The organism is Streptomyces sp. NPDC051243, assembly GCF_044455405.1.
GTDB lineage: Bacteria > Actinomycetota > Actinomycetes > Streptomycetales > Streptomycetaceae > Streptomyces.
Map to the genome: position 1 here is coordinate 109,462 of NZ_JBITES010000017.1, position 115,343 is coordinate 224,804.

Sequence of the window (115,343 nt, forward strand, 5' to 3'; positions counted from 1 at the left end):
TGCACGTCTCCCGCCTCATCAGCCGGTGCTGCGCGCGGGTGCGGCACGAGGTACTGGACCAACAGCCAGGGCCGGAGGACCGCGGCGACAACGGCAGGGCCGGATGACGCAGCAGCCGCCGCGTTCCCAAGGCCCCTGCGCAGGCCCGGCCGCCTCGCTCGGAGGGCGGGCGCGACGACCACTTTCCAGGAGCCGATCGACATGCTGATGCCCCATCCGGCGATGCTGCGCAGGCTCGTCGAGGAGTACCAGACGCTCATGACCCCAGAAGGCGACGGGGAGGCCGGTGCGGGCCGAGACAACCTGTGGGCGCAGGACCTGGCCTGCGCGCTGTGCGTGTCGACCGGAACCCGGGAGGTGGGCCGGGCTGTGGAAACGGCCCGCCGCCTGCTCGCCGCCTCGCACGACCCAGAGTCGTCGGCGATCGCCGGCTGAGCTGGGCGAACGCACAGGCAAGAGGCGGCGAAAGGAAGAAGGCGACGAGGTGAGCACCGGCGGAATCTGGTCGTACCCTCCTGGGAGCGGCCACCAGGAGGGACAGGCCCTCACGGGCTTCGCGGTCGAGGCGACCGACGGGGTCATCGGTCATGTCGACCGCCAGGCCGACGACACTCCCCTGCGGCACTTGATCGTCGACACCGGCGCATGGGTGTTCGGCAGGAGTCTGGTCATCCCCGCGGGCACGGTCACGGGTATCGACCTCGAGACCCGGACGATCACGGTGGCGTGCACCCGAGCGGAAGCCAAGGCGGCTCCCCGCTTCAGGACGGACCGCGAGACGCTCGATCCCGAGTACCTGTCCGCCGTCGGTGCCTATTACGCCGCTCTGCCCCATGGTTCGGGCGCGAGCGGGTAGCAGAGGACACATGCGCGCCCCGGACGGACGACGAGGAGCGGAGACGACAGCGTGCGAGGACATGGTGAAGTGACGGAACGCGAAGTCCCTTTGGGGTGTGCCTGCGATGCTCGGGAAGTGATGAGCGTGCCGCCGCCGGCGCACGAGCTGCTGTGAAGCCGGTGGAGCGCCGTTCGCCCCGGGACGGCGCAACGGCGCGTACCCGGTCGGTCCCGATCACCAGCGCGGCGACGGCACGCAGTCATGTGCGGGCGGTCGTGGGAGACCACTGGTGTGCACCGTCCGGCCCGGCGAGTGAGCGAGCCGTCATGGATCTCCTGCTGGTCGTCTCGGAACTGGTCACCAACGCCATACGGCACGGCGGCGGCCTCGCCGGGTTCGAGGTGGACCTTCTTCCCGAGGGTGTGCGGCTGAGCGTGCACGACTACAGCGACAGCGTTCCCTCCGCCGCCTACGGGTCCGGCACACTGCCCCCCGCGCACGAGGGCAGCGGCTACGGATGGCCGCTGATCATCCGTCTGTCCCGCGAGATCCACATCGAGTGCCGCCGGAAGGGCGGCAAGACGGTGAGCGTGCTGGTGCCGCTGATGTGAGTGTGCGCTCGTGGGGCGGGCAACTCACCACGGCAGGACCACGTGCACGTCCTTGCCGTCCTCACGCACCACCACGTTGACCTGGTCGCACAACGTGTGGATCAGATACCAGCCGATACCGCCGCCACCGCCCTTGCCCGGGTGGAAGGGGCGCGGCGCCGGTGCGGTAGTGCTCGTGTCACTGACTGTCACGTGCACACCGTCGTACCCCTTACGCATCGTCACTCCGAACGGCCCCGGGGCGTACTGGATGGCATTGGCGGCAAGCTCGCTGACGACCAGCAGGATGTCGTCCCGGTACTCGGGCGTCGCCGGCGGCGAGGACCGCGCAAGCGCGGTCAGAAACTCCTCCGCGCCGAGGCGGGCTCCCGTCACATCACCAAATCCCCCGTCAAACCTGACCTCCCAGTCCTGGTTGTCTTCCGAAGACGCTTTGCCGCCCCCATGCGATTCGGTCGCCATCACACCTTCTCCGGCCCGCCCGCCGCCGGCCACGGTGACTTGTCGTACTGCTTCCACCGCTGCTGGTTCCCAGCCACCGCGCGGATACGCGTGCGAAACCGGTGGGAACCGTGGACCCTCGGGATTGTCGTGGTGGAGGGATGGCGAAGCCCATGCGTTCGTACACGTCTGCGGTCAAGGTCCGGGGGAAGTCGACGCGATGGCGGCCCGCCGGGGATGGAGATCGCGACATAGCCATGTGGCCGACAGCAGCGGCAACGGCGAAGGGGAACTTCAGGTCCTCCATGAAGAACTCGCGAGCAGGTGCATGCCCGTGGCGACCCTCCACCAGGGGGAAGCAGCCTCTGCAGCACCAGAAAGCCGCTCGGCGCCCTGGGCCAGGAGTCTGCAGTACCCCAGTCCTCCACAGGATGCCCTGCGGCGCTGACACAGGATCAGACGAAGGCCGCTGCCATGTCCGCTGGACTGCGAAATCGCTGACCAAGTTCGAAGCGCATTCGCCGCCGGACCTTGAACGGCTTCCCCACGGCGGTCGTCAAGCCGCAGCAATGAGGCGGCGCGTCACTGCTCATCGAGGGATGCCTGCCGGGTAAGGAACTCCTCGAACGCCGCCTTCTGCTTCGGATCCATGAAGCCCTGGCGGACACGGCAGGCCTTCTGCTGGAGCCGGCGAGCCTCATCGGGATCCAGTAGCTCGGCGACCACGACGCCTTTGCGAGCAGCAACCGTGCGCCCACCTACGCGACGCACTGAAGACGACGTACGCCTACGACAGCGCAGGCAGGATCACCAACTTGACCCCGCCCGGCGAACTGCCATGGACAGCGCATGCCTGCCGGTCTCAGATAGCGCCCCGACCGGGGCACCAGGGCACCCCGTTCGGCGAAGACAGCCGCAATGCTTGATCCTGCTCGGAACTGGTGGCCATCGAGCACGTATTGACATGGGTCGTCGTAGCCCGCAGAGTCATGCCCCGACAGTCCCCGCAGTGCACCGGCAGTGATGCGAGCCACCCCATGAGGAGTGTTGCCGTCATGTCCGAAACACCCGCTGTCTCACGCCGACTGCTCCTCGGCGGAGCCGTCGCCACCGGCGCTCTCGCAGCCGGGATGACCGCCGCGGCCCCGGCCGCCTCCGCCGAGCAGGCGCCCCGCCGCCGTCCCGGCCAGAAGCCGATGATCGCAGTGCCGTTCGAGGCGCACAGAAGCGTCCGCGTCGGTGTCATCGGCCTGGGCAACCGCGGTGGAGGCATGATCACGGGCTGGGCGGCCGTACCCGGCTGCACCGTAACCGCCGTCTGCGACATCCGCGCCGACCGGGCGCGACGCGCCGCCGACCGGTTGGTGAGCAAAGGCGAGCCCCGCCCCGCCGAGCACGGCGGATCGGCCGACTCCTACGCCCGGATGCTCCAGCGCGACGACATCGACCTGGTGTACGTCGCCACGCCGTGGGAGTTCCACTACGAGCACGGCAGAGCCGCACTGCTCAGCGGCAGGCACGCCGTGGTGGAACTCCCCATCGCGACCGAACTGCGTCAGCTGTGGGACCTGGTCGACACCTCCGAGCGCACCCGCAGGCACTTGCTCCTCGCCGAGAACTGCTCTTACGGCCGCAACGAGCTGGCGATGCTGAGAATGGCGCACGCCGGCTTGTTCGGAGACATCACCAACGGCCATGGCGGCTACCTCCACGACCTGCGTGAACTCCTCTTCTCCGACACGTACTACACCGACTCCTGGCGGCGGCTCTGGCACACCCGCAGCACCGCGTCCCTCTACCCCATGCACGGGCTGGCCCCGATCGCGGCAGCCATGGACATCAACCGCGGCGACCGGATGACCACCCTGCGCGCCACCGCGACCGCTCCGAAGGGACTGGCCGACTACCGCGAGCGCTTCGTCCCCCGCGACCACCCGTCCTGGAAGGAGACGTACATCAACGGTGACCTGGTCACCTGTCTCATCGAGACCGACAAGGGCAGAGTCATCCGGGCCGAGCACGAGGTGAGTTCGCCCCGGCCCTACAGCCGGATCAACTCCCTCGCCGGCAGCCGCGGGATCGTCGAGGACTACACCGGGCCCGCCCCGACCGGCGCACGCGTCTACCTCGAACCGGACCACGGCGGCCACACCTGGCGCGACTTCGCCGACTACCGCAAGGAGTACGACCACTGGCTGTGGCGGAAGGTCGGCGATGACGCCGCGAACAACGGTGGCCACGGCGGCATGGACTACGTCCTGCAGTGGCGCACCGTCCAGCTGATGCGCGCCGGGCTGGTACCCGACATCGACGTGTACGACTCGGCCGCCTGGTGCGCGGCGGTGCCGCTGAGCGCCGCATCCCTGGCAAGAAACGGCCGCCCCGTGCCCATCCCGGACTTCACCCGCGGCGCCTGGGCCGGCAAACGGCCCGGACTCGACTCCACCCCCACGGACATGCCACCCGTCACCTGACCCGACGCGCCGCCCGCACGACAGTGCACGGTTCACAGCGAAGCGGCCTGCGCTGCAGTCGTCCAGGCGAACCCGTCCGGGTCGGTGAACGGCCCGGCGTCGCTGCCGATCGTGAGCCGATGCGATCCGGTGCCTCCAGGACGCGCCGGATCTCGTAGACGTCCAACAGGCCCGAGAGCGGAAGGAGTTCGCGGGTCATGGAGAGGATCGACTCGATGTGGCAGTCCATCTCGACGGGGCGAGCGCAGTAGCCGTTGCCGAGCATTCGGCGGTGCATCTCCCTCTGGAGCTTGGCCATCTCCACCTCTTCGACGTCGGCCGGTAGTTGGCGCGGGACGTCGTAGAGTGCCTCGGCATTCTCAGAAACGGCGAAGTACTCGTCGGCGACGGTCCGGTCGGCAGCCGCGCGTAAACGCGGGTCATGGACAACGATTTGTGTCCGAGAAGTGAGGCGATGACCTCCAGGGGGATGCCCCGGTTGATCGCCTGGTCGGCCAGGGGTATGGCGGAGTTGGTGTGGGGTGACCCGGCCGAGACCCCCTGTGGGGCGGCCTTGCGTACCGCGGCCTGCATACGGGAGGCGTTGACCGGGCTGCCGTGGTCGGTGAACAGCAGGTTCGAGCGCAGGCAGTCGGGACGGTGCAGCAGCCATTCGTCCAGCAGCGTGGTGGCCGCGGCGTCGTAGAGGAAGCGCGGCGGGAGTTCGTCCGCGATCGGGAAGTCGCTGTCGAACACCAGCTGGCGGGGCGGCCGGTCGGCGGCGTCCCGCTCGTCCAGGCGACGGAACAGGCCGCGGAGTTTGCTCAGCCGGTCGCGGACAGTGTGCCGGTGCTGCGGGCCGCGGCGGGCGGCCGGCCGCTCCAGCAGCCGCTGCCGGTAGCGTTCGGTGTGCCGCCGCTTGACCTCGGCGACGGTCACAGCCGTGTCCTCTGCGGCCACCAGCAAAGCGAACTCGCGCAGCGTCCCGGCGATCTGCTGCAGATCGGTGCATGGTGTCCGCCATCCTGACCGGGGGGGCGGGCCCACTCCTGGGCCCGCATATCGGCGCGGTCCGGGGTGTGCCGGCGCGGCGGCTGGTCGGTCGACTCGCAGTGGAACAGCGTCGCTTCGAGGCTGAACAGGCAGTCGACTCGGTCATCAGTACTCGTTGCGGCGCCGCAGCCTGAACGGCCGGCCATCGGGGTCGACGAGAAGGCGATGCAGAGGCGTGCACAGCGTCTTGGCCGTACCCGAAAGGCTCAGCGGGCGATAGGTGCGCAAACGCCCGGGTGGCCTGGGGCCGCGGCGGCCGTTGTCGTGCCACGCGTCCAGTGCGGCAGCGCTCGCCGCGAAAGCGTCGAAGGCGTTCAGGGGATGACAGAGCCGGTCGGGCGCGTGCGGGGTCCCGGGCGCTTCCAGGTCCAGGTGCTCGCGCGAGAGTTCCAGGCGCAGATCCCTGGCGAAACTACGCGCCCCGTCCCCGAGGCCGCCAGGGTCACGCGGCTCGCGTGGATCCCTGGTCTCGTCCAGGACGGCACAGGTGAGTTCGGAGTCGTGGGTCCAGGAGCGGAGATTGATGTTGTCCGATCCGACCGAGGCCCACACATCGTCGATCACGCACACCTTGGCGTGGACGTACACCGGTGTCCCGGCGTGGTTCTCCAGCCCGTACACCGCGACGCGCCCCCCACCGGCTCGACGCAGGCGGTCCAGGGCCGTGATCCGGCCGATCAGATTCATCGGCAGTGTGAGCCGGCCGTCCTGTTCGGGAACGGAGGGGATGACCGCGGTCAGGCGTAGACCGGGGTTGGCGGTCAGTGCCTCGGCGAAGCACTCCACCACGTGCGGAGACCACAGGTACTGGTCCTCGAGATAGATCAGGGCCCGGGCCCGCCGCAACGCCTTGCGGTAGCCGCGGGCGATACTGCGCTCGCCGTCAGGGGCGAAGTCGTAGCCATGCAGCAGCCGGTTGGGGTAGGTGCGCAGGATCTGGAGGGTGTGTATGCCGCAGGGCGCTGGATCCGGTGCCTGGGGTGGTAGCGGGTCGGCACGTACGTCCTCGCCGTGAACGAGTTCCCGCAGGCGGACGAGCGGGCTGCGGGTGAGCGGCGCGGGATCGTCCCAGCGTTCGCGGAAGCCGGCCTCGATGTCGCCGACGGCCGGCCCGCGTATCGCGAGCTGGATGTCATGCCACGGCGGGTGCGGCCCGTACGCGGCGGCGATGGGGAGTGACTGCACATCCCCCTGATGCGTCGCGTCGTCGTGACGGTTGTGGCACAGGTCGATACCGCCCACGAACGCGATGTCAAGTTCCGGGCGGTCGGCATGCCGGAGCACGACGAGCTTTTGGTGGTGGGAGCCGCCGGGGCGTACCCGCATGTCCAGCAGGCACTCGCCGCCCGCCGCTTCGACCTCCTCGCCCAGGTGGCGGTTCTCCGCCTCACTGAACTGGAAGCGGTCCAAGTGGGAGCGCCAGAGCAGCCCTTTGACGATCACTCCACGCTTCGCTGCCTCGGCCAGGACGGTGCCGATTTCGCTCCCGGGGCCATCAAGGCGCTCGTCGGGATCGCCCCGCCAGTCTGTGAACAGGAGCAGGTCTCCGGCGCGCTGCGCCCGGATCGCCCGCAGGAGTGCCGGGAAGTACCTCGCGCCGTGGATGAGAGGCCGCACCAGATTGCCGTGCGACCAAGCCGCCCCATCCGATCGGCGGCTGTCCAGCCGTGTGGCGCTGTTGCCGCATTCGCCCGAGGTCAGCAGCCAGTCGGTGAGTTCCACAGCTCAGATCCTCCTGCCAACCCCCACGTGTACCCAGATCCTGCACCGCTTCACCACAAACAGACCCACGTCCACGGCACGGGCGTACCGCAGCGCGGAGGGTGATCCCGGTCAGGTCCGGTTCGAGGCCTCGCGCCGCTACACCGCCTACTCGCCGTACCCGATCGATCTCGCTGTGGTGTTGTCGCCGGGTCAGAGGCCGACCCGGGCCAAAGGCGCCACGCGCTTGACCTGTGGGCGCCGATCGCGCCGCTGCTGCCGCCCTTGCCGAAGCGGGCACCGGGGCCGAGGCCAGTGGGTGACCGGCTCTGTCCGCAGGGCATCCTGGACGTCCTGCTCAAACGACATCGCCCGGCAACTGCTGCCCCTGGAACTGGGGTCGGCTCGCGCCAGACCTGCAGGCGGTGGCCGCCGCAACCGTGCGAGCCATCATGGGCCCAAGGATCAGCTACCGCGGAAGGTGCCGACCGCCGCCAGTTCCGTACCGGAACACGATCCGGCCGCGCGTCAGGTCGTACAGCGGGAGCTCACCAGCACCCGGTCTCGCCGCCGCCGACTCCAGCATGATCTTGATGTAATTCTTGCGGATCTTCCCGCTGATGTGCGCAAGCACCTGGCGGCCGTCCCTCACATCGGTGCAGCGGACCGCGACGACGCCGGCGGGCGTGCCGAGGCGCAACCACTCGTCGGTCGGGCCGCCCGGATCCTGGAGACCACGGACCCCTCCAGCAGCCCGGCCGCCGCGACGGCAGCGGCAGAGGTCAGGCCGATCGCGGGGTGCGGGGCGTTCATGCTGAGCATGCGCACCGACACGTCGTAGTCCTCGGCACCGATCGCCTCACCGAGGGTGGTGGTGTACGGCACCGGCGGGCCGACCAGGCCCACCTTGGGCACCGCGTCGCCCGGTTCCTCGCCCGGCCGGAGCAGCCCCATCAGGGGTGCGGCGGTATGACGGACGGTGCGCAGCCACGGGACATCCGCGCTCATCCGCTCCAGCGACTCGGCACCGGTACGCCCGGCACCGGCGGCGTCGACAAGGACGGCCGGAGCTCCCGCGGTCACCATGCTCACGCGCCCCGGCTCGGCGGCGCCGACCCGCAGGTCCTGGGCGACCCGGCCGGTGGGAAGCGGTGAGGCGGTGATACCGGCGTGGTCGCGGAAGGTGAGGCCGACCGCAGTGCTGGGTGTTCCCCGAGCGTCTTGCTCCCGCGTCGGCATCACGCGGCAGCCGTCTCCCACAGCACCAGCGCGGCGCCTCCGATGCTGCCGCTCCTGACTCCTGCCAACCGCCAGCTGACGCTGTGTCCCAAGGAAGGCCTCCTGGCCATGTGTCGCACGCTGCCGCACGACCTGGTACCCACATCACGCTCACCGACTTCAGGCCATTTCACACCCCGGGCACATCGGCCACGCTCCCCCCGGCGCACGGGATGAAAGACCGCTCACCTCCCCAACCATGAAGACCGCTCAACCAATCAAGCCACTGATTGAATCGGCAATCTGGTCTGAATTGCAGCGATGGAAGCAATTCAGCTCTTCCGTTCTGAGGCATGAGCAACACAGCGGGTACTTCGAGGCATTGAACACCGCAAGAAGAAGGGAAAAACACCATGCGACCAATGACACGCTGGGCCATGGCAGGAGCCCTGCTCACCACGGCCCTCGCCGGCCCTTTGAGCACGCCCGCCCACAGCGCCCCAGACTCGCTGCATGCCCCCTCTGCCCTGGTCATGACCACTGGCAAGGGCGAGACAGCCGCCACCACAGCACCGGAGCGCGCCGTAACGCTGAACTGTGCGTACACCACCTCGGGGACTCACCCGGATCCGCGACAAGCCTGTGCGGATCTGGACCGCGTGAACGGGGACCTAGACCGCTTGTCCACACTTCACGGAAATGGGACGGGCCAGCACTGCACGAAGGAATACCGTCCCATTGTGGTCACCATACAAGGTGTATGGCGGGGCACGCGCGTGAACTACGAGCACACCTTCGCCAATTCCTGCATCAAGGAGAACCAGGGGGCTTCGGTATTCGCCTTCTGAGGCATCACAGCTCAGTAGGGTCTCTCATCGGCGAGCCGTGATGGTCGTGCTCCGTCATGGCCCCAGCAGCGCGCGGTGTGGACGGACGTCCCGCCCCTCCGCGCGCTGCCGCTCGGGCGCTGGAGCCATCCCGCTTCCTGCCCGACGCCCCGGTCCTCGCGGCGGCACTGGCGACCCCGCTGTGATCTTCTGGCCGTCCCTCGGTCACCGGGAGGAGCGCAGGCACCGCTCTGCCGATCCCTGGAACTTGCCCTTGCCCCCGCGCAGTTGATGGGGCCTGCCTCGTGGCTCAAGCCAGCCAGCGGGGGGACTGGCGCTCGCAGTTCCGCTCCGGTGAAGAGACCAGCACCTGAGGGCCGGGCACCGTCATGCGGCCTGCCCGAGGTGCAACGCGGCCATCGGCCGCCGCGCCTACCGAAACGCCGCCGGCCACCCACCAACCCCTCTGGCGGACCGGCTCGGACTCGGCCTCTGCCCCACCATCGACGGCTCGAGCAGGTCGAGCCGCTGCTGCGTCGCCGTCAGGGATTACGAACTCAACGAACCCGCAGCCGTCGGGCAGACGCCTCAGGAGGTGATCCATCCCTTGATGGTTACCGCCAGCGCCGAGGTGAGCTGGACGGTGCCGCCCTGTACCCGGTGAGGGCCAACGAATCCGGTCATTCCCGCCACACCACTGACAGCGGCAGACAGAACGAGGTGGATCGTCGCTGAGTGCCGTGTCCGGGACGGCAGTTGGGCGGTCGGTGATATGTGGGGACCTCGCCGTCGATCGTGTCGGATGAGCTTTGGGACCGCCTGGAGCCGCTGCTGCCGCGGTGTGAGCGGCGCTTTCCGTACCCGGGCCGGAAACCGCTGCGGGACCGGTAGGTGCTGTGCGGGAGCCTGTACGTGCTGCACACCGGAATCCAGTGGGAGTACCTTCACAACCGACTTCACCTCACGAAGGCGGTTTCCCTCCGGCGCGGCCTCACGGCCGCGGACTTCGGTGCTTACGGCCCCCTGCTGCTGCGGTCGCTCAACAACCTGGTGCTCGTGCTGTTGGCCGGGGAGGCGGCACGGCCCGGCGAGCTGCTCGATGCGACGGGGACGCGCGTGCACTGGCTGAGCGGCTGTCGGCGAGCGACCTGGGCACCAGGGACGACGTCGCACTGACGCTGCTGCACTTCGCCGAGGCGCGCGTGCTGGTCCGGCAGGACCTCGGCGCCACAGAGGCTGCCCTCGACACCCTGGCTGTCGGCGTATGGTGCGAAGGCGTCAGCGATGGGCCTGCGCACGCGGGCGACCGCCCTGCGGGAACTGCCGGCTGCCCGCTGAGCTGGGCCGACGCCGAGCCCGTCGGCACACTCGTACGCGAACTCGGACGGCCACTCGACCCGGTCATGGGCCTCACCGGCGCCCCGTTCTGCCTGACCGCGTGAGCGAAGTCGGAGTGCGTCGGCGGCTTTCAACTCCCACACCTCGACTTCGACTGCTGCCGCAGCTCCGCGAAGTCCTCCGGCTCCTCGGAGGACGGATTCCGACGTGCCGGCGCCATGTGGCGGGCGGCCATGAGGGACAGAGGGGGCCTTGGAGAGCGTGGAGGGAAGTGGTTCCTCCTGAACGCGGGTTCGGTCTCAGATCGGCTGGAGACAGGTGAAGGCTGGGACGGGCAGTGAAAGGCAAGTGGAGGACAACCCGGCCGGTGTGTCGTCCGTCCGGCCCCTGCAGTGGGCGTATCGAAGTCGCGCCCACGTAATCTCTCCCTGTGCCAGCCTCCCGCCTGCATCGCGTCGCCGTCCTTGTGCTCGAAGGTGCGAAGCCGCTCGATGTCGGGATTCCCGCGCAGGTTTTCACGACCCGCGCGAGCATGCCGTACGAGGTGCGGGTGTGCGGGGCGACTCCCGGCCTTGTGACCGGCGGGGACGGCCTCGCTTACTACGTCGCCCATGGCCTCGACGCTCTTGCGTGGGCCGACATCGTCTTCGTCCCCGGCTACCGGTTCCCGGACCGCGACGACCCGCCGCAGGCCGTCGTCGACGCGCTCATCGCCGCCCATGACCGGGGTGCGCGGCTCGCCGCCATCTCGACGGGCGCCTTCGCGCTCGCCGCCACGGGACTGCTCGACGGCAGGCGCGCCACGACGCACTGGCACTACACGCGGGCACTCGTGGCCCGGCATCCCCTCGTCCAGGTCGACGAGAACGTGCTGTTCGTCGATGAGGGCAGCGTGCTCACCTCGGCCGGCGCCGCCTCCGGGATCGACCTCTGCCTGCACATCCTGCGGGGCGACCTCGGAGTGGCCGCGTCCAACCACGCGGCGCGGCGCCTGGTCGCGGCCCCCTACCGTAGTGGCGGTCAGGCCCAGTACGTGCCGCGCAGTGTCCCCGAGCCGCTCGGTGAGCGGTTCGCCGCCACGCGGGAGTGGGCTCTGCACCGGCTGGGCGAGCCCCTCACCCTCGACATACTGGCGCGGCAGGCGGGGGTTTCGCCGCGCACGTTCTCCCGGCGCTTCGTCGCGGAGACCGGGTACACGCCGATGCAGTGGGTGATGCGCGCTCGCATCGACCTGGCCCGCGAACTGCTCGAGCGCTCGCAGCGCAGCGTCGAGCAGATCGCCGCCGACGTCGGGCTCGGTACCGGTGCGAACCTGCGCCTGCACTTCCAGCGCATCCTCGGCACCTCCCCGAGCGAGTACCGGCGCACCTTCACCCGGGGCGAGTGACCGGAGCGGGTAGTCCGCCCGGCGCCGCATGGCGAGATCCTTTTGAACCGTGGCGATCGCGCCACTGTCCGCGGCGCCGGCCGCGGGCGAGCCTGGTGTGGAAGGGAAGGGACATCACTCATGACTCGCATCGCCATCAACGGATTCGGCCGTATCGGACGCAATGTGCTGCGCGCGCTGCTGGAGCGCGACAGCGCCCTCGAGATCGTCGCCGTCAACGATCTGACGGAGCCCGCCACCCTCGCCCGGCTGCTCGCCTACGAACAGCGCGGCCGGCCGGCTCGGGCGCCCGGTGACCGTCGACGGGGACGCCCTCGTCGTCGACGGCCGTCGGATCACGGTGCTGGCCGAGCGTGAACCGGCGCAGTTGCCGTGGGCCGATCTCGGCGTCGACATAGTCCTGGAAGCCACCGGCCGCTTCACCTCGGCGAAGGCCGCTCGTGCCCACCTGGACGCGGGGGCGAAGAAGGTGCTCGTCAGCGCGCCGTCGGACGGTGCCGACGTCACGCTCGCGTTCGGGGTCAACACCGACGCCTACGACCCGGCCGTGCACACGATCGTCTCGAACGCCTCCTGCACCACCAACGCGCTCGCGCCGCTGGCCGCGGTCCTCGACGAACTCGCCGGTATCGAGCACGGGTTCATGACGACGGTGCACGCCTACACGCAGGAGCAGAACCTGCAGGACGGTCCGCACCGCGACGCCCGCCGCGCCCGGGCCGCCGGCGTCAACATCGTGCCGACCACGACCGGTGCCGCCAAGGCGATCGGCCTGGTGCTGCCGAACCTCGACGGCAAGTTGTCGGGTGACTCGATCCGCGTACCGGTGCCGGTGGGCTCGATCGTCGAGCTCAACACGACCGTCGCCCGTGACGTGACGCGCGACGACGTGCTGGCGGCGTACCGCACCGCAGCGGAGGGGCCGCTCGCCGGCATCCTCGAGTACTCGGAGGACCCGCTGGTGTCGTCCGACATCGTGGGCAATCCCGCCTCGTCGATCTTCGACTCGGCCCTCACCCGCGTCGACGGCCGCCACGTCAAGGTGGTCGCGTGGTACGACAACGAGTGGGGTTTCTCGAACCGCGTGATCGACACGCTCGAGTTCCTCGCCTCCCACTGACCGGACGCCGGAGGGTGGTAGGCCTCGTCCGGCGACCGTGACGACAGCACCTTCTTTGGCGCTCTGGTCGACCAGTCGGGCGACCAGAGCGCTCAGTCAGAGAAGTGAGTCCGCCTGGCCTCCGGGAGGGTGCGGGAGCGTCACTGGCGGTCGAGGGTTCTTCGAGCGTCACGCCGCGATGGTTTCAGCCACCCCTGACAGTCCGCGACGCCCCTCGTCATCTACCGATCGCCCCGTTACCCGACCGTAACGTACTGGGCCACCCAGTTGGGCGCCGACGGGCAACCCACCGGCGGGCGCCAGGAGGGTGCCCACGCCGGCCCCGAGTTCCAGCAGAAGGTGGTCCTCGCCCTGCGGCGCGCCCTCGGCGACGCGAGGACGCGGGCCACGGTGTCCGCTATGGACGAGACCAATCCCAAGATCTTCACGGACAACTGGAACGCGTACGACGCGACGGCGCGGGCCGCCGTCGACCAGCTGAACGTTCACACGTACGGCACGTCCATGCGCACCAGCGCCCGTGACGGCGCCAAGGGCGCGGGCAAGAAGCTGTGGATGAGCGAGGTCGAGGGCACCTGGGGCACGGGACCGACTTCACCGGCATGGAGCCCGGTCTGGGGATCGCCACCCGCATGGTCGGCGACATCCGTGAACTCGAGCCGTCCGCCTGGGTGTTCTGGCAGCCCATCGAGGACTCCCTCCCCCAGGCGGCCGCCGGCAAGAACTGGGGCAGCATCCACGTCCCGTTCAACTGCACGGCCGCCGACACGCTCGAGACCTGCCCGATCCGGGCCAACAGCAAGGTCCACACCATCCGGAACTTCACCCACTACATCCGCCCCGGGGACCGCTTCGTCAAGACCGACGACGCGTCCAGCGTGGCCGCCGTGAAGAAGTCCGGTACGGGCGCCACGGTGGTGCACGTCAACGACAGCACGGCGGCACGCACGGTGACCCTGGACCTCTCCCGCTTCGGGCACGTCGCCCCCTGGGCCTCCGTCACGCCGGTGGTGACCAGCGCCTCCGGCGCGCTCGTCGAGGGCGAGCCGGTGGGGGTGGCCGACCGTTCCGCCACGCTGACCGTCCCGGCCGAGTCGGTCACGACCTTCCGGGTCATGGGTGTCGGTGGGACCGCCCGGGACGCCGCGCTCGTGCAGCCCGGGCACGTCTACCGGCTGCAGGGCGTGCAGAGCGGCAAGTCACTGGCGCCGAACGACGACGCCACCGGGCTCGTCATCCGCACCTCCGACACCGCCGCGGACGCCCAGCTGTGGTCCGTACGGAAGCTGACCCACGGCAACGGCAACCGCGAGCGTTACGCCCTCGTCCACTCCATGACGGGCAAGCGGCTCGCCGTGCGGGACGGCGCAGCGGTACTGGACGACACGGGCTCCGGGCCGGCCGACCGAGCGGCTCAGTGGATCATGTCGACGACTGGTGACGGCACCTGGACGTTCGTCAACGCCGCCACCGGCCGGCTCCTCGACGTCGCCGGGCACGCGACGGCGGACGGCTCCAGGGTCACGACCTGGACTCCCACCTCGGGCGCGAACCAACGCTGGTCCGTGACCGACGAGACGCCGCCGCGCACCTGAACTGCGGGGCGGCGAGGTGCGGGTGCCGCCTGCGCGTCCTCAGCGAAGGGCGCCGAGCGCCCCGCCCTGCCCAGTGTTGCATCGTGACTTCGCCGCGACGGTCACGGGTGTACGGTTTGCGGCTGGTCAGGCGCTCGAAGAAGGTGGCCGTGGCCGCTTGCACATCGACGGCGGGCGAGACGGGGGCGCCGGTCCGCCTGTCGGCGCCGCCAACCCGCCGGCGCGGGGCCACCTGCTACTGCGGCGCTGCGTCTTTCATCAGGAGCGGCGTGAACGGCTTCGTTCCCTCCATTGCGTATGCGCGCCCGGCAACAGCCGCTAATTGGCCGGTCCTTGGCGCTTCCTGGCACGATGCGATCATGACGCAGGACATACAGGCGCAGGGAGAGGCACTCGTCGCCGCCGCCCGCGCCGGCGACGCCAAGACCGCCCGTCGGCATACCGACTTCTTCGTACTGCGCAAGTACGTCGACGAAGGCATCCCCTACTGGGAGCAGGCCGTGGCGGCCGGCGACGCCTTCTCGCACTACACCCTTGCCCGGTACCGGAAGATCCGCGGTGATCGGCGGGCCGCGGAAGCGCTCTACCGCGCCGTCGCCGACCGACACGCCGGATGCGCCTACGGACTCGGCGTACTGCTCCGCGAGGACGGTGATCCGGAGGCCGCCGAATGGTTCCGCCGTGGCTGGGAGGGCGGACGCCACCTCGACTGCAAGATCGCGCTCGGCAAGCTGCTCGCGGCCGAGGGGCGGCTCGACGAGGCGGCGAAGTTCCTGATGAGCGACATCGAGCTGGGCGACATCGCGGTCTTTCGCTGGGCGCAGCTCTTCGAGTCGATCCGCGCGGACTTCGACCGCGTGGCTGCGGAACTCGACGCCGCCGAGGCCGCCGGGGACGGGGACGCCGCCGCCGAGGCGCTGCGCCCGCTCTTCGACCTGGAAAAGCACTTCCGCGACTACCCGGGCCTGACCACCGAGGCCGCAGGTTACTACCGCCGGGCTTCCGCGCTCAGCGCCTCCGCCCGCGTGGACCACGCCGTGTTCCTGACGGAGACCGGCGGCGAGGCGTCCTGGCCCGAGGCCCGCGGCCTGCTGCTCGAGGCGCACGACGAGGGCTACGAAGGCGCGGCGTACGTCCTCGGGGTCCTGCACGAGCGGCGCGGCGACCTCGGTGACGCCGAGCACTGGTACGGCCTCGCGGCCGCGCACGGGCATCAGCCGGCTCAGTGGAACCTCGGTCTCCTCTGCAAGCGGCAGCGGCGGTACGAGGAGGCCGAACGCTGGTTCCGGGAGGTCGGCGAGGACGACGAGGACGTCGTCGAGCAACTCGCCCGGATCGCCGCCATCCGCGCGGGCGGCGGCGTCGGCCCCGGCAAGGACCTGCGCCGACTGCCCGAACTGCGCGAGCGAGCCGAGGCGGGCGACGTGCAGGCCTCGTACGCGTACGGGCGGATCCTCGGCGACTGGGGCGGCGCGGACGCCCGCCACCTGGTCCGCTGGATCGAACCCGCCGCGCTGGCCGGGGACCCCCAGGCGGCGTACGACCTCGGAGAGTTGTACGGCGAGCTGCGCAGGCCCACGCTGCGCGACCATTGGTACCGGACGGCCGCCGAGGCGGGGCACCACGACGCGTGCAACGAGATGGGGTGGCTCTCCGAGTACCACCGGGACTACCAGGAGGCCGAGCGCTGGTACGTGCGCGCGGCCGGTGACGGGTCTGCGCTGAACGCCATGTTGGCGGGCAAGCTGAAGGCCCAGCGCGGCGCGTACGCCGAGGCGGAGCCCTTTCTCCGGACGGCCTGGGAACAAGGCGGCGACTCCGCGTACGGGACGGAGGCCGCCGGGTACTACGGACTCGTCCTGCACCGGCTGGGCCGCCCCGCGGAAGCCGTCGAGCCGCTGCGAACCGCGGTCGCACGCTGGGACGAGGACGTGCGCGCCCGCTACAGCCGGGACGACCTCGACGTACTTTCCCGGATGGCCGACCCGGAGAAGGAGCTGGCGCAGGTGGAGGCGGCGCTGACGGCGTGACACCGCCTGCTGGAGGGCGAGGGCATGGCGCGGGTCATCTCGTCCGGCGTGTTCGACAGGCAGCTCCACGCGCCGGGGGTCGTTGAGCGGCCGGCGCCGGACGAGCCACGGCCGTCGTTCCAGCATGCGGCGTCCAAGGCCCCACCCGTTCCCGAAGCGGCGGTCGCCTCCCCTGCCTTCTCCTCGGCTCCGATGACCAGCCGTTCCTCATCCGCTCCGATGTCTGGTCACTTCTGGCCGGGCCACGCCAAGTTGTCCACCAGCACTTCGAGCGCCGACTTGGGGACGGTTCCGTTCGTCCCGCTGTCGGTCTGCTTCCAGGGCGAGGTCGAGTCCGTGGTGACGGAGCCTTTGGTCTCGTTGACGCCCTGGAAGATGCCGAAGTCGATGGGCCCTTCGTCTGCTGAGGCGGGGGTGGCGGCTGCAAGGAGAGCCGCTCCGGTGAGCGCGGCGACGGTGATGATCTTCATGCCTGGCTCAACGATGCGAGCCGCATCAGGATGTTCCGTTCTGCCCCGTTTGGCGCAGCACCGAACAGTGCGGCCGACTCTTCGACGGCTCGTCTCGGCGACTCGGGCCGTTCAGCACTCTGCGTTCTTGATGAAATTTGGTGTGCAGATATGTTGACCTCTGTTCGAGGTCTCTTCTAGTTTGCGGGAGCCCACCAAGTCGCCGACCTGCAGACGAGGTTGCGCGGACGCAGCCAGCCGGAAAGGGATGCCGTGACACGAGAGAACCACCGCAGGACAGCCTTCCTGGGGGTGTTGCTGGCCGGCGTCACGGCATTCGGCGCAGCCCCCGCGTCCGCCGCACCCGAGGCAGCCTCCCGTCCTGCCTCGCCGCCGCCCGTCAGCGACTTCCGCGGGGTCAACTGGGCCGACCCGCGCGACAACTACGCCGACGACGCGGTCGTGCCCTCGGGCCTGTCCACCTCCGACAGCTACGCCACCGCCTACGCCAAGTCCAGGGCGATCATCGGCGGCTTCTCGGAGCTCGGCGCCAACACGGTCCGCCTCCCGGTCAACCCCACCTCCGTGAACGGCCCCTTCTGGAAGGCGTACCGGGGCGCGATCGACGCCGCCACAGCCCGGGGGTTCAAGGTCATCCTGGGCTACTGGGAGGCCGACAACGCCAAGGACGGCAAGATCGACCACCAGGCCGCCTGGGACCAGATGTGGGCGCGGATCACCTCCGCCTACGCCCGCAACTCCAAGGTGTACTTCGAGCCGATGAACGAGCCGTTCGGCTACACCTCCCAGGAGTGGCGCGACGTGGCCGCAGACTGGCTGGCCACCCACCGCTTCGTCCCGCGCGACCGGATCCTCATCGGAGGCATCAAGTACAGCGAGGACGTCAAGCCCGTGTGCGCCGACAGCCGGCTCGACGGCACCCGGATCGCCCTGCACAACTACGGCTTCTGGCACACCGACTGGACCAGCGTCGACCAGTGGAAGCAGGACTTCAAGGAACGCATCGGCACCTGCGCCTCCCGCACCATCCTCGACGAGTTCGGGGCCACCATGACGTCCGGCCTGGACTACAACGGGCCGGTCAACGGCTCCAACGAGATCGCCTACATCCAGGCCGCGACCGACACCATCCGGGAAATGGGCCTGGGCTCGGTCTACTGGCCCGGCCTGCGCACCGGTGACACCTACTCCCTCACCACTCTCCAGGGCTCGGGCACCCGTCTCAGCCTCACCGTCAACAACCCCAGCGGGCTCGACCGGCTGCACTGGGCCTGGAAGCAGTAACCGCCGGTCGGCACACCAGCCGACCCGTCCGTACGGCCGGCAGTGAACCGGCCGTACGGACGCCGCCCGGTCCCCGCCGGTCAGCCGGCGAAAACCCTGCCGTCCTTCACGACGTAGTGCGCCGGCTCGGAGCAACCGATGGACGGCGTGACGAGCAGACTCACCGTCAGCGGCGCGGGCTCCGTGCCGGCGGTCGCGAACTCACAGACGGCACCGCTGCCCGTCAGCGGATACCAGAACCACCCGTCGACGTCGCCCACCGTGACCCGGTCGGACTCCTTCCACGCTCCCCCGGTCTGCGTGAAGACCTGCAGCCGGACGGATGCGGCGTACTCGTCACTGTCCGACCTCACCGCCGTCAGCGTGAACTTGTAGTCACTGCCCAGGACGGACGAGGCGATCTGCCGCGTCTGCGGTGCCGCGGTGCCGGCGCCCGCGGTGCCGGCACCTGCCGCCCCGAGGACGCACGCCATCAGGACGGTGACGGCCGCGATCGCGGCGCGACGGGTGCGGGTGCGGGTGCGGTTCTGGTTGCGTTGGTGGTCGCAGATCTGGCTCATGTTTCCCCCGTTGAACCGAGTTGTACTGGAACGCCGGATTGGTCCGTACGGTGGTAAAGACCAGTCAGCCGACTCCGAGGTTGTACTCATACCGCTGTCGGGTCCGGAATCGATTCGGGGCGGCGAGCGGGCTCACCGCCACCGGCAGGCCCCGCGTCGGCCACCGCCCCCGTTCCATCCCGTCCGTGAGGAATCCTCCCCGTCCACGAGAAATCCTCGAAAGGGCACAGTAAGGGGGGTGCTCACGTGGGCCGCCCGCGCTCACGCTCATGAGGCGGCGGCTCTCCCGTCGCCACACCCGTCCCGCCGCACGCCGCTGGCGCCGCTCCCATGGCTGTGGGGTGCCACGAGCCGCGGCAACCCACGTGAGCCGAACCGCCGTTGACCACCGTCAGCCGCTGCGGCGCCGCGCGTCGCTGTTCTGGCGCAGTTGCTCGGCGTGGCCGGTGATGGCGTCGATGCGGGCGGCGAGGTCCGGGTGGGCGGTTGTCAGGTGGGGGCGGGCTTCGGTCAGAGGGGTGATGAGACGGGCGGCGTCATCGGCGGCGAGGGCCTCGTCGATGCGGTGGATCAAGGAGCGGGAGGCGACGGGGAGGTCTGTGAGCGCTGTGATCTGACCGGCGAGGCGGCGCAGGTCGGCGGCGTTGTCGCGGGCCCAGGTGGTGACGGAGCGGTCCGCGGCGCGGCGGTCGCGGGTGGCCTTCACGCGCTGCTCGCCCGTGGAGCCGGTGGCCCCGGGGCGCAGCCGGAGATAGCGGCGCTCCGCCGCCTGACGGCTGGCGACGCCGAGCGGGCCGGCGAGATCGGCCCAGCTGGCTCCCGCTTCGCGGGCCGACTCGATCAGGCCCGTCTCCCAGCCCGCGAGCCGGTCTCGCACCTCGCGCAGCAGCATCAGCGCCGCCAGGACCTGCTCGGGACCGGGGTCCGCTCCGGGCGGCTCGTCGTCGTGCAGGGCGTCGGCGGCCTGCAGCGCCTCGTCGATGGCGCTCAGGGCGGCGGCTGCCGCGAGGAACGAGGCGGGGCCGGCCTGGGTTCCTTCGGGCGGCCGGCCACGGGTCTTCCGGCCGGCCGGCTCGGCTGCTGACATCGAGTTTTCCTCCGAGATGGCGCGTCATCCTTTCGACGACATCTGGGTTTGTCATCGTTTCGATGACATGGTACAACGGAGTCAGGTGAAGCGCATTGGCAGGTACTGCCAAAAGCACTGGAGGTGTTCACCGATGTTGATGCGCACCGACCCCTTCCGTGAGCTCGACCGTCTCACCCAGCAGCTCTTCGGCACGTCCGGCACCTGGTCGCAGCCGGCCCCGATGCCGATGGACGCGTACCGCGAGGGCGACGAGTATGTGATCGCCCTGGATCTGCCGGGTGTCTCGCCGGACGCGATCGACATCGACGTCGAGCGGAACATGCTGACCGTGAAGGCGGAACGCCGCCCGGTCGCCAAGGCCGACAGCGTGCAGATGGAGCTGTCCGAGCGTCCGCTCGGCGTCTTCTCCCGCCAGGTCATGCTGGCCGACACGCTGGACGTCGACCACATCAAGGCCGACTACGACGCGGGCGTCCTGACCCTGCGGATTCCGATCGCCGAGCGCGCCAAGCCGCGCAAGATCTCGATCAGCGCCGGGGGCACCGGGCGCAAGGAGATCAGCGGCTGAGCGGCGCCTGCAGAATTCCTGACCGCGCGCGGAGGGCTGGAATGTCCCCCTCCCCTTCGGCCGTCCCCGTCGGCCGCCCTCCGCGCGCCTGACCGTCGAAAGGGGGCAGCACGGTGGTGCACATGCGATGGGACGCGTTCCTGGACGCGGTCGAGGAACGCGGCGAATACCCCTCACAGCAGGAGGCGGACAGGGCGGCCCGCGTCGTCCTCGCCCTGCTGGGCGCCCACCTCGTGGGCGAGGAGCGTGCCGAAGTGGCCGCCCGGCTGCCGGAGACCTACGCCGTCATCCTGCTCAACCCGCTGCGGGCTGCCGAGCCGCTGGACCCCGAGCGGTTCGTCAGAGCCACCGCCGCCTGGATCGAAGGAGCCACCGAGGAGACCGCCAAATGGGACGTCGGCGCCGTCCTCAGCGTGGTCGCCGACGCGGCAGGCCCGGACCTCATGCGCCGCATCCTGCTTCAGCTCCCCCCGGAATACGACCTGCTGTTCGGCGCGCCTCAGCAGGTGTGAGACGCAGGCACCAGGCGCCCATGAACCACCTGACCCACCACACCGACACTGGAAAGGCAACCCTGACCTCGATGTTCCCGCAGTCCGAACCGGCCCGCCCCACAGCGGCCATGTCGTACCACCAGCTGCTGGAAAGGGTGCGATACGAAGGCGCGTACCCCACCCGTGAACGGGCTGAGGAAGTCGTCCGCCAGGTGCTCGCCGCACTGGGCCGGCAGCTCACCGGCGACGAACGCGTCGAACTCGCCGCCCGGCTTCCTCTCGAAGCGGCCCGGATCTTCACGGCTCAGGTCCCCGCCACCGAACAACTCACCGGCTGGGGCTTCGTGAAGGACCTCGCCGCCCACACCGGCGGCACCCCGGCCACCGCCCGCTGGGACGCAGGCACCGTCCTCGCCGTCGTCGCCCGGCTCGCCGGCCCCGACCTCCTGAGCCGCGTCATCGCCCAGCTCCCCACGGGCTTCGCCCTCCTGTTCGGCAAGGCCGAACTGACCCCGGCAGCCTGATTCCGCCCGGGGTTCCGCGCCGCCGGGCCTCGCACCCCACCAGCCGAGGCCCGGCAGGCACGACCGCGGTACCCCTCGCCGCGCTCAGCCCTCCCATACGTCCGGACCGCCACCGCGCCACTCGATCAGCCCGGACCGGCGTACGTACTCCGGATCAGCGTCCTCGATTCCCGTCCGGCGCAGGAAGTCGGCCACGTCCAGCAGCCCGTACGCCATTCCCAGGAAGTGTTCGTCCGCGCGCACCCGCCGCCCCCCGTCCTCGGCGGGCGGGTAGACGACGACGGGCTGCGTGCTTGCCATGGCACCAGAGTGCGGCGTGGGGCGCCCACGCGCATGCGGGGCCTGCCGTCCGCGAGGCGACGCGTTGGGCCGAGCGGCCGAGGACGTGCCCGCGGGTGCCTCCCGCGCAGCCACAGCCCTAAGGGACTGTTAGGACTTGGTTCGCGATGTTGAACGGCTCTGTCGTGCCGTCGACTCTGTGAGCTCCCAGGCCGCAGACAAGGGAGTTCTCGATGGCCACACAGACCACGGCAGCGGGCGCGCGGCAGACGCGTCGCGGCGAGCGCAGGGTCGTCAGCAACATCGTGCGTGGATCGATCGGCAACCTGATCGAGTGGTACGACTGGTACGCGTACACCGCGTTCAGCGTGTACTTCGCCGCGGCGTTCTTTCCGTCCGGCGACCAGACCGCCCAACTGCTCAACACCGCCGCGGTGTTCGCCGTCGGCTTCCTGATGCGGCCCATCGGCGGCTGGGTGCTGGGGCGGTACGCCGACCGGCGCGGGCGGCGCTCGGCGCTGACGCTGTCGGTGACGCTCATGGCGGCGGGTTCGCTGATCGTGGCGCTGACGCCGTCGTACGAGGCGATCGGGGTCGCCGCGCCGCTGCTCCTGGTGACCGCGCGGCTGCTGCAGGGCCTGTCCGTCGGAGGTGAGTACTCGACCTCGGCCACGTACATGTCGGAGGTGGCCTCGCCCGGTCGGCGCGGCTACTACTCGAGCTTCCAGTACGTCACGCTCATCGCCGGTCAGCTGACGGCGCTCGGTCTGCAGATCGTCCTGCAGCAGGTGCTCAGCGGCTCCCAGATGGAGGCGTGGGGGTGGCGGGTCGCGTTCGTCGTCGGCGCGGCGGGGGCGATCGTCGTGCTGTGGCTGCGGCGCGGCATGGACGAGTCGGAGAGCTTCGAGCGTGCGGCGGCCGAGGAGGGCGCACAGGGGGACGGTCACGGGCCGGCGCGCGGCAGTCTGCGGATGCTGCTGTCCTACCCGCGGCAGTGCCTGGTCGTCGTCGGGCTGACCATGGGCGGCACGCTGTTCTTCTACACGTACACCACCTACCTGCAGAAGTTCATGGTCAACACCAGCGGCATCGCCAAGCCGACGGCTGCCTGGATCAACTTCTTCGCCCTGGTCGTGTTCGTGGCGCTGCAGCCGGTCATGGGGATGCTGTCGGACCGGGTGGGCCGGCGTCCGATGCTGATCGCGTTCGGCGCGCTGGGCGCCCTGGTCGTGGTGCCCTCGCTCACCCTGCTGTCCCGCACCAGCGACCCCGTGTACGCGTTCCTGCTCATGGTCGGGCCGCTGGCGGTCAGCTCGCTGTACACGTCGATCAGCGCGGTGGTGAAGGCCGAGCTGTTCCCGACGTCGATCCGGGCGCTGGGCGTCGGCCTGCCGTACGCGCTGACGGTGGCCCTGTTCGGCGGGACCGCCGAGTACGTCGCCCTGTGGTTCAAGAACGCGGGTCACGAGAGCTGGTACTTCTACTACGTCACCGCCTGCGTCCTGATCTCGCTGCTCGTCTACATTCGGATGCGCGAGACGTCGGACGGATCGCCGCTGGAGAGCGAGGCAAGGGACTGATCGGGAGGGTGGCGACCGTGCGGGTGCTGCTGGCCGAGGACGACGACGGGGTGGCGGGTGCGCTGACCGAGGTCCTGTACGAGCACGGTCATCTGCCCACCCGGGTGCGGCGCGGCGAGGAGGTCCTCGCCCGCCACCGCCAGGCCGACCTGCTGCTGCTCGACCTCGGGCTGCCCGACCTCGACGGGCTGGAGGTGCTGCGCAAGCTGCGTGCGGTGAGCGGTCTGCCGGTGGTGGTCCTCACCGCGCGGGGCGACGAGCGGTCGGTGGTGCGCGGTCTGCGGCTGGGGGCAGACGACTATCTGGTCAAGCCGGTGCGGCTGGCCGAGCTGCTGGCCCGCATGGAGGCGGTGACGCGTCGCGCCACGACACCCGCCGCTCCGGCGCCGCGCACGGTCCTCGCCGCTGACGTCGAGGTCGACCTCGACGCGCGCCGGGTGACGGTGGGCGGTGCCGAGGTGCGACTCACCACCAAGGAGTTCGCTGTCCTTGCCGCACTGGCCGCCAGGGCCGGTACCGCGGTCAGCCGTCAGCAGCTGATGGACGAGGTGTGGGGCGACGCCTATCTGGCGGTGTCCCGCTCGCTCGACGTCCATCTCACCCAGCTTCGGGCCAAACTGGGCCGGCCCGGGGTGCTGACCACCATCCGTGGCTACGGCTACCGGTTCGGCGGCTGAACCGGGCCATGCGCACCCGGGTACTGACCGTCGTCCTGGCCTTCGCCGTGCTCGCGGTGGCCGGGTTCGCCGTCCCGCTCCTCGGAGTCACCGCCACCCAGCGCACCGAGCAGCTCGTCGCGGCCCGCACCGCCGACCTCGACCGCTTCGCCGGACTGGCCGACCAGGCCGCCGAGAGCGGCGACATCGGCGCGTTGACCGCCGAGACCACCCGGTACACGGAGCTGTACGGCGAGGCGGTCGTGGTCGTCGACACCCGCCGCGCCCCGGTGGTGCAGACGGGCGGCCTGCGCGCCGCCGACCCGGCAGTGGCCCGGCTCGTCGACGCGGCGCTGCGCAACCAGCCCGTCTCGCCCGGCGGCACGCTGCGCCCGTGGTCCCGCGCCGACAAGCTGCTCGCCCGCCCGGTGGGCACCGGCACCCGCGTGACCGGCGCCGTGGTGCTGCGCGCCTCGGTGCGGGACGCCGCCGACGACATCGCCCTGCGCTGGGCCCTCGTCCTGGCCGGCGCCGGTCTGTTCGCCGTGGCGTGCGTGTTGCTCGCGCGGGCCGCGACACGCTGGGTCGTACGGCCACTCCACCACCTGGACCGCGCGGTCGGCGCGCTCGCGGCGGGACTGCCCGCCGAGCACGCCCGGGCCGGCGGCCCGCCCGAGCTGCGTCAGCTGGCCACCGGCTTCAACCGTATGGCCGACGCGGTGACCACCGCTCAGGAACAGCAGCGCCGCCTGGTCGCCGACACCTCCCACCAGTTGCGCAACCCGCTCGCCGCGCTGCGCCTGCGCATCGACTCGCTCCAGCCCCGCCTGCCGGCGTCCGCCACCCGCACGTACACGGGTGTCACCGCCGAACTCGAACGCATGGAGCACCTCCTCGACGACCTGCTCGCCCTCGCCAACGCCGAGCACCGCGCCGGGGAGCTGGCGGTGACGGGCACGCGGGAAGCGTGGTGCGACGCCACGGCGGTCGCCGCCGCACAGGCTCAGCTGTGGCGGCCGGTGGCCGAACGGGCCGGAGTCCGCCTGGAGTTCGAGCCCGGCCGCGCCGTCCTCATGACCTGCGCGGAGGGCGAACTGGCCCAGGTGGCCGACATCCTGCTCGACAACGCGATCAAGTACGCCGGGGACGGTGCCCACGTCGAGGCACGCTGCTTCACCGAGGGCCCTGACTCGGTGTTCGAGGTACGGGACGACGGCCCGGGCCTCGCCGCCGGCGAGCTCCCCCGGGCCGGCACCCGCTTCTGGCGCTCCGAGCGCCACCGGGACGTACGCGGCAGCGGCCTGGGGCTGGCGATCGCCCAGCAGTTGGTGGCCGGGCGTGGCGGGCGCGTCGAGTTCGCCACGGCCGACCCGCACGGGCTGCGCGTCCGGGTCGTACTCCCCCGGGCCCGGCACGGCACTTCGGGACCGAAGGACCGTACGCCATGACCGGACCCGCCCGCCGCACCGTTCTGCACGCCGCTCTCGGCACGGCGTGCACCGGGCTGCTCGCGGCCGCCGCGGCAGCCGACGCCCGGCACACGGACCGCGGCCCGCAGGGCAGGCTGCGGATCGCGACCGGCGAGTCCGGCAACTTCTACGCGGCCTTCGGCGAGCTGCTTGCCGACCAGGTGCGGCTGGCCTACCCGCGGCTGTCCTGCGAGGTGGTCCACAGCGAGGCCAGCGTGGCCAACATACGACTGCTGCAGGCGGGACGGGCCGAGGTGGCGCTGGCACTGGCCGACGTCGCGTGGGCCGGGTACGCCGGTTCGGCGCCGTTCGCCCGCCCAGTCCCGCTGCGTGCGATCGGTCGTGTCTACGAGAACTACCTCCAGCTGGCCGTACGCGCCGACGCGCCGATCCGCACCGTCGCCGACCTGGCGGGGCGCACCGTCTCGCTGGGTGCGCCCGCGTCCGGCGGTGCCGTCCTCGGCGACCGCCTGCTCCGTGCGGCGGGCCTGACTCCGGGCACCGATGTCCACGTACGTCACCTGCTGCTCCCGCAGGCGGCCGACGCGATGCGGGACGGCGCCGTCGACGCCCTGCTGGTGTCGGGCGGCGTACCGCTGCCGGTCCTGTCCCGGCTCGGCATCCGCCTCCTCCCACTGGCCGGCCTGTTGCCCCGACTGCGCGCCGGCACGGAAATCTCCGGGTCGGGCCTCGAGGCGGTGACGGTGCCGGCCGGCGCGTACCGGGGAACGCGCGAGGTGGCCACCATCGGCGTGGCCAACCTCCTGCTGTGCCGCCCCGACCTGCCCCCGCCCGTCGCGGCCGCCCTCACCGACGTCCTGGTGCGCCGGGCCACCCACCTCGTCCCGGCCACGGCCCTCGGCACCCAGTTCCTCGACGTCCGTAGCCTGATCTCCACGGGCGTCGTGCCGCTGCACCAGGGGGCGGTCGCCGCCTACCGCGAACTGCACGGCTAGGCACGCGCCCGTCAGCCCACGTCGCGGCCCCGTGCGGACCCTCCCGGCCCCGGCGCCGCCTTGTGCTGCCGCACAGGAACGCTGTCGATGATCCAGACCTCGCGGCCCCGATCGGCCATGACCACTGAGGGAGCAAGCAGGAAGGCACCGCCCGCGACCGCCACCGCGAGTGCGCCCTCGGTGCCGTGGGTCTCCGCGAGGGAGCCCGACAGGGCCTGCCCGGCGGCTGTGCCGAGCGGGCCGCCGGCGCACAGGATCGTCATCGCGGCAGCGGCCCGCCGTTCGGGGGCAAGGCGTGCGGTCAGGGCGTACAGGCTGATCATGTACGGCGCGACGGTGCAGCCTGCCACGGCGACAGCGGCGGGCATGGACACCGTCCGCGCCCCGGCGAACAGCACGAGCGTGCCCGCGAAGAGCAGCCCGGCGAACGTGAGGTACCGGGCGCGCGGGGAGAACCGCTGCGGCAGCCAGGCACAGGCGGCCCCGGCGAGGGCGCTTCCGATGCCGAACTCCGCGTAGACGACCCCCGCCGCGCCGGGCTCGCCGATGGTGTCGGCGTACACCGTGACGGCCGTCTGGACGGCACCGAAGACCCCTCCCATCGCGACCATCGCCAGCACCATGACGGCCAACGGGCAACCGGGCAGCGGCGGTTCGCGGTGTCCTGCCGAGGGTTGCCGGGGGATGGCGCGGTGGGCGTGCAGCAGGGCGAACGGCAGGGTGGCGGCCGCGATCAGGACCATGGTCAGTGCCGCGGGGGCGAGAGGGCCGACCGACGCCAGCAGCCCGACGACCGCCGGTCCGGCGACGAAGCTCACCTCGTCGGCGGACGCCTCGTACGACAGGGCCGCCGACAGCAGCTGTCGCTCGCCGCGCGCATTGAGCAGCCGTGACCAGTGCGCCCGCACGAGGGGACCGACCTGGGGCTGGGTGAGCCCTACGAGGGTGGCCGCGATCAGCATGCCCGTCCGGGTGCCGTGACTCGCCGCCAGCAGCCCGGCCCAGGCGGCGAAGTTGGCCAGTGCGGCGACGGCTCCGACGGTCCGGTGACCGTGGCGGTCGGCCAGGGCCCCGACCACGGGGCCGCTCACCGCCATGGCGGTGCTCTGTGCCGCACCGGCGAGGCCGGCGAAGGCGTAGCTGTGGGTCGACGACTGAAGCAGGATGAGCGTGGCCAGGGCTGAGGACGCGTAGGGCAGGCGGGCCAGGAACCCCAGCGGGAAGAAGCCCGCGCCTGCCACACGCAGCAGGGAGCGGTAGGACACCGATGTCTCCGTCGGGCACGTCGAGGAGACGCGCTACCCAGCCACCAGCGCGCCGACGGACCCGATTCCGGCCGCAACACAGTGCACCCGCGTGACGGCTGTACACGTACGCTCCGCGCGGCCTATGTGCCGGCTGCCCCCTCGCGTGTCGTCATGAGCGGGGCTTGTGTGTCGCGGCGAAGGCGTCGGCCGCCGCGAGGTCGAAGTCTCCGTGATCGCTGCCGAGGCCCTGGGCGACCAGTGCGGCGGCCGCGCAGCCGAGGACGGCGGAGTCGTACGGTGTGCGGCCCAGGCTCATGCCGCGCACGAAGCCGGCCGAGAAGGCGTCGCCGCAGCCGGTGGTGTCCACCACGTCGACCGCGAAGGCGGGGACCTGCTCGGTGCCCTCCGGTGTGACGAGGAGTGCGCCGTCGCCGCCGCGGGTGACCGCCACCAGGCCGGCTCCGGCGTCGAGGAGTTTGTGCGCGCCCGCGGTCAGGTCGCTCTCACCGGTGAAGCCGAGGACCTGGTCCTCGTTGGGCAGCATGTGGTCGACGTACGGCAGGGCGGGCTCGAGCTGTTCGAAACTGCCCAGCGCGCCGGGGGCGAGCAGGTCCACCGAGGTGACCACGCCATGGTCCTTGGCGTGCGACAGGATGCGCGTGGCGGTGTCGACGCCGATGAGTTCGGGGCCGCCGAGGTGGAGGTGGGTCGCCTCGGTGATGGCGTCCCAGGGGACGTCGTCGGGGCCGTAGGTGATGTTGGCGCCGAGGAGGTGCAACGACGGCCGGTCGCCGTTGGGCCGGATGGGCAGGACGCTCGCCGAGGTGGGGGTGTCCGTGCGGCGGACGAGGTACCGGGTGTCGATGCCGGCCGCGCCGAGGAGCTGGATCAGCATGTCGCCGGTGGGGTCGGAGCCGATGGCCCCGGCGCTGTGTACGGCGGCGCCGAGTTTGGCGAGGGTGAGTGCCGTTCCGCCGGCGGTCCCGGCGGCGGTCATTCTGATGTCCTCCACCAGCGTCGCGCCCTGGCCCTCGGGTATCGCCTCCACCGGCCGCACCAGCACGTCCAGCACGTGCACACCCATCGTGATGACCTTCATCGGTTTCCCTCCTGCACAGGCGGTACGGGGTGGGTGGTGCCGTAGTTCCGGGCGATCGCGGCCTCGATCACCGCGAGTTGCTGGTGTTCGTCCAGGACACGGGGCGTGCCGAGGGCGGCGGCGTGCTGGTAGACGCCGCACGCCCACTCCAGCAGCAGCGCGTGCTCGACGGCCTTGGCCAGGGCGGGTGCGTGGGTGAGGGCGCCGTGGCTGGCCATGAGCGCGGCGCTGCGGCCCTCCAGTGCCGTGAGGACCGACTCGGCGAGTTCCGGGGTGCCGAACGTGGCGTACGGTGCCACGCGCACCGAGCCACCGAGGGTGAGCAACTGGTAGTGGATGCAGGGCAGTTCGTCGAGGACGCAGGACAGCGCGGTCGCCATGGGGGCGTGGGTGTGGACGACCGCGCCGGTGCCGTAGCGGTGGTAGACACCCAGGTGCAGGTCGAGTTCCGAGGTGGGCTCGAGCGTTCCCGACACTATGTTTCCGTCGAGGTCCACCACGGTCACCTGGTCGTCGGTCAGTTCGGCGAGTACCGCACCGGTCGCCGTGATCGCGACGCGGTCCTCCACTCGCACGCTGACGTTGCCGGCCGTCCCGATGAGCAGGCCCTCGGCGCCCAGCCGACGGCACGCCTCGGCCACGGCGGCGCGTTCTGGACCAAGCACCGGCCTTGAGCCTGTCATGTGCGCGACGCTAGCCTAAACATGAAACAATGTCATGTTCACATTCACGTTCATCTTCATGTTCGGAGGCCGTGCATGGGAGATCCGGTCCCGGAGCCCGGCGGCACCTGGCAGGTCCCCCTGCGCCGCACTCCGCAGCAGGCGCGCAGCAAGGCCCGGCTGGCCCGGGTCCTCCAGGCCGCCGAGCGGGTCCTGGTCCGTGAGGGCGTGCGGGCGCTGACGACCACCCGGATCGCGGCCGAGGCCAAGGTCTCCGTCGGCTCGCTGTATCAGTACCTGCCCGACCGGGACGCCGTCATCGACGCCCTCGCGGCCGGCTACTTCGTCCGGCTGGAGTCGGCGATGGACGATCTGGTCCGCGCCGCGGCGGCCGAGCAGTGGGAGGATCCCGTCGGCGTGCTGATCGACGCCTATGCCGCGATCTACCGCACCGAGCACGGCTTCCGGGCCCTGTGGTTCGGCAGCAGCCTCACCGAGCAGACCCGCGCGGCGGACCGCGCGCACAAGCGGCGGATGGCCGACGGCGTCCGGCGCGTCCTGCTCGCTTTGGACCTCGCCCGCGACGACGAGGCACTCGCCCGCGCCGCGCACGCCGCGGTCCTCGCCGCCGACGCCCTCGCCCAGGAGGCGTTCCGCCGGGACCCCGAGGGCGATCCCGGCCTCCTGGACGAGGCCAAGTCGATGCTGCGCGCCCACCTCGGAGGTGTCGCCGCGCGCTATCGCTGACGCGGGCCGTCGCCGTCGGGCGGACAGCGGCTCTGTCATTCTGTCGTCGTGCCGAAACCCACTCCCGTCACCCCGGACGCGCCCGCCCGCATACGCACGCCGCTGCTCACCCAGGAGTGGCTCGACCTCACCTTCGTCCACTGGGCCGTCGCACCGGACGTGGTGGCCGGACTGCTGCCCGAGGGGACGGTTCCGGACACGCACGACGGCCTCACCTACGTCGGCCTGGTCGCGTTCCGGATGCACCGGGTCGGCTGGCTGCGGCTGCCCGGGGTGCCGTATCTGGGGACGTTTCCCGAGACCAATGTGCGCCTGTACTCGGTGGACGCGCACGGGCGGCGTGGTGTCGTGTTCCGGTCGATGGACGCCGCGCGGCTCATCCCGGTCGTGATGGGACGCGTCGGCTTCCGGCTGCCGTACCTGTGGTCCCGGATGGCTGTCCGCACGGCCGGCGACACGGTCACCTACACCAGTTCCCGGCGCTGGCCCGGCCCACGGGGCGCGTACAGCCGTATCACCGTGCGGAGGGGTGAACGCATCTCGGAACCCACCGAGCTGGAGCACTTCCTCACCGCGCGCTGGGGCATGCACAACGCCTTCTTCGGCGGTCCCGAGCCGCTGGCGTACCTGCCGAACCACCACCCCCGGTGGCCGCTGTACCGGGCCGAGCTGCTGACCTGTGAGGAGAACCTGGTCACCGCGGCCGGTCTGCCCGCCCCGAGCGGCGCGCCCGCCAGCGTCCTGTACTCCCCCGGCGTGCCGGTCCTACTGGGCCGTCCGGCGCGACCCGCGGGCATCCCCACGCCGTGATCCGCGCGGGCGTGTCGAATCCCGGGTCCCGGCACCGACGTATCGGATGAGGGCTGGGCCGCGTCGCGCGGCCGGACGTTCGGCAGCCCCCGATCGGGACGGAGATCGAGATCATGTTGCTCGAGGACAAGGTCGCGGTGGTGTACGGGGCGAGCGGTCCCATCGGCGGGGCGGCGGCGCGCGCCTTCGCCCGCGAGGGCGCGCGGGTCTTTCTCGCGGGCCGTGACGCAGCGCCGCTGGACAAGCCGGCCGAGGACATCCGAGCCGCGGGCGGGACGGCCGAGTCCGCCGTGGTCGACGCGCGGGAGGGGGCGGCGGTGGACGCGTTCGTCGACGGCGTCGCAGCGCAGGCCGGACGGATCGACATCTCGTTCAACGCCATCGGATACGGGGATGTCCAGAAGCCGCTGATGGAGATCTCGGAGGCGGACTTCCTCCAGCCCATCGTGACCGCGACGCGCTCGCAGTTCCTGACGACGCGGGCGGCGGCCCGGCACATGATTCCCCGCCGTACGGGGGTGATCCTGGCCTTCGGCGGCGGTGGCCCGCAGACGCTGCCGGGCCTCGGCGGTTTCAAGATCGCGCTGGACGCGCTGGAGGGACTGCGCCGCCAGTGGGCCATCGAGCTGGGCCCGCACGGCATCCGTGTGGTGACGCTGAAGTCGGGCGGGGTGCCGGAGACCCTGCCCGAGGGGTTTCCCGGCCGGGACGCGATCGTGGACAGCCTGGTCGGAGCGACGCAGCTCGGCCGTGCCGCGACGCTCGCGGACGTCGGCGACGTGGCCGCCTTCGTCGCCTCCGACCGGGCCCGCACGCTCACCGCGACGGACGTGAACATCTCCTGCGGCGCCATCGTGGACTAGGCCGTGTCCGCAAAGTCCCGCCTGCCCCGCGACGCGGACACGACCTAGGACGCGGCGGCCCCGGGAGACGGTGCGGTGCGGGACCCGGTGGCCCGGGGAGGCGGCGCAGGAGGGCGTACGCCAGGGGCCCGGACCGGGAAGGCCGGTCCGGGCCCCTGTGCGACGTCAGCACGTCATGCGCCGCTCCATTGCGTGGTCGGCCTCATCGGGCGCTGCGCCTGGCTCGGATCAGCACCAGGAAGCCGCCGATGAGGAGCACGGCCCCCGCCGCGGCCGGCCACAGCGTCGTGCCCGTCTCGGCCAGATTGCCCCCGACGGCCTGCGGCTTCGTCCCCAGGCTGTCCTCGGTGTCGTCACCGACGCCGGCCGGCTGCGTCTGCGCCGCGCCGCCCGACGCGTTCGCGTCGTCGTCTCCGTCGCCGGATCCGCCCTGTGCCTGATCGTTGTCCGCGTCGGCCGACGGCGTGCCGTACGACTTGGGCGCGACCGTGCTGGACACGGTGGGCTCGTCGTCCGGAGCCGGTTCCGTGGCGGGCGCCTCGTTGCCGGGTTCGTCCTGCCCGGGCTCCTCCGTCGCGGGCGCCTCGCCGGCCGGTTCCTCGGTGGCCGGTTCATCGGTCGCCGGTTCCTCGGTCGCCGGTTCCTCGGTCGCCGGGGGATCCGTCTGCTCGCCGCCGCCGTCGCCATTGCCGCCGTCACCGGGCTTCGGGTCGTCGTTCCCGGCCGGCGGGGTGGTGGGGGCCTCGGTCGGCTCCTCCTGGCCCGGGTCGTCGGCACCGACGCCGCACGATCGGCCCTCGTTGATGCAGTCGACCATCTGTCCCATCAGGTCCTCGTCGAAGACGTTGATGAAGTCGCCGTGGTCGGTGACGGGCTTGTGCAGCTGCTCGGGGAAGGAGTCCACCGCGAACAGCGGGGTCGTGCGCCCGCCGTCCTGGAGGCTCGGCGCGTCGACGTCGTAGACGATCCGCTGCACCAGCTGCGGGATGGCCGTGAAGCCGTTCGGGCAGCTGCCGTCGGCCGCGGCGAACGCCACGTGGGTGCGGTGGTTGGCGCTGTCGATGTTCTGTCCGTCCCAGCAGCTCTGGAACTTGAAGGTGCGCACCACGTCGCTGCCCTGCGGGCACAGCGGGTACTTGTCCTTGAGCTGCCGGTCCTCGAAGCCGGTGCAGCTCCAGGAGGCGTTGGCGTTGGCGGTGCCGTTGACGAACGCCTTGGCGTCGCCGGTGATGATGCGCAGCAGCCGCGGCATCTCGGTGACCTTGCCGCGCGGGTTGCCCACGAACGTCAGCGTCACGTCCTTGGGCGTGACGATCTCGCCGGCGTTGCCCTCGATGCCGCCGCCGGGCTTGTTGGCGTCCTGTTCCTGGGTGCCGTTCTGCAGGCGCAGCACGGGCCAGTAGTACGTGGACTTGTCGCCCTGGTCGACACAGGTCGTCGCGGCGTTCGCCAGGTCCTCGTCGCTGGCGAAGGCGTCGTTGGACTGGTTGCCGATGTAGTCGTGGAAGTGGTGGGCGCCGTTGGAGACGCCGGGGGCCACGATCACGTTGTCGGAGTTGAACAGGCCGTTCTCGTTCACGCCGCAGCTGGTGGCGAACGTGCCTCGGGAGGCTCCCTGCTGCACGGCCGGGGCGGTGACGTTGGGCTGTACGGCGGTGATGTCCGTGAAGTCGGCGGCGACGGGGCCGTTTCCGGCCTGGCCGCCGTTGCCCGGCTGGCCCGCGTCACCGGTCTGGCCGCCGTTCTCCGGCTGTTGGCCGCCCTGGTCGGCGCCCGCCTGGTTGTCGCCGCCCTCGTTCTGGCCGGCGTCGCCGTCACCGCTGTCGGCGGCGCGCAGGGTGCAGGGGGCGAGGGACTCCAGGCCCTGTGGCCGGTCCCCCAGGCGCTCGATGGCGATGGCGATGCGCTCGATCGTCGCCGTGCGCTTGTCCTTCAGCGGAGTCATGATCGCGCTGTCGGCGAAGCCCGCGTCCTGCTGGACGGCCTGGGCCGACTCCTGCAGGCGCTGGTAGGCGTCGGCGATCTGCTGGTCCAGGAGGGCGAGTTCCTTGGCGACGTCCTCCGTCGCGCCGTCCGGTACGGCCGTCAGTTTGCTGCCGACATCCGGGCAGTCGATCGTGCCCGCCGGGGAGGACAGCGTCCGGGCCTGCTCCGTTGCGCCGTCCTCGGTGGCCGAGGCGTAGACGTTGGCCCCAACCAGGCCGCCGCCGCCCAACATCAGCGCGACCGCTGCAAAGGTCGCGCGCCGTGCGCCCGTGGGGCGTCTTCGCGTGCTGCGTCCCAAGGAAGTACTCCTACGCCTCGTGGTCGGTTCAGGGCATGAAAATCCCCCGGTCCCATACGCAGACGCGCCGCGTCGTGTTCAACCGCCTCGGAAATTCACAGAAATCTCTTGGAACGAGGGGCCGGCCGGGGTCAGTTCATGAGTCCGGCGGCGAGCGTCGCCCCCAGTTCCCAGCAGGCCTCGGTGTCGTTCTTGCCCGGCTCGCCCGTCACCGTCACGGGTTGCGCGGCGCGTCGCCAGGCGAGCCCGGTCGTGATGGAGTCGATCGCCCGGACCGCTCCGGTGACGTCGCTGCCGCCGTGCACGTAGTAGCCGAAGGGCCGGCCTCGGGTGGCGTCCAGGCACGGGTAGTAGACCTGGTCGAAGAAATGCTTGAGGGCCCCGGAGATGTAGCCGAGGTTCGCCGGGGTGCCCAGCAGGTAGGCGTCGGCGTCGAGTACGTCGGCCGCCGTGGCCGACAGCGCCGGTCGTCGTACGACGTCGACGTTCTCGATCTCCGGCGCCGTGGCTCCGGAGATCACGGCTTCGAGCATGGCCTGGCAGTTGGGCGAGGGGGTGTGATGCACGATCAGCAAGGTAGGCACACCCGAACCCTGCCGCCGCGCCGCGGATCCGCGCAACCGCGACGGTTCAGTTGGCGGCTTGGGCGGCGTCGGGGTCCTCGTCCTCCGCCCCGCCACCCGTGACTCCCGAGGAGGAGTTGACCCTGGCGACCGCGGACGACAGCTGTTCCTGGATCGCCTCGGGCAGTGCGTCGCCCTTGATCGCGTGGACCAGGTCCCCGGCCAGCGAGTGCAGTTTGGTGTTGGTGTTCTGGGAGGCCGCGACGAGCACCGTCCAGGCCTCCTCGGAGGTGAGGTTGAACGAGGCCATCAGGATGCCCCGGGCCAGATCGATGGTCGGCCGGGTCTGCATGGCCCGGCGCAGCTGGGCGACTTCGATCCGCAGGTCCTGGTCGGGCTCGTCGGTCATGTCGGTGTCCTGTGCGGGGTCGGCCGCGGTGGTCAGTCCAGGCGGGCGAGTGAACAGCGACCGGGTGGCGGTCAGGGTCAGGAGGCGATCGACTGCCGTACTCGTGGACTGGACAGCGACCGTCTTGGCCTGCTCCAGGGCCCGGTGGCGCAGGGTGAGGAGGATGTTGAGGGCTGAGCAGTCGCAGAAAGTGACGCCCTCCAGGTCCAGGTCTATGCCGCGGACCGATCGGTTGAGTGCGTGGCGCAGGTCGGTGCGGAACTGTTCGCTGGTGTCGAGGTCGATCTCCCCGCGGACCTTCACGGTGATCCGATCACCGTCAGGGCGCAGGTGCGTGACCAGCGCGCGTGGTCGGCCGGCCGCCGGTGCGCCCGTGGTGTCCACCCGGTCAGCGGCGCCCCCGGTAGGGGATTGCGCACAGAACGCGAGCTCCGGCATGACCTGCCTCTCCCTCAGGTGCTCCCCGTCTCCGTACCAGACTGAACCGGAACTGTCGTACACGTCAATAGATACATGAAACGCAGTACGTGTTTTTGTATACGTGAACGCGCTGTCGTAGTCTTGGGGCATGGACGGAGGCCCTGAGTCGCACACCGGATGGACATTCCTGACCAATCACGCCCGTGTCCTGGCGGCCATCGCGGACAATCCGAGCGTCCGCATTCGACATATCGCGGCGCGCTGCCGGCTCACCGAACGCGCCGTCCAGAAGATCATTTCGGATCTGGAGCGGGACGGCTATCTGTCCCATGTCCGTGAGGGACGCACCAACACCTACCAGATCGAGCCCGACAAGGTGCTGCGTCACCCCGCCGAAGCCGGACTGCCGGTCGCCGCACTGCTCTCGCTGCTCGTCCAGGACGAGGCCGATCGCAGCGCGAACTCCGATCAGCTGAGAGCCGCGCGTCAGCGCATGCCGGTGGACGGCGGATGAGCGGCCACCGGACCGGTCCGAACACGTGCCGCCCCTGACGAGGGCTCAGCACAGCACGCGCAGCGCTCCGGGCAGGACCCTGACCGTGACCGGAAGGTTCGCCTCCACCTCACCGTCCGCGCCGTAGGGGACCGCGCGATCGGCCTCGATACGGATCTCCCTGCCCCGCAGGATGCGCACCTGGGGGCGGTGGATGTGGGCGCCGGTCTTGAGGTCGTTCATCAAGGCGAAGAACAGCTGGCGCGGTGCCTCGCGGATCATCACCACGTCCAGCAGGCCGTCGTCCAGGCGGGCGTCGGGGGCGATGAGGCGGCCGGAGCCGTAGTAGCCGGAGTTGGCGGCGACGACCGTGTAGCCGGTGTGGAGGTGTTCCTCGCCGTCGACGGTGACCCGGTAGCGGGCCGGGCGCCAGGTGGTGACGGCGCGCAGTCCGCCGGCGTAGTAGGAGGCCGCGCCGCGCAGCAGTGTGGCGTTGTTGGCGTGCCGGTTGGCGAGTGCGTCGACGCCCGCGTACACGCTGCCGAGGACCACCGTGCGGTGATGGACGGCCGACTCGACCTCGATAGTGTCGACCTTCCGGGGCTCGTGGTGGAGCAGTACCCGCGCGAGTTCTGTCGGGTCGGCGGGCAGGTTCAGTGCCCGGGCGAAGTCGTTGCCGCGGCCTGCCGGGACCAGGCCGAGCAGGGCGTCGGTGCCGCTGAGGGCTCCGCCGATGCCGCCGGCGATGCCGTCGCCGCCGACCGCGAGCACCACCCGGCCCCGCTTCCCGGCGTCCAGGGCCAGCTCCCGGGCGTGGGCCAGGCTGCGGCTGTACTCGGTCTCCAGGCCGGCCCCGGCCTCCCGCAGCTGCCGGGCCACCTGCAGCAGCGCGGCCGCTGAGGCGGATCCGCCGGCCGTGGGGTTGACGATGGCGGTGAACTGTCGCATCGGGGGTGCCTTTCGGGCCGACGGGCGGGTGCTGCCGGAGGCGGGAGGGTCGGGAGGCGGGAGGTGGGTGAGCGGATACGGCGGACTGACGGCAGGTCAGTCGAGGGGCAGCAGGACACCGGGGTTGAGCAGGCCGGCCGGGTCCAGTCGGCGCTTCACGGCGCTCAACGCCTCGATGCCCAGCGGGCCCGCCTCGCGGACGTACCAGTCCCGGTGGTCGGTGCCCACGCCGTGGTGGTGGCTGATGGTGCCGCCCGCGTCGAGGATCGCCTCGTTGGCGGCGCGCTTGGCCTTCTCCCAGTGCGGCACCGGGTCGTCGCCCTGTGCGCAGACCACGGTGAAGTACAGCGAGGCGCCGTTCTCGTAGACGTGGGAGATGTGACACATGATCAGGGGCGGGGTGCCGGACTCGGTGAGCGTGCTGGTGAGGGCCTCGCGGACGGACGCGTACAGCTGCGGGACACGTGACCAGAAGGCCGCCGTCTCCAGCGTCTCGGCGAACGCCCCGGCGTCCAGCAGGGAGTCCCGCAGGTAGGGCGCCGAGTAGCGGCCGTGCGCCCAGCGCCGCCCCGGTTCCTCACCGAGGGGGGTTCCGCCGCACTCACGCAGGACGGCGGCGGCCTGCTCGCGGCGGTATGCGGTGTCCTCGTCCGTGCCCTCGTAGCCGGTGATCGCCATGCAACCGGTGGGCTGCTGCCCGGCGAGGGCGGCGCCGATCGCGTCGGGCTGGGCGAGGCCGATCAGTGTCTCGGTCTCGTCGGACAGCCGCAGCACCGTCGGCCGGGGCCCGTCCTGGGCGAGGCGGCGCAGGGCGGCGGCGCCCTCCTCGAAGGAGGTGAAGCGCCAGCCCTCGTACACCCGCGTCCGGGGGACGGGGCGGATCCGCACGGTGACCGACGTGATGACGCCGAACGCGCCTTCCGAGCCGAGGAAGAGCTGGCGGAGGTCGGGGCCGGCCGCCGAGCGCGGTGCCCTGCCCGTGTCGATGGTGCCCTCGGGGGTGGCGAGGGTCAGGCCCAGGACCATCTCGTCGAAGCGGCCGTAACCGGCGGACGCCTGGCCGCTGGAACGGGCGGCGGCGAATCCGCCGATGGTGGCCCATTCGAAGGACTGCGGGAAGTGGCCGAGAGTGAAGCCCTGTTCGGCGAGCAGTGCCTCGGCCTGCGGCGCGCGCAGGCCCGGTTGAAGGGTGGCGGTGCGCGAGACCGGGTCGAGGGCGAGGAGCCGGTCCATGCGGCGCAGGTCCAGGGCGACGAAGGGGCCGCGCCGGGTCGGGGCGAGGCCGCCGACGACGGAGGTGCCGCCGCCGAACGGGACCACGGACAGGCCGTGTTCGGCGCAGGCGCGCAGCACGGCGGCCACCTCGTCGTGGTCGGCGGGGAGTACGACGGCGGCGGGGATGTCGTCGACGTCGCCCTCACGGATTCGCAGCAGGTCGGGGGTGGACTTGCCGCGGGTGTGGCGGATGCGGGCCTCCGCGTCGAGGAGGACGTACTCCTCGCTCCCCACGGCAGCGGACAGGGCCTGGCGCGCGGCGGTTTCGAGCCGCGACTCGGGTACGGCGATGTCCTCCAGGGCGACCGGCCCGGCGGTGCGCGGCTTCACGCCGAGCAGATCGCGCAGCAGCCCCGTCACGGTCTCGGGCAGCGGCGCCGCCTTGGCCGGGTCGCCCCAGCCGCTCCACAACATGTCCATGGCGGTCGTCCTCACCGGTCGGTTCGAGCGATGCCGTGTCCCGGACGGCCTCGCAGGCGTTACACTGTGACACATGACGCCTATTCGTCACAACCACTCGGACGGCGACGCGGTGCTCGACGCGGTGCGCGACTGTGTCCTGGCCGTCGGTGTCCGCCGTACGACGCTGACCGACGTGGCCCGCCGCGCGGGGGTCTCCCGGATGACGCTGTACCGGCGCTGGCCCGATGTGCGCTCGCTGGTGGGGGACTTGATGACCCGCGAGTGGGTCGCGGTGGCCACCGGGGCCCTGCCCGAGCCGCGACCCGGGGCCGACGCGCGCACCTTGATCGTCGACGGCCTGGTGGCGGGGGTGGCGGCGTTCCGGGCCCATCCGCTGTTCCGGAAGATCGTCGACGTCGATCCCGAACTGCTGCTGCCCTATGTCCTCGACCGCCGGGGCGCGAGCCAGGAGGCCCTCCTCGCGCTGCTGGGCGATGCCGTACGGGAGGGCCACGCCGACGGGTCGGTGCGCGCCGGGCATGCCGAACGCCAGGCGCGGGCCCTGCTGCTGGTCGTCCAGTCCTTCACGCTTTCCCTGCGCACCATGACCGACGAGGACGACACCGACCTGAACAGCGAGGCCTTCCTCGCGGAGCTGCGCGGCCTTCTGGAGAGGACCCTCACCCCATGAGCACTGCCACTCCCCCACTGCCCGGTTCCTCACTGTCGGCCGCGCGGCGCTCGCGCGAACTGACCGAGACCGTCGGGGGTCCGGCCGTGGACGTCCTGGTCGTCGGGCTGGGCGCGACCGGCGCCGGGGCGGCCCTCGACGCCGCGGCCCGTGGACTGACGGTGGCCGCCGTCGACGCCCACGACCTGGCCTTCGGCACGTCCCGCTTCAGCAGCAAGCTCATCCACGGCGGGCTGCGCTATCTCGCCTCGGCGCAGCTCGACGTGGCCCACGAGAGCGCCGTCGAGCGCGGGGTGCTGATGGAGCGCACGGCACCGCACCTGGTGCGGGCCCAGCCGTTCGTACTGCCGTTGACGCCGCTGGTATCCCGTGGCCAGTCCGCCCTCGCCCGGGCCGGATTCCGGGCCGGCGACACCCTGCGCCTCGCGGCCCGCACGGCCCGAGCCACCCTGCCCGCCCCGCGCCGCCTCTCCACCGTGGAGACGCGGCACCTGGCGCCCGCTCTGCGCACCCAGGGCCTGCGCGGCGGCCTGCTGTCCTGGGACGGCCGGCTCACCGACGACGCCCGCCTGGTGACCGCGATCGCCCGCACCGCCGCCGCCCACGGCGCCCGGATCCTTACCCGGGTCAGGGCCCTGCGGCTCACCGCGTCCGGCGCCGTGATCCGTGACGAACTCACCGGCGAGGAGGGCGAGATCAGGGCCCGCGCCGTGATCAACGCCTCCGGCGTCTGGGCGGGCGGTCTGGTCGAGGGCATCCGGATCCGCCCCTCACGCGGCACCCACCTCGTCCTGCGCTCCGACCACCTCGGCCCGCTGCCCGCGGGGCTGCACGTGCCGGTCCCCGGGGAGACGAACCGCTTCGTCCTCGTCCTGCCCCAGGGCGACGGCCGCGTCTACGTCGGGCTCACCGACGAGCCCGTCGAAGGTGACATCCCCGACGTCCCGGAAGCTCCCGAGACGGACATCGGGTTCCTTCTCGACGTCCTCGGCTCGGTCCTGGACGTACCGGTCCAACGCGACGACGTGGTCGGCGCGTTCGCGGGACTGCGCCCGCTGCTCGACACCACACCGTCGGCCGGTTCGGGCGCGGCTCCGCGCACTTCCGACATCTCCCGTCGCCACGCGGTCCTCACCTCGCCGGAGGGCGTGATCACCGTGGTCGGGGGCAAGCTCACCACCTACCGGCGCATGGCCGAGGACGCCGTCGACGCCGCCGTCGCCACCCGCCGACTCACCGCCGGCCCCTCCCCCACCGCCTCCCTGCCCCTCGTCGGCGCCGCGTCGCCGGACGCCCTCGGCTCCGTCCGGGCACCGCGCCGCCTCGTCCAGCGCTACGGCACCGAGGCAGCGGCCGTCCGGGCGCTCGGCGCGCACGATCCCCGGCTCGACGAACCGGTACTGCCCGGTCATCCCGTCACCGGCGCCGAACTGCTGTGGGCGGTACGCCACGAAGGGGCCCTGGACGAGGCCGACCTGCTGGACCGGCGCACCCGCATCGGACTGGTGCCCGCCGACCGCGCGGCCGCGTTGGACGCCGCACGCCGCGTGCTTGACGAGGTGTCGGCAGGGGTGGGTGAGATGTAGCGGGCCGCAGAGTGAGGGGGGCTGCGGGTGTCGGGATCTGTGGGGTGTGGGGGACTGCGTGGTGCGGAGGGCCGCCGGGTGTGGAGGACCGCGAGGTGCGGATGACGGCCGGGTGCAGAGGACCGCGGGGTGCGGATGACGGCCGGGTGCAGAGGACCGCGTGGTGCGGAGGCTCGCAGCGCTTGGCGGACCGCGGGGTTCGGTCAGGTGTCCGTGCGCCGGATCCGCCACACGTGGTCGTCCCGGTAGCCCTCCTCGCCCTCGGGTGACACGCTCGCCCTGCGCACCGTGTCCAGCGTCTCCACGGTCCAGTCGGCCGCCTTCAGTGCGAGTTCGTCGAGGACGCCCATCGGCGTAGGGAACTCCGCCTCGAAGGGTGGCTCGGTCTGCCAGGACGGCCAGCCGGCGTGCATGACGATGAGCAGGGTGCCGCCCGGGGCGACCGCGTCCGCCGCCCGGCGCAGAATCCGGCGCTGGTCCAACGGGATCGGCGACTGCAGATACTGAGCGTTCACCAGGTCGAAGGACCCCTCGGGGAACGACTCCCCCAGCACGTGCCGTTCCCACGCCGTACGGTCGCCGACTCCGGCCTCCGCCGCGTGCACGCCGGCACGTTCCAGAGCGGTGTGCGAGATGTCGACGCCCGTGACCCGCCAGCCGCGCGAGGCGAGCCACACCGCGTCGGCCCCTTCGCCGCAGCCGAGGTCGAGCGCGCTGCCCGGCGGGAGGTCGCCGGCCTCGCGGACGAGCAGCGCGTTGGGGCGGCCGCTCCACAGAGGCCCGCCGTCCCGGTAGCGGGCCTCCCAGAACTCGGCTGCCCTCGTGGCGGGGGTCTCGGTCATGGTGCCTCCTGGGATGCGAGGGTGTGATGGTGCGCAGGGACTCGGCCGAACGCGTGCTGCCGGTCCACCTCAAGAAGCCTGCGGTACGCACCGGAGGTGGCCAAAGGTTCTTGCCGGTTCGGCAAAGGCGCCCCCTGGCCGACCTCGCGCGCCGTGCCGACGGGCGGGCGGGCGGGCGACCAGAGGACTACGACCTTGGAGCGGGTTCACCTGGGCCCGCGGTCCGATCCGGCGGGCGGCGGTGGGCGGTTAGCGTCACGGCATGCGAATTGGACTTCTCGGCACCGGCAATGTCGCACGAGCACTGGCCCGTGGGTGGAGCGCCGCGGGGCACGACGTGCTCCTCGGTTCACGCAGCCCGCAGGACCGCACGGATCTCGGTCTGCCCGTGGCAGACCTGAGCGCCACGGCGGCTCACGCGGAGGTACTGGTCAACGCCACCCCGGGGGACGTCTCCGTGGAAGTGCTGCGCTCCATCGGGGCACCGGCCCTGACCGGCACCCTCCTGATCGACGTCGCGGTCGGCCTCTCCCCCGACTACACCCAGCTCTCACACCCCAACAGCAGCCTGGGCGAACAGATCCAGCAGGCCTTTCCCCAGACCCCCGTCGTCAAGACGCTGTGCACCATGGACTCCACGGTGATGATCGCGCCGGGCAGTCTGGAGGGTCCGAGCACCGTGTTCCTCTCCGGCGACGACACCGAGGCCAAGCGGACCACCGGCCGGCTGCTCGCCGACCTCGGCTGGCCGCCGTCGTCCCAGCTGGACATCGGGGGCATCACCACGGCGCGCGGGCAGGAGCACTTCGCGTTCCTCTTCATGGGGATCGCCGACGGGCTGGGCGCTCACGCGTTCAACATCAACGTGGTCGCGCGCGCCGCCGGCTAGTTCACTCGCCGGGCGCCTCCAGCCAGAAGCCGGCGCGGGTCCGCCAGAGATCGAGCAGCGCCGTGTCGCCCTGCGTCACGATCGTGGGCGCGGGCCGCTTGTAGAAGTACAGGAGCAGATCGGTCACCGGCCCGCACGCAGTCGCCGTGGCCTTGTCGGCCCCGGTGCGCCAGACGGGGCGCTCGCCGGTCAGGTCGACGACCCATTCCCCGGCGTCGGTCGCGTCGAAGTGGAGCGTGCGGTCGGGGCCGAGCAGGTCGGGCAGGTCCGGCGCGGGCTCGAACGCCTCGGGGAAGGTCGAGTACTCCAGCCATTCCTCGACCGCGTCGACGGCCAGGTCGGCGTCCAGGGCGAACTCGGCCCCGGCCGTCCGGGCCGCGTCGGCGCGGTGCACGACGGTCTCGTGGGTCATGCGCCGGGCCCAGAACTCCACCGGCGCGGACCGCTCCGCGGAGGGGTTCCAGGCCTGGGCGTCGGGACCGGCGGCGCGCAGTGCGGCGCTGAGCCGCGCGGCGCCCTCGATGAGCCACGGAATCAGGAACGCCTCGTCCTCGCGGGCGTACCCGGACAGGTCGTTCACCAGGCCGTCGGGGATGGGGCCGGTGGCGCGGGTTCGTACGATTTCCTCGGCCCAGCGGTGGTCGCCGCCCACGTGCCGCACCAGTTGGCCGAGGTTCCAGCCGGGGCAGGAGAGCACCGGCGCGCTCAGGTCCGCGCCCCGTACATGACCGGTGAGCCGTTCGGTCTGGTCGACGATCTCGTCGCAGTAGCGGTCGAAGGTCAGCGAGGTCATCGCCTCATGATGCCGCAGGGCAGCGATCCTCCCTGTCAGTGGGCTCGGATACTGTGGGCCGCCTGAGCAAGATCGGAAGCAGGATCGGGTGGGGAGAGATCACGATGCCGGTGGGGGCGGGGAACGTACGGCGAGGACTGGCCCAGGCGGCTTTGCTGGCCGGGGTGCTGACGGGTTGTGCGGGGGCGGCGGAGGACGACACGAGGACGTCGGCCAGTGCCTCGGCGGCGGCCGACACGCAGAGCGAGAGCGGTACGGCGGTGAAGAGCGGCGGCACCGTCGGCCCCGCCGGATCGGCCTGTGAGCTGCCCGTCGCCTTCGACATCGCCGAGGACTGGGAGGCGGAGGCCATCGACGCCGGGGCGGCCGGGGAGAAGGCGGCCGACGGTGCCTCCGCCGACCCCGAGGAGGCCGAGCTGGCCCAGGAGATCGCCGACGCGATCCTGCGCCAGGGGCCGGTGGCGGCCGCGTGTGAGGTCGACGCCAAGCCGGCGGGGAACATCGGCTTCCTCCGCGTCTGGACGGGCAAGCCGGGCGACGACGACCCACGCGCCGTGCTGGAGGCCTTCGTCGCGGCGGAGAACGACACGAGCAAGGCCAGGTACAGCGCGTTCAAGGCGGGCGGCCTCTCCGGTGCCGAGGTGAAGTACCTCTTCACGAGCAAGCTGCTGGAGGAGACGAAGGAGGAGTCCGCGCTGGCCGTCGTCACCGAGCGGGGCCCGGTCGTCATACACCTCGGCGGAATGGACACCGAGGAGCACCGGGAGATGCTGCCGGCCTACGAACTCGCCAAGCGGACCCTGCGCCTCAGTTGAGCGGCCGGTGCAGGCATGTCCGGCGCGAGCGCAGCAGGTGCCGCGCCGGACACGTCCCGCCTACGACTCGGCCCCGGTGTAGAACGCGACCGTCGCCGCCGTCGTCGCCGCCACGGCCTCCTCCTCGGCCCCCGACACCGCGTAGGCCTGCCCCCACAGCTCGCCGGACCGCGTGTAGAACGCCTTGCCCTCGTCCGATACCTGCCAGGCCTCGGCCTCCTCCCTGCTCATCCCACCGCCGGCGAGATGCATGCCGAGCCCCAGCAGCGCCCCGTCCCAGCCGACACCGACGGCTCCGGGCCCGAACCGGTCCCAGAAGACGGGCGGCACCACGGCCACGTGCTCCAGCTCCAGCACCGTCCGCTCCTCACCGTCCGGCGTGAGGCGCACCTCGACCTCGCTGAAGCCCGGGTCGGGCCCGTACAACCAGCTGACCCGCAGCCGCGTCGGCTCCTCGCACTGCAGGATCTCGCCGCCGGCCTGGCCCTGCAGCTGGTACCGGCCGCCGACCCTGAACTCCCCGCTGACCGGCAGGAACCAGCGGCCGATTCGCTCCGGCGACGTCACGGCGTCCCACACATCGGCGAGCTCCGCGTCGAACGTACGCCGCATCAGCACCGTGCGGGCCTCGCCCGCCTCGACCTGCCGTACCCCGACCTGCCGGTGCAGGCGGTTCAGCTCGTCGACGATCTCACTCATCCCCGCTCGCTTCCTTTCTCAGTCTGCGTTCGCGCTTTCCTCGCGCGAGTTCCGTTTCGAGGGCGTCGAGCCGCTGCTCCCAGAAACCCCGGAACCTCTCCAGCCATGCGTCCACCTCGCGCAGCGGAGCGGCGTCGACGGCGTACAGCCGCCGGGTGCCCTCCGCCCGCACGGAGGCGAAGCCGCTCTCGCGCAGCACCCGGAGATGCTGCGACACGGCGGGTTGGGAGATTCCGAATTCGTCCTGGATCACGGCACTGATGTCGCCCGATGCCTGCTCACCGACCGCGAGCAGCTCCAATATCCGGCGGCGAACCGGATCACCCAGCACATCGAAGGCGTGCACGGCCCTCACTATGCCAGCCCACGCTTATATAAGGAAAGGCTTAAATAAAGCCCATGGGTGGCCGGTCCGTCGGGCGCGGGCGCGGCACGGGCCCGCCGGCCTCGGAACGCGCCCGCTCGTCTCGGCCTTTGCCGCTCGTCTCGGCTTGGGCCGCTGGTCGCGGCCCGTACTCCTAGCCTCGGTCGCCGAGGAACGAGTCGAGTGCCTTCGTCAGTTCGGCCGGCTTCTCGACCGGGAGTTCATGACCGGCGTCCACGATGCGGATCACCGCGTCCGGGTAGGCCTTGGCCATCCGCAGCATCTGGGAGACGGGCAGTTGGATGTCGTGGTATCCGTGCACCATCAGGGTGGGCGTCCGGATCTCGCCGACCCGGTCGAGCACGTCGAAGGCGCGCATGGCGCCGTACAGCGTCATGACGACCTCCCGGGGTGTCTCGGCGGAGGCGCGGATGTACTCGCGGATCTCCTCGCGCGGGTGGCCGGGGGCGAAGGCGCGCTGGATGTTGGCGGCGAGGAACACCTTGAAGGGGGCGAGCGTCGAGGCGGCCATCAGCAGGGCGCGGCCCCTGCTGTAGGTCATCCTGCCGATGGAGTTCACCAGCACCATGCGCTCGACCCGCTCGGGGTGGGACAGCGCGATGGTCTGGGCGATCATCCCGCCCATGGAGTGACCGATGATCGCGAACCGCTCGATCTTCAGATGGTCGAGGAGGGCGAGGACGTCCTTCGCCAGGACGTCGATCGAGGGCACCCCCGCCCCGCTGCTCTCGCCGTGCCCGCGCAGGTCGAGCCGGACCACCCGCCGCCGCTCGCAGAAGTGGGCGAGCTGGTGGTCCCAGCGGTGCCGGTTCGCCGTCCAGCCGTGGACGAACACCAGGGGCACACCGTCGCCGTCGCGCGGGCCCTCGTCGTCGTACGTCAGCGCTGCGCCGTCGACTTCGAGCTGCGGCATGGGTGGCCTCCTGGGAGCGATTCCGGTTACTGACCAGTACGGTAACCGGCCGTGCCCGCCGCCGTCACCGGCGTTCGCCCAGGAAATCGAGGATGTGCCCGAAGACGTCGAGGGCCGCTCCCCTGCCGAGGAACGTGTCCAGGTGGCCGTAGCCGGGGATCTCACGTCCAGTTGCGGTTGGCGGTGGGCGAGGACGTCGCGGCAGAGCTTCTGGGAGTCCAGCCACAGGCCGTTCTCACTGCCCGCCAGGAGCAGGACGGGGGTGTCGATGCGGGCGGCGGCATCGAGCGCGTTCTGCGGGAGGGCCCGGTAGCGGTGGTCGGTGTCGTGCCAGCGGACCACGGTGCGGGCCAGTTCGATGCGGCGCAGGTGCGGCAGGATCCACAGTGGGGCGGGGCCGAGGAGTTCGGCGAGGCGCTGGTGGGTGGTGTCGGTCAGGTGCTCGTGGACGAAGAGGGAGGCGCCGGTGCCCCAGGCCGAGTTGTGCAGGATCTGGCAGGTGGGGTCCGGGCAGGTCGCCTTGCGTGAGGCCAGGGCGAACAGCGGGGTGTACCTGGACCACAGGCCGACCTTGCGGAAGTCGACGGGGATGTGGTCGATATGGGACTTCAGCAGTTCCCCGGCCAGGCTCATGCGCAGGGAGGTGCGGCCCGCGAGCTTCGGGGTCAGGAACACGCCCTGGGACACCACGCCCGCCAGACCGGGTACCAGGCCCGCCGTCATGCTCAGGGACAGGGCGAGGGAGCCGATGCAGTGGGCCACGACGGACAGGGGGCGCTCGCCGATGCGGGTGCGGATGTGGCGTACGGCCTCGGGGATGTCGTGGAGGGCGACGTCGTCGTAGGTGTAGCGGCGGCCCGTCTCGTTGTACGGGAGCCGGCAGCTGCCCCGCCAGTCGAGCAGCCAGGGTTCGTAGCCCTCGTCGAGGAGGACGTCGACCAGGTTGCGGGTCTCGGGCAGCAGGAACATGTCGGCGGACGCGGTGTGGCCGTGCAGGACCAGCACGGCGGGGCGGTCGGCGTCGCCGGGGTCGATGCGGGTCAGGCCGAGGCGGACGCCGTCCGGGGCGTGGAGCGGGATCTCCTCGACCCGTGCCGGGTCGAGTCGGTGGTGGAGGGGGCGCAGGGTCGTGGTGGTCCTGACCTTGCGCAGGGCCGGCCTGGTGGTCCTGGGGGTCGTCGTGCGGAAGATCATCGGTGCTGCTCCGTGGAGGTCGGGGTGCGGCGCAGGTCGAGCAGGTCCGCTGCGGCCCGGGCGAAGGGGCCGAGCAGGCCGCGCCCCATCTCCAGGCCGAACCAGGCGAGCCAGGTCAGCTTGGCGGCACGCTTCTCCTGGCTGGTCAGGCGCGGGTCGACCCTGATGCCGTCGATCTGGTCGCGTACGTAGGAGTCGGCGGGGACGACGACCTCGCCGGCCAGGCTCGCGGGTTCGCCCTCTCGGCCGAGTTCGACGGTCAGGGCGCGGGTCTGGCGCCACAGGTCGCGGCGGGCGCGGGCGTACTTGTGGCCCTCCAGCCACCAGCGGCCTCCGTCGGCGTCGGTCAGCTCGAGTCGGTAGCGCAGGAGTTGGTGGCGCAGACCGTGGGCGTGCGGGATGCCGTCCTCGGGGCGGATCCAGATGTCGCCGCGTGCCACGGTCAGCGGTACGGGGTGCAGGGCGGGGCAGGTGAGTTCGCCTCGGACGTCGACGCGGCGGTCGGTGACCAGCTGGTGCATGCTCGCGATGGACAGGGTGAGGGACATCGCGCAGGGGGTGTCGGGGGTGGCTCCGACCGGGCCGACGCGGCCTTCGGTGGTCTCGGTGAACCACAGATAGGGCTGGTCGTCCTTCTGCGGGAGGCGGGCCAGGCCGTCGGCGGCGAGTCGCTCGAACGTCTTCAGCTGGGCGCGCGCGTCGTAGCGGGCGGCGGTCGGCAGGCCGAGGGCCTCGACGAGTGCGGTGGTGCGGTCGGCTGTGGCGGCCGGGCCCTCGAGGGTCGCCTCGCACAGCTTCAGGGCGGTGGGGCTCTGCAACACGCGGGTCAGGAAGGCCAGTTCGGGGACGGGCTCCGCCTCCAGCCGGGCCAGGGTGTCGGCGCGCCACTCGTCCCAGTCCTGTACGCGGACGTGCATCCCGCCGAGCGCCATGTCCCGTACGACGTCGTCGAGGGTGTTGGGGACGCCGGTGAGGTTGTAGTCGAAACCCCAGGCATCGGGTTCGCAGATGGCGGCGACCGCGACGCGGCTGACCCAGTCGACGGGGGCGGCGTTGAGGTGGCGGAAGGCCGGGACGGTGCGGAAGCGGCCGAAGGCCGAGATCAGGCCGCTGCTGAGGTCCTGGGGGTTGTAGGCGCCGGTCCTGGTGTGGCCGCCGATGCCGCCGGGGCGCAGGGCGGTGACGACCAAGCCGTGGTCACGGGCCCGGCGCAGGGCGACTTCCGCGGCCCACTTGGTCTGGTCGTAGCCGGCGACGAGGCGATCGATGTGGGCGAGGGGGTCGTCCTCGCCCATGGACGGGATGCCGACCTCGTTGAACACGGCGATCGAGGAGATGTGGTGCAGGGGCTTGGGGCGCCCGGTCGCGGCGAGTTCGGCGAGGGTGAGGGCGCCGAGGACGTTGCTGGTGCGCAGTGACCGGTAGCCGCGCAGGAAGTCCACGGCGGCCGCGACCCCGACGATGCCGTCCAGTTCGCGGGCGAGCGTGTTCCAGTGGTCGTCGGGCAGGCCCAGGTGGGGTTGCCGGATGTCGCCGGGTAGCACGGTGATACGGCGTCGGACCTCCGACGACCAGGGCAGGGCGTAGCTCTTGAGTGCCTCGCCGAGCCGGGTGACGGCCGCGTTCTCGTCGGCGGCGCGGACCAGGCAGTGGACATGGGCGTCGCTGTGCCGCAGCAGGTCCAGGAGGATGTGGCTGCCGAGGAAGCCGGTGGCTCCGGTCAGGAGAATGCGGCGAGGTGGCACGGGTTCGGGCGAGGCCGTGAAGGGGAGGCGGTCGGCGAGGGACAGGTCGGCGAGAATCCGGGTGAGGTCGTCGGGGCGGGCCGTGGAGTGCGACGGGGCGGTGACACGGGGCCGTGGCGTGGCGACCACCGGGGACCGGACCGCCTCGATCGCCGCCGGTTCGGCCGCTTGCGGTACGGCAGTTGCGGCGACGGTGCTCTCCATCAGGCGCTTCGCCAGGCTGACCGGCCTGGCGTCGGCGAACACCTCGTCCAGGTCGAGCTGCATGCCCAGCTCGTCCTCCAGCGCCGCTACAAGTTCCACGGCGCTCACGGAGGTGCCCCCCGCGTCGAAGAAGTCGGCGTCGGGGGAAAGGCGGCCGGCCGGAAGGTAACGGCCCGCCATGCCTGCGATGGTGGCGGCGAGTGCGGCCAGGTCCCGCGGTGGTTCCGCATCGGCCCGCGTGGCCGCCGCCGGTGCAGTGACCTTGGCCAGCAGGTCGGGCACGGTCAGGCCGGCACCACCCCGCTCTATCGCCTCCGCGGTCGCCCGCTGGTCTGCGGCCGACGGCACGTTCTCGTTCACCTCACGCATGAGAGTCCTTCACGGTGTTGCCCTGCCCCTTCGTCGGTGCCGTCCGGGTGGCTCTCAGCCGCCCCCTGAACGGTGTCGTCACTGCTCCCGCCAGGAACGGAACGTCCGCAGGTGTTCCGGCGTGACCACGGTCTCCAGGCGCTCGTCGTCCTGGTCGCCGCCGCCCAGCGCCGCGAGCAGGCGGCGGGCGGGAGCGTTGCGCGGGGTGCGTTCCGCGGTCAGGCGGATCTTGGCGCAGTCCAGGTCTTCGGCGCGGTCGGCCAGCCAGCGCAGCAGGCGTTCCTCGACGCCCCGGCCGAGGGCGCGGCAGCTCATCAGCCAGGCGAGGACGTCGAGTTGGTCGCCCTCGCGGCGCACGGCGAGGAGGCCGATCTGGCCGTAGTCGCCGAAGCGGTCGCGGGCCGCGGCGGTCCAGACCTCGCCGTGCTCTCGCCAGCGCGCGACGTCGCCGCCGTCGGCGGTGCGGGCGCGGAGGGTGAACTGGTTGGTGCGGGCCACGAGTTGCTCGGCGCGCCGCACGTCGGCGTCGGTCAGCGCCCGGATGTCGACCTCCAGCTCCAGCCGGTCCAGGAACTCCTCGAACCCGGCCTGTTCGCGCGCGGCGTCACGCTCCCGCTCGTGCTCGTAGAACCGCGCCCGCAGTCCGTCCTCGGCGGTCGCCGCGGCCGGCACCAGGGGCCACAACCGGTCCAGGAACTCGGGCAGTTCGGCCTCGGGCGGGCAGGTCACGGACAGGACCTGTGGCAGCGCGGCGCGCATCCTGGCGATCTCGGCCGGGTTGTCGTCGAGGAACAGGAAGCTGTCCGGACCGAGGTTCAGGGTGCGCGCCGCCTCGGCCAGGCGGGCCGGTTTCGGGCCCCAGGCCGCGCAGAGCACGCTGAAGTGCTCCGCCTTCAGGGGGCTGTCCGGCCGGTCGAGTACGGCGCGGACGGTGTCCTCGTCGTTGTTGCTGACCAGCACCAGCAGCGCGCCGGCCGCCCGCCACGCCAGCAGCCTGCGGGCGAGCAGGGCTCGCGGACCCGTCAGGTCGACGGCCTCGGGACCGATCTCCCCGGCCACGCCGCCCCACAGGGTCTCGTCGCCGTCGACCGCGATCACCTTCGGTGCCGGGCGCCGTACCGCCCGGACCACCTCGGCCAGGCGCAGCGCCACGGCCGCCTGGAAGTGCGGGGTGAACGGGAGGTGGGCCAGCCGTTCGGTCCGCTCGTCGAAGCGCTCCTCCACCGGGTGGTGGCGGGTCCAGTCGTCGGGGCCGAGCACGGCGATGCCGGGCAGCTCGGCCAGCTCGTCGGCGATCTCCCGTTCCCATCGGTCGAGACGGTCCTCGGGCCGTGCGGTGGGCAGGAAGCCGACGATCAGCGGCTTGCGGGTGCGCTCGGCCACCGCGCGCAACGCGGCGGGGTAGGCGGTGCGCAGCTCGGCGAGCAGCGCGTCGTCGACCGGGCCGAACCGGCGCAGGTCCGCCGCCCGCAGCAGTACGACGCCCGCGGTGGCGGCCGGGTCGGCGAACACGCCGGACGGGTCGCGCAGGCTCGCCAGGACGTGGTGGTACGGCGCCTCGGCGACGGTCGTCACGCTGCCGTCCCCTACCGATCCGCCGCCCCTGTCGCCGTCGCCGCACGCTTCGTCGATCGCCGTCTCGCACATCAGGGGCAGGTTGCCGAGGGCGAAAGTGGCGGCGAGGGCGAGCACCTCGGCCGGTGCGGTGGAGGGCCTCGCCGGCGGGGCCTCGGTCGTCGTCGGCACCGTACGAACCCGGCGTGTCGGGTCCCCGGCCGTCTCCGCGAGCAGCCGCAGCAGTTCCTCCCCGAGTTCGGTGACCGTCGACGCGTCCAGGATGTCGAGGCTGTGGTCCAGGCGGATGCGGCCGGCGTCCGGCGTCATGGTGATCATCAGGTCGAGGTCGGAGTAGCCGGTACCCGCCGGCAGCACCTCGAGGCCGCCCGGCCGGCCCGCGGCCCGCACGTAGTTGAAGTACACCTCGACCAGCGGCGCGTTGGCCCGGTACAGGCCCTGCCGGGCCAGCACCGGCAGCACGTCGGAGAACATCGCGCCCTTGGCCAGCACCCGTTGCAGCCGCCTGTCGGTGCGGTGCAGCACCTCCTCGATCCGCTCCCCCGCGTTCGCCTCGGCGGGGAACGGCACCGGTACGCCGAAGAAGCCCACGGCGTCGTAGGCGTCGGCGTGGACGCGGGTGTCGACGGGCACGGCGAGGACGAAGCGCTCACGCTCGCGCTTTCTGGCCAGCAGAACGGTGAGGGTGCCGAGGCAGAACGCGGCGGGGGTCACCGCCAGGCGGCTCGCGGCCGCCGAGATCCGGTCCATGAGCCCGTCGGGGATCGGCACGGTGACGCTGCCGGCCCGGTACGAGCGGGTCTGCGGACGCGGACGGCTCAGGGTCAGCTCGAGGCGTGCGCTGCCTTGGAAGGCCTCGCGCCATTCACTCGCGTCGGTGCCACCGCCCGGGTGATCGTCGGTCCGCTGGGCCTCGATCAGCAGGTGGACGTCGCGGTTGGTGACGGTGTCGCCGAGCACGTCGCCGGAGAGCTCGGCGTCGATCTCGCCCGCCACCAGCAGCAGGGACTGCAGATCGCTCACGGCGTGGTGGGCGCCGTGGAGGAGGATCTGACCGTGCTCGCCGGCGTCCAGCAACTCGAAACGCCACAAGGGCGCCACAGCCAGGTCGAAGGGTGGCTCCAGGAGCTCGCGCAGCCGGTCGGCGGCGTCAACGGCCGTGCCCTCCGGCAGGGGTGTCCATCGCAGCAAGGATTCCGGCAGTTCGCGGTCGACCCGCAGTTGCCGGCCGCCGGCCTCGGCGGTGACGACGGCGGTGCGCAGGGCAGCGTGCCGGGCGGTGAGGCGGGTGAGGATGCCGGTGAGGGTGTCGCGGGTGGTCGGTGTGGCGAGGCGGACGGCCAGACCGACGGCGTGGGCGGCCTCCGGCATGCCGGGCCGGGCGCTGCGCAACAGGCGTACGACGTCTCGGGTCGCGGGGAGGAGTTCGGTGGCCGGCACCTCCGTCGGGCGCTGCGGCTCCTCCTGTGCTGTGGCCTCCCGTTCGGACAGGGGCGTTTCGGGCAGTGCCGTGCTCAGGGCCTGGGCGAGGCCGCGGATGTCGGCGGCCGAGAAGACGGTGGCCGCGGGGAGTTCCACGCCCAGGTCGCGGGCGAAGGCGTTGCGCAGCCGCACGAGCATGAGGGAGTCGAGGCCGAGTTCCTTCAGGGCCGTGGTCGCGGAGACCCGGACGGCACTGCCGCAGACCGCGCCGACTCGGGCGCGTACGTATGCCTCCAGCCGCAGGGTCCGTTCGGTGCCGTTCGTCGCTGCGTACACCTTCGTGACGAGGTCGTGCGTGTCGGGCGTGCCCGTGGGGGCGGTGACCAGGTCGGCAAGGATCGGGCGGGTGCGGGCGGCGTCGGGATCGAGGGCCAGCAGATCCCAGTCGAGGGCCAGGGGGGCGAGCTGGCGGCGGGCGGTGGTCAGGACCCGGTCGAAGAGTTCGCCGCCGTCCCGCGCGGAGAAGGCGACGAGGCCCGAGCGGGCCGTCTCGGCCTCTCGTGCGCCGGATCCGGACACCATGCCCACGCCCGACCAGGCGCCCCAGTCCAGGCTGAGCGCCCGACGGTCGGTGCGGGAGAGGTGGTGGGCCCAGGCGTCGAGGAAGGCGTTGGCCGCCGAGTACGGGCTCTGTCCGGCCGAGCCGAGCAGACCGGCCGCCGAGGAGAAGAGGACGAAGTCCTCGGCGTCCGGGGTGAGTTCGGTCAGCAGGGCGGTGCCGAGGACCTTGGGCGCGAGGACGCGCCGGACGCGTTCGTCGGTCAGGTTGGCGATCGTGGCGTCGTCGAGGACGCCGGCCGCGTGGACGACGCCGGCGATCGGGCCGAGTGCGTGGCGTACGGCGTGCAGGGCGGCGGTGAGGCCGTCGCGGTCGGCGACGTCCGCGCGGGCCACGTGCACGGTCACCCCCCGCTCTTCGAGACCCCGGATCCAGCGCAGGGCGTCCGATGACGGTGCGCTCCGGCTCATCAGGGCCAGGCGACGGGCGCCGCGGCGGACCAGCCGCTCGGCGACGACACGTCCGAGACCGCCCAGGCCACCGGTGATCAGCTGCACACCGTCCGCGGTGCCGGCCCCGTGACCGCCGTCGTCCGGTCGGGTGCGGGTCAGACGGGGTACCAGCCGTCCGGATGCGTGCAGCGCGACGAGCCGTTCGTCGTCGGCGTGGCGCAGCTGTGTCCACAGGGAGTCGACGCCGTCCGTCGGCGGGAGGTCGACGAGCGTGGTCCGCAGCTCCGGGTGCTCCTGCGCCACCGCAAGCGCGAAGCCCCAGGCGAGGGCCTGCTGAGGGTGCGTCACCCGCGTGCTGTCGCCGGCCGCCTGGCTGCCCCGTACGAGGACGAAGAGGCGGGGCGCCGGGCCCTGCGTGCGGTCGGCGAGCGCGCGCACCAGGTGAAGGGTGCTGAGGCAGCACAGCCGGGCGGCCTCCTCGGCCGTGTCCGCGTCCACGATCGCGGGAGCGTCAAGGGCGGACAACTGCACGACTCGCTCGGGCGGTTCGCTCGCGAAGGCCTCGCCCAGGAGGCGGGTCAGGTGCCCCTGGTCGGCCGGATCGAGGACGTAGCGACCGAAACCCTCGGCGGCGAACTCGGCGCCCCTGCGGGCGATCACATACGGCACGGAGTCGCCCAGCCGTTCGACGAGTTCGCCGGTCACGCCCGACTCGTCGGCCAGGATCAGCCAACTGCCCTGCTCGGCCGGCTCGTTGGCGGGCGAACGGGGCTGCCAGCGGGTCTCGAACAGCGCCCCGTCCAGCGGCGAGAGCGCGGACAGCTCGAAGTCCTCGGCCGCCAGGAGGAGTTGGTCGTTCTCGTCGTAGAGCCGAAGGTCCAGCGTGGCGGTGTCGCCGGACACCGACCGCAGTTCGCAGGCCACCCAAACCGGCGTGCCGCGCAGTCCGGTGTGGCGGAGGCGTCCGACGCCGGCCGGTACGAACGCCCGCCCCTCGGGCGCGTCACCGGGCAGCGCGGCCGCGTGGAAGGCGGCGTCCAGGACGGCCGGGTGCAGCAGATGACCGGCGGTGGGTTTGCCGGCCAGTCGGGCGAGGCTCGCGGAGTGGGTGCGCCGGCCGGACTCCAGGCCTCGGAAGGCCGGGCCGTACTCGATACCGAGGGTGGCGAGGGCGCCGTACACGGCGGGCAGGTCGACCTGCTCCGTGCACTGTGTGCGCAGAACTGCAAGCGATTCGGCGCAGACGGTGTCGGGCTCTGCCGGGGTGACGGCGACGCGTCCGCCGACCTGGCGTTCCCAGCGTGGGCGCTGTCCGTGCCCGGCGGGTGACGCGGCGATGGTGAAGTCCCGGAAACCGTCGGCGGCGGGGCTCAGGACAAGTTGCAGCCGGGTCGGCCGGGACTCGTCGAGGCGCAGCGGCCGGACGAACCTGACGTCGGCGAGCCGTACACCGGCGCCGTCCTGTACGGCGGACGCGGCCTCCAGCGCCATGGCGAGGAAGGCGGCGGCGGGCAGCCACACCTCGCCGGTGACCTTGTGGTCGGTCAGATAGGCGAAGCGGCTGTCGCGCAGGTCCACCTCGCTCTGGAAGAGGTGCCGGTCGGCCTCGTCGCTTGCCTCGACGTGGGTGCCGAGGAGCGGAGAGGCACCGGTCGCGGTGGCCGGAGCGGGGGCGAGCCAGTGGCGTTCGCGGGCGAAGGCGTAGGTCGGCAGGTCGACGCGGCGGCCGGCCGGGAAGAGCGTGGACCAGTCGGGCGTGTGGCCGGCGGCGTACAGGTCCCCCAGCCCGCGCAGCAGCGCGTCCCGTCCGCCCCGCTGCCGGCGCAGCGAGCCGACGCTCACCGCGTCGATGCCGGCCTCGGCCGCCACCGCCTCGATGGACGAGCCCAGCGAGGGGTGCGGGCTCAGCTCGACGAAGTACCGGTGGCCGTCGTCCAGCATGCGGCGGACCGTGTCCGCGAAGCGGACCTGCTCGCTGAGGTTGGCGTACCAGTAACCGGGGTCGAGCCGGTCTGCGGCCACGGGTTCCGCCAGCACCGTCGAGTACAGCGGGGTCCGGGCGCGTCTGCTCCGGATGCCCGCGAGGCGGTCGAGCAGGTCCGCGCGCAGCGGGGACATCAGCGGGGTGTGCGAGGCGAACGGCGTCGAGAGCGACCGGACCCTGACACCCCGCTCGTCGAGGACGCCGCGCAGCTCGGCCAGGGCGTCGCCGTCGCCGGAGACGGCCGTGGAGTGCGGGCTGTTGACCGCGGCGACGAACAGCCGGCCGGTGTAAGGGGCGAGCAGTTCCTCCACACGCGGGCGCGGCAGGTCCAGGGACAGCATGCCGCCCTTGCCCACGACCGGTACGACCGTCCGGGCCCGCCCGGTCACCACGGTCACGGCGTCGTCCAGGCTGAGGGCGCCCGCGCCGTACGCGGCGGCGATCTCGCCCAGGCTGTGGCCGGTCACGGCGTCCGGGGTGATGCCGAGCGAGCGCCAGGCGACCGTCAGCGCCGCGTTCACCGCGAACAGCGTCGGCTGGAGATACTCCGTCCGCTCGAGCGGGGAGAACTCCTCGGGCGCCCGCAGCGCGTTGAGCACCGACCATCCGGCGGCCCGCTCCACCGCCGCGTCGATCCGGGTCAGCTCCTCGCGGAACGCCTCCGACTCGGCCATGAGGTCCAGGCCCATCCCGGGCCACTGACCACCATGTCCGGCGTAGACGAAGGCGACCTTCCCCGTCCGCTCCTCCCGGTGCGGCGGCAACGGCATCCGTCCGGCCGCCAACTCGTCGAGAACGGAGCGCAGTTCACCACGCTCCTCGGCCACGATCGCCGTACGCCGCTCGAAGTGGCTGCGGTGCCGGGCCAGGGTGTGGGCCACATGCGGCAGCCCGACCGGGTCGGCCGCCAGGTGGCGGGCCAGCGCGGCGGCCTGTCCTCGCAGGCCCGCCTCGCTGCGGCCCGACAGGACGAACAGGTGCTTTCCGTGCGGGAGTTCGGCAGCCTCGGGCTCGGCCTGGGATTCGGCCCGGGATTCGGCCTCCTCCACGATCACATGGGCGTTGGTGCCGCTGATCCCGAAGGCGCTCACCCCCGCACGCCGCACCCGCTCCGCCGACGCGGGCCAGGGCACCTCCTCCCGCAGCAGACGCAGTCCGCCGTCCGCCCAGTCGACATGGCGGCTGGGCGTGTCGGCGTGCAGACTGCGCGGCAGGATCGCGTTGTGCAGTGACTGCACGACCTTGATGAGGCCGAGGACGCCCGAAGCCGCCTGTGTGTGCCCGACGTTGGACTTCAGCGAGCCCAGGTGGAGCGGACGCCCTTCGGGGCGCGAGGCGCCGAAGACCGCCGCGAGGGCGTTGGCCTCGATCGGGTCGCCCAGGGTCGTGCCGGTGCCGTGGGCCTCGACGTGGTCGAGGTCGGCGGGCCGCAGCCCGGACTGCTCCAGGGCGCGCCGGATCACCTGTTCCTGCGCGGGGCCGTTCGGCGCGGACAGGCCCTGGCTGCGGCCGTCCTGGTTGACGGCGGTGCCGCGCAGCACGGCGAGGATCGGGTCACCGTCGCGCCGGGCGTCGCCCAGTCGTTTGAGTACGACCATGCCGGCGCCCTCGGCCCAGACGGCGCCGTCGGCGGCGTCGGAGAAGGAGCGGCAGCGGCCGGTGGGCGACAGGCCGCGCAGCCGGCTGAACTCGACGAAGGTCTGCGGCGTGACCATCAGGGTGACGCCCCCGGCGAGCGCCAGATCGCACTCGCCCGCGCGCAGCGCCTGCGCCGCGAGATGCACGGCCACCAGCGAGGACGAGCAGGCGGTGTCGACCGTGAGGGCGGGGCCGTTCAGCCCCAGTGTGTAGGCGAGCCGTCCCGAGGCGACGCTCAGGGCGGAACCGGTGCCGACGTAGCCGTCGAGTTGGTCGAGCCGGGTGCCGGACAGGTAGTCGCTGCCGAACATGCCGACGTACACGCCGGTGGTGCTGCCGGCCAGGTCGGCGGGCACGATTCCGGCGCGCTCCAGCGATTCCCAGGCGGTCTCCAGGAGCAGTCGCTGCTGCGGATCCATGGCCGCCGCCTCCTTCGGGGTGATGCCGAAGAATCCGGCGTCGAAGGAGTCGATGTCGTCGAGGAAGCCGCCCTCGCGGGCGTAGGTCTTGCCGGGGGCGTCCGGGTCGGGGTCGTACAGCGACTCGACGTCCCACCGCCCCGCCGGGAACGGTCCGACCGCGTCCCGTCCCTCCGCGACCAGGCGCCACAGACCCTCCGGGTCGGTCACGCCGCCGGGCAGTCGGCAGGCCATGGCGACGATGGCCACCGGCTCGTCGGAGGCGCGGGTGGCAGCGGCCGCTGCCTCGCGCGAAGAGCGGGCGGCGGCCTCGCGGCTCGTGGGCCCCGTTGCCGCCACGGCGCCGCTCAGCAGGTACTCGGCGAGACGGCCCGGCGTCGGATGGTCGAAGAGCAGGGTGGCCGGGAGCTTGGTGCCGAGGCGGGCGCTGACGCGATTGCGCAGGTCGACCGCGGTCACCGAGTCCATGCCGAGGTCGCGCAGCGGCTGGTCCGGAGGTACGGACTGCGCCGAGCGCAGACCGAGGGCGTGCGCGGCCTCCTCGCGGACCAAGGCGAGGACGCGGGCGGCGCGCTCGGGCTCCGGCAGCCGGGCCAGTCGGTCGGCGAGGGTGCGGCCGGCCGTGTGGGCGGGCCGGGGTGCCGGGAGCAGGGCGCGCCACAGGGCGCCCGTCGGTGCGGCGGCTCGCAGCCGGGGCAGGTCCAAGGCCCAGGCGACCAGGTGCGGGGCGCCGCGCCGCAGGGCCAGTCCGGTCAGCTCCCGGCCCTGGTCGGCGGTGAGGGCACGGTGACCGAGGCGGGCCATCCGCTCCAGGTCGGCGTGGACGGCGGCGAGCCCCTCTTCCGCCCAGGCGCCGAAGGAGACCGAGACGCCGGGCAGGCCCAAGGCGCGTCGGCGGTGGGCGAGTTGGTCGAGGAAGGCGTTGGCGGCCGCGTAGTTGGCCTGGCCCGCGCTGCCGGCGACTCCGGCGGCCGAGGAGACCAGGAGGAACAGGTCGAGCGGGTGGTCGGCGGTGAGCCGGTGCAGCTGGACGGCGCCGTCGACCTTGGGGCGCAGCACCTGCCCGAGACGTTCGGGGGTCAGCTCGGCCACCACGCCGTCGGCGAGGACTCCGGCGCAGTGGACGACGCCGCGCAGGGGCGACTCGTCGCCGATGCGGGCCAGTACGTCCGCCAGGGCCGCCGCGTCGGCGACGTCGCACGCGGCGATCTCGACTTCGGCGCCGAGGGCGGTCAGTTCGGCGGTGACGTCGGCCGCGCGGGCGTCGGCGGGTCCCTGGCGGGATGTGAGCAGCAGGCGGGGGACGCCGTTCTGGGCGAGCAGACGGGCGATGTGGCGGCCTACCGCGCCGAGGCCTCCGGTGATCAATACGGTCCCGGCGCCGGGGAGCGGAGCCGGCCGGTCGGATGCCGCCGGACCGGCACGTACCAGACGCGGCGCCAGCAACTCACCGCCCCGCAGGGCGAGTTCCGGCTCGCCGGTGTGCGCGGCGGCGGAGAGCAGTGAGGGTTCGTCGTCGCCGTCGAGGTCCAGGAGGGCGATTCCGAGATCCGGGTGTTCGCTGCGGGCGCCGCGGACGAGTCCCCACAGTACCGACTGGGCGAACCCGGCAACCGCGTCGCCGTCGGCGGCTGCGACCGCTCCGCGGGTCACCCAGACGGTGCGCGTGGGTGCCTCGTCCGGCGGGAGGGCGATCAGCGCACGCAGTTCGGCCAGGGCCGTGGCCGCCAGCTCGTGGGCGGCGGCGACCGGTTCGGTGTCGGCGGTCGGGCGGGGCCAGAACCGTACGACCGTCTCGGCGCCGCCCCCGTCGATGACCCGGACGCCCGCCGCGCGCAGCGCACGCACGGCCGACACGACCGCCGGGTCCGAGGGGTCGCCGTGGACGGTCCACGCGTCGCCGGGTGCGTCGGCCGGCATGTCCGGTACGGCCGTCCACGCCACCTCGTACAGGTGCCGCGCGTTCTCCGAGCCGCCGTTCAGGTCGGCCGGCTTCACGGCGCGCAGGCGTACGCCCTCCAGACGGCCCGCCGGGAAGCCGTCGGCATCCCACAGGCCGACGTCCAGGGTGACGTCCGTGCCGCAGTCGCCGCCGGCCCGGCGCACGGAGGCGGTGAGGTCCGTTGCGCCCCCGGGCGGCAGCACACAGCGGGACACCGCCACCGGCAGCAGAACCCGCTGGTCGGCAGGGTCGAGGGCGGCGGCCACCTGGAGGGCGGCGTCCAGGAGCGCGGGATGCACCGGGTAGGGGTCGGCCGTGTCACGGGCCACGGGCGGCAGCGAGAGGCGGGCGAGCACGGTCCCGTCGCCGGTCGCGGCGGCCTGTCGTACGCCCTGGAAGGCGGGGCCGTGGCCGAGGCCGAGAGAGGTCAGTCGTTCGTAGGTCTGCGCGCCCCAGGCCGGTTCGGCGGTCTCGGGCCACGTCGGTGGTTCGCCGGCCGGCTCCGCGGCGGACTCGGCGGCGGAGGCGGTGGCGTGCAGGGTCCAGTCCGTGCCTTCCTGGCCGCGCGGACGGCTGTGGACCGTGATCTCCGGTACGGCCGCGGCGGTGACCACCTCGACGGACACCTCGACCGTGCCCGTCTCGGGCAGGGTGAGCGGTGCCAGGAGGAGCAGGTCGGTGACGTCGGACGGGGTGTCCGGGCGGGCCACGGCGAGAGCGGCTCGGCAGAGTTCGAGCAGGGTGGTGCCCGAGACCACGGTCCGGCCGAACACGGTGTGGTCGGGCAGCCAGTCGGCGGTGGCCGGGGACCACTCGCCCTGGAAGGTCCAGCGGGTCTCGTCCGCCGACTGGAGCTGGACGCCCAGCAACGGGTGGGCGGCGCGGTCGAAGAGGCCCGGTGCCGAAGCGGAGGCGGCCGGCTCGATCCAGTGGCGCTGCGTGTCCCAGGCGTAGGTCGGCAGGTCGGCGGGGGCGGTGGGAGCGGTGGGCGGGACCAGTCGGCGCCAGTCGATCGGCCGTCCGTGGACGTGGAGTTCGGCCGCCGCACGGTCCAGGCAGGCGGGGCCGTCCTCGTCGCGGTGCAGGGAGGCGACGGCGACGAGGCTCTCGTCGACGGTGTGCAGGGCGGTGAGCAGTGACGGGTGCGGGCCGAGTTCGACGAAGCAGCGGTAGCCGTCGGCGGTCATGCGCTCGACGGTGGGCGCGAAACGGACGGGTTCGCGCAGGTTGGTGTACCAGTAGTCGGCTTCGAGCTCCACCGTGACCGGTTCGCCCGTGACCGTGGAGTACCAGGCGACGGAGGTGGGGCAGGTGGTCACTCCGTCGAGTTCGTCGAGGATCGTCGTGCGCACCGGCTCGATCCGGTCACTGTGCGAGGCGTAGTCGACATCGAGGCGGCGGACGAAGACCTGCCGCCGCTCGAGGTCGGCGAGCAGCGCCTCCACCGCATCCACGGCACCGGCGACGACGGTGGAGCGACCGCTGTTGACGGCGGCGACGCCGATCTCGCCGCCATGGTCGGCGAGCCGTGCCTCGACCTCGGTGTGCGGCAGGGCGACGACGGCCATGGCACCGGTGCCGGACAGTTCGGTCAGGGCCCGGCTGCGCAGGGCGACCACCGCCGCGGCGTCGTTGAGGCTGAGCGCCCCGGCGACACAGGCGGCGGCCACCTCGCCCTGGCTGTGTCCGACGACCGCGTCCGGCCGTACGCCGCGAGCCCGCCACACCGCGGCGAGCGACACCATCACGGCGAAGAGGACGGGCTGGACGACGTCGACGCGCTCCAGGGTCGGCGCGCCCGCGTCGCCGCGCACCACGGACGTCACCGACCAGTCGGTGAACGGCCGCAGGGCCGCGTCGCAGCGGTCGAGTTCGTCGGCGAACACCGGGTCGCGAGCGAGCAGATCGCGCGCCATGCCCGTCCACTGGGCTCCCTGCCCCGGGAAGACGAAAGCCAATTTGCCTGCGGGAAGGACATGTTGGGGCCCGGTGGTCAGGCCGGTGTCGGGCCGGTCCTCGGTGAGTGCGCGCAGGGCGGTGAGCAGTGCGTCGCGGTCGGCGGCCTGGACGACGGCTCGGTGCTCGAAGTGGGTGCGGTGGTGGGCGAGCGTCGCGGCCACGGCCGGGAGCGGCAACCGGGGCTTGTGTTCAAGGGTTTCGAGGAGGCGGGCGGCCTGACCCCGGAGTGCGGGGAGCGTGCGGGCGGAGAGCGGGAAGAGGATGCTGCCGGGGCCGCCCGGGCCGGGGCTGCCCGGGAGGACGCCGGCACCTTGCGTCGGCTCCTCGATGCCCTGCGTCGGCCCCTCGGGAGCTTCCTCGATCACCACATGGGCGTTGGTGCCGCTGATCCCGAACGCGCTCACCCCGGCACGCCGAATCCGCTCGGGATCCCGTGGCCAGGTCCGGGCCTCGCCGAGTACGCGCAGTCCGCTGTGCGCCCAGTCGATGTGCCCCGTCGGGGTCTCGGCGTGCAGGGACGCCGGCATGCGTTCGTGGTGGAGGGCCAGCACGGTCTTGATGACTCCGGCGATGCCGGCGGCGGCCTGGGTGTGACCGATGTTGGACTTCAGGGAGCCGACCCCGAGGGGGCGTTCGGCGGGACGCTCGGGCCCGAAGACCGCGGCCAGGGCCCTGCCCTCGATGGGATCGCCGAGTCGGGTGCCGGTGCCGTGTGCCTCGATGTGGTCCAGCTCGTGCGGCCGGAGCCCCGCGGCATCGAGGGCGGCACGCAGCACCCGTTCCTGGGCGGGGCCGTTGGGAGCGCTGAGGCCCTGGCTTCGGCCGTCCTGGTTGATCGCCGAGCCCCTGACGACGGCGAGGATCCGGTCGCCGTCGCGACGCGCGTCCGCGAGCCGCTTGAGCAGCACGACGCCGCAGCCCTCGGCCCACACCACACCGTCGGCGTCCGCCGAGAACGGCCTGCACCGCCCGGACGGCGACAGCCCCCGCAGCCTGCTGAACTCGACGTGCCCACGCGGCGTCACCAGCAGCGACGCGCCGCCCGCCAGCGCGAGGTCGCACTCTCCGCCCGCCAGCGCCCGGGCCGCCAGATGCAGGGCGACCAGGGAGGAGGAGCAGGCGGTGTCGACGGTGACCGCCGGGCCCTGGAGGCCGAGGGTGTAGGCGATGCGGCCGGACGCCACGCTGGATGCCGAGCCGGTGCCGACGTGCCCGTCGAGCTGGTCCAGGGCGGCCGAGGCCAGGTAACCGCTGTCGTACAGGCCGATGTAGACGCCCGTGGCACTGCCGTTCAGAGTCTGCGGGACGATCCCGGCGCGTTCGATCGTCTCCCAGGCGGTCTGCAGCAGCAGCCGCTGCTGGGGGTCCATGGCGGCGGCCTCGCGCGGCGAGATCCCGAAGAATCCCGCGTCGAAGCGGTCGATCCCCAAGAGGTAGCCGCCGCGCAGGGAGTACGCCTTGCCGGCGGCCTCCGGGTCGGGGTCGTACAGCCCCTGTGTGTCCCAACGCCCCGCCGGAACCTCGGTGATGGCGTCCTCGCCCGCGGCCAGCAGTCGCCACAGCTCCTCGGGGCTGTCGGCGCCGCCGGGGAAGTGGCAGGCCATCGAGATGATCGCGATGCCGTCGTCCTGGCGCACATGCGCGTCGCCCGGCGCGGGGGCGGCGGGCGTCGTGCGTGTCGCTGCCGGCCCGTCGTCGAACACCGCCTCGGCGAGAGCCGCGATCGTGGGGTGGTCGAAGACGAGGGACGGGTCCAGGGTCCGGCCGGTCAGTGCGGACAGCTCGGCGGCCAGCGCCACCAACTGCCGGGATCCCAGGCCGTATTCCGCGATCGGGCGCCCCACGTCGACGCGCAGCGAGTCGAGCCCGGCCGCCTCGGTGACGGCCGACTCCAACCAGGCCCGCACGCCCTCGGCTGTGGTGAGAGACGGGTCGGGGAACTGCTTCGGGGACTCGTGCGCAGGCATCTAGACAGGTGTCCTCGTGGATTCGGGAGGGGTCCGTGGCGGTACGGCGCGCACGGCTCGTCTGTGCAGGTACGGCTGCGGCGGCCGCCGTACGGCGCAAGCGTCGACGTACGGCGGCGGGCCGGGTGATGTACGGCGGCGGGCGGGGCGCTTCCTCAGCTCGGGGCGGGCGCGGTGACCACCGAGAGGGTGCCGTTCAGGTAGGCCGCACGGGAGGCGTGGCGCTGGATCTTGCCGCTGGATGTCTTGGAAATGGTGCCGGGCTGGACCAGCACGACGTCCCGGACCGAAAGGCCGTGGGCATCGCCGATCCCCCTGCGGATGACGTCGATGATCTTCTCCGCCTCGGACACCGCTTCCGGGGCGATCTCGGCGACGACGACGGGCTGTTCCCCCTGTCCGCCCTGCCCGCCGTCGACCGAGAAGGCCGCGGTGCAGCCGGGACGCAGGGCCGGGTGGGCCGTCTCGGCGGTCAGTTCCAGGTCCTGCGGGTAGTGGTTGCGTCCGTCGATGACGATGAGGTCCTTCAGACGGCCGGTGACGAACAGTTCGCCGTCACACAGGAACCCGAGGTCGCCGGTGCGCAGGAAGCGGCCGTCGTGGCCGGCCAGGGTGGCGCGGAAGGTCTCGCGGGTGGCGAGGGCGTTGCGCCAGTAGCCCTTGGCCACGCTCGCGCCGCGCACCCAGATCTCGCCGACCTCGCCGTCGGGCAGTTCCTCGCGCCGTTCGGGGTCCGCGATGACGACGGTGACATCGGGGCCGGGTCGGCCGCAGCCGACGGCCGCCGCGTCCCAGTGGCCGGCGTGCGGGCCGGACTCGGCGGCCTGGAGCACGATGGGCGGGGTGTGGACCGTGCTGCCGGTGACCATCAGGGTGGCCTCGGCCAGGCCGTAGCAGGGGTAGAAGGCCTCACGGCGGAAGCCGGCGGCGGCGAAGGTGTCGGCGAAGCGGCGCAGGGTGGCGGCGCGGACGGGCTCGGCGCCGTTGAAGGCGACCTTCCAGCCGCTGAGGTCGAGGTCGTCGAGGAGCCCGGGCGTGGCGTGCTTGAGGCACAGCTCGTAGGCGAAGTTGGGGCCGCCGCTGGTGTGCGGGCGGTAGCGGCTGATCGCGGTCAGCCAGCGCTCGGGCTGCTGCAGGAAGTGCAGGGGGGAGAAGAGGGTGGCGGTCACGCCCAGGTAGACGGTGTTGAGGACGGGGCCTATGAGCCCCATGTCGTGGTGGACGGGCAGCCAGCTGACGAACATCTCGTGGCCGTGCTCCGCGACGACGTCCGGTGTGTGGCCCATGCGCTCGGTGATGACCCGCTCGTTGTCGAGCAGGTTTCCGTGGGTGACCATCACGCCGCGCGGGGCGGAGGTGGAGCCGGAGGTGTACTGGAGGAAGGCGACCGAGTCGGCGGTCAGGTCGGGTTCACGCCAGGCGGCGGCCGCCTCGTCGGGGATGTCCTCGGTGACGATGCAAGGGATGTCGGCGAGTTCGGGCAGGAGTTCCGCCATTCCGGACAGGGCCGAGATCACCTCGCGGCCGCCGAGGATCACCTTGGCGTCGGCGTCCGCGATCAGGCGCTTCATCCTGGTCAGGGCGCGGTGGTTGCGCCCGCGGCCCTGCGGGGGGACGCCCGGTACGGCCACCACGCCGGCCGCCAGGCAGCCGAGGTAGCCGCAGATGAACTCCGGGCCGGGCGGGTACAGCAGCATGGCGCGGGCACCGGTCAGGCCGCGCTCCTGCAGCCAGGCGGCGACGGCCCGGGACCGGTCGGCGAGACGGCCGTAGGAGATCTCCTGGGTCTCACCGTCGACGTCGCCGGTGACGAGGTAGCGGTAGGCGGTTCGGCCGGGATGGTGCGCAGCGTGCGTGGTCAGCAGATCGACCAGGGATCGGACCATGTCGCGAGTCTCACCTGTCTGGATCGGTGGGCGAGGAACGAGGAGCTGGAGTTCGAGGGGCGCGTCGGAGAGACGCGCGGACACCTCGGTCGGTCCGGCCCCCTTGCCGGACCTGTCGTCTCGACGACCCGCCGAGAAGCCGTGGCGCCGGGCGGCCGATCCCAGGGCTGCCGTACGGCTTGCTACCGGCGAGTAGCACCATAGCAAGTCCGTTCGGTCCGACGGGCCGAACGGAGGTAAACCCTACGTGTCCTCAAGGTGATCGACGAAACACGGGCCGTGCACGGGAACGCCATAGCTCCCGATACCGGTGGACGCACTCCCGCAGTCACCCAATCGCCCCAACTTCCGCTTTCTGTAAGGCAATTCCGACAGTCGACCCAGAAGCGAGCAGAGTCCGGCACTTTCGAAGCGAAGTGTCGATCGACCGTGCGAGATCGGTCGATGACGGTGTGTACTGTGCTGCGAGCGCCTCGCCCCATGGCCTCCGCACAGCCCTGCCCGACCGCTCCCGAACCGACCCCTGGGAACCGACTCGATGATCGAATTACCGGACCTGGCGACCGGCGGTCTCGCCGTCGGCATGCTGTCCGCGCTCGCCCTGGGCGGTGGGCTGCTGCGCGCACAGCGGCAACAGGCGCGGCAGCGGGCCGAGATCGCCGCGTTGCGCCACCGACTCCAGGACGCGCTCCAGGCGTTGACGGCCGAGGTCGAGCATCTGGCGGCGCAGCGGCTTCCGGCCGCCGCCCGGCAGTCGACGCATCCGCACCTGGCCGTGCCGGGTCCGCTGCGTCCTGAGACCTCGGGGACACCGCTGGGCCTCGCACTGGAGCACGTCCTGTCCGGGCTGCGCACCGAGCTCGCCGCGCAGCGCACCCGGGTCGACGCGGCCGCACAGGCCGCAATGCGCGGGGCGACCCGCGAGATCCAGGCAGCCCTGTACCGCCTGCAGGACGCACTGCGCGGGCTTCAACAGCAGTACGACGACCCCGAGTTGACCCACACGCTGTTCCAGCTCGACCACGAGAACGAGCAGTCGCTGCGGCGCGCCCAGGTCGCCGCCGTGGTGTGCGGAGCCTGGGTCGGGCTCGCCCGCGAGGAGTCGCACCTCGTGGACGCGGTGACCGGCGGCCAGGCCAGGCTCGCGGGCTACCACCGGGTCCGGGTCCACAACCACCTGGTGGCGGGGACCGGGCTGGTGTCCCACGCCGTCGAGCCGGTCGCGATCATCGTCGCCGAACTCCTCGACAACGCCCTGCGGCACTCCGCGCCCGACACGGACGTCGTGGTCAACCTGGAGCACGTCCACCACGGCGCCTGTGTCACGATCGACGACGCGGGCCTCGGCATGACCCAGGACGAACGGGCCCGCGCGCAGCGGCTGGTGGCCGGTTCCGAGCCGATCCTCCTCACCGAACTGGGCGATCCGCCACGCATGGGGCTCGCCGCGATCGGGCAGCTGACCCGGCAGTTCGACCTGAGCGTGGACGTGTCCTCGCCGTCCCCGTACGGCGGGGTGCGGGCCGTGCTGCGGGTCGACAGCCATCTGCTCAGCCGTGTGGACCCGGTCGAGCGACCGCCCGCGGCGAGCGCGCCCCGCTCCACGCGCAAGGCGGCCCACGACGAAGCGTCCGCCGGCTCCGGCAGCGAAGCATCCGCTGGCGTCCGCGATGACGATGCCATGGGCGCCCGCGACGACAAGGACACGGGCGTCCGTGGTGAGACGCCCGGTACCTCCCACGGATACGGCGCCGAGCACGACCCCGACGCCTCCGGCTCCGCGTCCGGGCATCACGCTCCGCGCGACGTCGGCGGGCTGCCCCAGCGCCGGCGGCGCACCCGGGTGACCGCGGCATCCGGTGACACGCCCGCACCACGGCCCGACGTACGCAGCCCTGAGCGGGCCGCCGCCGCGTTGGGCGCGCTGCAGGCCGGGACGTCCGCCGCGCGGTCGTCGGCCGGCGAGCGCACGGGCGACGCCGCCACGGCCGTACCGGAAACCGTCCGGGCGAGGCGGGAGCGGGGCGAGAGCACCGCCGACCACATCGATCACAGCGACCATGAAGGGGGAACGGCTCGATGACCAGCCGCGATGCAGGAGACACCGCGTGGGCGCTCGAACCGATCCTGCAGGTGCCGCACGTGGTGGCCGCCGTACTGCTCACCCGGGACGGGCTGGTGACCGGGTACACGGACGCCCTCACCCGGCCGTCGGCGGAGCGGGTGGCCGCGATCACCAGCACCGTGCAGGGAGCGTGTCGTACCGCGGCGGCGGCGTTCGCGGACCGGGAGCGGGCCGAGGTGCGGCAGGTGGTCATCGAGTCGGACCACGGCTATGTGCTGATCGTGCCGACGGACCACGGCACGTGCGTGGCCGCGTACGGGGACCAGGAGGTGCGCCTCGATCTGCTCGCGCACCGGGTGCACTCGCAGGTGGCCCGGCTGGGCGAGAAGGCGATGGCCGCCGCGCCCCGAGGTGCCGACGGCGGCGCGCCGGCATGACCGGCCGGCGTGGCGGCCGCCCGCTGGTCCCGGCGTATCTGTCGACCGGCGGCGTGGCCCGGCCCAGCCGGTCCCACCTGGAGCGGCTGTCCGTGCTCACGGGCACCCGCACGCCTCCTCCCGCCGGACTGCCCGCCGCCCAACTCGCCCTGCTGGACGCCCTGGACGAAGGTTCGCTGACGGTGGTGGAGGCCGCCGCACTGCTGCGGTTGCCGGTGTCCGCGGTGCGCGTGCTGGCGGCCGAGCTCATCGACCGGGACCTGGTTCTGTCCCGTCCCCCGATCCCGCCCGCCGGGCGCTTCGACCCCGACCTGCTGAAGAGAGTGGCCGATGGCCTTCGCGCCCTCAAGCACACCTAGCGCTCCCCCGAGCCCCACCGAGGACATCCACCTCCCCGACACCGCGCGGGACCTGGTCAAGATCCTCGTCGCCGGCCCGTTCGGCGTCGGCAAGACGACCCTGATCGGATCCGTCTCCGAGATCCGGCCCCTGCACACCGAGGAGCCGCTCAGCGAGGCGTCCGCGCGCGTGGACGATCTCGCCGGGGTGCGGGACAAGACGACGACCACCGTCGCCGTCGACTTCGGCCGGATCAGCCTGCCCGGCGGGGTCGTGCTGTACCTGTTCGGCACGCCGGGACAGGAGCGGTTCCGGGCGCTGTGGGACGACATCGCGTACGGCGCGCTGGGCGCCCTGGTCCTGGTCGACAGCCGTCGGATCGACGCGTCGTTCGACGTGCTGGGGCTGGTGGAGGAGACGGGGCTGCCCTACGCCGTCGCGTTCAACGCGTTTCCGGACGCGCCCCGGCACCACACCGAGGAACAGGTGCGCGCCGCCCTGGACCTGGAGGCGTGCACGCCGATGGTGACCTGCGACGCGCGGGAGGCCGACTCGTGCGTCGACGCGCTGCTCGCTCTGGTCCAGCACCTGATCGACCGTCACGCTCCGGAAGGACGGTGACCCGGATGACCACCCACTCCCCCGACCGGCAGGCCTTCTCCCGCTCCGCGCCCGTGCGCCTGTGGGAGGACGGTTTCGCACTGGATCCGTACCGCTACTACGACGCCCTGCGCGCCCAGGGCCCGGTCGGCTGGGCGGAGTTGGCACCGGGAGTGCCGGCGTATGTCGTCACGGACCGGCGGGCGGCGCTGGATCTGCTGCACGACACGGAGAGGTTCTCGCACGACCCCCGGCCGTGGGAGTCAACGGTCGCCGACGACTCGCCGGTCCTCGGCATGATGCGCTGGCGGCCCAACACGCTGTTCGCCGACGGCCCGGCCCATGTCCGGTACCGCACCTCGCTGATCGACACCTTCGACCGGATCGAGCCGCACGACCTGCGGGCACGGGTGCACCACGCGGTGCGGGTCCTGGTGGGCCGGATGGGTCCGAAGGGCGAGGCCGATCTGGTGGGCGAGTTCGCGCGGCCGCTGATGGCGCTGGTCTTCAACAACCTCTTCGGACTGCCGGACAGCCAGAGCGACCGGCTCGACGGGGCGCTGGGCAAGATGATGGAGGGCGGCGCCGAAGCGGCCGAGGGCGAGGCAGAGTTCGGGGGTTACGTACTGGAGCTGATCGCGGAAAAGGCCGAGCGGCGCGGCGACGACCTGCCCAGTTGGCTGCTGGACCACCCCGCGGGGCTCACCGCCGAGGAGGTCACCTGGCAGGTGTTCCTCACCCTCGGCGCCGGGCACGAGCCCACCGCCAACCTGGTGTCGAACGCGCTCTCCCGCATCCTCGGCAACCCGCTCTACTACTCCACCCTCACCAGCGGGGCCCGCCCCGTGATGGATGCGGTCGTGGAAGTGCTCCACCACGAGACACCGCTCGCCAACTACGGCATCCACTACGCCCGCGGCCCGGTCTCCTTCCACGGCACGTGGATCAGGGCCGCGGTGCCGGTGGTGATCTCCTACGGAGCGCTCGCGCACTTCTCCGAACGCGAGATCACCAGCGGCCGGCACCCGAAGGACGCCTCCCACCTGTCCTGGTCGGCCGGCCCGCACGCCTGCCCGGTCCGGCAGCACACGCTGCTCATCGCCACCGAGGCGATCGAGCGGCTCACCCAGTGGCTGCCGGACCTGGAGCCGGTCCTGCCGCGCGCCCACCTGACCTGGCGGCCCGGCCCCTTCCACCGCTCGCTGACCTCCCTGCCCGTCCGGTTCAGTCCCAGCTCCCCCGACCAGCCAGGAGTTCCGTCGTGACCGTGACCGACCGCACCGAACGCTTCGCCATCGACCCGTTGGGCGCCGACATCGCCGGCGAGAGCGCCCGGCTGCGCGCCCTCGGCCCGATCGTGCCGGTGGAGCTGCCCGGCGGCATTCCCGCGTGGGCGCCCACCGGTTACGACACCCTCAAGGAGCTCATCCTCGACCCGCGGGTCAGCAAGGATCCCCGGCGGCACTGGCGGCTGTGGCCCGAGATCGGCGAACACCCCTCCTGGGGCTGGATCCTGGGCTGGGTCGGCGTGGTCAACATGCTCTCGACGTACGGCACCGACCACACCCGGCTGCGCAAGCTGGTCGCGCCGAGCTTCACCCAGCGGCGTACCGAGCTGATGCGGCCTCGGGTGGAGGCGATCACCGCGGAGTTGCTCGACGCCCTCGACGACAGCGGTGCGGTGGTCGATCTGAAGGCCGGGTTCGCCCACCCCCTGCCGATGCGGATGATCTGCGAACTGTTCGGTGTGCCCGACGAGTTGACGGAGGCGACCGGGACGCTCATCGCCGCCATCATGGACACCTCCGACCCGAGTCCGCAGCACGCGGCGTTCGTGCAGCAGCAGATCGCAACGGTGCTGCCCGCCCTGATCGCGCACCGCAGCGAGCACCCCGGGGACGATCTGACGACCGAGCTGATCCGGGTGCGCAACGAGGACGGCGACCGGCTCAGCGACGAGGAATTGCTGTACACGCTGCTGCTGGTGATCGGCGCCGGGTTCGAGACGACCGTCAACCTCATCGGCAACGCGGTCGTCGCCCTGCTGACCCACCCCGGGCAGCTGGCGGCCGTGCGGTCCGGCGAGATCGGCTGGGACGCGGTGATCGACGAGACGCTGCGGGTGCACCCGTCCATCGCGTCACTGCCCCTGCGCTTCGCCGTCGGCGACATCAAGGTCGGGGACGTGACGGTGCCGGCCGGGGACGCGATCATCACGACGTACGCCGCAGCCGGACTGGACCCCGCGCACTACGGGCCGGACGCGGACGGCTTCGACGCGTCGCGCGGGGCCGACGACCATCTGGCGTTCGGGATCGGTGTGCACCGGTGCATCGGCGCCCCGCTGGCCCGCGTCGAGGCCCTGACGGCGTTGCCCGCCCTCTTCGGCCGATTCCCCGGCCTGGAGCTGGCCGTCGGGGCGGAAGAGCTGCGTCAGGTGCCGTCGTTCATCGCGTTCGGCTGGCAGGAGATCCCCGTGCGGCTGCGGGCCTGAGGGCTTGCGGTGCGGGGACGCGACCGGTCCCCCGTTCCGGTCGCGTGCCCCCGCGGCAGGTCGAACTTACGTCTACGCGGGGGGATTGGGTATCGCGTCGATGCCCGCTGCGGGGCCCGCGGGACTCACCTGTGCACAGGTGAGTCCGGAAGGCCCGAATTGGCTGCCTCAAGTGCGGGCGGTTCCAGGTCGCCCAGGGCGAGATGGGCCAGGACGACCTCGTACAGGTCGGTGCCGCCGGCCAGAAGCTGCCGCTGGAGGACGGGTTCCGCCCTGCGCACGTGCTCGCGGACCGTCTGGGCGTGAACGCCGAGGCGCTGCGCGGCGCGTTCGGCGTTGCCGCCCTCGGCGATCCAGGCGCGCAGGGTGCGGCGCAGGTCGCGGCTGTCCTTGTCCAGGTGGGCGAGCAGGTCCTGGGCCCAGGTGCGCATGGCGGGCCCCGACAGCAGCTCGCACAGCGAGTCGGGCGCCGGTTGCGGGGCGCGGGTCTCGGCCGGTGTGTCCGCCAGGCTCACCTGGATGTTGAGCGCCAGGTGGACCACGGCCCGGGCGGTGAGGTCGGCGAAGTCCGTGCGCAGCAGGGCTTCCACGCGTTCCATGCGGGCGCGCACGGTGTTCCGGCTGACGCCGAGGACCTTGGCCGCGCTCACGGCGGTGAACTCCAGGCCGAGCCGGGTGGTGGCGAGCAGCTCGGCGCGGGTGTGGTGCGGCAGGGTGTCGAGCGGCCGCAGCAGACCGTCCGTCCAGGCGCGCAGTGGCGCCGGGTCGATCAGCCGCTCCGGGTGGGTGCGTTCGGCGTAGACGGCGGCCTTGTCCGGACGGAAGTGCGCGACGGCCAGGGCGCTCACGGCCTGCCCGTACGCGGTGGCGGTGCGGGCCAGGCTGTGCCGGGCGCTGCCGCCGAGGAAGGTGCGGGGGCGCGGGCCGATCAGGGAGCGCAGTCGGCGGGCCTCCGGCTCGCCGGGCGTCACGACGATCACGTGCTCGTCCACCGCCGGGCAGAGCACCACGAGGGCCCGCTCGCCGGTCACGCCGACGCACTCCTCGGCGAGCCGGTCGCGGTCCTCGGCGGTGCCCTCGACGACGTAGACGCAGGCGGAGTCCGTGTCGAGCAGACCCGGCCACAGTCCCGCGGCGACGCGGCGCGCGGAGACGGTGTCCTCCACCATCAGCAGCTGAAGGATCGCCAGGCGCAGATCGGACGTCGCCTGTTCGAGCCGGCGGCCCGCGGCGGTCGTCTCGCCCGCCTTGAGCAGGAGTTCGATGACCTGGACGGTGTGCGTGACGATGTCGGCGGTGCGCCGGTCGAAGGGCGTCTCGCGCGACACGACGAGGACGCCCGCCGAGGCGGGGTTCGGGTACGACACTCTGATCAGGCGCAGATGACGGCCCTGGCCCTCCCAGGCGGCGGAGGCGATGCGGCCGGCCGCGACGGCGTCGACGAGGTGGTCGTCCAGGGGTGGCAGCGTGCCGGCGACGAGGGTGCCGGTGGGGTCCTGGAGCGCGGCGACGCCCTGCACGGCGTCCGCGAGCCAGGCGACGACCCGGCGCACATCGCGCCCCGTCGGCCGCAGGTGGTCCAGCAACTCCTGGGCCCACGCCGAGCCGTCGGCGCACCTCACCCCCGCGTGCCGGACCCCGTCCTCTCCGCCAGCCACTTCGGCCTTCACCTCGTCCTGCGCCTCATCCACGACGTACCGCTCGGGGACGTTACCTCACCCATACGGCTCGGTACGCCGTCGTTCGCATCGGGACCGGGTTCCCCGTGATGCGACGCTCATCCCGACCGGTTCGGGCGGGGAGGCCGTGGGGCGGGCGGGTGCCTGCCGGTACTTACCGACGTTGCCTGTGTCGCGGCCGCCCCGGCGCGGGACCGCGCTCCGCCGGCATGCGCGGCCCCGGGGCCTCCAGGGCATAGGCTCGACGAATGGCGAAGTACTTCGACGTGCACCCCGACAACCCTCAGCCGCGCACCATCGCCCAGGTCGCCGACAGCGTCCGCTCCGGTGCGCTGATCGCGTATCCGACGGACTCCTGCTATGCGCTGGGCTGCCGCCTGGGCAGCCGTGACGGCATCGACCGGATCCGGACCATTCGCCGCCTGGACGACCGGCACCATTTCACCCTCGTCTGCCAGGACTTCGCGCAGCTCGGCCAGTTCGTGCTGGTCGACAAGGACGTGTTCCGCGCGATCAAGGCATCGACGCCCGGCAGTTACACCTTCATCCTGCCCGCGACGAAGGAGGTGCCGCGCATGCTCCAGCATCCGAAGAAGAAGACGGTCGGTGTGCGCATTCCCGCCCACGTCGTCACCCAGGCGCTGCTCGCCGAGCTCGGGGAGCCGCTCCTGTCCAGCACCCTGCTGCTGCCCGAGGAGGAGGAGCCGATGACGCAGGGCTGGGAGATCAAGGACCGGCTCGATCATGTGCTGGACGCGGTGGTCGACTCCGGGGACTGCGGCACCGAGCCGACCACAGTGATCGACTTCTCGTCCGGGGAGGCCGAGATCGTACGCAAGGGTGCGGGCGACACCTCCCGGTTCGAGTAAAGCGGTCCCCAAGGGGGAGGGGGTGCCGCGGGTCCGTCCGCAGGGTGCGTGCGACCATGCGTGCGGCCCGCTTCCGCCGGGTCGGCGATCTGGTTCGCCGTGGACTGCGCAGAGAGGCACCCCCATGACCTCCGTACAGGCAACAGACGTTGACGTCCCCACCGACGACGGCGTGGCGGACGCCTACTTGGCCCATCCGGGCGACGGTCTGCCCCGGCCGGGCGTCCTCCTCTACCAGGACGCCTTCGGGCTGCGTCCCCATCTGCGGTCGATGGCCGACCGGCTCGCCGAGGCCGGCTACGCGGTCCTCGTGCCGAACGTCTTCTACCGGCACGGGCGCAGCCCGGTCTTCGAGCTGCCCGAGTACATCGACCCCGCGGCGCGGCCGGAGCTCTGGGAGAAGATCGTCCCGGTCATGCGGTCCCTGACGCCCGAGCTCGCCATGCGGGACGCCGGCGCCTATCTGCGCTGGATGGCCGAGCGGCCCGAGGTCGCCGACGGCCCGGTCGCCCTCACCGGCTACTGCATGGGTGCGCGGCTCGCCCTGCGCACCGCCGGTGCCTACCCGGACCGGGTCGCCGCCGCGGCCGGCTTCCACGGCGGGCAGTTGGCGACCGACGCGCCGGACAGCCCGCACCTGGTCGCCGAACACGTCACGGCGGAGCTGTACTTCGGGCACGCCGACGCCGACCCCTCGATGCCGCCCGAGCAGATGGACCGCCTCGCCGCCGCGCTGACCGCGGCCGGGGTCCGCCACCGGTACGAGGTCTACGAGGGCGCCCACCACGGTTACACCCAGGCCGACACCGCCGCGTACGACGAGTCCGCGGCGGAGCGGCACTGGGCGGCGTTGCTCGATCTGCTGAAGCGGACGTTCTGAGCCGCTCGCGCCGGTCCCCGGGGCCGTCGGCTTCCACCGTGGTCATCCGGCCCTCGGCCGCCTCCGCCGGACCGGTGGCGTGCCGGTCCGGGCCGACGCCGCGTGCGGGACTATCGTCGGCGGCGTGGACGGTGAGCGGCGAGGGTGGCGGGAGTGTGTGCTCAGCGGGGCGGTGTTCGCCGTGTGCATGGCCGGCACCACTCTGCCGACGCCCCTGTATCCCCTCTACCAGGAGAAGTTCGGGTTCTCCGAGTTGACGGTGACCGTGGTGTACGCCGTGTACGCCTTCGGGGTCATCGGCGTGCTGCTGCTGGTGGGCAATGCCTCGGACGCGGTGGGCAGGCGTGCGGTGCTGACGTCGGGTCTGGGGTGCGCGGCGGCGAGTGCCGTCTGCTTCCTGTGCGCCACCGGGCTGGGCTGGCTGTACGCGGGGCGGCTGTTGTCGGGGCTGTCCGCCGGCCTGTTCACCGGGGCCGCCACGGCGTATGTGATGGAGCTGGCGCCGCACGGGGGCGCCTCGCGGGCCACGTTCGTGGCGACGGCCGCCAACATGGGCGGGCTGGGCTGTGGTCCGCTGCTGGCCGGGCTGCTCGCGCAGTACGCCGCCTGGCCGCTGTACCTGCCGTTCGTCGTGCATCTGGCCCTGGTGGCCGGCTCGGCCGCCGTCCTGTGGCGGCTTCCGGAGACCGTGCGGGAGCGGCGGCCGCTGAGCACCGTGCGGCCGCGGCGGCCCGCTCTGCCCGCGAGTGTGCGGGCGGTGTTCGGGCCGGCGGCGATCGCCTCGTTCGTGGGGTTCGCGCTGTTCGGGGTGTTCACGTCGGTCAGCCCGGAGTTCCTCGCCGAGTTCCTGGACGTGGACAACCACGCCGTGAGCGGGCTGGTCGTCGCGCTGGCCTTCTTCGCCTCGACCGCCGGTCAACTGGCCGTCGGCCCCGTCGGGGTGAGCCGTTCGCTGCCGCTGGGCTGCGCCGGGCTCCTCGCCGGGCTGGCGCTGCTCGCGGGGGCGTTGCACTGGGATCTGATGTCACTGGTGGTGCTGAGCGCGCTCGTCGGCGGGATCGGGCAGGGGCTGGCGTTCCGCGGGGCGCTGGCCGCGGTGGCGCAGGCGTCGCCGGCGGATCACCGCGCGGCGGTGATCTCGACGCTGTTCGTGGTGGCCTACGGCGGCATCTCGGTGCCGGTGATCGGTGTAGGTCTGCTGACCGGCCCGATCGGATTGGAGAACGCGGGGCTGGTGTTCATCGCGTGCATGACCGTCCTGGTCTCGGGCGCGGCGGCCTATCTCCTTCGACGGCCGGTGGCCGGCGAGGGCATGAGCGCGTACAGAGCTCAGCCGTCCGTTGGCCGATCGAGCGGCCAGGCCACGAGGCGGCGACGCCAACTTCCGTGATACACCGGGAAGATGACCATGCCGCGCACAGGGAGGGCACGTCCATGAGCCGACCCAGGACCTCGACCGCGCTTCCGGTCGGCACGAAGGTGCTGTCCATCGGGCTGCATCCGAGCGCGCTCGACTACAGCCGGATGCCCGACGGTGTCGACGAGGCCGTGCTCACCGCTCGGATCGGAGCGGCGAACGCGGCGCTGATCGAAGCGGGGTTCGATGCCGTGCCCTGCCTCGTCGGCGTCTCTCCCGACGGCGCCGAGGCCACGGTCCGCGAGCGGCTTCGGGAGCACAGCTTCGGCCTGGCGATGATCGGCGGGGGTGTGCGGATGCTGCCGGAGAACACCCTGCTGTTCGAGCGGTTGGTCAATGTCCTGACCGAGGAGGCGCCCGGGATCCGGCTGTGCTTCAACACGTCACCGGAGGACACCGTCGAGGCGCTGCGGCGGTGGATCCAGGTCTAGCCGACGCGTGGCGGCATGCCCATGGGGCAGTCGTCGCTCTCACATTCGTCCAAGCGTCGTCGATCTTTGTCCATCGACGGAGCCGTCAGAGGCGGTGAGGGTGGGCCCATGGGCGAATTCCCGAGCACGGACACGGACTTCCGGTGAGCGACGGCGGCTCCGGGCTTGTTCAGCGGGATGGCGCGACCGCACAGCGGCGGCTGCCGGGTGGGCTCGTCGCCCTGGCACTGGGCGGTTTCGGCATCGGCCTGACGGAGTTCCTGATCGCCGGGCTGCTGCCGCAGGTGGCGTCGAGTCTCGGTGTGTCGGAGGCAGCCGCCGGATGGCTGATCTCCGGGTACGCGCTGAGTGTCGCGATCGGCGCGATCGCGCTGACCGCGGCGACGGCACGGCTGCCCCGCAAGAGCGTCCTGGTCGGTCTCGTGGCGCTGTTCGTCGTCGGCAATCTGCTGTCCGCACTGGCGCCGAGCTATCCCGTGATGCTCCTCGGACGGCTCGTGGCGGCGTTGTGCCACGGCTCGTTCTTCGGCATCGGCTCGCTCGTCGCGCGCGGCCTGGTCGCGCCGGAGCGGAAGTCCCGGGCGGTGGCGGTCATGTTCGCCGGTCTGACGGTCGCGAACGTGCTGGGCGTGCCGTTCGGCGCGCTGGTCGGGGAGCGGTGGGGCTGGCGGGCGGCCTTCTGGGCGGTGACCGCGATCGGCGTCCTGGCACTCGCGGGAATCGCCGTCCTCGTACCCGCCCGGGCGGGCCGGGCGCCTTTGCCGACGGGGCGCTCGGACCCGATACCGCCGAGTGGCCTGCGTGCCCAGTTCCGTGCCTTCCGGTCCGGGCAGGTCTGGCTGACCCTGGCGGCGACCGCGCTCGGCTACGGCGGGATGTTCGGCGCGTTCAGCTACATCGCCTACACGTTCACCGAGGTCGGCGGCTTCTCCCCGGAGGATGTGGCCTGGCTGCTCATGGTGTACGGCGTCGGTCTGGTCGTCGGGAACCTGATCGGCGGACGCGCCGCGGACGGTGACCGTGACCGCGCGCTGGTGCTCTCCCTGCTCGGACTCACCGTCACGCTGGCCGTTTTCGGTCTGCTGGCCGCCAGCGCCACCGCGTCGGTCGTCCTGACCTTTCTGATGGGACTGTTCGGGTTCGCCGGCGTGCCGGGCCTGATCACCCGGGTGACCGACTTCGCCCATGGTGCGGCACTGGCCGCGAGCGCGAACGTGTCCGCGTCGAACGTGGGCAACGCCCTCGGCGCCTGGCTCGGAGGCCTGGCCATCACGGCGGGCCTCGGCTACACGGCACCGCTCTACGTGGGCGCCGGCATCGTCCTGGTCTCAACCGTCGTCATGGCCGTCGCCGCGAAGCAGGCCGGGTCGCCGGGGCGGCGGACGGCCCGGTCCTGGTGACGCCCACCCGCACGCGTTGCGCGGGGGACCTTGCCCGCCGCGTCGGCCGCCGATCGGCAGGTCCGGGGTGCGGGGTCACCGGGTGAGGGTGAGGCTGGTGCCATGTCCGAGTACCGCGTGATCGTCTGCCTGCCGTGCGGGGCCGGCGGCGGGACGGCCGTCCTGGCCGGCGGGGATGCCCTGGCCGGATGGGATCCCGGGACCGAGCGGGCCCTCCTGGCTCGGCGGGGGACGTGGGGACCCTGAGCAGGCGCAAAGGGGAAGCGAGAGGCGGCGGGCAGTCCGACGTGGAGGCGGTGCTCGACGAGCTCTACGTCACGCCTCCCGCCGAATTCGTCGCCCGCCGTGCGCAGACGGCGGCCGCGGCCAAGTCGGCCGGCCACGGCGAGGATGCCCGCCGTATCGGCGCTGCCCGCCGCCCCACACTGGCGGCCTGGGCCGCGAACCTGCTGCTGCGCTCCCAGCCGGAGGAGAGCCGCCGGCTGCTGGAACTGGGACCCGCGCTGCGCGAGGCGTACCACTCGCTGGACGCCGCCGGCATCAAGGAGCTGGCGGACCGGCGTCGGCGCATGGTGTCCGCGTTGTCCCAGCAGGCCGCGCAGTTGGCCCGGCAGGCCGGGCACCCCCTGTCGGCCGCGGTGCGGCAGGACGTCGAGTCCACCCTGCGCGCCGTGCTCGCCGATCCGGAGGCCGCCGACAGCTGGGCCGGCGGCCGCTTGACGGGCGCCCTCACCCCGCCGTCGGACTTTCCCGCCGACATCGCTCCGGTGGCCGGCGCCCCGCGAAAACCGAGCACGAAAGCGGCACGGGCAACGCCAGCGGCACCGGCCCCGTCGGCGCGAACCAGCTCGAAGGACGAACTCGCCGAGCGGCGGAGGCAGCGGCAGGAACAGCTCGACCAGGCACACAGAGCAGCGGAAGAGGCCGCGCGCCGGCTGCAGGACAGACGCGCCGAACAAGCCGAGGCCGACAACGCGCTGCAGGAGGCCCAAGACCGCCATGATCAGGCCCAGCAGCAGCTGTCGGACGCCGAACAGCGGCTGCGCCAAGCCCGGGAGGAGCTCCGGCGAGCCGAGCAGGAAACACGGCGGGCCGAGGAACGAAGCCGTACGACCGCTGACGCGGTGGCCCGGGCCGAGCGGGAGGAACGCGAGGCCGCGCGGGAGGTGAAACGCCTGAGCGCACGCAGGCGTTAGGGCGCTCGACCGGTTTCCGACCGCCTCAGCCGGTGATGTGCCGGGGTACGGCGAGGTCCTCGTGGGCGGACAGGCGGATCAAGGCGGACGGATCGTCGTCCGCGCAGGCCTCGGCGACCACGTCGATCAGCCGGTCGTAGTCGGGGCCGGTCCTGCCCTCGTACGCCGCGGTCATCCGGCCCCACTCGTCCCAGTTCAGAGTCTCCCGCTTGCACAGCGCGGCGAGGTCACGGACGACGTTGCCGCTGATCTCGTGGGGCCCCCAGGCGTGCTCGGTACCGACGGTGCCGAAGGTGTGCGGATCGATCACGCCGCGGCGGTACCGGATCCATGCCTCGCCACCGGTCAGGAACTCGCCCGGAGCGAGGTCGTCCGGGCGGGCGACGAAGTCCGTGCCGAGATGTTCGGTGTCGACCCGCACCCATCGGCCCCGGCCGTCGTCCCAGTACTCGGTGATCCAGTGATCGAAGCCGCGCCCCTCCTGGAAGTAGGTGCCGAAACCGCACCGGGCACGGGATGCGACACCTCGCGCCCGCAGGATCGCGCAGGCGATCGTGGCGAAGTGACGGCAGGTGCCGATCACCCGCGTTCCGGGCGTTCGGGCCCGGTGCAGTGGTGCCGGATCCAGCGCGGTCAGCGCGGCGACCAGTTCGTTGACCGGCCGGATGTTCTTCTCCGGCATCCGGCCCTCGGCGATGCCCAGGGCCGTGGCGTCCGTGGGCTGGATGACCAGGTTCTGGACGGCGGCGCAGATACCGACGGGGTCGTCCGGCAGTCCCTCGAGCAGCGGGAGTTGTGCCGCGTCGAAGGTCGTGCAGGGGCCTGGCCGCGCGTAGTCGAGTGCGTCATGGGTCATGGCCGAGCACAGTAGGGGCACCCTCTGACATCCGGACCGGCCCGGTGTGCGGCGCGGGCGGGGGCGGGCGCAAGCTGGAGTGGGGTCGATTCGGCTGCTCGTCAGACGAGACCTGTGGGAGGACCGGGACATGACTTCGATGAGGACCTGGACATGACTTCCATGGCGAACTTGCCGGACGTGGTGTCGCGCGAGGAGTGGCTCGCCGCCCGCAATGAGCTGCTGGCCGCGGAGAAGGAGCTCACGCGCGCGCGTGACCGGGTGAACGCCGAGCGGCGGCGGTTGCCGATGGTCCGGGTCGACAAGGCGTACGCCTTCGAGGGGCCGGCCGGGACGGTGAGCCTGCCCGACCTGTTCGAGGGGCGCCCCCAGCTGGTCATGCACCACTTCATGTGGACGTACGACATCGACGCGGACGGCATCGAGCAACCCCGCGACGCCGGCTGCCCGAGCTGCTCCTGCGCGGCCGACGTCATCGGCGGACTGCGGCAGCTGCACGCCCGCAACACGACGCTGGTGGCGGTGAGCCGGGCACCGTACCCGAAGATCGCCGCGTACCGCGCACGGATGGGGTGGAGCTTCCCCTGGTACTCCTCGGCGGGCAGCGACTTCAACTACGACTTCCATGCGACCGTCGACGAGCGGGTCGCGCCGGTGCAGGTCTTCCACCGCAACGAGGCCGAGCTCGCGGAGGCGGGAATGCCGTGGTCGGAGGGGATGCGCGGCGACTGGCCGGGGATCAGCGCCTTTCTCCGGGTCGGGGACGACGTCTTCCACACCTACTCCGCCTTCGGCCGTGGCATCGAGCAGTTCCACTACGGCATCCCGTACCTCGATCTCACCGCGCTCGGCCGCCAGGAGGAGTGGGAGGAGCCGAAGGGGCGGGCGGTGCCGCTGGGTCTGCAGGCCGGCGGGCCCGCCTTGCGTCTGCCCGACGAGTACGACGACTGACGCCCCCGGAGCAGGCACCGGGCTGCCGGAGTCAGGTTCCTATCACTTGCAGCGCGCCCCACAGCGCCAGCACCGAGCAGGTGAGCGCGGCAGGCACCGTGCACAGGCCGAGCCGGGTGAACTCGCCCAGCTCGACGTCGGTGTCGTGCGTATGCACGATCTTCCGCCACAGCAGCGTCGCCAGGGACCCCGCGTAGGTGAGGTTGGGGCCGATGTTGACGCCGAGCAGCACCGCCAGCACCGCACCGGGCCCGGCCTCGGCGGTCAGCGGCAGGAGCACCAGCACGGCCGGCAGATTGTTGATCACGTTCGCCAGTACGGCGGCCAGCGCGGCGATGCCCAGCAGCCCGGGCAGTCCGGTGCTGTCGGGGACGAGATGGCCGAGGGCGCCGTCCAGCCCGTTGTCGACGACCGCCCGCACCACGATCCCCAGCGCGAGGACGAACGCGAGGAACGGGAGGCCGACGGCCCGCACGAGGGCCGTGGGAGTGGTACGGCGCCGGATCAGGGCGCGGACGGCCAGCACCAGCGCCCCCGCCAGGGCCGCCCACGCCGGGTCGATCCCCACCGCGGAGGTCACCACGAACCCTGCCAGCGTGCCCACCACCGTGACGAGGGCGAACAGCGGCACCTCGGGCGGCCCGGCGGAGGGAGGTGCCTGTGCGCCGGCGTCCAGATCCACCGCGAAGAACCGGCGGAAGACCAGGTACTCGATGCCGATCGCGACCACCCACGGCAGCGCCATCAGCGCGGCGAAGCGGGTGAAGCTCAGCCCGCTCGCGGCGAACGCCAGCAGGTTGGTGAGGTTGGAGACGGGCAGCAGCAGGGAGGCCGTGTTCGACAGGTGGGCGCAGGCGTACACGTGCGGTTTGGCGCGGGCACCGAGCCGGGCGGCGGTGGCGAAGACCACCGGGGTCAGCAGGACCACGGTGGCGTCCAGGCTCAGCACCGCGGTGATGAGCGAGGCGACGACGAACACCTGCCCGAGGAGCCGGCGCGGCCTCCCCGCGGCGGTGCGCGCCATCCAGGCTCCGCATGCCTGGAACAAGCCTTCGTCGTCGCACAGTCGGGCCAGCACCAGGACGGCCGCGAGGAAGCCGATCACCGGCCCCAGCCGGGCGGCCTCGTCCGAGGCATGATCAAGTGATATCGCCCCGGTGGCGATGACCACCCCCGCCGCCGGGACGGCGACGACCGCCTCCGGCAGGCCCCAGGGACGCACTACCGCGCATATCAGCACCATCACGAGAAGGACGGCCGAGAGTACTTCCGTGAGCGAGCCGTTCAGGGTCGGAGCCTTTCGAGATCGAGGGTGTCCGGTGAACGCGGCAGTGGCACAAACCACCTGGTCATCCGGGTAACCCAAGATTACTCAGGCCCGTGCGGCGTTCCGCACCGACAGCCCACGGCGCAGGCACTCGGCGAGACGGGCGGCGATGGCGCCGTCCGGGTCGAGGCGAGGGTTGAAGATCGTGACGTCGAGCCCCACGGCGCGCGCGTCGGCCAGCGCCGTCCGCAGTACGCTCTCCAGCTCGTCCCAGGTCAGCCCGCCGGGCTGGCGGTAGTCGACGGCGGGCATGATCGCGTCGTCCAGGACGTCGACGTCCAGGTGGATCCAGAACCCGTCGCCCGCACCGGCGGCGAGCCGGTCGACCGCCCGGCGTGCCGCAGTGCCCGCGCCGGACGCGCGAACGGCGTCGAGGTCGAGGGCGTGCAGCCCGGCCGGGAGCGGCTGCATACCCGCCTGCGCGGACTCGGCGGCGTCGCGGAAGCCGAAGGCCACGACGTCCTCGTCCCGCACCAGGGGGCCGCGGCCCTCGAGGTCGGTGAGGAGCCCGGGGCCCCGGCCGGTGGCCAGCGCGAGTTCCATCGAGGCGGCCTCACCGGCAGGCTCCGCCGAGGGCTGGTAGAAGTCGGTGTGGCCGTCGAGGAACAGCAGGCCGTGGCGTCCGCGGCGGCGCAGGGCGAGGAGGTTGCCGAGCAGGATGCTGCAGTCCCCGCCGAGGACGACGGGGAAGCGGCCCTCGTCCAGGGCGGCGCCGACCGCGTCGGCGAGGCGGGTGGAGTACTCCGCGATGGCCTGTGGGTTGAGCACCCCGGTGCCGGCGTCCCTCGTCGGGTCGTAGGCGGGTGGTTCGACCCGGCCGGCCCGTACCGCGCCGGGAGTGGACGCCATGTCGCCGTCGAGCAGCGCCGTCGGCAGGTCCTGGACCCCGGAGGGCCGCAGGCCGAGCACGGAAGGTGCCTCGATGATCGCGATTTCCCGCATGTCCGCTCCCTCCGCCTGTCCCCCTGCCCGCTGCCGTCCTCACGTCCTCACGTCCTCACTCCATCTGTGCCACACCAGGAGGCCGGGCACCACTCGTGTCCGGGTGGGAGGCAGGGCGCGGCGGATGCGGGCTGGGCCCTCTCACGGCTCGGCTGTGCATCCCCATAGCAGGGCTTCCAGGGCCCAGCCCTCGACTGGCCGAAACTCACCTCCGCGTGACCGGAGTTGACCCACGGTGATGCAGAGTTCAACTGCTACCGGCGGTAAAGGCTTGCTTTCGCCCAACCCGGCCCCGTACACCTTGCCTTCCACAACTGGCCAAGGCTCTGGGGGGAGTTGGCTTATGGAAGGCACGGTTGACGGGTTCCGCTACGGTGCGGTGACCCCGGTGGCGGCCTATCTGATGGCCTGCCTGGGAGGGGCGCTGGGGCTGCGGTGCATCGTCCGCACGCTGCTCGGCGAACAGTCGTGGAAGGCGGGTTGGCTCGCGCTCGGCGCCGCCTCGATCGGCTGCGGCATCTGGACGATGCACTTCATCGCGATGATCGGCTTCCAGGTCGAGGAGACCCGGATCGGCTACGACACGGGACTCACTGCCCTCAGCCTCGCCGTCGCCGTCGTCGTGGTCGGCATCGGTGTGTTCATCGTCGGCTATCTGGGCGCGGGCAAGGGCGCGCTGACCTGTGCGGGTGTCATCACCGGACTCGGTGTGGCAGCCATGCACTATCTGGGCATGGCGGCGATGCGCCTCGACGGCACCATCCGGTACGACGTGTTCACCGTCGCGCTCTCGGTCCTGATCGCGATCGTCGCCGCGACCGCCGCGCTGTGGGCGGCCGTCACCATCCGCGGTTTCCTGACCAGCGTCGGCGCCAGCATGGTCATGGGGGTGGCGGTCTCCGGGATGCACTACACGGGCATGGCCGCCGTGAGCGTGCATCTGCACGGCGGGACCGGCACGTCGTGGGCCGGCGACTCGCCCACCTCGCTCCTGCTGCCCATGCTCCTGGGGCCGGCGATCTTCCTCCTGCTGGCCGGGGTGGTGGTGATGTTCGACCCGCTGCTGGTTCTCGGAGAGGGCGAGTGGAGCCGGTCCGGCACCTCCGAGCGTACCGGGGAGCCGAGCGGCGCCTCCTGGCAACGCCCGGGCGGCGGGGGCGAGTTCAAGGACACCGCCGTCGGCGCCGAGCCGCCCCGCCGGGAGCCGTACGCCCGCAAGCGGTGACCCGGGGAGGCGGGGGACCGACGACGCACCGGGCCCGCCTCCCCCCTCTCGGCCTTGCCTAGATCATTGTTACGGTGCACGCGTGTCTGACTCCTCACGTGATACCGCCGAGGGCGCCGGCTGGGGCGCCACCGAACTCGGCGAGTACAAGCGGCTGATGCCGCCCAAGGTCGAAAAGATCTCCTGGCTCGACCCGAAGACGCTCTGGGCCGCCCGTAACGGCATCCTCGCGTCGTGGTTCGGAGACCCCACCGGGCGTACCCGAAGCCGCTGGGTGGCGCAACGGGCGGCCGCCGGGGCACCGGCCGACAAGGTGATCCGGCGCGACGACCCGGACCGCTTCTCCTTCCTCGTCATCGGCGACACCGGCGAGGGCGACGAGCCCCAGTACGCCGTCGTGCCGGGCTTTCTGAAGGTGGGTCAGGACACCCGGTTCGCGGTCCTCGCGAGCGACGTGATCTATCCGGTCGGCAGCGCCGACGACTACGGCACCAAGTTCTTCCGGCCGTACCGGGACTACCAGGCACCGATCTACGCGATACCGGGCAACCACGACTGGTACGAGGACCTCGGCGCGTTCATGCGTGTCTTCTGCGATGACGCCCCACCCCTGGAACCCGAGGCCAGGCCCCGCCCGCTCGGCAAGGCGTGGCTGCGGTCGCTGCTGTGGCACCGGCCGCGCAAGGGGGACGGACAACGGCTCGCGCAGGACCGTCAGTTGAGGTCGGCTCCGGCTCAACAGGCCGTCCAGCCGGGGCCGTACTGGGCGATCGACGCCGGGCCGGTACGCATCGTCGGCATCGACACCGGACTGCTCGGGACCATCGACGCCGAGCAGGGAGCCTGGCTGCGCGAGGTGTCCAAGGACCCCCGGCCGAAGATCCTCATCACCGGCCAGCCCCTGTACGTCGACGGTGAGCACCACCCCTGCGCGATCGAAGGGGGCGGTACCGTCGACGAGATCGTCCGCGACCCCGCCCACCGCTATGTCGCAGCGATCGGCGGCGACATCCACAACTACCAGCGCTACCCGGTGCAGGTGGACGGCCGGACCATCCAGTACCTCGTGTCGGGCGGCGGCGGTGCGTTCATGCACGCCACGCACACGATTCCGCGGGTCGACATCGCGAACGTCACCGAGAAGGAGTTCCGCTGCTATCCCCTGCGCGGTGACTCCCTGGCCTTCTACAGCGCGCTGTACGGGCGCCGGCTGCGCCTGCGCCGCTTCTTCACCCTCACCGAGGCGCAGGCGGCGGCTGTCGTCGCCGAGCGGCTGGAGATCCAGCCGGGTCGCGCACCGGCCCCGGACGCCCGCATCACGTGGCGCACGCGTCTGGTCGCGGGCCTGCTGGGCACCGGGCGACGCCCCGACCGGGCCAAGCGGTTCCGCCTCCCCGTGCGCAAGATCCACACCCAGCTGTTCTCACCGAGCTCGGCGACCTACAGCCCGCCGTTCTTCAAGTGCTTCCTGCGCGTGGACGTCACCCCGGAGACCCTTCGCCTGCGCTGCTACGCCGCGACCGGCAACCGCGCCCAGGAGGTCGACCCGCCGGTCGAGGACGAGGTCATCATTCCCCTGACCTGACCGGATCCGACCGGGACCACGGGAACATCACCGGCGGCGGGCAGGTTGGCACTGCCGTAACCGGTGATCGACGACCGATGGAGGGGCCCGTGCCGCCGACCTCACGACCGCTTCGCAAGCTGGGCTTCCTCACCATCGGACTGTTCGACGAGGCGGATCCGCGCCGGGGCCACGAGTCCACCCTCGAGATCATCGAACTGGGCGAGCGGCTCGGCTTCGACAGCGCGTGGCTGCGCCACCGTCATCTCCAGTACGGCATCTCCTCCCCCGTCGCCGTCCTCGCCGCCGCCTCCCAGCGCACCAGCCGCATCGAGCTCGGCACCGCGGTCATCCCGCTCGGCTGGGAGAACCCGCTGCGGCTGGCCGAGGACCTGGCGACGGTGGACATCCTGTCCGGCGGCCGTGTCAACCCGGGCGTCAGCGTGGGCCCGCCGATGCACTACGACCGCGTCAAGGACGCCCTGTACCCGGACACGGCCGACGCCGAGGACTTCGGCTACGAGCGGGTGCGGCGGCTGCTGGACTTCGTGCGGGGCAAGCCGGCCACGGACTTCAGCGGGGTCGAGGGCTTCGAGGTGTTCGACGACCGGGTGCAGCCGCAGTCCCCCGGTCTGGGCAGCCGCATGTGGTACGGCGGCGGCAGCCTGCGGTCGGCGCAGTGGGCCGGCGAGCACGGGATGAACTTCCTGACCAGCAGCGTCGTCAAGGCGGAAGGGCCCGAGGACGCGGAGGGGTCGCCGGACTTCGCCCGGATCCAGCTCTCGCACATCCGCGCCTTCCGGGCCCGTCACCCGGACGGCGAGGACGCCCGCGTCTCCCAGGGCCTCGTCGTCATCCCCACCGACTCCGCCACGCCCGGGCAGCGCGCGAAGTACGAGGAGTACGTCGCCCAGCGCACCCCGCGTACCACCTCGCCGCAGGGTCCGGCGCGGCTGCTGTTCGCGCCGGACCTCGTGGGCACCTCGGAGGAGATCGCCGAACGCCTCCACGCCCACGCCGCGTTCCGCGAGGTGGAGGAGGTGGCGTTCGCGCTGCCCTTCACCTTCGGGCACGAGGACTATGTGCAGATCCTCACGGACATCGCCACCCGCCTGGGTCCGGCGCTGGGTTGGCGTCCGGGGGGCTGAGGAGCGGCCCCTGCCCCTCGACGAGGACCCGGTCCAGCAGGTGCAGCGGCGCGGGCCGGACCCCGGCCGCCTCGGCCGCGTCCCAGTGGGCGAGGGCCCGGGGCAGGTCGACCAGGCCGTGGATCAGGGGCAGATCGCTCGGAGGGCGGCCGGAGTCGGCGAGGTGGGCGTGGAGCAGTGACTCCAGTCGGCACGAGGCCAAGGTGTCCGCAATCCCGGGCCGCATGGCGAAGCCGGCGCTCGCCATGCCCGGCAGGTCCTCACTCAGCCGTGTCCGCGTGGAGTCGAGGGCCAGCAGACCGCCGCCGACGACGAGTACGTCCTGGTCTCGGCTCATGCGGTCCAGCGCCCTGGCGGTGTCGAAGCAGTGCGGGAAGGAGTCGTCCACGACGATCGTGCCGGGCCGGAGCCGGTCGACGTCCAGCAGAGCCGTCGCACCGCTCACGGCGGTGACGATCACATCGGTCTCGTAGACGGACGCGGGAAGCGTCCGCCCCGACTCGGCGACCCGCACCCGCATCTCCGGACGCCCCGCCGACAGGTCCGCCGCCAGCCGCCTCAGTCGGGCGGTGCTGCCCGGCAGGTCGCACAGCAGGAGCCGGGCCGGCGGGGAGGGTGCCGTCGCCAGCAGCAGTCGTAGCGACGAGGTGCCGATCGAGCCGCACCCGACGACGGCGAGGGACAGATCGTCGAGCCGGCGGCCGGTCGCCGCGAGCGCGGCCCGGACCGTCTTGACCACGGCCACGGTCGTCGACGCGTGACCGGTGGTGATCGCCGCGCTCGTCGTGGTCTCGCGCAGTACGTCGTAGCCGTAGCCGGTGAGGGACGGGATCACGCCCGCGAGCGACACGCAGCGGGCGCCGAGTGAGGCGGCGTGTTCCACGGCGCGGGCGGTGCGGGCCGCGAGGCCGCCGCCCGGGGCGAGTTCGTCGGCGAACAGCGGGAGGGCGACGAAGCCGGTGTTGCCCAGCGGCGTCCCGGTCTCCTCCAGCAGCCGGGCACCGCCCTGCGGGAAGAGGAGCTCCCGGATCTCCTCACGGCCCAGGCCCGGGCTCCCGGACGGAAGTCCGGCGAGGGCGGCGAGCTGGTGCGGGGCGGGCAGGTAGCCGACGAGCGCGGCGTCGAGGTGCGGGCGCCGACGGCCCCGACCACCGCTGCGGGCAGGAGCGGGGGCGGCCTCGCCGACCTCGCTCAGCGCGTCCCGCAGTTGCCTGCGTATCTCCTCGGCGAACCCGGCGACTTCGCCGGGCGTGAGGGCCGCCGCCGAGGCCCGCACGGTGACGCGCATGCCGTGACCGTCCGCCAGCGGCCGTACGGCGAGGAACACGTCGGTGCCCACCGGCGGCGGGGCCAGGGCGGTGTCGGACTCGTCCGCGTGCAGCGTCAGGCCGCCGACGGACTCGGAACCGAGAGACCTGAAGTCGAGGAAGGTGAAGAAGAACTGGGCGTGCCGGGGCAGTCCCGCCGCCGTGCGCACATCGCCGGGGCCTTCGGCGCGCGCCAGGTTCGTCTCGGCGGCGAGCTCCCGCAAGTCCTCTTCGAATGCGGGCAGTTGGTCATCACCGTGCCCGCCGGGCCGGGCCGGGCGCAGAGCCACCGCCTCCGCGAACGGGCCGAACACCCGGTGCGCGTCCGCCGTGGACTCCTCACGCCCGGTGACGGCGAGCCCCAGCACGAGGTCACGTTGTCCGGTGAGCTCCGCGAGGGCGCGGTAGTAGGCGGTGAGCAGGGGGGCGTACGGGGTGCGGCGCGCCGCGCGGGCGAGCCTTCGCAGCGCCCCGGTCGTGTCGGCGTCCAGGGTGAAGCCCGTGGTGTGGAAAGCCGGTTGTGCCTCGGTGTCCCCTTGGGTCGGCCGGCGCAGGGCAGGGGGCGTGTAGGGCGCGCGGAGGCGTGCGCGGTAGTCCTCGGCCTCGGGTCCCTGAGGGCGTGGGCGTACGGCGGACTCGGCGACGTGGTCACGGAAGGAGCTGTCGATCGGTGGCAGGCCGGGGGCAAGCCCGCGGTCGAGGCGGTCGTACACGGTGAGCAGCTCTCCGGCGAGGAGGGCGGCGCTGTAGCCGTCGCCGATGAGGTGGTGCGCGTGGACGAGGAGCACGTGCTCGGCAGCGGTCACGGTGAACAGCCTCAGCCGCAGCAACGGCCAGGCCCAGGGCTCGAGTCGCCGCCGCGCCTCCTCGGCGATCCGCTCCTCCAGCAGATCGGGGTGCGCGAGGGCCTCCGCCGCCACGGGCAGGCGCAACGAGTCGGGCAGCTCCTGCTGCACAGGCGGGCGGGCGCCCGCGGGGAAGACGGTGCGCAGCATGGGGTGCCGGGCCACCAGAACGTCGACCGCACGCTGGAAGACGTCATGGCGCAGCGGCCCGCTGAGCCGGAACCGGGCGAGCCAGCCGGAGCCCGCGCCGGGGTCGATGGTCTCGGCGAGCAGGAATCCTCGCTGGGAGGGCGTGAGGGGGTAAGGACTCGCGAACCGCGCGGAGTCGGCGTCCGGGGCCGTAGCGGCTGAGGGAGCGGTGGCGGCGTTGTCGAGCGCCGCGGCCAGTGCGCTCAGCGTGCGGTGGGTGTAGACGGTGGTCGGCCGTGGGACCGCCGGCAGTTCCTTGCGCAGGCGGGCGAAGAGCTCCAGGACCAGGATGGAGTCGCCGCCGAGGGCGAAGAAGTCGTCCTCGCGGGTGACGTCCGGGACGTCCAGCAGGGCCGACCAGATGCGTGCCACGGTGTGTTCGGTCGGCGTGAGCGGAGGGGTTCCAGGCCGCGCAGTGGGCGGGATCCCGGGCGGAGTCGCGGGCTCGGACCGCAGGGTCTGGAACTCCCACGCCAACAGACCGCGATCGATCTTGCCGGTGCCGGTCAGGGGCATCGCCGGGACCGAGCGGATGCGGCCGGGCAGCATGTACGGCGGCAGTACTCGGGCCAGGAAGGCGCGCAGCTCGCGAGCGTCCGCCTCCCCGGAGCCGGGCCTGGGCTCGACGAACGCCACCAGCCGTCCTTCGTCCGGCAGTACGGCGGCTCGGGAGACGTCCGGGTGGGTGAGCAGCGCGGCCTCGACCTCGCCGAGCTCGACGCGGTGGCCGCGGACCTTGACCTGGTCGTCGAGGCGGCCGAGGAACTCCAGCGCGCCGTCCGCGGTCCGGCGGACCCGGTCACCGCTGCGGTACCAGCGGCGGCCGTCGCGTTCCACGAAAGCCCGCGCGGTGAGGTCCGGTTCGCCGAGGTATCCGGGTGTCAGGCCGGTTCCGGCGATGAGCAGTTCACCGGCCTCGCCGGCCTCGCAGGGATGACCCTCCTCGGTGACGACGGCCAGCTCGGTCCCGGCCACCGGACGGCCGATGGGCAGGTGCCGTACGTCGTCGGCGGGCCGGGTGTCGATGATGTGACAGGTGGCGTTGATGGTGGCTTCGGTGGGCCCGTACAGGTTGGCGATCCGGTGCTCCGGCCCCCCGCAGGTGTCGAGCAGGTCGAACCAGCGCCGTACGTGTGCGGCGGGAAGGGCCTCACCGCCGACGTGGACCCAGCGCAGCGCCGACAGGTCCGGGGGTGTTCCGTTCTGTGCCGTCCGGGTCTCGGCGGCGGTCAGCAGGCGTTCCCACAGGGTCGGCACCGAACTCCACACGGTGACGCCGTCGTCGACGATCCGCTCCAGCAGGGCCTCGGGGTCGCGGACGAGGTCCCGGGAGAAGGTGTGGATCGTGGCGCCGACCAGCAGCGGTGCCAGCAACTGCCGTACGGAGGCGTCGAAACAGACGGACGCCGTCTGCGCGAGACGGTCCCCTGGGCCGTAGCCGAAGGTGGCCAGGGACCAGTCGAGGTAGTTGAGCATGGATCGGTGGGTGATCGGGACGCCCTTGGGACGGCCGGTGGAGCCCGAGGTGAAGATGACGTAGGCGATGGCGTCCGGGTCGGCGGGCGGCAGCGGGTGCGTGGGAATCGGCGCCGGGGCAGGTGACTGGTCGTCGGCGGCGATCGGGGTGACGTCGGCCAGTTCGGCGGCGGCCGTGCGCGTCGCCGTGTGACACACCACCACGCCGACGCCGGTGCGGTTCACCTGGTCCCGCAGCCGGGCGACCGGGTGACCGGCGTCCAGGGGCACCCAGCCCGCGCCCGAGCGGAGGATGCCGACCACGCCGACGACGGTGTCCGCGCCCGGTTCGGTGAGCAGGCCGACCAGGTCGCCGGGGCGTACGCCGTTCGCCCGCAGCCGGGCGGCGAGGACGGCTGAGGCGCTGTCGAGGTCGGCGTAAGTGAGCGTCGTCCTGCCGGTGTTGACGGCGACCTCGGTCGGCGTCGCGTGGAACTGGGCGCGCAGGCGGTGCACGATCCCGTCGTCGCCGCGTACGCGGGAACCGGGAGACGCGACGGGCGGCAGGGGCGATGCCGTCGGCGCCTTTCCGGCCGCGACGGGAGGTGCGACCGGCAGCGGTGCCGCCGACGCGTGTCCGGTCACGGCGCGCAGTTCGCCCAGGTAGTCCGCCGCGAGGCGCTCCACGGTCTGCTGCCGGAACAGGTGAGCGGGGTGGTTCCAGGAGAGGCGCAGGGCCGTGTCGGACTCCCAGCACAGCAGCCCGAGCCGGGTCGCGGCGGAGGCGGTGGCCGCCGCGGTCGGGGTCACGGTGACCGGCCAGTCGCGGCCGTGGCTGACGGGGAAGCGGGCGAAGCTGAACCCGGCCGGGGCGACCGTGCGCGGGGCGGGGCCGGTGGCGGGCAGCAGCGCGGCGATGTCGGGGCTGCCGAGCGTGGCGTGGGACTCCGCTTCCCGCCAGATCCGCCGCAGCCGCCGGGCCAGCGCGGTCACGGGCTCGTCGGGGTCGACGTCGGTGAACACCGGCAGGGTGTCGGCGAGCGGGCCGACCAGACGGTCGATCCCGGGCAGGGCCGCCTCCCGGCGGGCACGCGCCACGTTCACCGCGACGGCTCGCTGTCCGCTCCACCGGGCCAGGCAGCGGCCGTACACCGCCAGCAGCAGGTGGAAGAGGGAGACTTCGTGCTTGGCCGCCAGCTCCCGCAGCGCGGCCGTGAGCGGTGCGTCGACGGCCGTCTCGTGGTGGGTGAGCGGCGGCTCCGGCAGTCCTTCCGGATCGCCGTCGTACGGCAGTGACCTGGCCGGTGCCGTCGCCGCAGCGGTGTGGTCGGCTATGCGGTCACGCCAGTACCGCTGGTCCCGGGTGAACGCGGACGACCGGCGTTCGGCGGTGACGAGGTCCGCGTAGTCGGCGAACTCCCCGCGCAGGGGTGGGAGTTCGGGAGTGCGGCCGTGAGCGAGGGCGGTGTAGAGCGACCAGAGCTCCTCGCACAGGATCTTGAGGCTGTAGCCGTCCGCCGCACTGTGATGGACGACGAGCAGGAGGTGGGCGAGGTGTGCGTCTGCGCGGTCGCGGACTAGAGCGGCGCGCACCGGGGCTTCGCTCGTCAGATCGAACGGGCGGTTGTACAGCCGCTGTTCGAGCTCGGGCAGCGGCGGCACGGTGTCGTCCGGCTGGTGGACCTCGTACCAGCGCGGGGCGCGGTCGGCGCGGTCGGCGGGAACGGTGTACTGGCGCGGCGGTGTGCCGTGTGCGGCGTCCGTGGTGACACGCAGCCGCAGCATCGCGTGACGGGCCGCGAGGTGGGCCAGGGCGCGGCCGAGGAGCTCGGGGTCGAGGGGGCCTCGGACGGTCTGGCGTATGTAGCCGTAGGCGGTGACGCCTTCGTAGAGGGCCTCGGTGGTGAGGAAGGCGCGCTGCAGGGGGGTGAGAGGGCGCGGGGTGGGCTCCTCACCTCGGCGTTCGGTCGCGACGGGGTCCGGAGCGGCCGCTGGTCTGTCTCCGCTGAGGTGGTTGGCGAGTTCGCCGATCGTCCGGTACTCGAAGAGCAGGGTCGCGGGCAGCAGCAGCCCGAGTTCCGCCTCCAGTCGGCGTGCGAGGTCCACCGCGGTCAGGGAGTCGAGGCCGAGGCCGAGGAACGGCTCGTCGTCGCCGATCTCCTCGGGGGCGCGGTGCAGCGCCTCGGCCAGCAGGCGGCGTGCGAGATCCGTGAGGCGGGCGGGGTCGATCACGGGAGCGGGGGCGCCGTCCGAGGCGGTTGGGGGCGTGGGAGAGGCGCTGTCGCGCGTGCCGTCCTGTGCGGTTCCGGGGGCGGGAGACGGGCTGTCGTGCGTGCCCACTGGTGCAGTTCCGGGTGCGGGAGGCGGGCTGTCGTGCGTGGCGTTCCGGGCGGTTGCCGGTGCGAGAGGCGCGCCGTCGCGCGTGTCGTTCAGGCCGGCCGCGCTTCCGGCCGACGCGGGCTGCCCGGAGGCCCGCCCCGACGCCGGCTCCGACGCGGGCCCCGAGGCTGTCACCAGGACGTGCGCGGCATCGATGGCGACAGCCCTGCGGAGCGCGGCGATCGCGGACCGCGCGGTCATGGGGCTCAGTCCGCGCTCGCGCAGCCGCTGCCGGACCGGTGATCCGGCGGCCAGTCCCGCGTCGGCGACCGGCCCGAACCCGATCGCCTGCCAGGGCCGGCCGGCCGCGCGTTCGGCGGCGGCGAAGGCGTCCAGGAAGGCGTTGGCCGCCGCGTAGTCGCCGAGGGCGCCCGCCAGGCCGGGCAGCACCGAGGAGAGGGAGGAGAAGGCGACGCACACCGCAGGGGCCTGGCCATACCGGCGCAGCGCCTCGGCGAGCAGTGCCGTGCCCCGCGTCTTCGCGACGAGCACCTGCTCGATCTCGGCGTCGGTCTTGGCGCGGAGGGTGCCCGGCCGGACCGTGCCGGCGGCGTGGAACACCCCGTTCAGCGGGGGCAGGGTGGCGAACAGGGCGTCGACGGCGGCGGCGTCGGACACGTCGGCCGCCCGGTACCGGGCGCGGGCGCCCAGCGCGCGGAGCTCGGTGAGCAGCCCGTCGGGGGCGAGCGCGGAGCGGCCGGTGAGGATCAGCTCGCAGGCGCCGCGTCCCGCCAGGTCACGGGCCAGCGCGGAGCCCAGCCCGCCGGCTCCCCCGGTGATCAGGTACGTGCCGTCCGGCGGCAGGGCGTCGACCGCCGCCGGAGTGTCCGGCACGTCGGCCGGCGTACGGCAGAGCCTGCGGCCCGAGCGCCATGCGAACGCGCCTTCCGCGCCCGGCTCGTGGGCCGACCAGAGCTCTCGTACCAAGGCGTCGACCCGGGCGTCGAGCGTGTCGCGGGAGGACAGGTCGACACTGCGGGCGGCGAGCCCCGGGTGCTCGTCCGGGAGCGCCAGCGCGAAGCCGTGCGGGATCGCCTGCGCCGGGCGCGCCCGTTCCGTCGAGCCGCCGATGGCATACGCGTCCTCGGTCGCCACCAGCAGGCGGGCGTGGTCGGTTGCGAGCAGTTCGAGTACGGGGCGCAGGGCGGGAACGGCCACGCTCAGGTCGATGTCGATGTCGATGTCGGTGTCGATATCGATGTCGATGTCGGTGTCGGTGTCGGTGTCCGTGTCCGTGTCAGTGGCGGGGCGGCTTCCGTCTCCGCTTCCCACCGCTCCCGCGAGCCACACCACCGCGTCCACCTCAGCGGGGAGCGGCTCGTCAGCGCGGCCCTCCCCCAGTACCGTCACCCCACGGTCGATGAGCCGGGCGGTGAGCGCCTGTGCGAGCGCCGGGTCGGCGCCGGTCAGCCGTACGACGCGGGGTCCGGCCGCCGAGGTCAGCGGGGCGTCCTTCCAGTCGAGCCGCCGCACCACCGTTGCGGCGCCGGGCTTGCGCGGCCAGTGGCGGGTGCGCCGGTACGGATACGTCGGCACCGGCACCCTCTGCCGCCCGGCGGCCCCGCCCGTCCGGTCCGCTGCTGCCGGAACCGTCCCCTCGAGAGCCGCCCGGTTGAGGACCGCGCCGCGTGCCCACAGTCGTCCCGCCGTCTCCAACAGCGCCCGCGCCCCGGAGGAATCGGCGGCACTGCCCGAGTCCGACGCGGGTCCCGCCGTCAGCACCGCCACGTGCGCCGCACCCTGCGCGCCGGCTACGGCACGCACGGCCCCGCCCAGGGTGTTGCCCGGACCGAGTTCGACGAAGTGGTCGTAGCCCTCGTCCACGAGCCGCGCCACAGCCGCACCGAACCGCACCGGCCGGACGGCGTGCTCCTGCCAGTAGGCGGGTGCGAGCGCGGGGCGCCACTCGCCGGTGACCGTGCTCAGCATCGGCACGGCCGCCGGTTTGACGGTGAGCGCCTTGGCGGCGTCCCTCAGCGGGTCGAGGGCAGGCTCCAGCAGCGGCGAGTGGAAGGCGTGGGAGACACGGAGCCTGCGCGTGGCGACACCCCGTCTCGTCAGGTCCGCGACGGCACGGTCGACAGCGTCCTCGGTCCCCGAGATCACCAGCTGCTCGGGCCCGTTGACGGCGGCCACGCTCAGCGCGCCACCGGACGCGGAGACGAGATCGGCCACGGTGTCCTCGTCGCCCCTGACGGCGGCCATGGCTCCGGGCCGGGCCAGTTCACCCACCAGGCGCCCGCGCTCCGCGGCGAACCCCACCGCCTCGGCGAGGCTCAGCGCACCGGCCACGCACGCGGCGGCGATCTCGCCCACGCTGTGTCCGGCGACCGCGTCCGCGGCAAGGCCCCACTCCCCCAACTGCCGGGCCAGTCCCACCCCGAACGCGACGAGCAGCGGCTGCGCCACCTCCGTCCGGGCCAGCTCCCGCGGATCCACACGAGGATCGAGGCACCACTGCGCGAGCGAGCGCCCGAGCACGGGCCCTGTCAGCGAGGACGCCTCGTCGATGACCTCCCGGAACACCGGAGCCGACCGGTGGAGGGCGCGGCCCTGGCCCGGCCGCTGCGCTCCCTGGCCCGGCATCAGGAACACCGTCCGTGGGCGGGAACGGGCGACCGTGAAGTCGGCGGTGCCGACGGCGGCGAGGCGGTCGGCGAGGTCACCGTCGGCGACCAGGGCGAGGCGATGAGGAGCGTCGTCGCGCGCCGTGTTGACGGTGGCGCAGATGTCCGCCTCGGACAGTTCCGGGTGCGCCCGTATGTGCGCGGCCAGGTCGGCGGCGGAGGCCCGCAGGGCGTCGGCGGTGCGGGCCGACAGGGTGAGCAGGCGCGGGCCGTCGGCGGCGGGACTCACGGAAGTCGCCCGCCCGTCGGCCGAAGAGCTCACCCCCGACGTCCACCCATCCGCGGCGGAAGTCATGGAGGGCACCTGCGCGGGCGCCTCCTCCAGCACGGCGTGCGCGTTCGTCCCGCCGAAGCCGAAGGCGTTGACGCCCGCGCTCATGGGCCCGGGGATCTGCCAATCCCGCTGCTCGGTGACGAGTTCGAAGCCGGGGGCGACTCGCTCCAGGTACGGCGCGGGAGTGGTCGTGTTCGGGGAGGGCGGGATGCGGCGGTGCTGGAGTGCCAGGACCGTCTTGACCAGAGCGGGCATGCCGGCGGCGTTGAGCAGGTGCCCGATGTTCGCCTTCACGGAACCGAGCAGCCGCGGGAGCCCGTCGGTGCGGGGCGGGAAGGCATGCCCGAGTGACTGCGCCTCGATCGGGTCGCCCACCGGAGTGCCGGTCCCGTGGGCCTCGACGTACGACACCCTGTCGGGGTCGATGCCGCAGTCGCCGTAGGCCTGGGTGATGACCTCGCGCTGGGTGCGCGGGTTGGGGGCGAGCAGGCTGAGCGACCGCCCGTCGTTGTTGACGGCCGTGCCGCGGACCAGGGCGAGCACGGGGTCGCCGTCCCGCCGCGCGTCGTCCAGGCGGGAGAGGACGAGGGCCGCCCCGCCCTCCCCGGGCACGATGCCGTCGGCTGCGGCGCCGAAGGGGCGCCCGCCGCCCGTCGGGGAGAGCGCGCCCGCGCGTGCGAGGAGCCGGTGGCCGGTGGGGGTGAGGGCGAGTTGGACGCCGCCGACGAGGGCGATGTCGCACTCGCCGCTCTGGAGGCTGCGCCGCGCCAGGTGGAGCGCCACGAGCGCGGAGGAGCAGGCGGTGTCGACGGCGATGGCGGGGCCGTCGAGGTCGAGGGCCTGGGAGAGGCGGGCGGGGATCAGGTTGGGCAGGTTGCCGGTGAGGGCGCCGGGGTGGGCGGCGAGGTCGCCGTCCGCGGCGGCCGTCAGGATCTCCCGGTATCCGCTGTCGCTCACGGCGGCGAACACACCGATCCTGCGGCCGGCCCGCCGGGGCCCGGCGTATCCGGCGCGCTCCAGGGCCTCATGCGCCAGCTCCAGGAAGATCCGCGCCTGTGGGTCGGTCGCGCGGGCCTCCTCGTCGTCCAGGCCGAAGAAGGCGGCGTCGAAGTCCGCCGGATCCGGCAGGAAGGAGCCGAAGAGACCGGCGGCGTCGGGTGCGCTCTCCCACCGGCCGTCGGGTACGGCGGTCACCGTGTCACGCCCGGCGAGGAGCAGTTCCCAGAACGCCTCGGGCGTCGAAGCACCGGGGAACCGGCAGGCCATGCCGAGCACCGCGATCGGCTGGTCACCGGGGTTCCGGCCGGAAGAGGTCGGCGCGGGCTGGGCACTCCTGTCGCCAGCGCCTGACACACCATCAATTCGACTATCGGGCGGGGGCAATTGAGCCAGCACCTGCCGGGCCAGCGCGGCCACCGTGTCGTGGTCGCGCAGCACCCCCGGCTCCATGGTGACGGAGAAGGCGTCCTCGATCCCGGCGAGCACCGCCATCGCCTTCAACGAGGAGCCTCCGAGCGCGAAGAACCGGTCGTCACGCCCGATGTCCGCGGGCGGGAGCTCCAGAGTCCGTGCCCAGATCCCCCGGACCACTTCCTCGACGTCACGACGCGAACGCGGTGCGGGCCCCTGCGGACCGTGCCCTTCCGCCTCGGTCGGCTCGACCTCCTGCCGGACAGGCTGGGCCACCAGCGGTACAGGCGCGCCCTCGTGTCGGACGGACTCAGCCTCGGCCCGCGCCGTGGCCAGCCGTTCCTCGACCGCCGCGTACGCGCCCGCCTCGAACCGCGCACGCATCGCACCGCGCCGCAGCTTGCCGCTGGTCGTGCGGGGAAACGCACCGGGCGGGAGGGGCAGCACCCGTACGTCGTCGTGTCCCAGCGCCTCCCGCACCCGGGCCGCCGCCGTGTCGAGCACCGGAAGGGCCGTGGCCGGGGCGGGTCGCGCCCACTGCACGAACACCACGACGCGGTCGCTCCCGGTGTCCGGATCGACAGAGCCGATCGCCGCCACCGTCCCCCCGGGCAGTCCCGGCGTGGCGGCGGCGGTCTCCTCCAGGTCGGGTGCGTGGAAGGTGCGGCCGCCGGCGAAGACGACGTCCTTGTGGCGTCCGGTGACGCACAGCCTGCCCCGGTCCAGGAATCCGAGGTCGCCGGTGCGCAGCCAGCCGCCGGAGAACGCGGCCGCGCTCGACTCGGGGCTGCGGTGGTAGCCGCGGGCCACCTGCGGACCGCGTACCTCGATGTGGCCGATCCGCCGGTCGGCGAGGGGGCTGCCGGAGTCGTCGGTGACGCGGAGCTCGCAGTCCGGCACCGGGCGGCCCACGTCCATCAGTTCGACGGCGTCCGGTCCGGGTTCGACCGGAAGGGCCCGGCCGCGGCTCAGCGCCGTGCGGTCCAGTGCCAGCGGTTCGGCGATCTCCCCGAGCGGCGGCACGGTCACGGCGAGGGTGGCCTCGGCCAGTCCGTACACGGGCAGCATGGCCGTCGCCGCCAGCCCCGCCGGGCCGGCCTTGGCGGTGAACTCCCGCCACACGCGTGGTGCGATGGGCTCGGCGCCCACGAGCATCAGCCGTACGCGGCTCAGGTCCAGTGCGTCCCAGGTGCTGTCGGGAACCCGGCGCACCGCAAGCGCCAGCGCGAAGTTCGCCGCCGACAGCAGGGTCGCCCGGTGCCGCGTCACGGCTTCGAGCCAGCGGGCCGGCCGCTTGGCGAAGGTCAGCGGTTCGAGGCGTACCTGCTTCAGGCGCGCGGCCATGGGAACGAGGTGGGTGCCTATCAGGCCCATGTCGTGGAAGTACGGCATCCAGGTCGCCACCACGTCGTCCGGGGTGATCGCCATGGCGGCGCGGATCTGCCGGAGGTTGGCGAGCACGGCCTCGTGGGTGAGTTCCACGCCCTTCGGGGCGCCTGTGCTGCCGGAGGAGAACTGCAGGAAGGCGAGGTCCTGTGGGGCGCGGCGGGGCAGTGAGGCCGGCGGGGCGCCCTCGCGCAGCGCACTCAAGCGCAGGGCGCGCACCGGGCCCGGGATGTCGGCGAGCAGGGCTTCGGTGGCGTCGTCGACCACGATGGCGGGCCTGCCGAGGAACTCCCACACGGGGCCGGCCCGGCGCGCCTCGGGGGCGAGCGGCACGGGCACGAGGCCTGCCGCCAGCGCGCCCCAGAACATCGGCTGGAAGTCCTCGCCGAGCTCGGCGAGCAGGGGAACGGGCGTGCCGGGTTCGAGACCCGCAGCGCGCAGCCCGCCGGCCACGCGCAGGGCGTCGTCGTGGAGTTCGGCGAAGGTGACCGTGCGTTCGCCGCCGTCTCCTCGGACGTGGACGACGACCTGCTCCGGCGTCTCCTCGGCGGCGTGCAGCAGGATGTCGAGGAGCGTGGCGGCCGTGCGGCGCCCGGGAGTCGGCATGCGCTTCCTTCCTCGTCGCACGGGCCCGACCCGTGGACGCGCTCTGCCCGAGTCCAGTGCCGGGCAGGAGCATGGATGATCATTCACCTGTACGACGACGAGTATCGTCGAACGGTTCATCGGGGAACCGGGCGGTCATCCGGCGAGGTCGCCCAGGTGGGCCGAGACCGGGCCCAGGGTGAGCAAGCCGCTGCCGGCACCGGCCAGTTCGTTCACCGCCGGGATCAGGGCCGTGCGCGCGCGTTCCATGATCCGCCGGTCGCCGAGGGCCACCGCCGCTCGGGCGGTGAGGCACCAGAGGGCTTCCTGGAGGAGGTCACGGGGGGGCTCCGGCGTCGCGTGGAGTGCCTCGGCGGCCTCCGGACGGTGGCCGCGGTCGAGGAGGAGCAAGGGCTGCGCCCAGGGCGCGTACGGGCCCCAGTCCAGGTCCTCGTCGAAGCTGAGCGGCAGTGCGTGCCGCAGCCGCAGGCACAGCAGCGCGAGCGGCAGCAGTCCCCCGGAGAGGCCCGGCATGCCCGCGTCGTGCAGCAGACCGGCCGCGTCCCGGTAGGCCGCCTCCGCTTCCGTCGCCGATGCCCTGCCGCCGGCATCCAGCCGCAGCGCGGCGTACCAGCCGGTGAACACGGCCACCAGCGGCCGTTCGTGCCGTACGGCGAGTGCGTCCGCGGCGGCCGCGTGCCGGTCGGCGCCGGCGAAGTCCCCGAGACCGCAGCGGGCCTGGAGCCGGACGAGGTGGCCGAGGATCTCGAAGTTGGCCAGGCCGTGCCGTGCGGAGAGTTCGACCAGCTCGGCGCCGATCCCGTCACGGCGTGGCGCGAGACCGGTGCGGTCGAAGCACTGCATGAAGGCCGCGTTGAGGGCGAACGCCAGCAGCATGGGATCGCCCAGTCGGCGGGCGATCTCCTCGGCCCGGCGGGCCGCCTGCGGACCCCTGGCGAGCCGGGTGCCGCGCGACTCCAGGGCGATCGTGGCCAGCAACCGGGCCTTGGCCGCCTCGTGGCCCACCTCGGATAGGGCGGCGAGGGTGCGCTCGGCGGCCGCGACCACCTGTGCCGCCTGGTCCGGGTCGTCGAGGCGCGTCCAGATCGCCGGGACGTCGTAGGCGCCGATCACCCGGGCGGTCATTTCGGCGTCGCCGAGCTCCTCCGCGGCCGCGATGGCCGCGACCCGGTGAGCACGGGCGGCCGGCAGTCCGCTGCCGCCGGTCACGGCGAGGCTGCGCAGCAGGCCGGCCGTCGACTCCAGGCGGGCCCGGGCGCCGGGCGCGACGGTTCGGGCGTAGGCGTCGGTGACCTGCTCCCAGAGCCGGCCCGCGGGGTTGTCCGGCGTCCGGGCGAGGTGGTCGGCCTGCCGGAGGACGTCCGCCTCCAGGGCGCGCAGGCCCGGGCCGGGGTCGACACCCAGGTGCTCGGCGAGCAGCGTACGGGCGCGGCGCAGCACGTCGAGTGCGTCGGCCTGACGGCCGGTTCGGTACAGCGCCAGGGCCAGCAGGCGCCAGGCGTTCTCCCGCCAGGGATGCTCGGCCGAGTGCGCCCGGAGGTCCGCGGCCGCCCGGTCGGCCCGGCCGAGGGACATCAGCGCCTCGGCCCGCAGTTCGACGGCGTGCAGGCGCAGCTCGGTCAGGCGGCGGCTGTCGGTCCGCGCCCACGGCTGGTCGGCGAATTCCGCGTAGGCGGGGCCGCGCCACCAGCCGAGCGCCTCCTCCAGTCGTACGGCGGCCTCCGTGGGCGGCAGTGTCCCGGCGGCGGCGACCGTCTGCTCGAAGCGCCAGGCGTCGACCGCGTCCGTCGAGGCCCGCAGCGCGTAGCCCGGCCCGTCCGTGACCAGCAGCCGGGCCGGGGTGCGGGGCGGGCGGCCCGGTTCGAGGGCGCGACGCAGCGCGGCGACGAAGGTGCGTACGGCGCCCACCGCGTCGGCGGGCGGGTCCGTCCAGAGGTCGTCGACCAGGCGGGAGACGGGCACGACGCGCCCCCGGGCGACGATGAGCCGAGCCAGCACCGAGCGGTGCCGCGGCCCCTTCAGGGCGATCGGGTCGCCGTCCGGGTCCCAGGCCGCCACCGGCCCGAGCACACCGAAGCCTGGGCTCACGTCCGCCACCTCCCTGCGCCGTCGCGGGTCACCCCGGCGTCGCTCATCCAGTGCTCATCGGCTCGCAGGAGGATCGGGGAACAGGATCCCCTCGAAGATCACCCTGGAATCGGCACTCCTCGGAGGCATCCTCCACCCATCGATTCGCACCGGAAGGAGCGGAGCCATGACCCCGGTCATCCCCGGCTTCGATCACCACCGCGTCCCCGTCGCCGACGGAGTCTCCCTGCACACGGCCGTCGGCGGCTCCGGTACACCGGTCGTCCTGTTGCACGGCTTCCCGCAGACCCACCTCATGTGGCGCAATGTGGCCGCCGACCTCGCGGCCGACCACACGGTGATCTGCCCGGACCTGCGCGGCTACGGCGCCAGCGACAAGCCGGCGGAAACGGACGGCACCGTCTACGCCAAGCGCACCATGGCCGCGGACATCGTCGCCCTGGCCCGCGAACTGGGGCACGAGCGCTTCGCGTTGGCCGGGCACGACCGTGGCGCCCTGGTGGCCTTCCGTGCCGCGCTGGACCACCCGGACACGGTCACCCACCTGGCCTGCCTCGATGTCCTGCCGACGCTCGACATGTGGGAGGTGCTGCACGGCGTCACCGCCGCCGTGGGCTTCCACCTCTTCCTGATGGCCCAGCCGCCGGGCCTGCCCGAACGCTTGATCAGCGCCGCCCCGGACACCTTCTTCGGGCACTTCCTGGACATCTGGACGACCGACCGGGGCGCCATCGCGCCGGAGGTCCGCGCCGCCTACCTCGCGGCCTGCCGCGACGCGGTGCCCTCGATCGTCGCCGACTACCGGGCCTCCGCCGGCGTCGACATCGAGCACGACCAGGCAGATCGGGCGGCAGGAAGGACGCTCCGGATGCCGGTCGGTGTGCTCCAGCAGGACTGGGGCGCTGCCCTGGGCTTCGACGCCGCCGCGCTGTGGCGTGCCTGGGCGCCGGATCTGCGGCACACCAAGGTCACCTGCGGGCATTTCATGGCCGAGGAGGCGCCGGACGACGTCGCGAAGGCCTTGCGGGAGCTGCTCGCCCGCTGAACCGCGAAGCGTTCCGGGCGCGATGCGTCCGGCGTGCCCGGGCGACCGGCGTGCCCCGCGACCGGCACCCGGCGTCGAGCTACCAGCGCCCCGGCTCGGTCCCGGTGATCGGCTCCGACGGTGTGCCGTCCACCCCGGCCGGCACCTCACCGGCGAGCATCACGCGGTGCATGATCCGGGGGAAGTCGAGGTGGGCGCTGTCACCGGGGGCGAGATGGATGGTGGCCCGGTTGTCCCAGAAGGCCACGCTGCCGGGCTCCCAGCGGAAGCGGACGGTGTACTCGGGCCGTACGGCCTGCTCCAGCAGCATGTCGAGGATCGCCCGGCTCTCGGGCCGTGAGAGACCGGCGATCTGCTCGACGTAGTAGCCGTTGACGTAGAGCACCCGCTCCCCCGTCTCCGGATGGACGCGCACCAGGGGATGCAGCGAGGCGACCTGACGGTCCAGCAGATGACGCACGTACGCGTCGTCGCCGGGCCGGGGCTGGTAGCCGACGCCGAGCCGGTGCTCGGCGCGCAGGCCGTCCACGAACTCCCGCACCGGGGCGGAGAGTCCGGCGTACGCGGCCGCGAGGTTCGACCAGGTGGTGTCGCCGCCGTACGGTGGCACGGTCTCGGCGCGCAGGATCGTCGCGGCGGGCGGGTCGATCCGGGCACCGTGGTCGCAGTGCCAGCCGCGCAGCAGGGTGTGCCGCCGGCGGCGCAGCCACTCGTCGTGCTCCATGCCGAACTTCCCGCCCAGCTCCAGCCGGTCGGCGGTCGTCTCGATCTCGGGGAAGTCCGCCGGAGAGGCGCTCCCGCGCTTGCGCAGGACCACCGGTTCGCCGAACCGGCGCGCGAACGCCACATGCCCGGCGTGGTCCAGCCGCTGCCCGCGGAAGAACACGACCTTCCAGCGCAGCACCGCCGCCCGGATCGCGGCGACCGCGGCGTCGTCCAGGTCGCCGGCCAGGTCGACGCCCGTGATCTCCGCCCCGATGTGCCCGGCGACCGGTTTCACCCCGATCCCCGCGGCCTGCTCCGTCCCCTGAGCGGTGGGCCTTTCCGTCGTCATGCGCACTCCGTCGATCGTCCGCACCGCCTCCGGTGGGAGCCGGCTCCAGAAAGATCGTGACAGGGCGCGGCGGGCCTGGCGACAGGGCCTCAGCGCGGCCGGCCTGTCGCAGGGCTTCAGCGCCCGGGCAGGCCCACGGCCGTCAGCACCGCGTCCGCCGGCTCGCCCACCGAGCGGCCGCCCGTGTCGACGCGGGCCAGGCCGTGCGCGGCCACGGCCTGCCGCATCAGCGACTGGAAGCGCTCGGCACGGGCCAGGAACTTGTCCACCAAGTGCCGCTCCGGGCCGGCCAGTTCCTCGTAGCGGGCCGACAACCGCATACGCTCGCGCAGTACCGCGCCGTCCGCCGTGAGCCACACGGCCCGCGTGGACGGGACGGTCGTCAGCCCGGCCACGCGTGAGGGCCACAGCGCGGAACCCTCCAGGACGAGGCCGCCGCCGTCTTCGGTCGCGCGCTCGGCGACCAGTTCCTCGATGCGCGGCCACAGGCGCGCGTAGTGGTCGAGCACCGACTTGATCAGCTCTTCGACGCCGAGGGTGGCGTAGTGCTCGGCCACATGCGGCGGTGGCTCCCACTCGGGCGTCCGCCAGGGGCGGCCCGGATGCCGGGCGAGCTTGTCCGTCGAGCGGCAGTCGAACCCGAGCCGCTCGGCGGCGGCCCGGGCCACGGTCGACTTGCCGGTGTGGGACGTTCCCCCGATGAGCACCACGCGCACGTCCTGCATGCCGCGGACCCTACTCACTTCACGGCGACTGCTCACTCCACGGCGAACTCCCGTATCACCGTGTTCCGGAACACCGCCGTGCCGTCGATGGTGAACAGGGCGAGCCCGGTGTCGATCAGATACGGGAAGACCTCGGACGAGTGCACGTACCGGCCGTCGTCCACGAACATCTCGACCGACGTACGGTCGACGAGGATGCGCAGCCTGACGGTGCGGGCGGCCGGGTCGAAGGGACTGTGGCTCTCCTGCCATCTGCCGGAGGCGTCGGGGTTGACGGTGGGGCGGCGGTTGAGGAAGGCGTAGTCGCCGTAGATCCCGGCGTCGACATGGCGGCCGCCGTCGGGCGACCGGCGCAACTGGAGCCCGGCGCCCTTGAGCTGGTCCCAGGTGATCTCGCAGGTCACCTCGTAGGCCGTGCCCCGGTAGTCGAGCACCCGGGTGCCGGTGACCTGCAGGTCGCCCAGGTTCACGGTGCGGGAGACGTGGTCGTGCAGTGCGGCGACGGGTTGTGAGGCGAGGTAGTACGTCCCGGATGCGGCCCGTTTCAGGGTGATCTCGCGGACGATCGAGTCGGTGCCGTTGAAGCCGTCGCAGTCGATGGTGGGCGTGGTGTTCGCGTAGTCCCAGTTGTTCAGCCAGCCCATCGCGTAGCGGACGGACGGGTCCACCGAGCCGTCGTCGCGGTGCTTGTCGAAGGTGACGGCCGCGTACCAGTCCCAGCCGTGGTCGAGCCACTGCGGGTCGGCGGCGTCGGCGGTGAAGGCGGTGCCGTCGAAGGCGCCCGTCCAGTAGGCGTACGTGTTCGGCAGCCCCGCGCCCTTGCCGTTCGCGCTCACGCCGAGCACCCACTTCACGGTGCCGTCGCCGGCGGTGATCCGGAACAGGTCCGGGCATTCCAGGACACCGATGCCGCCCTTGACGAAGCCGCTGACGTACCGCCACGACTTCAGATCGGTGGAGTGGTAGAAGCCCACCTTGTCGTTCTCGGCGAGCGTCATGACCCACCGCCCGCGCTCCTCGTCCCGGATGACCTTGGGGTCGCGGAAGTCCCGCACGCCGGGGTTGGGCAGGACCGGGGCGGTGCCGTGGTTCCTGAACGTGCGGCCGCCGTCGGTCGAGTAGTACAGGTACTGGGCCTGTGTGACCTCGTCCGGCGCCATGGTGACCAGGACGATCACCGCGCCCGCGCCGAAGCCCGCCGTGTCGTCCGTGTCGATCACGGCGGAGCCCGACCACACGTCGCCGTTGGGAGTCGTGTCCTTCGGTACGGCGATCCCGCTGTCGGTGAAGGTCACCAGGTCGGTACTGGTGGCCAGGCGCCAGGCGGTGCCCGTGGTGGTGCCGCCGGTGAGGTAGTCCGGGTTGTACAGGTAGTGGTAGCGGTACTCGCCGTCGATCCACACCGGGCGCTGCGGATCGTTCTTCCACTGGTCGGGGACCGTGAAGTGGTACTCGGCGCGGTAACTCGCGCAGCCGGCGGCGGCTTGAGGCTTCGCGGAGGCGGGCGTCGCGGGGTGCAGTAACGCGGCCGAGGCCCCCGCGGCCGAACCGGCGAGCAGGGCTCTCCTGGACAGCATGCGCATCACACATCGTTCCCTTCGTCGGGACGGCGGCTCATGTGGACCAGGACTTTGCGACCTAACTCGTTAAAGGTCAAGTGGTTCACGACTATTGACAGGGACGTAACACGCTTCACATCATCTGGGGCATCACCTCTCGACTAACACGAGTTAGGCCCCTGCATGACCGACTCGAACCTCACTCGCCGCACCCTGCTGCGGTACGGCGCCTACGGCGCGGGAGCCGCCGCGCTCGCCGGTACCGCCGCGAGCTGGGACCGGCTCACCGGAGCCGACATCCCCGGCCGTGACGACGGCTCCCTCGTCGTCGCCACCCTCGGCCCCGCCTACGGGCCGGAGGCCATCCGCACGCTCACCGAGGGCTTCAAGAAGGTCCACCCCGACATCAAGCTGCGCATCAACGCGGTGCAGGCCGTCGACTGGTCGGACTTCTTCGCGAAGATCCTCACCCAGATCGCGGCGGGCACGGCGCCCGATCTCGTGTACGTCGCCACCGAAGGCGTCCAGCTGTTCGCGCAGCGCCTCGGGGTCCCGTTGGACGACTGGGTGAAGCGGGACGCCGAGGAGCTGCGCGAGTACTTCGCCGACGTCCACCCGTCGCTGGTGGAGTCGATGATGTACGAGGGGAGCCTCTACCAGCTGCCGGTCGAGTTCAACGCGGCCGACATGTACCTCAACACCCAGGTGCTGAAGCGCGCGGGCGCGGGCTTCCCGGCGGCCGACTGGACCCACGACGACTTCACGGCCCTGCTGCGGGACATGAAGCAGTCGAGCGGCTCCCAGTTCACCCCGTACTTCTGGACCAACCGGCTCTGGGGCGGTGTGGTGCCCTGGCTGTTCGCCAACGACACCAACCTGCTCGCCGAGTCCAAGGCGCCGGGCGGCGCCTGGCTGTGGGACTCCTTCTACCCGGCCGACCGGCGGCAGGGGCGCGGCGGCGGTTTCCGCTGGACGACCCCGCAGGCCACCGACGCCCGGGTGGAGGAGGCGTACGACTATCTCGCCTCCCTCATCCAGGAGGGCCTGTGCACCCGCCCCGAGGGCGGCAACGGCCAGAACCTCATCGGCGTGTTCTCCACCGGCCGGGTCGGCGTCACGCCCGCGGGCGGGTTCTGGGCGGGCGGCCTGCACCTGGCGGGCATGAAGAGCGACGGCTTCGACGTGCAGTACTTCCCGCGCTGGCGCTCCCAGCGCATGCAGTACGGCGCGGCCGGCTACGCGCTGCTGCGCACCTCCAAGAAGCAGGAGGAGGCCTGGGAGTTCATCAAGTACGCCGCTCGCAAGGACACCCTGACGCGGCTGTTCGCGACCAACCAGACCACCCCGGCCCGTCGTTCGATGCTGACCGCCGAGCGCTACCGGGAGAGCGGTCCGGCGCACTGGCAGGTCTTCTACGACACCCTCGACAAGTTCCCCGACACCGGGCCGATCCCCGCCCCGCCGCAGGTCGCCGAGGTCGAGCAGGTGCTGCTGAAGCACACCGGCACCGCCCTGTCCTCCCGGCGTGCGGTGGCCCCCGCGCTGCGGCGGATGCAGAGCGATCTGGAGAAGGCCATGGAGCGTGACGTATGACGAACACCCAGATACCGGCCGTACGGCCGAAGCAGCCGACGCCGGCTCCGGCCGCCCCGCCCCGGCCGTCCGCCCGGGACCGCGGAAGCCGGCTGCTGGCCACGCTCTTCCTGGCGCCGACGATCGTCGGCATCGTCGTCTTCACGGTCGTCCCGATCGTCGGCTCGGTCGTGCTGAGCCTCTTCCACTGGAACGTCATCGACGACCCGAGCTTCGCCGGGGCCGCCAACTACCGCGAGGTGTTCGGCGACTCGACCGTGCTGGTCTCCTTCGGCAACACGCTGGTGTTCATGGTGTTCGCGGTCGCGCTGCAACTGCTGATCGCCCTCGTCCTGGCGCTCGCGGTGAACGGGCGGATGCCGGTGTGGCTGCGGTCGGTGTTCCGCTCGGCGTTCTTCTTCCCGCTGGTGCTGTCCGCCGCGTCGATCTCGGTCGTGATGAAGTACCTGTTCAACCAGGACTTCGGAATGGTGAACTGGCTGCTCGGCCTGGTCGGGATCGCTCCGGTGCCCTGGCTGACGTCCGAGAACGCGGCGATGGCGACGGTGATCCTCGTCTACGTCTGGCAGCAGTTCGGCTTCTCGTTCCTGTTGTTCGTCGGAGGGCTCAACAACATCCCGAAGGAGATCCACGAGGCCGCCTCCCTCGACGGCGCGACCGGCCTGCGCAAGCATCTGAGCATCACCCTGCCGCTGCTGTCTCCCACGCTGCTCGTCGCGTCGGTGGTCGGCATCATCAACGCGCTCCAGGTCTTCGAGCAGCCATACGTGCTCACCAACGGCGGGCCCGGCGACGCCACCCGCACCGTCGTGATGGTCATCTACGAGAGCGCCTTCGAGCAGCTCCGCTTCGGCGAGGCCTCCGCGGTCGGCGTGCTGCTCTTCGTGCTGATCATGGCGGTCACCGCCCTCCAGTTCCGGCTCAGCCGGCGTTTCGTCCACTACCAGTGAGCCGGGTGAGTCCCATGAGCCAAGCGACCCTGAACCTCAGCCGTACCCGGCACTCGCTCACGCCGTGGGCGCGGATCGCCGCACTGGCCGTGTGCGCGCTGCTGACCCTCGGCCCGGTCATCTGGACGATCTCCACGTCCCTGCGCACCCCGGCCGAGTCCTTCGACCTGCCCCCGAAGATCATCCCGACGAACCCCACGGCGGAGGCGTATCGCGGGGTCTTCGACCAGATCGACGTATGGCTGCTCGCCCTGAACTCGACGCTGGTGACCGCGTTGATCGCGGTGGGCCAGATGATCACGGCCGGGCTCGCGGGGTACGCCTTCGCGCGCCTCGAGTTCCGCTTCAAGAAACCGCTGTTCGGGCTGGTGCTGGCGACCATGATGGTGCCCCTGCAGGTCACCATCGTGCCGGTGTTCCTGGTGCTGAAGTCGATGGGCCTGACCGACACCCTGCTCGGCCTGATCATCCCGGCGTTCCCGACCGCCTTCGGCACCTTCCTGATGCGCCAGTACTTCCTGGGCATGCCCAAGGACCTGGGCGAGGCGGCGATGCTCGACGGCTGCGGACCCTGGCGGATCTTCCGGTCCGTGTACGCCCCGCTGGCCGCGCCCGGACTCGCCATCGTCGGCGTACTGGCCTTCAACTACCACTGGAACGAGTTCTTCCGGCCACTGATCCTGGAGACCTCGGGCCAGAACTACACACTCCCCCTCGGCCTGGTCTCCCTCCAGGGCAACCTGGGCACCGGCTCCATCTCGGTGGTGCTCGCCGGTGTCGTCCTCTCCATGATCCCCGCCGTCGTCGTGTTCGTCGTCGGTCAGCGCCCTCTGCGTGAGGGCATCACGTCCGCAGGAGTCAACCGTTGAGCCTCGCCGCTCAGTCCACGGACCCCAGCGCCCCGCGCTTCCGGGTCCGTCCCCCCGCCAACTGGATCAACGACCCGAACGGTCCCTTCCATTGGCGGGGCCGCCACCACCTCTTCTACCAGCACAACCCCGACGCCCCGGTGCACGCGAACGTCCACTGGGGCCATGTCTCCAGCCATGACCTCGTCCACTGGGAGCACCATCCGATCGCGCTCGCCCCGACGCCCGGCGGCCCGGACGAGGCGGGCTGCTGGTCGGGCTGCGTGGTCGACGACGATGGCGTGCCGACAGCCGTGTACACGGGCGTCGACCGGCGGCACACCGGTCTCGGCTCGATCTGCCTGGCGCGGGCGCTCGTGCCCGAGGACGAGACGCTGACCGACTGGCGGCCGCTGCCCGCGCCGGTGGTGAGCGGCCCGCCCGCCGACCTGGACGTGGTGATGTTCCGCGACCCGTTCGTCTTCCGCAGCGGCGGTCGACGGTGGGCGCTGGTCGGGGCGGGGCACGCCGACGGGACTCCGTCGGTGCTGCTGTACGACTGCGACGACCTGGCCGACTGGCGGTTCGCCGGGGTGCTCCTGGACGGCAACGACCCGGTCGCGGCGGATGCCTTCGGCGACAGGGCGGTGGGCTGGGAGTGCCCGCAGCTGTATGCGACGGCGGGTGGGGACTGGGTGCTCGTGCTGTCCCTGTGGGACGGAGATCCTTGCTCCACCGGGTATCTGACGGGGCATCTGCGGCCGGGCGACGAGGACGGGTTGCGCTTCGAGGCCCGTGTCGGCGGGCGGCTGGACCACGGACGGGACTTCTACGCGCCCGCGGTGCTCCAGGAGCCGGACCGGGCGTTGATGTGGGGCTGGTCCTGGGAGGCCCGCGAGCAGAGCGAGGTCGAGCGCGCCGGCTGGGCCGGTGTCCTCACCGCGCCGAGGGTCGTGGACGTGCATCCGGACGGGTCGCTGCGGGTCGTACCGGCTCCGGAGCTCGGACTGCTGCGTGCGGCCGAGCCGTTCGTCACCGCACCGGGCCACATGACGCCGCTGCCGCAGGCGTACGACCTGACCGTCACCGCATCGGGCCGGACCACGGTGAGCCTGCTGCGATCCGCATCCGGCGCGGAGTTGAGGGTACTGCTGGACCCCGACGAGGGCTCGGTGACGCTCGACCGCGGGGACTGGGCCCGGACGGGTCCCGGCGGATCGGGGCCGATCGTCGTGCGGGCGCCGGCCGGTGAGGTGCGGATCCTCGTCGACGGCTCGCTGCTGGAGCTGTTCGTCGGCGACCGGGCGACAGTCACCGAGCGGGTCTACCGGCGGCCGGCCGATGTGCCGGAGCTCGTCGTCACGGGTGCCGCGGCGGCCGTCACCGGCTGGGAGCTGGTCCCACCGACGCACGACTGATCACCGGGCAGGCCAGGCGCCGTACCGTCGCGGGCGGCGTGCGGCCCGTGTCGATGGAGTCGAGGACCAGCCGTGCGGCGGCCTCGCCCATCGCCCGGTGCGGCAGCGCGACGCTGGTGAGGGGCGGGGTGAGGAACTCGGCCATGTGCTCCTGGTCGTCGTAGCCGACCACCGACAGCTCGCCCGGGACGGCGATGCCGAGCCGGGTCGCGGCGTGCAGGACGCCGGCCGCGACCCGGTCGTTGTAGCAGAAGATCCCGGTGGGCCGCCGGTCGGCGGGCATGCCGTCGAGGATGCCCATCGCACCCTCGTACCCTCCGCTGATCTCGCCGCCGCTGCGCACGACCCACTCCTTGGGCACGGTGATCCCCTCCGCGCGCAGCGCGTCCCGGAAGCCGCGCAGTCGGTCGACGGAGGCGATGTCGTCCTGACCGCCCACCATGGCGACCCTGCGGTGGCCCTCGTCCAGCAGCAGCCTGGCCGCGGTACGGCCGCCCGCGCGCTCGGCGGGGATGACGGAGGGCAGGGAGTCGTCCTCGGGCAGGCAGTTGGCGAGGACGGAGTGGGTGCGGTGCAGGCCCTCGGGGACGCGGACCCGGCGTAGCGACATGGCCGCGTAGATGATGCCGTCGACTCGCCGGTCGAGGAGTTCGGCGACGGCGGCGTCCTCCTTGGCCGGGTCGCCGCCGGAGTCGATGGTCAGGACGAGGTGCTCGCTGCCCCAGGCGGTCTCCATCGCGCCGCGCAGCAGCCGGCCGGCGAAGGGCGAGGAGGCGATCTCGTCGGTGACCAGGCCGATCACGGCCGTACGGCGGCGGCGCAGGCCGCGGGCGACGGGGTCGGGACGGTAGCCGAGCTCGGCGGCGGCCCGCCGGATGCGCTCCTGCGTGGCGGGCGAGAGGTTGCCCTCGGCGCGGCCGTTGAAGACGAAGGAGACGGCCGTGTGGGACACGCCGGCCAGCCGGGCGACGTCCCGTGACGTGGGGCGTCCCGCTCCCGTGGTCTGCTTCTCCTCGGTGCCGCCCATGACGTCCGCTGCCTCGCCCCCACCATTGCGTTTGATCAAGCCTCACCCTATCCGTGACGCTGGAGGGACGACACAGTCAAGGGAAGGTCCGGCAGTGATCAGCCTCCCGACCCACTCGCTCAACGACGGTACGACCCTTCCCGCGCTCGGCCTCGGCACCTGGCCGATGGACGACGCGCAGGCCGAGCAGGCGGTGCGCGGAGCCCTGGAGCTGGGGTACCGGCTCCTGGACACGGCGACGAGACCGGCGTCGGCCGCGGCATCGCGAGCAGCGGTGTGCCCCGTGAGGAGATCGTCGTGACGACGAAGCTCCCGGGCCGGCACCACGGCCTCGAGGAGACCCTCGCCTCCTTCGAGGAGTCCCGCGCCCGGCTCGGCCTGGACTACGTCGACCTCTACCTCATCCACTGGCCGATCCCCCGCGTCGACAAGTACGTCGACTCCTGGAAGGCGATGATCAAGCTGCGGGAGGACGGCCTGGTCCGGTCGATCGGCGTCTCCAACTTCACGGTCGAGCACATCGAGCGGCTGGAGAAGGAGACCGGCGTCCTGCCCTCGGTCAACCAGTTCGAGCTGCACCCGTTCTTCCCGCAGGAGGAACTGCGCGCCTTCCACGCCGGCAAGGGCATCGCCACCGAGAGCTGGAGCCCGCTGGGCCGGGGCACGGCCCTGCTGGACGATCCCGTGGTCGTCTCGGTCGCCGAGGCCCACGGGGTGACGCCCGGCCAGGCCGTCCTGCGCTGGCACGTCCAGCTCGGCGCGGTCCCCATCCCGAAGTCGGCCAACGCCGGTCGGCAGCGCGAGAACCTCGACGTCTTCGGCTTCGAACTGGACCCCGCCCAGATGACGGCGATCGCGGACCGCGCCCATCGGCGGGTCGGCGGGGATCCGGAGGTGCACGAGGAGTTCTGACCGCGCGTCGCGGGCGCCGTGGCGGGGTACTCGGCCCGCCCGGTGCTCGGGAAGGAGGCTCTCGTGGGTACGAAGGACCGGCTGGCGGACTACCACGGCAAGCGGGACTTCGCACGGACCCGTGAGCCGCGGGGGCGTGCGCAGGTCTCCGGTGACGAGCCTCGGTTCGTGGTGCAGATCCATGACGCCGGCACGCTGCACTTCGACTTCCGGCTCCAGGTGGACGACGTGCTGAAGTCGTGGTCGGTCCCGAAGGGTCCCTCCGACGATCCGCACGACAAGCGGCTGGCGATGCCCACCGAGGATCATCCGCTGGAGTACGAGGAGTTCGAGGGTGTGATCGCGAAGGGTGAGTACGGGGGCGGCACCGTGATCGTCTGGGACAACGGCACGTACGAGCCGCTGAGCCATGACCGCAGGGGTCGGCCCGTCGACTTCGGTGAGTCGCTCGAGCGCGGTCATGCCACGTTCCGGTTGCGGGGGTCGAAGCTGCACGGGGAGTACGCGCTCACCCGGTTCCGCGACGGACTGGACGGTGAGCGTGAGGCGTGGCTGCTGGTGAAGGCCGGCAAGGCCGGAGCCGGCGGGCACGGCACCCCCGACCCGCGCCGGGCGCGTTCGGTGCGGACCGGTCGTACGCTCGCCCAGGTCGCGGCCGAGGGCGACGAGGAGTGATCCGGGGCAGCCGGGGTCCGGCGGTCCGGTGATTTCGGCGGATGTTGTCGTTCCGCCCTCAACTACCTTCCGCTGCCTCTATGTTCGCGGCGACATCACTCTCGCCGCAGGAGGCACCTCGTCATGCGACCCGCGCTCCGCATCGCCGTCACCGGCGCCCTGGCCGCCGCCACCGTCCTCGTCGCCGGGCCCGCCCAGGCGACTCCGCCCGGGCCGGGAGTAACCGGCCGGGTCATCAGTCAGAAGACCGTCGGCGACACCGACTACATCCTCCGGGAGGTCACCATCCCGCCGGGTCAGGCCACCGGCTGGCACTACCACGACGGGCCGCTGTACGCCTTCACCCAGCAGGGCACCCTGAGTCACTACAACTCCGCCTGTGTCTCCGACGGTGTCTACCCGAAGGGCAGTTTCATCCAGGAACCGGCCGGGCCCGGCAACGTCCACATAGGCCGCAACGAGGGCGACACCCCGGTCGTGCTCGAGGTGCTCTACGTGCTGCCGCACGGCGCGCCGTTCTCCCGGGACGCGGCCAACCCGGGCTGCCCGTTCGAGTGATCAGGTCGGCGGCAGGGGCTGCTCGGCCCAGATCGTCTTGCCGCTGTCGGTCTGCCGGCTGCCCCAGCGCTGGGTGAGCTGGGCGACGAGCAGCAGTCCGCGGCCGCCCTCGTCGAAGGCGTGGGCCCGGCGCAGATGGGGGGAGGTGGAACTGCCGTCGGAGACCTCGCAGATGAGGGTGCGGTCGCGGATCAGGCGCAGCTGGATGGGCGGCGCGCCGTACCGGATGGCGTTGGTGACGAGTTCGCTGACGACGAGCTCGGTGACGAAGGCCGCCTCGTCCAGCCCCCACGCGGTCAGCTGTTCCGTGGCCGCCTGCCGGGCGGTCGCGACGTGCTCGGGGTCCGGCAGGACGTCCCAGGTGGCGATGCGGTCGGCGCCCAGGGCCCGGGTGCGGGCCAGCAGCAGGGCCACGTCGTCGCTGGGGTCCTCCGGCAGGACGGCCTTGAGGACGGTGTCGCACAGGGCGTCCAGGGTCTCGGCGGGCGCGGTGAGCGCGCGGCACAGCTCGGCGGTGGAGTGGTCGATGTCACGGTCGCGGTCCTCGATGAGGCCGTCCGTGTACAGGGCGACCAGGGAGCCCTCCGGCAGTTCCACGTCCATGGCCTCGAAGGGCAGCCCGCCGACGCCCAGCGGTGGTCCCGCGTTCAGTTCGACGACCTGTGTGCTGCCGTCGGGCAGGACGAGGACCGGCGGCGGATGGCCGGCGGCGGCCAGGGTGAGGCGGCGGGTGACGGGGTCGTAGACGGAGTACAGGCAGGTGGCGCCGAGTTCGGCGACCTCGTCGGTGTCGTCCCCGGCGAGGTGGGTGACCAGGTCGTCGAGGTGGGTGAGGAGCTCGTCGGGCGGCAGGTCCACGTCGGCGAGGGTGCGTACGGCCGTGCAGAGGCGGCCCATGGTG

At 72.4% G+C, this 115,343-nt stretch carries 85 protein-coding genes and 6 pseudogenes (2 of these 91 only partly in view); 53 read left to right on the forward strand and 38 right to left on the reverse strand.

Annotated features, from left to right (window positions below):
- The 4 genes from ACIBAG_RS35965 to ACIBAG_RS35980 form a co-directional block, all read left to right on the forward strand.
- Window positions 1-107 carry the 3' portion of a SigB/SigF/SigG family RNA polymerase sigma factor gene (locus ACIBAG_RS35965; RefSeq protein ID WP_399111102.1) on the forward strand. 757 nt of this gene lie to the left of the window's left edge, so only the last 107 of its 864 coding nucleotides appear in the window; the start codon falls outside the window, past its left edge; its stop codon occupies window positions 105-107.
- Window positions 108-201: 94 nt separating this feature from the next.
- On the forward strand, window positions 202-435 hold the full coding sequence (locus ACIBAG_RS35970; RefSeq protein WP_399111104.1) for a DUF5133 domain-containing protein: 234 nt from the start codon (window positions 202-204) through the stop codon (window positions 433-435).
- 49 nt (window positions 436-484) lie between these two features.
- Window positions 485-856 carry a PRC-barrel domain containing protein gene (locus tag ACIBAG_RS35975; RefSeq protein WP_399111106.1) on the forward strand — a complete coding sequence of 124 codons (372 nt, stop codon included), beginning with the start codon at window positions 485-487 and terminating at the stop codon, window positions 854-856.
- Between the two features lie 257 nt (window positions 857-1,113).
- Window positions 1,114-1,449, forward strand: a complete 336-nt coding sequence (locus tag ACIBAG_RS35980) for an ATP-binding protein (RefSeq protein ID WP_399111257.1) — start codon at window positions 1,114-1,116, stop codon at window positions 1,447-1,449.
- Between the two features lie 24 nt (window positions 1,450-1,473).
- Here the strand turns inward: ACIBAG_RS35980 and ACIBAG_RS35985 are convergent, their stop codons facing one another.
- On the reverse strand, window positions 1,474-1,911 hold the full coding sequence (locus tag ACIBAG_RS35985; RefSeq protein WP_399111108.1) for an ATP-binding protein: 438 nt from the start codon (window positions 1,909-1,911) through the stop codon (window positions 1,474-1,476).
- 561 nt (window positions 1,912-2,472) lie between these two features.
- A pseudogene (locus tag ACIBAG_RS35990) lies at window positions 2,473-2,658 on the reverse strand (hypothetical protein); the annotation flags it as partial.
- Between the two features lie 287 nt (window positions 2,659-2,945).
- Here ACIBAG_RS35990 and ACIBAG_RS35995 point away from each other — a divergent pair.
- Window positions 2,946-4,364, forward strand: coding sequence for a Gfo/Idh/MocA family protein (locus ACIBAG_RS35995; RefSeq protein WP_399111110.1), 1,419 nt, complete (start codon window positions 2,946-2,948; stop codon window positions 4,362-4,364).
- 195 nt (window positions 4,365-4,559) lie between these two features.
- Here the strand turns inward: ACIBAG_RS35995 and ACIBAG_RS36000 are convergent, their stop codons facing one another.
- The 4 genes from ACIBAG_RS36000 to ACIBAG_RS36015 form a co-directional block, all read right to left on the reverse strand.
- A complete protein-coding gene (locus tag ACIBAG_RS36000) occupies window positions 4,560-5,303 on the reverse strand; it encodes a tyrosine-type recombinase/integrase (RefSeq protein WP_399111111.1) in 744 nt (247 codons plus the stop codon).
- Between the two features lie 198 nt (window positions 5,304-5,501).
- A complete protein-coding gene (locus ACIBAG_RS36005) occupies window positions 5,502-7,118 on the reverse strand; it encodes a phospholipase D family protein (RefSeq protein WP_399111113.1) in 1,617 nt (538 codons plus the stop codon).
- A gap of 448 nt (window positions 7,119-7,566) precedes the next feature.
- Window positions 7,567-7,731, reverse strand: a complete 165-nt coding sequence (locus ACIBAG_RS36010) for a hypothetical protein (protein WP_399111273.1) — start codon at window positions 7,729-7,731, stop codon at window positions 7,567-7,569.
- Window positions 7,732-7,745: 14 nt separating this feature from the next.
- Window positions 7,746-8,336, reverse strand: a complete 591-nt coding sequence (locus tag ACIBAG_RS36015; RefSeq protein ID WP_399111258.1) for a PrpF domain-containing protein — start codon at window positions 8,334-8,336, stop codon at window positions 7,746-7,748.
- 416 nt (window positions 8,337-8,752) lie between these two features.
- Here ACIBAG_RS36015 and ACIBAG_RS36020 point away from each other — a divergent pair, with 416 nt between their 5' ends.
- The 7 genes and pseudogenes from ACIBAG_RS36020 (at window position 8,753) to ACIBAG_RS36050 (ending at window position 16,612) form a co-directional block, all read left to right on the forward strand.
- Window positions 8,753-9,163, forward strand: coding sequence for a subtilase-type protease inhibitor (locus tag ACIBAG_RS36020; protein ID WP_399111260.1), 411 nt, complete (start codon window positions 8,753-8,755; stop codon window positions 9,161-9,163).
- A gap of 753 nt (window positions 9,164-9,916) precedes the next feature.
- Window positions 9,917-10,099, forward strand: a pseudogene (locus tag ACIBAG_RS36025) (transposase); the annotation flags it as partial.
- A 245-nt stretch (window positions 10,100-10,344) separates the two neighbouring features.
- Window positions 10,345-10,584, forward strand: coding sequence for a hypothetical protein (locus ACIBAG_RS36030; protein WP_399111114.1), 240 nt, complete (start codon window positions 10,345-10,347; stop codon window positions 10,582-10,584).
- 326 nt (window positions 10,585-10,910) lie between these two features.
- A complete protein-coding gene (locus ACIBAG_RS36035) occupies window positions 10,911-11,867 on the forward strand; it encodes a GlxA family transcriptional regulator (protein ID WP_399111116.1) in 957 nt (318 codons plus the stop codon).
- 120 nt (window positions 11,868-11,987) lie between these two features.
- Window positions 11,988-12,987: pseudogene (gene gap, locus ACIBAG_RS36040) on the forward strand (type I glyceraldehyde-3-phosphate dehydrogenase).
- A 240-nt stretch (window positions 12,988-13,227) separates the two neighbouring features.
- Window positions 13,228-14,582: pseudogene (locus tag ACIBAG_RS36045) on the forward strand (RICIN domain-containing protein); the annotation flags it as partial.
- Between the two features lie 359 nt (window positions 14,583-14,941).
- On the forward strand, window positions 14,942-16,612 hold the full coding sequence (locus ACIBAG_RS36050) for a sel1 repeat family protein (RefSeq protein ID WP_399111118.1): 1,671 nt from the start codon (window positions 14,942-14,944) through the stop codon (window positions 16,610-16,612).
- A gap of 227 nt (window positions 16,613-16,839) precedes the next feature.
- On the opposite strand, the gene ACIBAG_RS36055 is transcribed toward ACIBAG_RS36050, so the two are convergent.
- Window positions 16,840-17,082: a hypothetical protein gene (locus ACIBAG_RS36055; RefSeq protein WP_399111120.1), complete on the reverse strand. Its 243-nt coding sequence runs from the start codon at window positions 17,080-17,082 to the stop codon at window positions 16,840-16,842.
- A 252-nt stretch (window positions 17,083-17,334) separates the two neighbouring features.
- Here ACIBAG_RS36055 and ACIBAG_RS36060 point away from each other — a divergent pair, with 252 nt between their 5' ends.
- Entirely contained in the window at window positions 17,335-18,366 is a 1,032-nt protein-coding gene (locus ACIBAG_RS36060) for a glycoside hydrolase family 5 protein (protein ID WP_399111122.1), read from the forward strand.
- Between the two features lie 80 nt (window positions 18,367-18,446).
- Here ACIBAG_RS36060 and ACIBAG_RS36065 read toward each other — a convergent pair whose 3' ends face one another.
- Complete coding sequence (locus tag ACIBAG_RS36065) at window positions 18,447-18,926, reverse strand: hypothetical protein (RefSeq protein WP_399111124.1); 480 nt, start codon at window positions 18,924-18,926, stop codon at window positions 18,447-18,449.
- Window positions 18,927-19,317: 391 nt separating this feature from the next.
- Complete coding sequence (locus ACIBAG_RS36070) at window positions 19,318-20,013, reverse strand: type III effector protein (RefSeq protein WP_399111125.1); 696 nt, start codon at window positions 20,011-20,013, stop codon at window positions 19,318-19,320.
- Between the two features lie 133 nt (window positions 20,014-20,146).
- On the opposite strand from ACIBAG_RS36070, the gene ACIBAG_RS36075 reads away from it, so the two are divergent.
- From ACIBAG_RS36075 to ACIBAG_RS36085, 3 genes are all read left to right on the forward strand, one after another.
- Window positions 20,147-20,584: an Hsp20/alpha crystallin family protein gene (locus tag ACIBAG_RS36075; protein ID WP_031488033.1), complete on the forward strand. Its 438-nt coding sequence runs from the start codon at window positions 20,147-20,149 to the stop codon at window positions 20,582-20,584.
- A gap of 122 nt (window positions 20,585-20,706) precedes the next feature.
- Window positions 20,707-21,096, forward strand: coding sequence for a DUF2267 domain-containing protein (locus tag ACIBAG_RS36080; RefSeq protein ID WP_399111128.1), 390 nt, complete (start codon window positions 20,707-20,709; stop codon window positions 21,094-21,096).
- A gap of 71 nt (window positions 21,097-21,167) precedes the next feature.
- Window positions 21,168-21,602 carry a DUF2267 domain-containing protein gene (locus tag ACIBAG_RS36085; RefSeq protein ID WP_399111261.1) on the forward strand — a complete coding sequence of 145 codons (435 nt, stop codon included), beginning with the start codon at window positions 21,168-21,170 and terminating at the stop codon, window positions 21,600-21,602.
- Window positions 21,603-21,686: 84 nt separating this feature from the next.
- Here the strand turns inward: ACIBAG_RS36085 and ACIBAG_RS36090 are convergent, their stop codons facing one another.
- Window positions 21,687-21,902 (reverse strand): hypothetical protein, encoded by a 216-nt coding sequence (locus ACIBAG_RS36090; protein ID WP_399111130.1) that lies wholly within the window; start codon window positions 21,900-21,902, stop codon window positions 21,687-21,689.
- Window positions 21,903-22,114: 212 nt separating this feature from the next.
- Between ACIBAG_RS36090 and ACIBAG_RS36095 the strand changes: the two genes are divergently transcribed.
- Genes ACIBAG_RS36095 through ACIBAG_RS36110 form a run of 4 tightly spaced genes read left to right on the forward strand, consistent with a single transcriptional unit; the run spans window position 22,115 to window position 26,542 of the window.
- On the forward strand, window positions 22,115-23,461 hold the full coding sequence (locus ACIBAG_RS36095) for an MFS transporter (protein ID WP_399111131.1): 1,347 nt from the start codon (window positions 22,115-22,117) through the stop codon (window positions 23,459-23,461).
- A 17-nt stretch (window positions 23,462-23,478) separates the two neighbouring features.
- Window positions 23,479-24,138 carry a response regulator transcription factor gene (locus ACIBAG_RS36100; RefSeq protein WP_399111262.1) on the forward strand — a complete coding sequence of 220 codons (660 nt, stop codon included), beginning with the start codon at window positions 23,479-23,481 and terminating at the stop codon, window positions 24,136-24,138.
- Window positions 24,139-24,146: 8 nt separating this feature from the next.
- Entirely contained in the window at window positions 24,147-25,565 is a 1,419-nt protein-coding gene (locus ACIBAG_RS36105) for an ATP-binding protein (RefSeq protein WP_399111133.1), read from the forward strand.
- On the forward strand, window positions 25,562-26,542 hold the full coding sequence (locus tag ACIBAG_RS36110) for a TAXI family TRAP transporter solute-binding subunit (RefSeq protein ID WP_399111134.1): 981 nt from the start codon (window positions 25,562-25,564) through the stop codon (window positions 26,540-26,542). Before ACIBAG_RS36105 ends, ACIBAG_RS36110 begins: the two co-directional genes overlap by 4 nt.
- An 11-nt stretch (window positions 26,543-26,553) precedes the next feature.
- Here ACIBAG_RS36110 and ACIBAG_RS36115 read toward each other — a convergent pair whose 3' ends face one another.
- The 3 genes from ACIBAG_RS36115 to ACIBAG_RS36125 all read right to left on the reverse strand — a co-directional run bounded on the left by ACIBAG_RS36115 (window position 26,554) and on the right by ACIBAG_RS36125 (window position 29,571).
- Window positions 26,554-27,807, reverse strand: coding sequence for an MFS transporter (locus ACIBAG_RS36115; protein ID WP_399111136.1), 1,254 nt, complete (start codon window positions 27,805-27,807; stop codon window positions 26,554-26,556).
- A gap of 151 nt (window positions 27,808-27,958) precedes the next feature.
- Window positions 27,959-28,888: a carbohydrate kinase family protein gene (locus ACIBAG_RS36120; RefSeq protein WP_399111137.1), complete on the reverse strand. Its 930-nt coding sequence runs from the start codon at window positions 28,886-28,888 to the stop codon at window positions 27,959-27,961.
- Window positions 28,885-29,571, reverse strand: coding sequence for a class II aldolase/adducin family protein (locus tag ACIBAG_RS36125; RefSeq protein WP_399111139.1), 687 nt, complete (start codon window positions 29,569-29,571; stop codon window positions 28,885-28,887). Before ACIBAG_RS36125 ends, ACIBAG_RS36120 begins: the two co-directional genes overlap by 4 nt.
- A gap of 75 nt (window positions 29,572-29,646) precedes the next feature.
- Between ACIBAG_RS36125 and ACIBAG_RS36130 the strand changes: the two genes are divergently transcribed.
- The 3 genes from ACIBAG_RS36130 (at window position 29,647) to ACIBAG_RS36140 (ending at window position 31,970) form a co-directional block, all read left to right on the forward strand.
- Window positions 29,647-30,297 carry a TetR/AcrR family transcriptional regulator gene (locus tag ACIBAG_RS36130; protein ID WP_399111140.1) on the forward strand — a complete coding sequence of 217 codons (651 nt, stop codon included), beginning with the start codon at window positions 29,647-29,649 and terminating at the stop codon, window positions 30,295-30,297.
- Window positions 30,298-30,345: 48 nt separating this feature from the next.
- Window positions 30,346-31,107: a YqjF family protein gene (locus ACIBAG_RS36135; protein WP_399111141.1), complete on the forward strand. Its 762-nt coding sequence runs from the start codon at window positions 30,346-30,348 to the stop codon at window positions 31,105-31,107.
- Window positions 31,108-31,220: 113 nt separating this feature from the next.
- Window positions 31,221-31,970 (forward strand): SDR family NAD(P)-dependent oxidoreductase, encoded by a 750-nt coding sequence (locus ACIBAG_RS36140; RefSeq protein WP_399111143.1) that lies wholly within the window; start codon window positions 31,221-31,223, stop codon window positions 31,968-31,970.
- 202 nt (window positions 31,971-32,172) lie between these two features.
- Here the strand turns inward: ACIBAG_RS36140 and ACIBAG_RS36145 are convergent, their stop codons facing one another.
- The 3 genes from ACIBAG_RS36145 to ACIBAG_RS36155 form a co-directional block, all read right to left on the reverse strand.
- A complete protein-coding gene (locus ACIBAG_RS36145) occupies window positions 32,173-34,188 on the reverse strand; it encodes a DUF1996 domain-containing protein (RefSeq protein ID WP_399111264.1) in 2,016 nt (671 codons plus the stop codon).
- A gap of 197 nt (window positions 34,189-34,385) precedes the next feature.
- The gene (locus ACIBAG_RS36150) at window positions 34,386-34,838 is read right to left on the reverse strand and encodes a flavodoxin family protein (protein ID WP_031486262.1); all 453 of its coding nucleotides are present in this window, start codon (window positions 34,836-34,838) and stop codon (window positions 34,386-34,388) included.
- 46 nt (window positions 34,839-34,884) lie between these two features.
- On the reverse strand, window positions 34,885-35,664 hold the full coding sequence (locus ACIBAG_RS36155) for an ANTAR domain-containing protein (RefSeq protein WP_399111145.1): 780 nt from the start codon (window positions 35,662-35,664) through the stop codon (window positions 34,885-34,887).
- A gap of 130 nt (window positions 35,665-35,794) precedes the next feature.
- On the opposite strand from ACIBAG_RS36155, the gene ACIBAG_RS36160 reads away from it, so the two are divergent.
- The gene (locus ACIBAG_RS36160) at window positions 35,795-36,160 is read left to right on the forward strand and encodes a helix-turn-helix transcriptional regulator (protein WP_399111146.1); all 366 of its coding nucleotides are present in this window, start codon (window positions 35,795-35,797) and stop codon (window positions 36,158-36,160) included.
- Between the two features lie 45 nt (window positions 36,161-36,205).
- On the opposite strand, the gene ACIBAG_RS36165 is transcribed toward ACIBAG_RS36160, so the two are convergent.
- Window positions 36,206-37,087, reverse strand: coding sequence for a YegS/Rv2252/BmrU family lipid kinase (locus tag ACIBAG_RS36165; RefSeq protein WP_399111147.1), 882 nt, complete (start codon window positions 37,085-37,087; stop codon window positions 36,206-36,208).
- A gap of 96 nt (window positions 37,088-37,183) precedes the next feature.
- Window positions 37,184-38,782: an FAD-binding oxidoreductase gene (locus ACIBAG_RS36170; RefSeq protein WP_399111148.1), complete on the reverse strand. Its 1,599-nt coding sequence runs from the start codon at window positions 38,780-38,782 to the stop codon at window positions 37,184-37,186.
- Window positions 38,783-38,855: 73 nt separating this feature from the next.
- Between ACIBAG_RS36170 and ACIBAG_RS36175 the strand changes: the two genes are divergently transcribed.
- Both ACIBAG_RS36175 and ACIBAG_RS36180 read left to right on the forward strand, forming a co-directional pair.
- On the forward strand, window positions 38,856-39,455 hold the full coding sequence (locus ACIBAG_RS36175) for a TetR/AcrR family transcriptional regulator (RefSeq protein WP_399111150.1): 600 nt from the start codon (window positions 38,856-38,858) through the stop codon (window positions 39,453-39,455).
- Window positions 39,452-41,041, forward strand: coding sequence for a glycerol-3-phosphate dehydrogenase/oxidase (locus ACIBAG_RS36180; protein ID WP_399111152.1), 1,590 nt, complete (start codon window positions 39,452-39,454; stop codon window positions 41,039-41,041). The genes ACIBAG_RS36175 and ACIBAG_RS36180 overlap by 4 nt, the downstream gene beginning before the upstream one ends.
- Window positions 41,042-41,244: 203 nt before the next feature.
- On the opposite strand, the gene ACIBAG_RS36185 is transcribed toward ACIBAG_RS36180, so the two are convergent.
- On the reverse strand, window positions 41,245-41,883 hold the full coding sequence (locus ACIBAG_RS36185) for a class I SAM-dependent methyltransferase (RefSeq protein ID WP_399111154.1): 639 nt from the start codon (window positions 41,881-41,883) through the stop codon (window positions 41,245-41,247).
- Between the two features lie 262 nt (window positions 41,884-42,145).
- Here ACIBAG_RS36185 and ACIBAG_RS36190 point away from each other — a divergent pair, with 262 nt between their 5' ends.
- Window positions 42,146-42,772: an NADPH-dependent F420 reductase gene (locus ACIBAG_RS36190; protein WP_399111156.1), complete on the forward strand. Its 627-nt coding sequence runs from the start codon at window positions 42,146-42,148 to the stop codon at window positions 42,770-42,772.
- 1 nt (window position 42,773) lies between these two features.
- Here the strand turns inward: ACIBAG_RS36190 and ACIBAG_RS36195 are convergent, their stop codons facing one another.
- Entirely contained in the window at window positions 42,774-43,565 is a 792-nt protein-coding gene (locus ACIBAG_RS36195) for a maleylpyruvate isomerase family mycothiol-dependent enzyme (RefSeq protein WP_399111157.1), read from the reverse strand.
- 104 nt (window positions 43,566-43,669) lie between these two features.
- Between ACIBAG_RS36195 and ACIBAG_RS36200 the strand changes: the two genes are divergently transcribed.
- Window positions 43,670-44,380: a lipoprotein gene (locus ACIBAG_RS36200; RefSeq protein WP_399111159.1), complete on the forward strand. Its 711-nt coding sequence runs from the start codon at window positions 43,670-43,672 to the stop codon at window positions 44,378-44,380.
- A gap of 60 nt (window positions 44,381-44,440) precedes the next feature.
- Here the strand turns inward: ACIBAG_RS36200 and ACIBAG_RS36205 are convergent, their stop codons facing one another.
- The 7 genes and pseudogenes from ACIBAG_RS36205 to ACIBAG_RS36235 form a co-directional block, all read right to left on the reverse strand.
- Window positions 44,441-45,079, reverse strand: coding sequence for an SRPBCC family protein (locus tag ACIBAG_RS36205; RefSeq protein WP_399111161.1), 639 nt, complete (start codon window positions 45,077-45,079; stop codon window positions 44,441-44,443).
- A complete protein-coding gene (locus ACIBAG_RS36210; RefSeq protein ID WP_399111163.1) occupies window positions 45,072-45,434 on the reverse strand; it encodes an ArsR/SmtB family transcription factor in 363 nt (120 codons plus the stop codon). Before ACIBAG_RS36210 ends, ACIBAG_RS36205 begins: the two co-directional genes overlap by 8 nt.
- A gap of 163 nt (window positions 45,435-45,597) precedes the next feature.
- Window positions 45,598-46,377, reverse strand: coding sequence for an alpha/beta fold hydrolase (locus tag ACIBAG_RS36215; RefSeq protein WP_399111265.1), 780 nt, complete (start codon window positions 46,375-46,377; stop codon window positions 45,598-45,600).
- A gap of 306 nt (window positions 46,378-46,683) precedes the next feature.
- Window positions 46,684-47,571, reverse strand: a pseudogene (locus ACIBAG_RS36220) (alpha/beta hydrolase); the annotation flags it as partial.
- Complete coding sequence (locus tag ACIBAG_RS36225; RefSeq protein ID WP_399111165.1) at window positions 47,568-49,889, reverse strand: thioester reductase domain-containing protein; 2,322 nt, start codon at window positions 49,887-49,889, stop codon at window positions 47,568-47,570. The pseudogene ACIBAG_RS36220 and the gene ACIBAG_RS36225, both read right to left, overlap by 4 nt.
- Before the next feature lie 78 nt (window positions 49,890-49,967).
- Complete coding sequence (locus ACIBAG_RS36230; protein WP_399111166.1) at window positions 49,968-63,806, reverse strand: SDR family NAD(P)-dependent oxidoreductase; 13,839 nt, start codon at window positions 63,804-63,806, stop codon at window positions 49,968-49,970.
- Between the two features lie 155 nt (window positions 63,807-63,961).
- Window positions 63,962-65,692 (reverse strand): fatty acyl-AMP ligase, encoded by a 1,731-nt coding sequence (locus ACIBAG_RS36235; protein WP_399111167.1) that lies wholly within the window; start codon window positions 65,690-65,692, stop codon window positions 63,962-63,964.
- A gap of 538 nt (window positions 65,693-66,230) precedes the next feature.
- Here ACIBAG_RS36235 and ACIBAG_RS36240 point away from each other — a divergent pair.
- Genes ACIBAG_RS36240 through ACIBAG_RS36265 form a run of 6 tightly spaced genes read left to right on the forward strand, consistent with a single transcriptional unit; the run spans window position 66,231 to window position 71,627 of the window.
- The gene (locus ACIBAG_RS36240; RefSeq protein WP_399111168.1) at window positions 66,231-67,775 is read left to right on the forward strand and encodes a sensor histidine kinase; all 1,545 of its coding nucleotides are present in this window, start codon (window positions 66,231-66,233) and stop codon (window positions 67,773-67,775) included.
- A complete protein-coding gene (locus ACIBAG_RS36245; protein ID WP_399111170.1) occupies window positions 67,772-68,194 on the forward strand; it encodes a roadblock/LC7 domain-containing protein in 423 nt (140 codons plus the stop codon). Before ACIBAG_RS36240 ends, ACIBAG_RS36245 begins: the two co-directional genes overlap by 4 nt.
- Window positions 68,191-68,553, forward strand: coding sequence for a DUF742 domain-containing protein (locus tag ACIBAG_RS36250; RefSeq protein ID WP_399111172.1), 363 nt, complete (start codon window positions 68,191-68,193; stop codon window positions 68,551-68,553). Before ACIBAG_RS36245 ends, ACIBAG_RS36250 begins: the two co-directional genes overlap by 4 nt.
- Window positions 68,525-69,154 (forward strand): GTP-binding protein, encoded by a 630-nt coding sequence (locus ACIBAG_RS36255; RefSeq protein WP_399111173.1) that lies wholly within the window; start codon window positions 68,525-68,527, stop codon window positions 69,152-69,154. Before ACIBAG_RS36250 ends, ACIBAG_RS36255 begins: the two co-directional genes overlap by 29 nt.
- Window positions 69,155-69,159: 5 nt before the next feature.
- The gene (locus tag ACIBAG_RS36260; RefSeq protein ID WP_399111175.1) at window positions 69,160-70,398 is read left to right on the forward strand and encodes a cytochrome P450; all 1,239 of its coding nucleotides are present in this window, start codon (window positions 69,160-69,162) and stop codon (window positions 70,396-70,398) included.
- The gene (locus ACIBAG_RS36265) at window positions 70,395-71,627 is read left to right on the forward strand and encodes a cytochrome P450 (protein WP_399111176.1); all 1,233 of its coding nucleotides are present in this window, start codon (window positions 70,395-70,397) and stop codon (window positions 71,625-71,627) included. The genes ACIBAG_RS36260 and ACIBAG_RS36265 overlap by 4 nt, the downstream gene beginning before the upstream one ends.
- Before the next feature lie 125 nt (window positions 71,628-71,752).
- Here the strand turns inward: ACIBAG_RS36265 and ACIBAG_RS36270 are convergent, their stop codons facing one another.
- The gene (locus tag ACIBAG_RS36270; RefSeq protein ID WP_399111267.1) at window positions 71,753-73,285 is read right to left on the reverse strand and encodes a helix-turn-helix domain-containing protein; all 1,533 of its coding nucleotides are present in this window, start codon (window positions 73,283-73,285) and stop codon (window positions 71,753-71,755) included.
- A gap of 269 nt (window positions 73,286-73,554) precedes the next feature.
- Between ACIBAG_RS36270 and ACIBAG_RS36275 the strand changes: the two genes are divergently transcribed.
- The 7 genes from ACIBAG_RS36275 to ACIBAG_RS36305 all read left to right on the forward strand — a co-directional run bounded on the left by ACIBAG_RS36275 (window position 73,555) and on the right by ACIBAG_RS36305 (window position 79,499).
- Window positions 73,555-74,175 carry an L-threonylcarbamoyladenylate synthase gene (locus ACIBAG_RS36275; RefSeq protein WP_399111178.1) on the forward strand — a complete coding sequence of 207 codons (621 nt, stop codon included), beginning with the start codon at window positions 73,555-73,557 and terminating at the stop codon, window positions 74,173-74,175.
- A gap of 124 nt (window positions 74,176-74,299) precedes the next feature.
- Window positions 74,300-75,055, forward strand: a complete 756-nt coding sequence (locus tag ACIBAG_RS36280; RefSeq protein WP_399111179.1) for a dienelactone hydrolase family protein — start codon at window positions 74,300-74,302, stop codon at window positions 75,053-75,055.
- Window positions 75,056-75,179: 124 nt separating this feature from the next.
- The gene (locus ACIBAG_RS36285) at window positions 75,180-76,445 is read left to right on the forward strand and encodes an MFS transporter (RefSeq protein WP_399111180.1); all 1,266 of its coding nucleotides are present in this window, start codon (window positions 75,180-75,182) and stop codon (window positions 76,443-76,445) included.
- A gap of 44 nt (window positions 76,446-76,489) precedes the next feature.
- Complete coding sequence (locus ACIBAG_RS36290) at window positions 76,490-76,903, forward strand: hypothetical protein (protein WP_399111181.1); 414 nt, start codon at window positions 76,490-76,492, stop codon at window positions 76,901-76,903.
- Window positions 76,904-77,103: 200 nt separating this feature from the next.
- The gene (locus ACIBAG_RS36295; RefSeq protein ID WP_399111268.1) at window positions 77,104-78,303 is read left to right on the forward strand and encodes an MFS transporter; all 1,200 of its coding nucleotides are present in this window, start codon (window positions 77,104-77,106) and stop codon (window positions 78,301-78,303) included.
- Between the two features lie 102 nt (window positions 78,304-78,405).
- On the forward strand, window positions 78,406-78,549 hold the full coding sequence (locus ACIBAG_RS36300) for a hypothetical protein (protein ID WP_399111183.1): 144 nt from the start codon (window positions 78,406-78,408) through the stop codon (window positions 78,547-78,549).
- Between the two features lie 41 nt (window positions 78,550-78,590).
- A complete protein-coding gene (locus ACIBAG_RS36305; protein ID WP_399111184.1) occupies window positions 78,591-79,499 on the forward strand; it encodes a hypothetical protein in 909 nt (302 codons plus the stop codon).
- A 25-nt stretch (window positions 79,500-79,524) separates the two neighbouring features.
- On the opposite strand, the gene ACIBAG_RS36310 is transcribed toward ACIBAG_RS36305, so the two are convergent.
- Complete coding sequence (locus ACIBAG_RS36310; protein WP_399111185.1) at window positions 79,525-80,355, reverse strand: transglutaminase domain-containing protein; 831 nt, start codon at window positions 80,353-80,355, stop codon at window positions 79,525-79,527.
- Window positions 80,356-80,508: 153 nt separating this feature from the next.
- On the opposite strand from ACIBAG_RS36310, the gene ACIBAG_RS36315 reads away from it, so the two are divergent.
- Entirely contained in the window at window positions 80,509-81,306 is a 798-nt protein-coding gene (locus ACIBAG_RS36315) for a DUF899 domain-containing protein (protein ID WP_399111186.1), read from the forward strand.
- Window positions 81,307-81,337: 31 nt separating this feature from the next.
- Here the strand turns inward: ACIBAG_RS36315 and ACIBAG_RS36320 are convergent, their stop codons facing one another.
- Together ACIBAG_RS36320 and ACIBAG_RS36325 are read right to left on the reverse strand one after the other, a co-directional pair.
- Entirely contained in the window at window positions 81,338-82,549 is a 1,212-nt protein-coding gene (locus ACIBAG_RS36320) for an SLC13 family permease (RefSeq protein WP_399111187.1), read from the reverse strand.
- A 129-nt stretch (window positions 82,550-82,678) separates the two neighbouring features.
- Window positions 82,679-83,575: an arginase family protein gene (locus ACIBAG_RS36325; protein ID WP_399111188.1), complete on the reverse strand. Its 897-nt coding sequence runs from the start codon at window positions 83,573-83,575 to the stop codon at window positions 82,679-82,681.
- A 343-nt stretch (window positions 83,576-83,918) separates the two neighbouring features.
- Between ACIBAG_RS36325 and ACIBAG_RS36330 the strand changes: the two genes are divergently transcribed.
- The 3 genes from ACIBAG_RS36330 (at window position 83,919) to ACIBAG_RS36340 (ending at window position 87,512) form a co-directional block, all read left to right on the forward strand.
- Window positions 83,919-84,800 (forward strand): MHYT domain-containing protein, encoded by an 882-nt coding sequence (locus ACIBAG_RS36330; protein ID WP_399111189.1) that lies wholly within the window; start codon window positions 83,919-83,921, stop codon window positions 84,798-84,800.
- 82 nt (window positions 84,801-84,882) lie between these two features.
- A complete protein-coding gene (locus ACIBAG_RS36335) occupies window positions 84,883-86,385 on the forward strand; it encodes a metallophosphoesterase family protein (protein WP_399111191.1) in 1,503 nt (500 codons plus the stop codon).
- Between the two features lie 89 nt (window positions 86,386-86,474).
- Window positions 86,475-87,512 carry an LLM class flavin-dependent oxidoreductase gene (locus ACIBAG_RS36340; RefSeq protein WP_399111192.1) on the forward strand — a complete coding sequence of 346 codons (1,038 nt, stop codon included), beginning with the start codon at window positions 86,475-86,477 and terminating at the stop codon, window positions 87,510-87,512.
- Here the strand turns inward: ACIBAG_RS36340 and ACIBAG_RS36345 are convergent.
- Complete coding sequence (locus ACIBAG_RS36345) at window positions 87,457-99,990, reverse strand: amino acid adenylation domain-containing protein (protein WP_399111193.1); 12,534 nt, start codon at window positions 99,988-99,990, stop codon at window positions 87,457-87,459. The two genes, ACIBAG_RS36340 and ACIBAG_RS36345, sit on opposite strands and share 56 nt — an antisense overlap.
- Before the next feature lie 135 nt (window positions 99,991-100,125).
- Window positions 100,126-102,078, reverse strand: a complete 1,953-nt coding sequence (locus ACIBAG_RS36350) for a BTAD domain-containing putative transcriptional regulator (RefSeq protein ID WP_399111195.1) — start codon at window positions 102,076-102,078, stop codon at window positions 100,126-100,128.
- Window positions 102,079-102,244: 166 nt separating this feature from the next.
- Here ACIBAG_RS36350 and ACIBAG_RS36355 point away from each other — a divergent pair, with 166 nt between their 5' ends.
- Entirely contained in the window at window positions 102,245-103,123 is an 879-nt protein-coding gene (locus ACIBAG_RS36355; protein ID WP_399111196.1) for an alpha/beta fold hydrolase, read from the forward strand.
- Window positions 103,124-103,202: 79 nt separating this feature from the next.
- On the opposite strand, the gene ACIBAG_RS36360 is transcribed toward ACIBAG_RS36355, so the two are convergent.
- From ACIBAG_RS36360 to ACIBAG_RS36370, 3 genes are all read right to left on the reverse strand, one after another.
- On the reverse strand, window positions 103,203-104,177 hold the full coding sequence (locus tag ACIBAG_RS36360) for a TauD/TfdA dioxygenase family protein (RefSeq protein WP_399111198.1): 975 nt from the start codon (window positions 104,175-104,177) through the stop codon (window positions 103,203-103,205).
- A gap of 116 nt (window positions 104,178-104,293) precedes the next feature.
- Window positions 104,294-104,902: an AAA family ATPase gene (locus ACIBAG_RS36365; RefSeq protein WP_399111199.1), complete on the reverse strand. Its 609-nt coding sequence runs from the start codon at window positions 104,900-104,902 to the stop codon at window positions 104,294-104,296.
- Between the two features lie 32 nt (window positions 104,903-104,934).
- A complete protein-coding gene (locus ACIBAG_RS36370) occupies window positions 104,935-106,485 on the reverse strand; it encodes a glycoside hydrolase family 32 protein (protein WP_399111201.1) in 1,551 nt (516 codons plus the stop codon).
- A 159-nt stretch (window positions 106,486-106,644) separates the two neighbouring features.
- Here ACIBAG_RS36370 and ACIBAG_RS36375 point away from each other — a divergent pair, with 159 nt between their 5' ends.
- Genes ACIBAG_RS36375 through ACIBAG_RS36390 form a run of 4 tightly spaced genes read left to right on the forward strand, consistent with a single transcriptional unit; the run spans window position 106,645 to window position 111,270 of the window.
- The gene (locus ACIBAG_RS36375; RefSeq protein WP_399111203.1) at window positions 106,645-108,054 is read left to right on the forward strand and encodes an extracellular solute-binding protein; all 1,410 of its coding nucleotides are present in this window, start codon (window positions 106,645-106,647) and stop codon (window positions 108,052-108,054) included.
- Entirely contained in the window at window positions 108,051-109,004 is a 954-nt protein-coding gene (locus ACIBAG_RS36380; protein ID WP_399111204.1) for a carbohydrate ABC transporter permease, read from the forward strand. Before ACIBAG_RS36375 ends, ACIBAG_RS36380 begins: the two co-directional genes overlap by 4 nt.
- A gap of 14 nt (window positions 109,005-109,018) precedes the next feature.
- Window positions 109,019-109,873: a carbohydrate ABC transporter permease gene (locus ACIBAG_RS36385; protein WP_399111206.1), complete on the forward strand. Its 855-nt coding sequence runs from the start codon at window positions 109,019-109,021 to the stop codon at window positions 109,871-109,873.
- Complete coding sequence (locus ACIBAG_RS36390; protein WP_399111208.1) at window positions 109,870-111,270, forward strand: glycoside hydrolase family 32 protein; 1,401 nt, start codon at window positions 109,870-109,872, stop codon at window positions 111,268-111,270. Before ACIBAG_RS36385 ends, ACIBAG_RS36390 begins: the two co-directional genes overlap by 4 nt.
- Here the strand turns inward: ACIBAG_RS36390 and ACIBAG_RS36395 are convergent.
- Complete coding sequence (locus tag ACIBAG_RS36395) at window positions 111,233-112,297, reverse strand: LacI family DNA-binding transcriptional regulator (protein WP_399111269.1); 1,065 nt, start codon at window positions 112,295-112,297, stop codon at window positions 111,233-111,235. The genes ACIBAG_RS36390 and ACIBAG_RS36395 overlap by 38 nt on opposite strands.
- Before the next feature lie 94 nt (window positions 112,298-112,391).
- Between ACIBAG_RS36395 and ACIBAG_RS36400 the strand changes: the two are divergent.
- The 3 genes and pseudogenes from ACIBAG_RS36400 to ACIBAG_RS36410 all read left to right on the forward strand — a co-directional run bounded on the left by ACIBAG_RS36400 (window position 112,392) and on the right by ACIBAG_RS36410 (window position 114,442).
- Window positions 112,392-113,209, forward strand: a pseudogene (locus tag ACIBAG_RS36400) (aldo/keto reductase).
- A gap of 63 nt (window positions 113,210-113,272) precedes the next feature.
- Entirely contained in the window at window positions 113,273-113,884 is a 612-nt protein-coding gene (locus tag ACIBAG_RS36405; protein WP_399111210.1) for a DNA polymerase ligase N-terminal domain-containing protein, read from the forward strand.
- 123 nt (window positions 113,885-114,007) lie between these two features.
- Window positions 114,008-114,442, forward strand: a complete 435-nt coding sequence (locus tag ACIBAG_RS36410) for a cupin domain-containing protein (protein ID WP_399111212.1) — start codon at window positions 114,008-114,010, stop codon at window positions 114,440-114,442.
- Here ACIBAG_RS36410 and ACIBAG_RS36415 read toward each other — a convergent pair whose 3' ends face one another.
- Window positions 114,443-115,343: the end of a SpoIIE family protein phosphatase gene (locus ACIBAG_RS36415; protein WP_399111270.1), read on the reverse strand. It continues 1,436 nt past the right edge of the window; the window shows 901 of its 2,337 coding nt (coding positions 1,437-2,337); its start codon lies beyond the right edge, outside the window; it ends in the stop codon at window positions 114,443-114,445.

What these genes read in the sequence shown, in the direction of transcription:
- ACIBAG_RS35970 (WP_399111104.1), top strand. Translation starts at nt 202, where the DNA reads ATGCTGATGCCCCATCCGGCGATGCTGCGCAGGCTCGTCGAGGAGTAC.
- ACIBAG_RS35985 (WP_399111108.1), bottom strand. Translation starts at nt 1,911, where the DNA reads ATGGCGACCGAATCGCATGGGGGCGGCAAAGCGTCTTCGGAAGACAAC.
- ACIBAG_RS35995 (WP_399111110.1), top strand. Translation starts at nt 2,946, where the DNA reads ATGTCCGAAACACCCGCTGTCTCACGCCGACTGCTCCTCGGCGGAGCC.
- ACIBAG_RS36015 (WP_399111258.1), bottom strand. Translation starts at nt 8,336, where the DNA reads ATGCCGACGCGGGAGCAAGACGCTCGGGGAACACCCAGCACTGCGGTC.
- ACIBAG_RS36020 (WP_399111260.1), top strand. Translation starts at nt 8,753, where the DNA reads ATGGCAGGAGCCCTGCTCACCACGGCCCTCGCCGGCCCTTTGAGCACG.
- ACIBAG_RS36050 (WP_399111118.1), top strand. Translation starts at nt 14,942, where the DNA reads ATGACGCAGGACATACAGGCGCAGGGAGAGGCACTCGTCGCCGCCGCC.
- ACIBAG_RS36055 (WP_399111120.1), bottom strand. Translation starts at nt 17,082, where the DNA reads ATGAAGATCATCACCGTCGCCGCGCTCACCGGAGCGGCTCTCCTTGCA.
- ACIBAG_RS36065 (WP_399111124.1), bottom strand. Translation starts at nt 18,926, where the DNA reads ATGAGCCAGATCTGCGACCACCAACGCAACCAGAACCGCACCCGCACC.
- ACIBAG_RS36070 (WP_399111125.1), bottom strand. Translation starts at nt 20,013, where the DNA reads ATGTCAGCAGCCGAGCCGGCCGGCCGGAAGACCCGTGGCCGGCCGCCC.
- ACIBAG_RS36075 (WP_031488033.1), top strand. Translation starts at nt 20,147, where the DNA reads ATGTTGATGCGCACCGACCCCTTCCGTGAGCTCGACCGTCTCACCCAG.
- ACIBAG_RS36080 (WP_399111128.1), top strand. Translation starts at nt 20,707, where the DNA reads ATGCGATGGGACGCGTTCCTGGACGCGGTCGAGGAACGCGGCGAATAC.
- ACIBAG_RS36085 (WP_399111261.1), top strand. Translation starts at nt 21,168, where the DNA reads ATGTTCCCGCAGTCCGAACCGGCCCGCCCCACAGCGGCCATGTCGTAC.
- ACIBAG_RS36090 (WP_399111130.1), bottom strand. Translation starts at nt 21,902, where the DNA reads ATGGCAAGCACGCAGCCCGTCGTCGTCTACCCGCCCGCCGAGGACGGG.
- ACIBAG_RS36095 (WP_399111131.1), top strand. Translation starts at nt 22,115, where the DNA reads ATGGCCACACAGACCACGGCAGCGGGCGCGCGGCAGACGCGTCGCGGC.
- ACIBAG_RS36105 (WP_399111133.1), top strand. Translation starts at nt 24,147, where the DNA reads ATGCGCACCCGGGTACTGACCGTCGTCCTGGCCTTCGCCGTGCTCGCG.
- ACIBAG_RS36110 (WP_399111134.1), top strand. Translation starts at nt 25,562, where the DNA reads ATGACCGGACCCGCCCGCCGCACCGTTCTGCACGCCGCTCTCGGCACG.
- ACIBAG_RS36120 (WP_399111137.1), bottom strand. Translation starts at nt 28,888, where the DNA reads ATGAAGGTCATCACGATGGGTGTGCACGTGCTGGACGTGCTGGTGCGG.
- ACIBAG_RS36125 (WP_399111139.1), bottom strand. Translation starts at nt 29,571, where the DNA reads ATGACAGGCTCAAGGCCGGTGCTTGGTCCAGAACGCGCCGCCGTGGCC.
- ACIBAG_RS36130 (WP_399111140.1), top strand. Translation starts at nt 29,647, where the DNA reads ATGGGAGATCCGGTCCCGGAGCCCGGCGGCACCTGGCAGGTCCCCCTG.
- ACIBAG_RS36140 (WP_399111143.1), top strand. Translation starts at nt 31,221, where the DNA reads ATGTTGCTCGAGGACAAGGTCGCGGTGGTGTACGGGGCGAGCGGTCCC.
- ACIBAG_RS36145 (WP_399111264.1), bottom strand. Translation starts at nt 34,188, where the DNA reads ATGTTGGGCGGCGGCGGCCTGGTTGGGGCCAACGTCTACGCCTCGGCC.
- ACIBAG_RS36155 (WP_399111145.1), bottom strand. Translation starts at nt 35,664, where the DNA reads ATGCCGGAGCTCGCGTTCTGTGCGCAATCCCCTACCGGGGGCGCCGCT.
- ACIBAG_RS36160 (WP_399111146.1), top strand. Translation starts at nt 35,795, where the DNA reads ATGGACGGAGGCCCTGAGTCGCACACCGGATGGACATTCCTGACCAAT.
- ACIBAG_RS36165 (WP_399111147.1), bottom strand. Translation starts at nt 37,087, where the DNA reads ATGCGACAGTTCACCGCCATCGTCAACCCCACGGCCGGCGGATCCGCC.
- ACIBAG_RS36170 (WP_399111148.1), bottom strand. Translation starts at nt 38,782, where the DNA reads ATGGACATGTTGTGGAGCGGCTGGGGCGACCCGGCCAAGGCGGCGCCG.
- ACIBAG_RS36175 (WP_399111150.1), top strand. Translation starts at nt 38,856, where the DNA reads ATGACGCCTATTCGTCACAACCACTCGGACGGCGACGCGGTGCTCGAC.
- ACIBAG_RS36180 (WP_399111152.1), top strand. Translation starts at nt 39,452, where the DNA reads ATGAGCACTGCCACTCCCCCACTGCCCGGTTCCTCACTGTCGGCCGCG.
- ACIBAG_RS36185 (WP_399111154.1), bottom strand. Translation starts at nt 41,883, where the DNA reads ATGACCGAGACCCCCGCCACGAGGGCAGCCGAGTTCTGGGAGGCCCGC.
- ACIBAG_RS36190 (WP_399111156.1), top strand. Translation starts at nt 42,146, where the DNA reads ATGCGAATTGGACTTCTCGGCACCGGCAATGTCGCACGAGCACTGGCC.
- ACIBAG_RS36195 (WP_399111157.1), bottom strand. Translation starts at nt 43,565, where the DNA reads ATGACCTCGCTGACCTTCGACCGCTACTGCGACGAGATCGTCGACCAG.
- ACIBAG_RS36200 (WP_399111159.1), top strand. Translation starts at nt 43,670, where the DNA reads ATGCCGGTGGGGGCGGGGAACGTACGGCGAGGACTGGCCCAGGCGGCT.
- ACIBAG_RS36205 (WP_399111161.1), bottom strand. Translation starts at nt 45,079, where the DNA reads ATGAGTGAGATCGTCGACGAGCTGAACCGCCTGCACCGGCAGGTCGGG.
- ACIBAG_RS36215 (WP_399111265.1), bottom strand. Translation starts at nt 46,377, where the DNA reads ATGCCGCAGCTCGAAGTCGACGGCGCAGCGCTGACGTACGACGACGAG.
- ACIBAG_RS36225 (WP_399111165.1), bottom strand. Translation starts at nt 49,889, where the DNA reads ATGCGTGAGGTGAACGAGAACGTGCCGTCGGCCGCAGACCAGCGGGCG.
- ACIBAG_RS36230 (WP_399111166.1), bottom strand. Translation starts at nt 63,806, where the DNA reads ATGCCTGCGCACGAGTCCCCGAAGCAGTTCCCCGACCCGTCTCTCACC.
- ACIBAG_RS36235 (WP_399111167.1), bottom strand. Translation starts at nt 65,692, where the DNA reads ATGGTCCGATCCCTGGTCGATCTGCTGACCACGCACGCTGCGCACCAT.
- ACIBAG_RS36240 (WP_399111168.1), top strand. Translation starts at nt 66,231, where the DNA reads ATGATCGAATTACCGGACCTGGCGACCGGCGGTCTCGCCGTCGGCATG.
- ACIBAG_RS36245 (WP_399111170.1), top strand. Translation starts at nt 67,772, where the DNA reads ATGACCAGCCGCGATGCAGGAGACACCGCGTGGGCGCTCGAACCGATC.
- ACIBAG_RS36250 (WP_399111172.1), top strand. Translation starts at nt 68,191, where the DNA reads ATGACCGGCCGGCGTGGCGGCCGCCCGCTGGTCCCGGCGTATCTGTCG.
- ACIBAG_RS36255 (WP_399111173.1), top strand. Translation starts at nt 68,525, where the DNA reads ATGGCCTTCGCGCCCTCAAGCACACCTAGCGCTCCCCCGAGCCCCACC.
- ACIBAG_RS36260 (WP_399111175.1), top strand. Translation starts at nt 69,160, where the DNA reads ATGACCACCCACTCCCCCGACCGGCAGGCCTTCTCCCGCTCCGCGCCC.
- ACIBAG_RS36275 (WP_399111178.1), top strand. Translation starts at nt 73,555, where the DNA reads ATGGCGAAGTACTTCGACGTGCACCCCGACAACCCTCAGCCGCGCACC.
- ACIBAG_RS36280 (WP_399111179.1), top strand. Translation starts at nt 74,300, where the DNA reads ATGACCTCCGTACAGGCAACAGACGTTGACGTCCCCACCGACGACGGC.
- ACIBAG_RS36290 (WP_399111181.1), top strand. Translation starts at nt 76,490, where the DNA reads ATGAGCCGACCCAGGACCTCGACCGCGCTTCCGGTCGGCACGAAGGTG.
- ACIBAG_RS36300 (WP_399111183.1), top strand. Translation starts at nt 78,406, where the DNA reads ATGTCCGAGTACCGCGTGATCGTCTGCCTGCCGTGCGGGGCCGGCGGC.
- ACIBAG_RS36310 (WP_399111185.1), bottom strand. Translation starts at nt 80,355, where the DNA reads ATGACCCATGACGCACTCGACTACGCGCGGCCAGGCCCCTGCACGACC.
- ACIBAG_RS36315 (WP_399111186.1), top strand. Translation starts at nt 80,509, where the DNA reads ATGACTTCCATGGCGAACTTGCCGGACGTGGTGTCGCGCGAGGAGTGG.
- ACIBAG_RS36320 (WP_399111187.1), bottom strand. Translation starts at nt 82,549, where the DNA reads ATGGTGCTGATATGCGCGGTAGTGCGTCCCTGGGGCCTGCCGGAGGCG.
- ACIBAG_RS36325 (WP_399111188.1), bottom strand. Translation starts at nt 83,575, where the DNA reads ATGCGGGAAATCGCGATCATCGAGGCACCTTCCGTGCTCGGCCTGCGG.
- ACIBAG_RS36330 (WP_399111189.1), top strand. Translation starts at nt 83,919, where the DNA reads ATGGAAGGCACGGTTGACGGGTTCCGCTACGGTGCGGTGACCCCGGTG.
- ACIBAG_RS36345 (WP_399111193.1), bottom strand. Translation starts at nt 99,990, where the DNA reads ATGCCGACTCCCGGGCGCCGCACGGCCGCCACGCTCCTCGACATCCTG.
- ACIBAG_RS36355 (WP_399111196.1), top strand. Translation starts at nt 102,245, where the DNA reads ATGACCCCGGTCATCCCCGGCTTCGATCACCACCGCGTCCCCGTCGCC.
- ACIBAG_RS36360 (WP_399111198.1), bottom strand. Translation starts at nt 104,177, where the DNA reads ATGACGACGGAAAGGCCCACCGCTCAGGGGACGGAGCAGGCCGCGGGG.
- ACIBAG_RS36365 (WP_399111199.1), bottom strand. Translation starts at nt 104,902, where the DNA reads ATGCAGGACGTGCGCGTGGTGCTCATCGGGGGAACGTCCCACACCGGC.
- ACIBAG_RS36370 (WP_399111201.1), bottom strand. Translation starts at nt 106,485, where the DNA reads ATGCGCATGCTGTCCAGGAGAGCCCTGCTCGCCGGTTCGGCCGCGGGG.
- ACIBAG_RS36375 (WP_399111203.1), top strand. Translation starts at nt 106,645, where the DNA reads ATGACCGACTCGAACCTCACTCGCCGCACCCTGCTGCGGTACGGCGCC.
- ACIBAG_RS36380 (WP_399111204.1), top strand. Translation starts at nt 108,051, where the DNA reads ATGACGAACACCCAGATACCGGCCGTACGGCCGAAGCAGCCGACGCCG.
- ACIBAG_RS36385 (WP_399111206.1), top strand. Translation starts at nt 109,019, where the DNA reads ATGAGCCAAGCGACCCTGAACCTCAGCCGTACCCGGCACTCGCTCACG.
- ACIBAG_RS36395 (WP_399111269.1), bottom strand. Translation starts at nt 112,297, where the DNA reads ATGGGCGGCACCGAGGAGAAGCAGACCACGGGAGCGGGACGCCCCACG.
- ACIBAG_RS36410 (WP_399111212.1), top strand. Translation starts at nt 114,008, where the DNA reads ATGCGACCCGCGCTCCGCATCGCCGTCACCGGCGCCCTGGCCGCCGCC.